This window comes from Micromonospora echinospora (genome assembly GCF_900091495.1).
GTDB lineage: Bacteria > Actinomycetota > Actinomycetes > Mycobacteriales > Micromonosporaceae > Micromonospora > Micromonospora echinospora.
Genome location: NZ_LT607413.1, coordinates 2,222,687 through 2,335,819, shown reverse-complemented (window position 1 = coordinate 2,335,819; position 113,133 = coordinate 2,222,687). Strand labels below are relative to the sequence as shown.

112 protein-coding genes, 3 tRNA genes and 3 pseudogenes (1 of these 118 running past the window's edge) are annotated in these 113,133 nt (G+C 70.4%); 64 read left to right on the top strand and 54 right to left on the bottom strand.

Going from position 1 to position 113,133, the window contains the following annotated elements:
- Window positions 1–605: 605 nt before the first annotated feature.
- From GA0070618_RS10730 to GA0070618_RS10715, 4 genes are all read left to right on the top strand, one after another.
- Window positions 606–1,208: a GTP-binding protein gene (locus GA0070618_RS10730; RefSeq protein ID WP_414467573.1), complete on the top strand. Its 603-nt coding sequence runs from the start codon at window positions 606–608 to the stop codon at window positions 1,206–1,208.
- 231 nt (window positions 1,209–1,439) lie between these two features.
- The gene (locus tag GA0070618_RS10725) at window positions 1,440–2,219 is read left to right on the top strand and encodes a methyltransferase domain-containing protein (protein ID WP_088981506.1); all 780 of its coding nucleotides are present in this window, start codon (window positions 1,440–1,442) and stop codon (window positions 2,217–2,219) included.
- 109 nt (window positions 2,220–2,328) lie between these two features.
- Window positions 2,329–3,165 carry a hypothetical protein gene (locus GA0070618_RS10720; protein WP_088981505.1) on the top strand — a complete coding sequence of 279 codons (837 nt, stop codon included), beginning with the start codon at window positions 2,329–2,331 and terminating at the stop codon, window positions 3,163–3,165.
- A 76-nt stretch (window positions 3,166–3,241) separates the two neighbouring features.
- Entirely contained in the window at window positions 3,242–3,934 is a 693-nt protein-coding gene (locus tag GA0070618_RS10715; protein WP_088981504.1) for an HAD family hydrolase, read from the top strand.
- 308 nt (window positions 3,935–4,242) lie between these two features.
- On the opposite strand, the gene GA0070618_RS10710 is transcribed toward GA0070618_RS10715, so the two are convergent.
- From GA0070618_RS10710 to fxlM, 13 genes and pseudogenes are all read right to left on the bottom strand, one after another.
- Window positions 4,243–4,842: a dihydrofolate reductase family protein gene (locus GA0070618_RS10710; RefSeq protein ID WP_088981503.1), complete on the bottom strand. Its 600-nt coding sequence runs from the start codon at window positions 4,840–4,842 to the stop codon at window positions 4,243–4,245.
- A 430-nt stretch (window positions 4,843–5,272) separates the two neighbouring features.
- Window positions 5,273–6,739, bottom strand: a complete 1,467-nt coding sequence (locus GA0070618_RS10705; protein ID WP_088981502.1) for a tyrosine-type recombinase/integrase — start codon at window positions 6,737–6,739, stop codon at window positions 5,273–5,275.
- Window positions 6,740–6,833: 94 nt separating this feature from the next.
- On the bottom strand, window positions 6,834–7,109 hold the full coding sequence (locus GA0070618_RS10700; protein ID WP_088981501.1) for a MerR family transcriptional regulator: 276 nt from the start codon (window positions 7,107–7,109) through the stop codon (window positions 6,834–6,836).
- A 277-nt stretch (window positions 7,110–7,386) separates the two neighbouring features.
- Window positions 7,387–8,055: a hypothetical protein gene (locus GA0070618_RS33985; protein WP_231931688.1), complete on the bottom strand. Its 669-nt coding sequence runs from the start codon at window positions 8,053–8,055 to the stop codon at window positions 7,387–7,389.
- A gap of 182 nt (window positions 8,056–8,237) precedes the next feature.
- Entirely contained in the window at window positions 8,238–8,789 is a 552-nt protein-coding gene (locus tag GA0070618_RS33980; RefSeq protein ID WP_172900277.1) for a DNA cytosine methyltransferase, read from the bottom strand.
- Window positions 8,786–9,067, bottom strand: a complete 282-nt coding sequence (locus tag GA0070618_RS10690) for a hypothetical protein (protein ID WP_231931687.1) — start codon at window positions 9,065–9,067, stop codon at window positions 8,786–8,788. The genes GA0070618_RS33980 and GA0070618_RS10690 overlap by 4 nt, the downstream gene beginning before the upstream one ends.
- Window positions 9,064–9,999 (bottom strand): TRM11 family SAM-dependent methyltransferase, encoded by a 936-nt coding sequence (locus GA0070618_RS10685; protein WP_088981500.1) that lies wholly within the window; start codon window positions 9,997–9,999, stop codon window positions 9,064–9,066. Before GA0070618_RS10685 ends, GA0070618_RS10690 begins: the two co-directional genes overlap by 4 nt.
- Window positions 9,983–10,846 (bottom strand): hypothetical protein, encoded by an 864-nt coding sequence (locus tag GA0070618_RS10680; RefSeq protein ID WP_094978042.1) that lies wholly within the window; start codon window positions 10,844–10,846, stop codon window positions 9,983–9,985. Before GA0070618_RS10680 ends, GA0070618_RS10685 begins: the two co-directional genes overlap by 17 nt.
- Window positions 10,847–11,072: 226 nt before the next feature.
- On the bottom strand, window positions 11,073–11,480 hold the full coding sequence (locus GA0070618_RS10675; RefSeq protein WP_088980870.1) for a hypothetical protein: 408 nt from the start codon (window positions 11,478–11,480) through the stop codon (window positions 11,073–11,075).
- Window positions 11,477–12,307, bottom strand: coding sequence for an IS5 family transposase (locus GA0070618_RS10670; RefSeq protein WP_088980871.1), 831 nt, complete (start codon window positions 12,305–12,307; stop codon window positions 11,477–11,479). The genes GA0070618_RS10675 and GA0070618_RS10670 overlap by 4 nt, the downstream gene beginning before the upstream one ends.
- A gap of 120 nt (window positions 12,308–12,427) precedes the next feature.
- A pseudogene (locus tag GA0070618_RS35480) lies at window positions 12,428–12,805 on the bottom strand (GFA family protein); the annotation flags it as partial.
- A gap of 126 nt (window positions 12,806–12,931) precedes the next feature.
- Window positions 12,932–13,462, bottom strand: a pseudogene (locus tag GA0070618_RS35475) (AAA family ATPase); the annotation flags it as partial.
- Window positions 13,459–14,706: a methyltransferase, FxLD system gene (fxlM, locus tag GA0070618_RS10655; RefSeq protein ID WP_088981499.1), complete on the bottom strand. Its 1,248-nt coding sequence runs from the start codon at window positions 14,704–14,706 to the stop codon at window positions 13,459–13,461. The pseudogene GA0070618_RS35475 and the gene fxlM, both read right to left, overlap by 4 nt.
- Window positions 14,707–15,435: 729 nt before the next feature.
- Here fxlM and GA0070618_RS10650 point away from each other — a divergent pair.
- From GA0070618_RS10650 to GA0070618_RS10630, 5 genes are all read left to right on the top strand, one after another.
- Complete coding sequence (locus GA0070618_RS10650) at window positions 15,436–16,554, top strand: Gfo/Idh/MocA family protein (protein ID WP_088981498.1); 1,119 nt, start codon at window positions 15,436–15,438, stop codon at window positions 16,552–16,554.
- Window positions 16,551–17,777 carry an NUDIX domain-containing protein gene (locus GA0070618_RS10645; RefSeq protein ID WP_088981497.1) on the top strand — a complete coding sequence of 409 codons (1,227 nt, stop codon included), beginning with the start codon at window positions 16,551–16,553 and terminating at the stop codon, window positions 17,775–17,777. The genes GA0070618_RS10650 and GA0070618_RS10645 overlap by 4 nt, the downstream gene beginning before the upstream one ends.
- Before the next feature lie 33 nt (window positions 17,778–17,810).
- Window positions 17,811–20,273, top strand: a complete 2,463-nt coding sequence (locus tag GA0070618_RS10640; protein ID WP_088981496.1) for a valine--tRNA ligase — start codon at window positions 17,811–17,813, stop codon at window positions 20,271–20,273.
- Window positions 20,274–20,371: 98 nt separating this feature from the next.
- On the top strand, window positions 20,372–21,505 hold the full coding sequence (gene serC / locus GA0070618_RS10635) for a 3-phosphoserine/phosphohydroxythreonine transaminase (protein ID WP_088981495.1): 1,134 nt from the start codon (window positions 20,372–20,374) through the stop codon (window positions 21,503–21,505).
- Window positions 21,502–22,845, top strand: a complete 1,344-nt coding sequence (locus GA0070618_RS10630; RefSeq protein ID WP_088981494.1) for a hypothetical protein — start codon at window positions 21,502–21,504, stop codon at window positions 22,843–22,845. The genes serC and GA0070618_RS10630 overlap by 4 nt, the downstream gene beginning before the upstream one ends.
- On the opposite strand, the gene GA0070618_RS10625 is transcribed toward GA0070618_RS10630, so the two are convergent.
- The 4 genes from GA0070618_RS10625 to GA0070618_RS10610 form a co-directional block, all read right to left on the bottom strand.
- Window positions 22,838–24,142, bottom strand: a complete 1,305-nt coding sequence (locus GA0070618_RS10625; RefSeq protein WP_088981493.1) for an MFS transporter — start codon at window positions 24,140–24,142, stop codon at window positions 22,838–22,840. The genes GA0070618_RS10630 and GA0070618_RS10625 overlap by 8 nt on opposite strands.
- Complete coding sequence (locus GA0070618_RS10620; protein WP_088981492.1) at window positions 24,102–24,314, bottom strand: DUF397 domain-containing protein; 213 nt, start codon at window positions 24,312–24,314, stop codon at window positions 24,102–24,104. Before GA0070618_RS10620 ends, GA0070618_RS10625 begins: the two co-directional genes overlap by 41 nt.
- A complete protein-coding gene (locus tag GA0070618_RS10615) occupies window positions 24,314–25,156 on the bottom strand; it encodes a helix-turn-helix domain-containing protein (RefSeq protein WP_157748931.1) in 843 nt (280 codons plus the stop codon). Before GA0070618_RS10615 ends, GA0070618_RS10620 begins: the two co-directional genes overlap by 1 nt.
- A 249-nt stretch (window positions 25,157–25,405) precedes the next feature.
- Window positions 25,406–25,852, bottom strand: a complete 447-nt coding sequence (locus GA0070618_RS10610; RefSeq protein ID WP_157748930.1) for an HIT family protein — start codon at window positions 25,850–25,852, stop codon at window positions 25,406–25,408.
- Window positions 25,853–26,208: 356 nt separating this feature from the next.
- On the opposite strand from GA0070618_RS10610, the gene GA0070618_RS10605 reads away from it, so the two are divergent.
- Window positions 26,209–27,027, top strand: coding sequence for an NYN domain-containing protein (locus GA0070618_RS10605; RefSeq protein WP_088981489.1), 819 nt, complete (start codon window positions 26,209–26,211; stop codon window positions 27,025–27,027).
- 157 nt (window positions 27,028–27,184) lie between these two features.
- Here the strand turns inward: GA0070618_RS10605 and lexA are convergent, their stop codons facing one another.
- The 5 genes from lexA to GA0070618_RS10580 form a co-directional block, all read right to left on the bottom strand.
- A complete protein-coding gene (gene lexA / locus GA0070618_RS10600; protein WP_414467572.1) occupies window positions 27,185–27,970 on the bottom strand; it encodes a transcriptional repressor LexA in 786 nt (261 codons plus the stop codon).
- A gap of 91 nt (window positions 27,971–28,061) precedes the next feature.
- Window positions 28,062–28,778, bottom strand: coding sequence for a creatininase family protein (locus GA0070618_RS10595; protein WP_088985442.1), 717 nt, complete (start codon window positions 28,776–28,778; stop codon window positions 28,062–28,064).
- A 2-nt stretch (window positions 28,779–28,780) separates the two neighbouring features.
- On the bottom strand, window positions 28,781–30,229 hold the full coding sequence (locus tag GA0070618_RS10590) for a helix-turn-helix domain-containing protein (RefSeq protein ID WP_231931684.1): 1,449 nt from the start codon (window positions 30,227–30,229) through the stop codon (window positions 28,781–28,783).
- A gap of 256 nt (window positions 30,230–30,485) precedes the next feature.
- Window positions 30,486–30,558 (bottom strand) — tRNA-Arg (locus tag GA0070618_RS10585).
- A gap of 35 nt (window positions 30,559–30,593) precedes the next feature.
- Window positions 30,594–30,684, bottom strand: a tRNA-Ser gene (locus GA0070618_RS10580).
- 683 nt (window positions 30,685–31,367) lie between these two features.
- Between GA0070618_RS10580 and GA0070618_RS10575 the strand changes: the two genes are divergently transcribed.
- Window positions 31,368–32,132: a hypothetical protein gene (locus GA0070618_RS10575; RefSeq protein ID WP_197701739.1), complete on the top strand. Its 765-nt coding sequence runs from the start codon at window positions 31,368–31,370 to the stop codon at window positions 32,130–32,132.
- Here the strand turns inward: GA0070618_RS10575 and GA0070618_RS10570 are convergent.
- Window positions 32,093–32,863 (bottom strand): CPBP family intramembrane glutamic endopeptidase, encoded by a 771-nt coding sequence (locus GA0070618_RS10570; protein ID WP_088985441.1) that lies wholly within the window; start codon window positions 32,861–32,863, stop codon window positions 32,093–32,095. The two genes, GA0070618_RS10575 and GA0070618_RS10570, sit on opposite strands and share 40 nt — an antisense overlap.
- A gap of 247 nt (window positions 32,864–33,110) precedes the next feature.
- Between GA0070618_RS10570 and GA0070618_RS10565 the strand changes: the two genes are divergently transcribed.
- On the top strand, window positions 33,111–34,226 hold the full coding sequence (locus GA0070618_RS10565) for a globin domain-containing protein (RefSeq protein WP_088981487.1): 1,116 nt from the start codon (window positions 33,111–33,113) through the stop codon (window positions 34,224–34,226).
- 77 nt (window positions 34,227–34,303) lie between these two features.
- Here the strand turns inward: GA0070618_RS10565 and GA0070618_RS10560 are convergent, their stop codons facing one another.
- Window positions 34,304–35,836, bottom strand: coding sequence for a peptide deformylase (locus tag GA0070618_RS10560; protein ID WP_088985440.1), 1,533 nt, complete (start codon window positions 35,834–35,836; stop codon window positions 34,304–34,306).
- 275 nt (window positions 35,837–36,111) lie between these two features.
- Between GA0070618_RS10560 and GA0070618_RS10555 the strand changes: the two genes are divergently transcribed.
- Window positions 36,112–36,900, top strand: a complete 789-nt coding sequence (locus GA0070618_RS10555) for an IucA/IucC family C-terminal-domain containing protein (RefSeq protein WP_414467571.1) — start codon at window positions 36,112–36,114, stop codon at window positions 36,898–36,900.
- 52 nt (window positions 36,901–36,952) lie between these two features.
- Here the strand turns inward: GA0070618_RS10555 and GA0070618_RS10550 are convergent, their stop codons facing one another.
- A complete protein-coding gene (locus tag GA0070618_RS10550; RefSeq protein WP_414467570.1) occupies window positions 36,953–38,803 on the bottom strand; it encodes a hypothetical protein in 1,851 nt (616 codons plus the stop codon).
- A 214-nt stretch (window positions 38,804–39,017) separates the two neighbouring features.
- Between GA0070618_RS10550 and GA0070618_RS10545 the strand changes: the two genes are divergently transcribed.
- Window positions 39,018–39,731 (top strand): class I SAM-dependent methyltransferase, encoded by a 714-nt coding sequence (locus GA0070618_RS10545; protein ID WP_088981485.1) that lies wholly within the window; start codon window positions 39,018–39,020, stop codon window positions 39,729–39,731.
- Between the two features lie 71 nt (window positions 39,732–39,802).
- On the opposite strand, the gene GA0070618_RS10540 is transcribed toward GA0070618_RS10545, so the two are convergent.
- From GA0070618_RS10540 to GA0070618_RS10525, 4 genes are all read right to left on the bottom strand, one after another.
- A complete protein-coding gene (locus GA0070618_RS10540; RefSeq protein WP_088981484.1) occupies window positions 39,803–40,336 on the bottom strand; it encodes a YbhB/YbcL family Raf kinase inhibitor-like protein in 534 nt (177 codons plus the stop codon).
- Between the two features lie 138 nt (window positions 40,337–40,474).
- Window positions 40,475–42,736, bottom strand: a complete 2,262-nt coding sequence (locus GA0070618_RS10535; RefSeq protein ID WP_088981483.1) for a catalase — start codon at window positions 42,734–42,736, stop codon at window positions 40,475–40,477.
- A gap of 291 nt (window positions 42,737–43,027) precedes the next feature.
- Entirely contained in the window at window positions 43,028–43,333 is a 306-nt protein-coding gene (locus tag GA0070618_RS10530) for a hypothetical protein (protein WP_088981482.1), read from the bottom strand.
- A gap of 215 nt (window positions 43,334–43,548) precedes the next feature.
- A tRNA-Ser gene (locus GA0070618_RS10525) sits at window positions 43,549–43,635 on the bottom strand.
- A gap of 95 nt (window positions 43,636–43,730) precedes the next feature.
- On the opposite strand from GA0070618_RS10525, the gene GA0070618_RS10520 reads away from it, so the two are divergent.
- Window positions 43,731–44,270: an AAA family ATPase gene (locus GA0070618_RS10520; RefSeq protein WP_088981481.1), complete on the top strand. Its 540-nt coding sequence runs from the start codon at window positions 43,731–43,733 to the stop codon at window positions 44,268–44,270.
- 9 nt (window positions 44,271–44,279) lie between these two features.
- Window positions 44,280–45,257 carry an NAD(P)H-quinone oxidoreductase gene (locus GA0070618_RS10515; RefSeq protein ID WP_088981480.1) on the top strand — a complete coding sequence of 326 codons (978 nt, stop codon included), beginning with the start codon at window positions 44,280–44,282 and terminating at the stop codon, window positions 45,255–45,257.
- 99 nt (window positions 45,258–45,356) lie between these two features.
- On the opposite strand, the gene soxR is transcribed toward GA0070618_RS10515, so the two are convergent.
- Window positions 45,357–45,797, bottom strand: coding sequence for a redox-sensitive transcriptional activator SoxR (gene soxR, locus GA0070618_RS10510; protein WP_088981479.1), 441 nt, complete (start codon window positions 45,795–45,797; stop codon window positions 45,357–45,359).
- Between the two features lie 47 nt (window positions 45,798–45,844).
- On the opposite strand from soxR, the gene GA0070618_RS10505 reads away from it, so the two are divergent.
- Both GA0070618_RS10505 and GA0070618_RS10500 read left to right on the top strand, forming a co-directional pair.
- Window positions 45,845–46,552, top strand: a complete 708-nt coding sequence (locus GA0070618_RS10505; protein WP_088981478.1) for a thiamine pyrophosphate-dependent enzyme — start codon at window positions 45,845–45,847, stop codon at window positions 46,550–46,552.
- A 66-nt stretch (window positions 46,553–46,618) separates the two neighbouring features.
- The gene (locus GA0070618_RS10500; protein ID WP_088985438.1) at window positions 46,619–47,497 is read left to right on the top strand and encodes a transketolase family protein; all 879 of its coding nucleotides are present in this window, start codon (window positions 46,619–46,621) and stop codon (window positions 47,495–47,497) included.
- Between the two features lie 28 nt (window positions 47,498–47,525).
- Here GA0070618_RS10500 and GA0070618_RS10495 read toward each other — a convergent pair whose 3' ends face one another.
- From GA0070618_RS10495 to GA0070618_RS10475, 5 genes are all read right to left on the bottom strand, one after another.
- Complete coding sequence (locus GA0070618_RS10495; protein WP_088985437.1) at window positions 47,526–48,221, bottom strand: glycosyltransferase family 2 protein; 696 nt, start codon at window positions 48,219–48,221, stop codon at window positions 47,526–47,528.
- A gap of 123 nt (window positions 48,222–48,344) precedes the next feature.
- Window positions 48,345–49,814 (bottom strand): histidine kinase dimerization/phospho-acceptor domain-containing protein, encoded by a 1,470-nt coding sequence (locus GA0070618_RS10490; protein ID WP_088981477.1) that lies wholly within the window; start codon window positions 49,812–49,814, stop codon window positions 48,345–48,347.
- Window positions 49,807–50,502: a response regulator transcription factor gene (locus tag GA0070618_RS10485; RefSeq protein WP_088981476.1), complete on the bottom strand. Its 696-nt coding sequence runs from the start codon at window positions 50,500–50,502 to the stop codon at window positions 49,807–49,809. Before GA0070618_RS10485 ends, GA0070618_RS10490 begins: the two co-directional genes overlap by 8 nt.
- An 81-nt stretch (window positions 50,503–50,583) precedes the next feature.
- Window positions 50,584–51,138 carry a hypothetical protein gene (locus GA0070618_RS10480; protein WP_331253137.1) on the bottom strand — a complete coding sequence of 185 codons (555 nt, stop codon included), beginning with the start codon at window positions 51,136–51,138 and terminating at the stop codon, window positions 50,584–50,586.
- A gap of 139 nt (window positions 51,139–51,277) precedes the next feature.
- Window positions 51,278–52,450, bottom strand: a complete 1,173-nt coding sequence (locus tag GA0070618_RS10475) for a thiolase family protein (RefSeq protein WP_088981475.1) — start codon at window positions 52,448–52,450, stop codon at window positions 51,278–51,280.
- A 128-nt stretch (window positions 52,451–52,578) separates the two neighbouring features.
- On the opposite strand from GA0070618_RS10475, the gene GA0070618_RS10470 reads away from it, so the two are divergent.
- Window positions 52,579–53,040 (top strand): PH domain-containing protein, encoded by a 462-nt coding sequence (locus GA0070618_RS10470; RefSeq protein WP_088981474.1) that lies wholly within the window; start codon window positions 52,579–52,581, stop codon window positions 53,038–53,040.
- Between the two features lie 53 nt (window positions 53,041–53,093).
- Here GA0070618_RS10470 and GA0070618_RS10465 read toward each other — a convergent pair whose 3' ends face one another.
- Together GA0070618_RS10465 and GA0070618_RS10460 are read right to left on the bottom strand one after the other, a co-directional pair.
- Complete coding sequence (locus tag GA0070618_RS10465; RefSeq protein ID WP_088985436.1) at window positions 53,094–54,005, bottom strand: rhomboid family intramembrane serine protease; 912 nt, start codon at window positions 54,003–54,005, stop codon at window positions 53,094–53,096.
- Between the two features lie 67 nt (window positions 54,006–54,072).
- Entirely contained in the window at window positions 54,073–54,603 is a 531-nt protein-coding gene (locus GA0070618_RS10460) for a peptidylprolyl isomerase (RefSeq protein ID WP_088981473.1), read from the bottom strand.
- A gap of 84 nt (window positions 54,604–54,687) precedes the next feature.
- Here GA0070618_RS10460 and GA0070618_RS10455 point away from each other — a divergent pair, with 84 nt between their 5' ends.
- A complete protein-coding gene (locus tag GA0070618_RS10455) occupies window positions 54,688–55,434 on the top strand; it encodes a hypothetical protein (RefSeq protein WP_088981472.1) in 747 nt (248 codons plus the stop codon).
- A 91-nt stretch (window positions 55,435–55,525) separates the two neighbouring features.
- Here the strand turns inward: GA0070618_RS10455 and corA are convergent, their stop codons facing one another.
- From corA to GA0070618_RS10440, 3 genes are all read right to left on the bottom strand, one after another.
- Window positions 55,526–56,674, bottom strand: coding sequence for a magnesium/cobalt transporter CorA (gene corA / locus GA0070618_RS10450; protein ID WP_143740371.1), 1,149 nt, complete (start codon window positions 56,672–56,674; stop codon window positions 55,526–55,528).
- 366 nt (window positions 56,675–57,040) lie between these two features.
- The gene (locus tag GA0070618_RS10445; protein WP_088981471.1) at window positions 57,041–58,135 is read right to left on the bottom strand and encodes an aminotransferase-like domain-containing protein; all 1,095 of its coding nucleotides are present in this window, start codon (window positions 58,133–58,135) and stop codon (window positions 57,041–57,043) included.
- A 132-nt stretch (window positions 58,136–58,267) separates the two neighbouring features.
- A complete protein-coding gene (locus GA0070618_RS10440; RefSeq protein ID WP_088985434.1) occupies window positions 58,268–58,708 on the bottom strand; it encodes an ester cyclase in 441 nt (146 codons plus the stop codon).
- A gap of 137 nt (window positions 58,709–58,845) precedes the next feature.
- On the opposite strand from GA0070618_RS10440, the gene GA0070618_RS10435 reads away from it, so the two are divergent.
- From GA0070618_RS10435 to GA0070618_RS10415, 5 genes are all read left to right on the top strand, one after another.
- Complete coding sequence (locus GA0070618_RS10435) at window positions 58,846–59,295, top strand: NUDIX hydrolase (RefSeq protein ID WP_088981470.1); 450 nt, start codon at window positions 58,846–58,848, stop codon at window positions 59,293–59,295.
- Window positions 59,292–60,065 carry a helix-turn-helix domain-containing protein gene (locus GA0070618_RS10430; protein WP_088981469.1) on the top strand — a complete coding sequence of 258 codons (774 nt, stop codon included), beginning with the start codon at window positions 59,292–59,294 and terminating at the stop codon, window positions 60,063–60,065. Before GA0070618_RS10435 ends, GA0070618_RS10430 begins: the two co-directional genes overlap by 4 nt.
- A gap of 71 nt (window positions 60,066–60,136) precedes the next feature.
- Window positions 60,137–60,868, top strand: coding sequence for a phosphocholine cytidylyltransferase family protein (locus tag GA0070618_RS10425; protein ID WP_088981468.1), 732 nt, complete (start codon window positions 60,137–60,139; stop codon window positions 60,866–60,868).
- Entirely contained in the window at window positions 60,856–61,923 is a 1,068-nt protein-coding gene (locus tag GA0070618_RS10420; RefSeq protein WP_088981467.1) for an iron-containing alcohol dehydrogenase family protein, read from the top strand. The genes GA0070618_RS10425 and GA0070618_RS10420 overlap by 13 nt, the downstream gene beginning before the upstream one ends.
- Window positions 61,898–62,623, top strand: a complete 726-nt coding sequence (locus tag GA0070618_RS10415) for a CDP-alcohol phosphatidyltransferase family protein (protein WP_088981466.1) — start codon at window positions 61,898–61,900, stop codon at window positions 62,621–62,623. The genes GA0070618_RS10420 and GA0070618_RS10415 overlap by 26 nt, the downstream gene beginning before the upstream one ends.
- Before the next feature lie 70 nt (window positions 62,624–62,693).
- Here the strand turns inward: GA0070618_RS10415 and GA0070618_RS10410 are convergent, their stop codons facing one another.
- On the bottom strand, window positions 62,694–62,885 hold the full coding sequence (locus GA0070618_RS10410) for a hypothetical protein (RefSeq protein ID WP_088985433.1): 192 nt from the start codon (window positions 62,883–62,885) through the stop codon (window positions 62,694–62,696).
- A 134-nt stretch (window positions 62,886–63,019) separates the two neighbouring features.
- On the opposite strand from GA0070618_RS10410, the gene GA0070618_RS35330 reads away from it, so the two are divergent.
- The gene (locus GA0070618_RS35330; protein WP_088981465.1) at window positions 63,020–63,331 is read left to right on the top strand and encodes a hypothetical protein; all 312 of its coding nucleotides are present in this window, start codon (window positions 63,020–63,022) and stop codon (window positions 63,329–63,331) included.
- Here the strand turns inward: GA0070618_RS35330 and GA0070618_RS10400 are convergent.
- Both GA0070618_RS10400 and GA0070618_RS10395 read right to left on the bottom strand, forming a co-directional pair.
- Entirely contained in the window at window positions 63,318–63,494 is a 177-nt protein-coding gene (locus tag GA0070618_RS10400; RefSeq protein WP_088981464.1) for a DUF397 domain-containing protein, read from the bottom strand. The two genes, GA0070618_RS35330 and GA0070618_RS10400, sit on opposite strands and share 14 nt — an antisense overlap.
- Before the next feature lie 16 nt (window positions 63,495–63,510).
- On the bottom strand, window positions 63,511–64,425 hold the full coding sequence (locus tag GA0070618_RS10395; protein ID WP_157748929.1) for a helix-turn-helix domain-containing protein: 915 nt from the start codon (window positions 64,423–64,425) through the stop codon (window positions 63,511–63,513).
- 332 nt (window positions 64,426–64,757) lie between these two features.
- On the opposite strand from GA0070618_RS10395, the gene GA0070618_RS34615 reads away from it, so the two are divergent.
- The 7 genes from GA0070618_RS34615 (at window position 64,758) to GA0070618_RS10365 (ending at window position 72,868) form a co-directional block, all read left to right on the top strand.
- Window positions 64,758–64,919, top strand: coding sequence for a hypothetical protein (locus GA0070618_RS34615; protein ID WP_231931683.1), 162 nt, complete (start codon window positions 64,758–64,760; stop codon window positions 64,917–64,919).
- The gene (locus GA0070618_RS34610) at window positions 64,895–65,218 is read left to right on the top strand and encodes a hypothetical protein (RefSeq protein WP_088981462.1); all 324 of its coding nucleotides are present in this window, start codon (window positions 64,895–64,897) and stop codon (window positions 65,216–65,218) included. The genes GA0070618_RS34615 and GA0070618_RS34610 overlap by 25 nt, the downstream gene beginning before the upstream one ends.
- A gap of 43 nt (window positions 65,219–65,261) precedes the next feature.
- Entirely contained in the window at window positions 65,262–66,779 is a 1,518-nt protein-coding gene (locus tag GA0070618_RS10385) for a type I restriction-modification system subunit M (protein ID WP_088981461.1), read from the top strand.
- Window positions 66,776–67,918: a restriction endonuclease subunit S gene (locus tag GA0070618_RS10380; protein WP_157748928.1), complete on the top strand. Its 1,143-nt coding sequence runs from the start codon at window positions 66,776–66,778 to the stop codon at window positions 67,916–67,918. Before GA0070618_RS10385 ends, GA0070618_RS10380 begins: the two co-directional genes overlap by 4 nt.
- A gap of 42 nt (window positions 67,919–67,960) precedes the next feature.
- The gene (locus GA0070618_RS10375; RefSeq protein ID WP_088981459.1) at window positions 67,961–71,374 is read left to right on the top strand and encodes a DEAD/DEAH box helicase family protein; all 3,414 of its coding nucleotides are present in this window, start codon (window positions 67,961–67,963) and stop codon (window positions 71,372–71,374) included.
- A gap of 250 nt (window positions 71,375–71,624) precedes the next feature.
- Complete coding sequence (locus GA0070618_RS10370; protein ID WP_088981458.1) at window positions 71,625–72,191, top strand: hypothetical protein; 567 nt, start codon at window positions 71,625–71,627, stop codon at window positions 72,189–72,191.
- A gap of 5 nt (window positions 72,192–72,196) precedes the next feature.
- Window positions 72,197–72,868 carry a nucleotidyl transferase AbiEii/AbiGii toxin family protein gene (locus tag GA0070618_RS10365; protein WP_088981457.1) on the top strand — a complete coding sequence of 224 codons (672 nt, stop codon included), beginning with the start codon at window positions 72,197–72,199 and terminating at the stop codon, window positions 72,866–72,868.
- Between the two features lie 181 nt (window positions 72,869–73,049).
- Here GA0070618_RS10365 and GA0070618_RS10360 read toward each other — a convergent pair whose 3' ends face one another.
- Window positions 73,050–74,216: a glycosyltransferase gene (locus GA0070618_RS10360; protein ID WP_088981456.1), complete on the bottom strand. Its 1,167-nt coding sequence runs from the start codon at window positions 74,214–74,216 to the stop codon at window positions 73,050–73,052.
- Window positions 74,217–74,296: 80 nt separating this feature from the next.
- Here GA0070618_RS10360 and GA0070618_RS10355 point away from each other — a divergent pair, with 80 nt between their 5' ends.
- The 4 genes from GA0070618_RS10355 (at window position 74,297) to GA0070618_RS10340 (ending at window position 79,090) form a co-directional block, all read left to right on the top strand.
- Complete coding sequence (locus GA0070618_RS10355; RefSeq protein WP_088981455.1) at window positions 74,297–75,157, top strand: Fpg/Nei family DNA glycosylase; 861 nt, start codon at window positions 74,297–74,299, stop codon at window positions 75,155–75,157.
- Window positions 75,158–75,477: 320 nt separating this feature from the next.
- On the top strand, window positions 75,478–76,989 hold the full coding sequence (locus tag GA0070618_RS10350; RefSeq protein ID WP_231931843.1) for a sugar transferase: 1,512 nt from the start codon (window positions 75,478–75,480) through the stop codon (window positions 76,987–76,989).
- Window positions 76,990–77,045: 56 nt separating this feature from the next.
- On the top strand, window positions 77,046–78,335 hold the full coding sequence (locus GA0070618_RS10345; RefSeq protein WP_088981454.1) for a histidine kinase: 1,290 nt from the start codon (window positions 77,046–77,048) through the stop codon (window positions 78,333–78,335).
- Window positions 78,332–79,090 (top strand): LytR/AlgR family response regulator transcription factor, encoded by a 759-nt coding sequence (locus tag GA0070618_RS10340; protein WP_088981453.1) that lies wholly within the window; start codon window positions 78,332–78,334, stop codon window positions 79,088–79,090. Before GA0070618_RS10345 ends, GA0070618_RS10340 begins: the two co-directional genes overlap by 4 nt.
- Before the next feature lie 34 nt (window positions 79,091–79,124).
- Here GA0070618_RS10340 and GA0070618_RS10335 read toward each other — a convergent pair whose 3' ends face one another.
- Window positions 79,125–79,571: a hypothetical protein gene (locus GA0070618_RS10335; RefSeq protein WP_088981452.1), complete on the bottom strand. Its 447-nt coding sequence runs from the start codon at window positions 79,569–79,571 to the stop codon at window positions 79,125–79,127.
- 284 nt (window positions 79,572–79,855) lie between these two features.
- Here GA0070618_RS10335 and GA0070618_RS10330 point away from each other — a divergent pair, with 284 nt between their 5' ends.
- From GA0070618_RS10330 to GA0070618_RS10320, 3 genes are all read left to right on the top strand, one after another.
- A complete protein-coding gene (locus GA0070618_RS10330) occupies window positions 79,856–81,940 on the top strand; it encodes a carboxypeptidase regulatory-like domain-containing protein (protein WP_088981451.1) in 2,085 nt (694 codons plus the stop codon).
- 125 nt (window positions 81,941–82,065) lie between these two features.
- The gene (locus GA0070618_RS10325; protein ID WP_088985431.1) at window positions 82,066–82,449 is read left to right on the top strand and encodes a hypothetical protein; all 384 of its coding nucleotides are present in this window, start codon (window positions 82,066–82,068) and stop codon (window positions 82,447–82,449) included.
- A 1-nt stretch (window position 82,450) separates the two neighbouring features.
- A complete protein-coding gene (locus GA0070618_RS10320; RefSeq protein ID WP_088981450.1) occupies window positions 82,451–84,091 on the top strand; it encodes a sodium/solute symporter in 1,641 nt (546 codons plus the stop codon).
- Between the two features lie 9 nt (window positions 84,092–84,100).
- Here the strand turns inward: GA0070618_RS10320 and GA0070618_RS10315 are convergent, their stop codons facing one another.
- Together GA0070618_RS10315 and GA0070618_RS10310 are read right to left on the bottom strand one after the other, a co-directional pair.
- Window positions 84,101–84,751 carry a response regulator gene (locus tag GA0070618_RS10315; RefSeq protein ID WP_088981449.1) on the bottom strand — a complete coding sequence of 217 codons (651 nt, stop codon included), beginning with the start codon at window positions 84,749–84,751 and terminating at the stop codon, window positions 84,101–84,103.
- Window positions 84,748–85,899 carry a sensor histidine kinase gene (locus GA0070618_RS10310; protein WP_088981448.1) on the bottom strand — a complete coding sequence of 384 codons (1,152 nt, stop codon included), beginning with the start codon at window positions 85,897–85,899 and terminating at the stop codon, window positions 84,748–84,750. Before GA0070618_RS10310 ends, GA0070618_RS10315 begins: the two co-directional genes overlap by 4 nt.
- Before the next feature lie 86 nt (window positions 85,900–85,985).
- On the opposite strand from GA0070618_RS10310, the gene GA0070618_RS10305 reads away from it, so the two are divergent.
- From GA0070618_RS10305 to GA0070618_RS10295, 3 genes are all read left to right on the top strand, one after another.
- A complete protein-coding gene (locus GA0070618_RS10305; RefSeq protein ID WP_088985430.1) occupies window positions 85,986–87,419 on the top strand; it encodes a serine hydrolase domain-containing protein in 1,434 nt (477 codons plus the stop codon).
- Between the two features lie 117 nt (window positions 87,420–87,536).
- Window positions 87,537–88,301, top strand: a complete 765-nt coding sequence (locus GA0070618_RS10300; protein ID WP_088981447.1) for an ABC transporter ATP-binding protein — start codon at window positions 87,537–87,539, stop codon at window positions 88,299–88,301.
- Window positions 88,286–89,974: an ABC transporter permease gene (locus tag GA0070618_RS10295; RefSeq protein ID WP_088981446.1), complete on the top strand. Its 1,689-nt coding sequence runs from the start codon at window positions 88,286–88,288 to the stop codon at window positions 89,972–89,974. The genes GA0070618_RS10300 and GA0070618_RS10295 overlap by 16 nt, the downstream gene beginning before the upstream one ends.
- A 52-nt stretch (window positions 89,975–90,026) precedes the next feature.
- On the opposite strand, the gene GA0070618_RS10290 is transcribed toward GA0070618_RS10295, so the two are convergent.
- Entirely contained in the window at window positions 90,027–90,281 is a 255-nt protein-coding gene (locus GA0070618_RS10290) for a hypothetical protein (protein ID WP_088985429.1), read from the bottom strand.
- Between the two features lie 104 nt (window positions 90,282–90,385).
- On the opposite strand from GA0070618_RS10290, the gene GA0070618_RS10285 reads away from it, so the two are divergent.
- The 13 genes and pseudogenes from GA0070618_RS10285 to GA0070618_RS10225 all read left to right on the top strand — a co-directional run bounded on the left by GA0070618_RS10285 (window position 90,386) and on the right by GA0070618_RS10225 (window position 102,893).
- A complete protein-coding gene (locus tag GA0070618_RS10285; protein WP_088981445.1) occupies window positions 90,386–90,874 on the top strand; it encodes an SRPBCC family protein in 489 nt (162 codons plus the stop codon).
- 13 nt (window positions 90,875–90,887) lie between these two features.
- Window positions 90,888–91,445, top strand: a pseudogene (locus GA0070618_RS10280) (flavin reductase family protein); the annotation flags it as partial.
- Between the two features lie 235 nt (window positions 91,446–91,680).
- The gene (locus GA0070618_RS10275; RefSeq protein WP_088981444.1) at window positions 91,681–92,046 is read left to right on the top strand and encodes a DUF485 domain-containing protein; all 366 of its coding nucleotides are present in this window, start codon (window positions 91,681–91,683) and stop codon (window positions 92,044–92,046) included.
- The gene (locus tag GA0070618_RS10270; RefSeq protein WP_088981443.1) at window positions 92,024–93,697 is read left to right on the top strand and encodes a solute symporter family protein; all 1,674 of its coding nucleotides are present in this window, start codon (window positions 92,024–92,026) and stop codon (window positions 93,695–93,697) included. The genes GA0070618_RS10275 and GA0070618_RS10270 overlap by 23 nt, the downstream gene beginning before the upstream one ends.
- Window positions 93,698–93,841: 144 nt before the next feature.
- The gene (locus GA0070618_RS10265; protein WP_088981442.1) at window positions 93,842–94,819 is read left to right on the top strand and encodes an NAD-dependent epimerase/dehydratase family protein; all 978 of its coding nucleotides are present in this window, start codon (window positions 93,842–93,844) and stop codon (window positions 94,817–94,819) included.
- A gap of 78 nt (window positions 94,820–94,897) precedes the next feature.
- Window positions 94,898–96,136, top strand: a complete 1,239-nt coding sequence (locus GA0070618_RS10260) for an LCP family protein (protein WP_088981441.1) — start codon at window positions 94,898–94,900, stop codon at window positions 96,134–96,136.
- Window positions 96,137–96,339: 203 nt separating this feature from the next.
- Window positions 96,340–97,554: an LCP family protein gene (locus GA0070618_RS10255; RefSeq protein WP_088981440.1), complete on the top strand. Its 1,215-nt coding sequence runs from the start codon at window positions 96,340–96,342 to the stop codon at window positions 97,552–97,554.
- Between the two features lie 167 nt (window positions 97,555–97,721).
- The gene (locus GA0070618_RS10250; RefSeq protein WP_462358811.1) at window positions 97,722–98,720 is read left to right on the top strand and encodes an LCP family protein; all 999 of its coding nucleotides are present in this window, start codon (window positions 97,722–97,724) and stop codon (window positions 98,718–98,720) included.
- 29 nt (window positions 98,721–98,749) lie between these two features.
- A complete protein-coding gene (locus GA0070618_RS10245; protein WP_088981439.1) occupies window positions 98,750–99,085 on the top strand; it encodes a rhodanese-like domain-containing protein in 336 nt (111 codons plus the stop codon).
- Between the two features lie 10 nt (window positions 99,086–99,095).
- The gene (locus GA0070618_RS10240) at window positions 99,096–99,884 is read left to right on the top strand and encodes a glycerophosphodiester phosphodiesterase (RefSeq protein WP_088981438.1); all 789 of its coding nucleotides are present in this window, start codon (window positions 99,096–99,098) and stop codon (window positions 99,882–99,884) included.
- Between the two features lie 85 nt (window positions 99,885–99,969).
- Window positions 99,970–101,427, top strand: a complete 1,458-nt coding sequence (locus GA0070618_RS10235; RefSeq protein WP_088985426.1) for a sensor histidine kinase — start codon at window positions 99,970–99,972, stop codon at window positions 101,425–101,427.
- 19 nt (window positions 101,428–101,446) lie between these two features.
- Window positions 101,447–101,917 (top strand): ATP-binding protein, encoded by a 471-nt coding sequence (locus tag GA0070618_RS10230; protein ID WP_170107881.1) that lies wholly within the window; start codon window positions 101,447–101,449, stop codon window positions 101,915–101,917.
- Window positions 101,918–102,008: 91 nt separating this feature from the next.
- Window positions 102,009–102,893, top strand: a complete 885-nt coding sequence (locus tag GA0070618_RS10225; protein ID WP_088981436.1) for a DUF5926 family protein — start codon at window positions 102,009–102,011, stop codon at window positions 102,891–102,893.
- A 168-nt stretch (window positions 102,894–103,061) separates the two neighbouring features.
- Here the strand turns inward: GA0070618_RS10225 and GA0070618_RS10220 are convergent, their stop codons facing one another.
- Window positions 103,062–104,273: an arginine deiminase gene (locus GA0070618_RS10220; RefSeq protein WP_088981435.1), complete on the bottom strand. Its 1,212-nt coding sequence runs from the start codon at window positions 104,271–104,273 to the stop codon at window positions 103,062–103,064.
- 163 nt (window positions 104,274–104,436) lie between these two features.
- Here GA0070618_RS10220 and GA0070618_RS10215 point away from each other — a divergent pair, with 163 nt between their 5' ends.
- From GA0070618_RS10215 to pheA, 5 genes are all read left to right on the top strand, one after another.
- Window positions 104,437–105,135 carry a hypothetical protein gene (locus tag GA0070618_RS10215; protein WP_088985425.1) on the top strand — a complete coding sequence of 233 codons (699 nt, stop codon included), beginning with the start codon at window positions 104,437–104,439 and terminating at the stop codon, window positions 105,133–105,135.
- A 209-nt stretch (window positions 105,136–105,344) separates the two neighbouring features.
- The gene (locus GA0070618_RS10210) at window positions 105,345–105,803 is read left to right on the top strand and encodes a hypothetical protein (protein ID WP_088981434.1); all 459 of its coding nucleotides are present in this window, start codon (window positions 105,345–105,347) and stop codon (window positions 105,801–105,803) included.
- Window positions 105,804–105,864: 61 nt separating this feature from the next.
- Window positions 105,865–106,254, top strand: coding sequence for an ACT domain-containing protein (locus tag GA0070618_RS10205; RefSeq protein ID WP_088981433.1), 390 nt, complete (start codon window positions 105,865–105,867; stop codon window positions 106,252–106,254).
- An 81-nt stretch (window positions 106,255–106,335) separates the two neighbouring features.
- A complete protein-coding gene (locus GA0070618_RS10200) occupies window positions 106,336–106,860 on the top strand; it encodes a hypothetical protein (protein ID WP_088981432.1) in 525 nt (174 codons plus the stop codon).
- Between the two features lie 10 nt (window positions 106,861–106,870).
- Complete coding sequence (pheA, locus tag GA0070618_RS10195; RefSeq protein WP_088985424.1) at window positions 106,871–107,827, top strand: prephenate dehydratase; 957 nt, start codon at window positions 106,871–106,873, stop codon at window positions 107,825–107,827.
- A 91-nt stretch (window positions 107,828–107,918) separates the two neighbouring features.
- Here the strand turns inward: pheA and GA0070618_RS10190 are convergent, their stop codons facing one another.
- The 4 genes from GA0070618_RS10190 to GA0070618_RS10180 all read right to left on the bottom strand — a co-directional run bounded on the left by GA0070618_RS10190 (window position 107,919) and on the right by GA0070618_RS10180 (window position 109,677).
- Window positions 107,919–108,638, bottom strand: coding sequence for an AIM24 family protein (locus GA0070618_RS10190; RefSeq protein WP_088981431.1), 720 nt, complete (start codon window positions 108,636–108,638; stop codon window positions 107,919–107,921).
- 94 nt (window positions 108,639–108,732) lie between these two features.
- Window positions 108,733–109,095, bottom strand: coding sequence for a metallopeptidase family protein (locus tag GA0070618_RS10185; RefSeq protein WP_172900275.1), 363 nt, complete (start codon window positions 109,093–109,095; stop codon window positions 108,733–108,735).
- Window positions 109,088–109,228, bottom strand: a complete 141-nt coding sequence (locus GA0070618_RS33410) for a hypothetical protein (protein ID WP_157748927.1) — start codon at window positions 109,226–109,228, stop codon at window positions 109,088–109,090. Before GA0070618_RS33410 ends, GA0070618_RS10185 begins: the two co-directional genes overlap by 8 nt.
- Window positions 109,229–109,245: 17 nt before the next feature.
- Entirely contained in the window at window positions 109,246–109,677 is a 432-nt protein-coding gene (locus tag GA0070618_RS10180; RefSeq protein ID WP_088981430.1) for an OsmC family protein, read from the bottom strand.
- A gap of 280 nt (window positions 109,678–109,957) precedes the next feature.
- On the opposite strand from GA0070618_RS10180, the gene GA0070618_RS10175 reads away from it, so the two are divergent.
- From GA0070618_RS10175 to GA0070618_RS10165, 3 genes are all read left to right on the top strand, one after another.
- Complete coding sequence (locus GA0070618_RS10175) at window positions 109,958–110,764, top strand: hypothetical protein (protein ID WP_088981429.1); 807 nt, start codon at window positions 109,958–109,960, stop codon at window positions 110,762–110,764.
- 230 nt (window positions 110,765–110,994) lie between these two features.
- Window positions 110,995–111,816, top strand: a complete 822-nt coding sequence (locus tag GA0070618_RS10170; RefSeq protein WP_088981428.1) for an HAD family hydrolase — start codon at window positions 110,995–110,997, stop codon at window positions 111,814–111,816.
- Complete coding sequence (locus GA0070618_RS10165) at window positions 111,816–112,655, top strand: HAD family hydrolase (protein WP_088981427.1); 840 nt, start codon at window positions 111,816–111,818, stop codon at window positions 112,653–112,655. The genes GA0070618_RS10170 and GA0070618_RS10165 overlap by 1 nt, the downstream gene beginning before the upstream one ends.
- A 13-nt stretch (window positions 112,656–112,668) precedes the next feature.
- On the opposite strand, the gene GA0070618_RS10160 is transcribed toward GA0070618_RS10165, so the two are convergent.
- Window positions 112,669–113,133 carry the 3' portion of a bacterial proteasome activator family protein gene (locus GA0070618_RS10160; protein WP_088981426.1) on the bottom strand. The gene runs 141 nt beyond the window's last position, so 465 of the gene's 606 nt are visible here — the last part of the coding sequence; its start codon lies off the right edge, out of view — the gene reads right to left on this strand; the stop codon is at window positions 112,669–112,671.

The following is a 113,133-nucleotide window of genomic DNA, read 5'->3' as shown; positions in this document are numbered from 1 at the left end:
GCGCCAGCGAACCCTGTCTGTCCCGGAGACGGTGGTGCGGCACCTCGGCGTTCGGCAGGCGATATCCAACGCGAGACGGGTCGTGTCGAACACCCTCGACACACCTTCTGACGCGGGCAGCACTACGAAGCCATGCGGTCCTCGCTGATCTCACGCCGACTGAGGGCCTCGAGTCTGTCCTCTCCTGTTTCGCCCGCCGATCCCGCAGGTCTTGAGCGCTCTCGGGGCATCCGCTCCATGGCGGGCGAGCCTTGGCCGTCGAAGGTCGGTGTCGATCGGTGTCGAAAGGCTGTGTCGGACGTAGTCGACAGGCACGCTCAGGCGGTTACGTGAACGTCGCGGCACGAGTCTCCGCAACCGGCGGTGATCACGCGTTGCCCGAATTGTGACTGCTCGCGAGCAACCGTCCGGGAGGTATTGATGTTTTTGCAGCCAGGACAGGCCGCTGCCAGCTGCCGACGTGGCAGCCGGATCCGGGCATCCGGTCGGCACGCGGACTTGCCGGTCGTGACTGCGGAGCGTGGTCGGCTCGCCGAGCCGACGAGCGACCAGCACACACCAATATTGATCAACGCCAGCCGTCTCGCGGCGGCAGGAACCCTCCGGTGAGCACACCACCAGCCGCACTGACGGCAGCCCACGTGCTGTCGGGGCAGGGCGGGTTGAAGATCGCGTTGACGGGGCCGTTCGGGGTCGGGAAGACCACTCTGGTGCAGACGGTGTCGGACATCGCCCCGTTGAGTACGGAGGTCGCTGTCAACTCGGACGATGTCTCCCACGCGCCGGGCAAAACCACGACCACGGTGGCGATGGACTTCGGTCGGCTGGAGGTCAACGGCGTCACTCTGTTCGTGTTCGGCACGCCCGGGCAGCGGCGGTTCTGGTTCATGTGGGACGCGATCGTGCGCGGCGCAGTCGGGGCGGTGGTGCTCGTCGACGTTCGCCGTCTGCAGGACTCGTTCGCGCACCTGGACTACGTCGAGCACGTCCGGCTGCCGTTCATCGTCGCGGTCAACACGTTCCCCGGCGCCCGCAGTTTCGCCGCGTCCGACATGCGTGAGGCCTTGGCCCTGTCGGTAGAGGTGCCGATCGTCGAGCTCGACGTGCGGGACCGTGACAGTGTCCGGCGGCTGCTGATCACCCTCGTCCAGCACCTGCTGGCCCGCCGCCCCGGCGGGGTCCGTGCTGACGGGACCGTCTCCGCCTGAGCCACCCGGTCGCGTGTCCGCGCCTGTTGGTCGGCGTCGTGATCGTCATCGCCGTTCACCTTTGGCGGCTGGCAGCCCTGAGGACCCTGGCCCGCCGGGCACATCGCTGGTCAGGGCCGCCCCGGCAGAGGCCCGCACCCACCCTCATCCTCCAAGGACCGCCACGTGAACTTTCGTCACCACGTGCACCCCACGCTTCCTCAGCACGAAGTCCTGCGAAGGAGATGAGCCATGCCGAGCAGTCGTTACCAGTTCCGTCACAGCATTAACCACCTCGGACCGTTGCAGGACGTTCTCGATCCCATCACCACCATCGACCTGGCTCAGGTCGATGTCACCGCCGGGCAACGCGCGATGGACATCGGCGCCGGAGCCGGGTCCGTCGCCTACCGGCTGTGTGACCTCGTCGGGCCGACCGGAGCGGTCACCGCCGTCGACATCGACACCAGCCTGCTGCGCCCCGCCGGCGTACTCGGCGTCCGCCAGGTCGATCTACGAACCCAATCCCTGCCTGCCGATCCCGGCACCATGGACGTGGTCACGGCGCGATGCGTGCTGGAGCACCTGCCGAACCGGCACGCCCTACTCAACGAGATGATCACCGTGCTGCGCCCCGGCGGGCACCTCGTGCTGGGGAGCATCGTCTACGCGCCCGTAGTCGCCCACGCCCCCCACAGCGGCGACAGGGAACTCATCGTCCGCGTCGTGCACGCCATCCTCGACACCCTCGCCAACCACGGCGTCGACCTGCACTGGGGCGACCAAACCGCAGCCGTGCTCCTCGGCAACGGCTTCGAGCACGTGCGCACCCGCTGGGTCGCCGAAACCTGGACCGGTGGTAGCGCCGGCTGCCACCTCTACAGCGACGAAGCCCACCACCTGCACCACAAGCTCCTCCGCGAAGGCCTGTCACACAGCGACCTGGACCGCTTCTTCGACCTCATGGCCGACCCCACGGTGCAGATTCGCGGCTACCAGTTCGTCTCCACGACCGCCCGGAAACCCAGATAAGCGCTCGGTGTGCTCGCCCTGCCGGCCCGGCCACGACATTAACGGGAACACCGCCACACCCCAACACCGACCGCCGAATAGGCCCACGATCCCAGGAGTCCCGCCCGCGATGACCCCGTACCTTCGCCTGGCCGACCGCCACAACCTGCAGACCCCGGTCTACCACTACGTCCATCCCGACAGCGGCCGACGGGTCACCCTGATCTCCGCCATGCCCATTGGCGAAGCCGCCTACTACGCCCGCCTCACCACGATCATCAACGACCGTGAGTCCGAGGGGGCCGTGGTGCACCGCGAGGGACCCGACCATGTGCCCGCCGCCGAGGACAACAGCACCGCCGAGGAACAGAAACTCCTCGCCGATTGGCGACGAGCGCATCGGATGGAAGCGAACCGCGTCGCGCTCGCCGGCCTCGTCGGCCACCACACCGGCCTCGGCCACCACCCCCACTGGCGGTACATCGACGTCAGCACCCTCGACATCATCCGGATTGCCGGCCACCGGAGCATCACCGACAGGATCCGCCCCACCCTCACCTCTCGGGACTGGCCGCTTGACGACCCCCGACCCATCTACGCCTTCCGCCTCCTCATGGCCATCGGCCTGCGACTGGGCGCGATCACCGCCCGCCTCGGCACCCCACCCCGCCACCGCCGGGGTTTCGAGACCGTTGTCGCCAGACGCACCGCCGTCGCGCTGGACGGCGTCGCCGCCACCCATCAGGACATGGTCCTCGTCTGGAACGCCGCCTACACCCCTAGCCTCGACACCGGCCTCCGCAACACCGGATACCAGCGCATCCACACCGACTGGTACACCGCCATCACACTCCCCACCATCTCCCGCGCCTGCCAGGACCTCATCCGCAACCCCGAACCCACCCAGCCATGGGGCAAGCGACACCACGAGCACGAGCCTTCGCGACGCCCCCGCCACCACCCCTGACGGGTGATGCCGCCAACATCACTGTCTGACCAGCCAGCACAGGCTGCCCACCGCCGAACCGTTTCCGGATAGGAACATGCCACCGTTCACCCTCCCCGCTGTCGCGGGGACTTGCGGACAGGACGCTGTCCTCTACGACCTCGACGGCGTGCTGCTCGACAGCAAGAACCTGATGACCGCCGTGATCACCGATGTCACCGCAGCCGTCCTCGGCAGCCCGCCATCTCGCCCAGCAGTCACGTCGGCCCTGACGATGCCACCGCCCCTCGCACTGCACGCCCTCGGCGTGCCCGACCCACAGACGGCCATCGACACGCACTTCGACGCCGCCTACGCTCGTCACGCCCACCGCGCCACGGCCGTCCCCGGCGTAGTCGATGTGCTGCGGCAACTCCACGAGGCAGGCGTCGCCCAAGGCATCGTCACCCTGCAACGCCGACACCGTCTAGACATGCTCGACCTGTCCACGATCCTGCCGCTGATCGACACCCTCGTCTGCCACGACGACGCACCTCCAAAACCCTCACCCGCACCGCTGCGGCAAGCACTGACCCGCCTTGGTGCCACCGCCGTCCGAGCGTGGTTCGTCGGCGACGCGGCCACCGACGTCACCGCCGGCCGAGCAGCCGACATCCGCGTCGCAGGCGCGACCTGGGGCTACCACTCCTCAGCCGCACTCCGTGACGCCGGAGCCACCGTGCTCCTCGACACCCCCGCCCAGATCCGGACACTGACGATCGGACGACAAGAACCCACCACATCGGCATGACCCCGTCGCTGTTGCACTCGGGCCTCGACCCTACGGGTGCTCGCAGACATCCCCGAGACCACCAATCAGGGGCAAAACGCGGATGCCGCTGGTCTTCTTGGCCTCGGCTTCCGGCTCAACCGCGGCGCGGCTGAACGACTCTGCCGGGCAGAGGGCTGTGCCAGAGGTCGCCGGTGGATGGGTACGCAGTCGACGGGTTGCTGAGTTGACGAGTTCGGCGCTGACCCTGCGCATACTGCGGCTTGACGCAACCCGAGTTCGTGATGGGCGACCTCATCCGGCCGAATCAGTCGTCAGCGCTCCGCCTGTCATGCAAGCGCCGCCAGCGAACGGACAGGGCTGTCGTTCACTGCCCGAGGGCGGTAGCGGAGGTGTACGACGCCGTTTCGGAATCGGCGCTCATCGAGGAGCTCGAGGTCTGCGCGCATGCCGGTCGGCAGCCCTGGCTTGCCCCCGCCGACGACAATGGGCAGGACGAACAGCTGGCACTCGTCGACCAGCCCGGCCTTGAACGCCTGCGTCACGAGGTTGGCACCTCCTACGGTGAGATCGCTGCCGGCCGTGACCTTCAGTTCGTGTACTGCGGCGGGGTCGAAACGGCGTTCGAGTCGGGTGTCGGCAGTTGACACCGCGGCGAGGGTCGTGGAGTACACGACTTTGCTCGCCGCCTGCCAGGCGCTCGCGAAGTCGGCCATGAGGTCGGACTGCGCGGCCAGAGCGGCGTCGGTCTCCCAGACGGCCATCGCCTCGTACAGGCGCCGCCCGTAGAGAAACGTGCCCACAGACCGCAGGAGGTCGGTGGTGAACGCGAATACCTCGTCGTCGGTGGGGAACCAGTCGAACGCGCCGCGTTCGTCCTCGATGTAGCCGTCAAGCGACACGTTCGTCACGTAGATGAGCTTGCCCATGCCGTTACCTCTCCAAGGTCGATCGAACTAGATCAAGCATCGGGCCGTCTCACGACTCCCCTGTCCCGGGAGACCAAAACCGACTGCCCTCACCTGTTCTACGAACGACCTGCGGCAGATCCGACACCCGCGCCGCCGCCGCTGAACTCGGCATCGACCCCGACATCGCGCTGCAACTCGCCGCCCTCGCCGGCGACCAGTTAGACGCCGGCCAGAACACGGCAGACGCCGTCCTCCCCCGCGCCGAGCACGGCTTGGTCACCGTCTCGTCCGGCGGCGGCTGCTGCGGGTGACCAGCAGCCACACCACCGACGTCCCCGCCGGCCACACCAGTGCCGGCGGGTGGCGGCGGTGAGCCGCACCTGTCCGCCTGCCGGCCCCTCACCTATCGCCAGGCGCAGACGCCCAGGAGGGTTCCAGGTCTGTGGCGCTACGCCGCCTTCGGGCGGTTCCGGCGGGGGATGATCTTGCTTGTGGCTTCCGCGGTTGTCTTCTTCATGTCCTGCAGCACCGAGGTGTAGACATCGGCGGTCATCTTGTAGGAGGAGTGGCCGAGGGTGTCCTGGATTTCCTTGATGCTGGCCCCGGCTGCGAGCATCAGGGTCGCGGCGACGTGCCGCATGTCGTGGAACCGGATGGGAGGTAGGCCGCTGCGTCCGACGAGCCGGTCGAAGCGGGCGGTGACCATTTCCGGGTGCCAGGGTTGGCCGTCCGCCCGCCGGACGAAGAAGACATCGCTGTCGGTCCAGGCGTCTCCCGCGGAGATCCTCCACGCCGCTCGTCGCATAAGGTACTTGCGCAGGCTTGTGACGGTCTCGTTGCTGAGGTCGACGATCCGGTCTCCGGCCGCTGACTTCACCGGCTTTTCGATGACCTGGTAGCCGACGCTGGTGCGTTGGCTGGTGATGGTGATCGCGGCCGCCTCTAGGTCGACGTCGTAGTCGTGCAGGCCGCACAGCTCGCCCCGTCGGGGGCCCCGGTGGAGGGCCAGATCGAACAGGGCATACAGCTCGGGATCCTCGGTTTCGGCGAAGTCCAGGAACTCTCCGACCTGAGCGGGTGTCCAGACCATGACAGGACTGGGTCGCTGCCGGGTGTGGTGCCACCGGTTGACCGCCGCGTCCGTCCAGAGCCGGGGCCTGGGCGCCTTGCCGGATTTCAGCTCGACCGACTCGGCCGGATTGTGGTCGACCAACCGGTGGTGGTAGAGACGACGGGCGTCGTTGAGGGCCTTGCGCAGGGTCGCGAGGATTCGCTGCTGACTGGCGTCGCCGACCGTGCGGATGCCCTTGACCGCGGCGCGGACCTTCGGCACCGGGCTGGCCTTGGCCGCGAGGATCTCGGCGTTGTGAGCCTCGATCGTGGTGAAGACCGACTCGATGTGCGCGGCGGTGAGTTCCTGCAAGGGCACCTGGCCCAGATGGGGCGTCCAGTACTTGGTGATGTGGTCCTGGTAGCTGCGCCGGGTCGCGGGCGCCAGCTTGGTGCGGTTGGTGATCCATTCGGCGAGGTACTCGCCGAGGGTGAGCCGGCTGCCGGCGGGCACGCCGGAGCGGATGCGGTGTGCGACGTGGTCGCGGTCGGGCAGCGGCTGGCCGGGCTTGCACGCCTGCAGCAGGTCGGCGATATGCCGACGCAGGATCTCGTCGCGGCCGGCGAGGTCGAGCAGCGCGCGGACGTGGTCGCGTTCGGCGGCGGCCTCCTCTCGGGTGTCGAAGCCGCTGCGGCGTAACTGCCGCCGCCCGTCGGTGGCGTCGAGCGGGAGTTCGAGCTGGTAGCGCCATACGCCGTGGTGGGGGTTCCACCCGTTGCCACGGCGTAGCTTGGGGCATTGGTTGCCGAGGCGTTTGCCGTCCTTGCGGCAGCTGCAGCGTTTGGTGATGGATCCGTCTGCCATGACGAGTCTTTCTCCTCGCCGATGCCCGCAGGGGCGAGCATCGGATTGTCGGGTGTCCGTTGGGTGGTGATCACCGCTCGCGTGGGCGACGTGATCAAGTCGCGGACGGCGGGGCCGGGGGTTCGCTGGGGACGCCGAGGGCGGTGAGGATCGCGGCGACGGAGACCCGGTAGCGGGATCCGACGCGCAGCACCGGTACCGGCAGTCGGTCACGGCGTGCCAGGTCGTAGGCGCTGCTGCGGGACATGCCGAAGATTTCGCCGACGGTGGCGATGTCGGTGACCGCACCGAGCGCCCGAATACGCTCGACGGTCCAGACAGGCGAAGACGTCGCTGCGCTTTCTGCGGGAGTGCTGGCCGTGCTGTCCATGACGGGTCGTCCTTCCGGAAACGGAGGAGAGGGCCCGCCACCGTGGTGCTTGGTGGTGGCGGGCCCTCGGAATGGATGGGCTTGCTGATGTGGTGGTCAGGCGGGTGATTCCCACCGGCCTCGCGCGATCCCGGCGGTGCCGTCGCCCGTTGGGGGCGGCTCGGACGTGACCAGCGGGGTTGCGGCGGTCGAGAGGCGACGGTCCGCCGCCCGACCGCCCGCAAGCTGGCCCCGCTCTTCGCGTCCTGGGTGTGGGCGTTCAGTGAGGCGGCATCGGTTATGCGGGCGCCACCCACCGGTGGGGGCACAGCAGCAGCCGCAGCGCGGCGGCTGCCTGTTGCGGGACGACGCCGTTGCCGAGGACCCGCAGGGCGGTGGTCCGCGGCAGCGCGAGCGTCGGGTCGGTCACGTGGCCGCTGTTCAGGCCCATGAGCCATTCCACGAACGGCGGTGCCAGGACTGGCTTGCCGTGCCGCCCGGGTTGGGTCGGCTCAGGCACGGGGCGGCCGAGCAATAGTTCCCAGCGGGCCACGGCGGGGGCGTAGACACCCCACCGGTGGGTGTCGGGCTGGCCGAGGCCGGCGATGGTGGTGCGCAGGTCCGCTCCACCGTCGCCGTGCTGGCCCTGTCCGCGTGCGTCGGATGCGCGCGGGGTGGGCAGGGTCCGGGCCGGTACCCGCACCGCCGCCGACGGCAGAGTCAGGTCCCCGTGGGACCCGCGCTGCCCGGGGCAACCCTTCGTTCCGTCGGTGGCCCGTGGGGTGGGCAGCAGCACCTGCGACAGCGGCGGCCGGAATCCGGCGCCGGCTCGCCGGCCCGGGGTGCCGGTGTCACTGGCTCTCGGAGTCGGCAGCAGTCGACCCCCGTCGGTGAGCGTCCGCCCCGCATGTCCGGTGGGCGTAGTGCGTCCGCCGGTGGTGTTGGCCGAGGATCGGCCGTCGGCCACCTCCGCAGTCGGTCGAAGCTGTGTGGTGACACCGGCCAGGCTGGGCCGGCGGGCTACTCCCGCCGACGGGGGACCTGTTGGAGCCGTACGTCGCCGCCGTGGGGGTGGGCAGCAGGTTGTGGGTCGACCCGGACGGCTCGACGAGGTCGGGCAGCCCGTACTGATGGCCCGGCCCCTTGCCGTCACGGGCGCATGGCGTCGGCAACGTCCTCACTCCCTTCCAGTCGCTCGGCGGGGGTGGCCAGCAGGAACAGCCGGTCCCGTCGGTGAGCGGCGCCGATGTCGGATGCGCGTAGGCAGAGCCAGCTCGTGTCGTACCCGAGCGCGGCCAGGTCGGCGTGGACGACGTCGAATCCCCGTCGCAGGAGCGCGGCGACGTTCTCCACGAACACGAGCGGGGGTCGAAGGTCGCGAACGGCTCTGGCGACGTGTGTCCAGAGGCTGGAGTGCTCGCCGGTGATGCCAGCTCGTTTTCCGGCGTTGCTGATGTCCTGGCACGGGAACCTGGCGGTGAGGATGTCGACCGGTTCGACCTGGGCCCAGTCGACGACGCGGATGTCACCGAGGTTGGGAGTGTCGGGCCAGTGGTGGGAGAAGACGGCGGTGGCGTGCCGGTCGGTCTCGGCGTACCAGACGACCCGGCCGCCGAGCACCAGCTCGACGGCCAGGTCGAGTCCCCCGTAGCCGCTGCAGAGGGATCCGATCCGTAGGCCGGTGGTGTGCGCAACGCTCACGCCACCCCCTTGTGCTCGGCGTCGACTGCGGCCAGCGCTTCGTGCGGGCAGGTCCACGGCCCGCAGCCCGGCGCATCCGCCAGGCGTAGGCGTGGACGCAGGACCACCTCGTCGAGGGGCACCCGCTGCCGGTGCAGGAAGAACTGTCCGCGCAGCGGGTGCCCTTCGGCGTTGGCTCGGGCGGATAAGGGGACCCTGCCCTGCGCGGCGAGCAGGAGGAGCGTGGAGCTCTGCACCCCGGCGCCGAGGGACAGGTAGCGGTGGGTGGGTGCGGTCACGTCACCACCTCGGTGCCCGCCGCCGGCAGCTGGGGCTTGCCGAGGACTAGGACGTCCTCGTGTGCGATGAGGTGCATCGGTACGCCGCTGGCCCTGGCCTTGCGGACCTGTTGGAGTTGGAAGAACGACGGTCGGGCGACGAGCTGCCCGTCGCGGACGGCGGCGAGCAGGGCGACGCACCGCTCGAGCGGTGTGAAGCCGGCGGCGGTGCCGGCCGCGAGGACCGCCGAGGGCAGGTCAACCAGCTTGCCCCGTTTGCGCCAGGGGCGGGCGGTCACGACGACCACTCCGCCGGGGCGCAGCAGGGCATGGCAGCCGCGCAGGATGTCGGTGAAGCCGTCGACCAGCCCGGCCAGGGAGGAGCGGTAGGCGAGGTTGCCCTTGTCCTCGCCGTAGCGGTTGTCGAACTTGGCGACCCCGTCGGCCCCGGGCCGGACAAGGCCGTGCACCGTCGGCCCGTACGGCGGCGAGGTCACCACCAGGGACACCTGCCCCTGCAGGGCCGTCGGCAGAAGGGCGGTGAGGCGGGTGGCGTCCCCGCGGATCACCGACCCACGGCCAGTGGCACCGTGCCGGTGCGCGTGGGCGATGTTGGCATCGGCGATGTCGGACCAGCGGGACTCGTACTCCACGCCGATGGCGTCGCGGCCCGCGTGGATGGCCTCCACGAGGGTGGTGCCGATCCCGCACATCGGGTCGAACACCAGGTCGCCGGGCTGGGTGTAGGAGCGAACCGCGTGGGCGGCGATCGCCGGCAACATCCGGGCCGGATGCTTGACCGACTGGGGCACGTACCGGCCACGGCGCTGGACCGGACCGGTCGACTGAGCGGTCGCCCAGACCGACAGGTCCTGCGGCCAGGCCGCAGTCGTCTCGTTGAAACCCGGCGTTGCGGTGGTGTTGTTGGTCGAGGGTTCAGGCACGCCGGTCACCGCCCTGCCTGCTTGTGAAGACGAGCAGGTCGGCGTGGACCTTGACGTGGAGCACGAACTGCTCGACACCCGTAGTACGGGCCAGGGAGAGCAGTTCCTCGTCGGTGGCGTGGTAGGTGAACCGGTCGCCGTCGCTGTCGGCGGCGACCGCGACGATGTGCTGCAGGTAGCCGAGTCCGCAACCTGCGGCGGCGTCGACCACGGGGGTGAAGTCCTCCGGGGCCGCGACCGCGCCGGCCGGAACCCCGACGACGAGGACCAGGCACCCGCCGGGACGCAGCAGCCGGCCGCAGGCGGCGAGCAGCCACGCCAGGCGGGCACGGTTGGCCGCGTCGCTGCTGGCGTCCAGCGGCCAGGTGGCCACCACGAGGCTGGTCCGCCCCTGCAGGTCGTCACCATCGCCCGGGACACCGGACGGTTCGTCACCCGCCACCCAGTCCGGGTCGGGGTCGGTGAGGTCGTCGCCGAACCACGCCCGCACGTCGTCCGGACCGTCGGAGTCCGGGTCGTCGTCGGGCTCGCCCGGGTGCTGCGGCGTCTGCGGCCCGACGAACAGCGCCGAGGCGCCAGTGAACCAGGCCGGGTGGTGTCGGCGCCCGCCGCGCAGGCAGGCGACGTCCAGGACGTGGGTGTCGGTGAGGTCGACGACCGCCTCGCCGGGCCGGCTGTACGCGGCGACGAGTCGGTACGCCAGCCGGTGGGAGATGGTCGTGCTCTGGTCGTCGCCGCTGCGGGCGGTGCGCCAGACGGTGATCGGTACCGGCGGGTCGCCGGCGACCAGATCCATCGGAGGGATGTTGGGGGTGCCGCCCTGGTGGGCGGGCTGCGGCGTGGAGTGGTCGCTCATGTGGTGTCGGCTCCGCGCCGCGCCGTGATGCGCTGACGTCTACCAATCGGCGTTTGTCAGCCGTGGCGAACACCTGGCGATCTGACAGCGACCTGAACTGGTCTGACAGTCCACGTTTCAGCTGATTTGCTCGATGCCACCTCAACCATGTGGGTGCGCCTCTCGTGCGGTGACAGACGCGGCCCGCACCTGTCGGCACCTCCCTGTCAGAGGCCGGTTCGTTAGGTTAGGTCCGTTTCGGGGTGAGGGTGAACACTCCGGGTTGGTTCTCGGTCAGGACGTGATGCTTGACCATGCGTTTGAGCTTCGCGCGGGCGCTCTCGACGTGTTTCGGGATGGGGTCGACGCCGAGGGCGAGGCAGATGTCCTTGGCCCGCATGCCGGTGGTCGTGGTGTCGAGGACCGTCAGGATCTGCTGGTAGGGGGCGCTGGCTATCGTCGGGTCATCGGCGGTGAACTCGGCGGCGGTGAGGATGCGCAGCGTGGTGCGGGTGACCTTCAGGTCAGCCAGCTCGCCCTCGATGCGGGCGAGGTCGGCGGTGAGGGCGGTGATCTGCTCGCGTAGCCGGTCGGCGGCCTGATCGGCGGTGGCTTCGCGTGCGGTGATCAGGTCGAGGATTACGGCGAGGTTCACCGGTGTCGCCAGGACGGTGTGCTGGTGCCGGTCAGCCGGCGCACGATGGTGACCATCGACGCCCACAACGTTCGTGACACGGCCGATTCCGGGCGGCTCTCGTACTCGCGCACGAGCCGGCGGTGCAGCATCAACGTGCCGTAGGTCTGCTCGACGATCCACCGCTTGCGTACTGGCACGAACCCGGGTCGGGTGTCGGATCGTTTGACGACCTCGACGTCGACCCCGAGGACGGCGCCGTGCAGCGCGAGGTCCTGCTTGAACCCGGCGTCGACCCACGCCCGGGTGACCGTCGGGGCGCGCTCGACGACTGTGTCGAGCAGTCGGATGCCGATGGCGTTGTCGGTGACCGAGGCGGCGGTCACCACGACCGCGATGACCAGACCGAGGGTGTCCACGGCCAGGGCGCGCTTGCGGCCGGACACCTTCTTGCCGGCGTCCTTGCCGGTCGTGGCGGCCGGGACATGGTTCGCCGCCCGGACCGACTGGCTGTCCAACACGACCGCGGTCGGATCCTCGGTCCGGCCGGCCTTCTCCCTGGCCTGGCAGCGCAGCAGATCATGGATCGCCTGGTCGGTGCCGTCGTCCCGCCACAGGGCGAAGTAGTAGTAGGTCGCGGACTTCGGCGGCAGGTCGTGCGGCAGGTACGCCCACTGACAGCCGGTCCGGTTCTGGTAGAGGATCGCGTTCACGATCTCCCGCAGGTCGTAGTCACCCTGATGCCCCGACACCGAGACCCGCTTGGCCTTCCACGCCCGCAGGAACGGCCCGATCAACGCCCACTGCGCGTCGGTGACATCGCTGGGGTACGGCTTCCGATCACCCATGAACGGCCTAACGCCACTACCGCCCGACGGTCACGACCAGGATTCACATTCCCCGACATCGAGAGACCGCTATCCGTGGCGAACCCGCTGAAGGACCCTCAACCGGACGCAAAGCATAGATCAAATCAAAAGCCCTCGAACCGGCCTCTGAGGCAGCCAGGAGACCGCGGCGTCTCGGAAGGACTGGTTGACCGGGACGAGGCGGGGGTCGTCCTGGTCGTCCAGCGCGCTGAGGTTGATGCCGATAAGGGTGTCGCCGTAGTCGAACGCAGCCACCGAGCTGCCACAGACGGCGCAGAACCCTCGCTTGGTCTTGCCTGGGAAGGTGTCGAACCACGTCGGCTCGCCGCCTTCGCCGGTCCAGCTCAGCCCCTCCAGCGGGAAGCTGACCCACGACTGGATCGGCCCGCCGGCCCGCTTCTGGCAGTGGGTGCAGCTGCAGACGTGGGGGTAGTCGGGCTCACCGCTCACGGTGAACCGGACCTTCCCACACAGGCAGCCGCCGGTCCGGACCTCGCTGGCGACGACCGACTCGGGCATCAGCTGAGATCCCTCGGAGACCGCCGCTGCGGCGGCAGACTCGTCGGATTTGCGGGCGCAGTGCCGGCAGCGCCGTGGACAGGGCGTCTGGGGTGCCGCGCTGGTGAGGCCGCTGGTGTGCAGGATCGTGGTGACGGTCTGTTCGAAGGTGCTGGTCTCGGCGATGACAGTTTCACCGGGGACATCGAGCAGGTCGCGGTGGGCGTACCAGGTGCGCATCTCGTCGGCGGTGACGGGAATGGGCTCAGCGCGGCTGAGGTGGCGGCGGACGGTCTCGTCGAAGGACACGTCCAGGTAGAACACGGCGGCCGGTCCGGGATGGTTGTCGATGAGCTGGTGCAGGACGGGGGCGTACCGTTCGGTGTGCAGGATGCCTTCGAGGATGACGTGGTAGCCGAGGTCGAGGGCGGTGCGGGCGGTCGCGGTGATGAACGCCGGAGCGACCGGGTGGATATGTGAGCTGTCGTGTTCGCGCAGCACGATCCGACGCAGGTGGTCCTGTTCCAGGAGTGCGATCCCACGGCCGTAGCGTCGGCGGGCCTCGCGGGCGGCGGTCGTCTTCCCGCTACCGGAGTTCCCGCGAACGATGACGAGGGTCGGCTCGGTAGCGGTCACCGGTGATCTCCGGTGGTCCAGGTGATCGCGGTGGTGGTGTGGTGGCGGGGAACGAGTAGTTGTGGTTGGTCGGTGGGCGGGATGGTGACGCCGGTGGGGTACACCCTGATGTCCGGGCCGGGCTGGTGGCGGTGGTCACGGTCCCAGGCGGTGATGAGGTCGACGACGTGCTGGGTCAGTGGTGCGGCGTGGGGGCCGTAGCCACGGGCGCCGAACTCCCAGGTGGTGTCGTCGAGTTGGCGGATGGTGAGGTAGGCGATGCTGTCGCCGGTGAGGAGCGCGGGGCAGGAAACCCAGTTCTGCGGGTCCATGTCCGCAGTGCGGTCCCGGTCGACGGCGAGGAGTCCGTACGGGTGGGGCTGGCTGGCCAGCCAGAGGTGCAGTGACTCGAACGACGTCGCGGGCGGGACGGTCACCTCGGACCAGGCGTCGACCCCGGGACCGTCCAGCGCGGGGGTCAGGGCGTCGAGGTTGAGAGATCGGGTGTCGGGGTCGTCGATGCGCAGGGTCACATCGTCACCGCGCAGCGCCCGCCGGGTCACGGGGTTGGCGCCAGCGCCTTGCATGGGCACGAAGCCGCAGAGGATCGCGTCGGTAGCGGTGAGGTGGTCGCCGTCACGGGCGAGAGTGAGGCATCGGGTGTTGCCGCGCATCCGAAGCGGTACGACGAGGAAACCATCGGGAGCGAGCTGATCGGTCCAGGCGGGTGGGATGTCGCTGGCCTCGACGGTGACGACGATCGCGTCGTACGGCGCCCCTGCCAACCAGCCGGTCGCCGCGTCGGCCTGCACCACCTGGACGTTCGGGTATCCGGCGATGTCGAGGGCGGTCCGGGCGTTGGCGACGATGTCGGAGTCGATGTCGATGCTGGCCACCGTGCCCTGGGGGCCGACGACCTCGGCGATGAGCGCGGCGTTGTAACCGCCGGAACCGATCTCCAACACCCGCCCACCCGGGTGTAGGCGGGCGGCTTCCAGCATCATGGCCTGCAGCCACGGCGCGGAGATGGAACTGGTCGCGCGTCCGTCCGGGCCACGTTTCGTGATGACTACGTCGTCGGCGTAGGCGGCGTCGACGCTGACCTCGCCGGGGGCGAACAGGTGCCGCGGCACCCGGCGAAACGACGCCTCCACCTCCGGTGAGGTGATCCGGCCGTCAGCGAGCAACTGGTCGGCCAGCCGGGCCCGGGCCTCCTCCGGGCTGCTGTCGACTTGCGGGGTGGTGTCGAGCGCGGAACCAACCATGATCAGACCTCCGTCGGTGCGGGCACGGGGCGACGATATGGGGCGCATACGACAAAACGAGCCCCTCCCGGCGGGCGGATTCCTCTGGTGTTCACCTAAAGGTCCTTGCTGGGCACGGCGGGCTGGACACGTTCAGTCGCACCCGCCTTGGTCACGCCAACCCTGAGCCGACAGCGTGCATGCTCCTCGCACCACAAATCCAGCGCAGTTCCAGGCGAGGAGGACGTGGTACGCCAGCATGGCGCGCGCCCTCGGGTCAGGCGCCCCGTCTGGACCAGCGCCTCGGGGGCGGCACCGGCCGCGCGGAACCCTGCCCATCCACTCGGCGGCGCACCTCGGCGGCCCGTCGACAAACAACGAATCGCCCGGATGCGTCAACGGCGAGGAAGCGGGCCACGGCTGCGTCGAGGGCACGCAGCGACTGGTCGACGGTGCAGTCAACCACCATGGTGGACGGTACTGGCGGCCGCCGATTGCTCGTTGACTCGACCTCGCCGTGGCGGCGTTCGCCAGCACGGCGCATCCCCAACCAGCCACGTCGGTGAATAGCTGAGGAGCCCGACTACACCCAGCAGCGTCGATCGGGCGCATACCACCTACATCCTGCCGCCGTGACCAGTCCACTCACCACACAGCAACTTCCTTGACATCAGAGCGATCTCCATGGAATGTAATTCATGCGTGCATGAATAAGTGATCTTGTTCGATGATGCTGTAGGAGGCAGTTCGATGCCACACCCCCAGGCTGCGACCGCGCCTGACGCTGAAAGGCGAGATCACCAGACCTCCGGGCCCGTGAGGTTCGGTCTAATCGGCTGCGGGCAGTGGGGTGCCAACGTCGCGGCGGCAGTTGAACGAAGTGTCGGAGCCCGGCTGTCGGCTGTGGCGGACGCCAGTCCCGAGGCTGCAACGAGACTTGCCGCCCGTCTGACGTCCGCACCCAAGGTCCTATCCCCAGCGGACCTGCTGGGTAACCGGCAGATCGAGGCGGTGCTGATCGTGACGCACGCCGCAAGTCACTTCGAGCTTGCTATGGCGGCGATCTCCCAGGGCAAGCACGTATTTGTCGAGAAGCCCCTGGCCCTGTCGACCACGGATTCGGTCGCGTTGACCAAGGCCGCAGCGACAGCTGGTCTCACTCTCATGGTGGGCCACACGTTCCTGTACTCCGAGCACGTCATCGACGTTGAGCGTGCTCTTCGGGAGGGGCAGGTCGGCGAGCTGCGTTACGTCAGCCTGCAGCGCCTGGCGTACGGAAGGTTCCGCGACGACGCCAACGTCATCTGGAACCTCGGACCGCATGACGTGTCGATCCTGATTCGCTGGGCTGGACGTCCGCCGGCGGCGGTGCGCTGTGTGGAGTACATGTTCACCCGGCCCACCGTTTCCGACCTGGCTTTCCTCACGCTCGACTTCGGCGACTTCCTTGGCCACGTGCACGTCAGCTGCATCGACCCCGAGAAGGTCAGGCGGGCTACGGTCGCGGGCACATCGGGAGGCATCGTCTACGACGACGTGGACGGAGCTGTCCGGCTGCATGTCAACGGCAGCAAGGTGCTGCCGCGAACGCTCTCGACAGCCGATCGTCGCCCTCCGCTCGACACCGAGCTGAGCCACTTCGCGGACTGCGTCCGCACTGGTGCGCGTCCAAGGACTGACGGCATCCACGGCGCGATCGTGGTGGCTGTGCTGGAAGCCGCCACTGCTTCGGCCGCACTCGGCGGCGACTGGATCGACCTCACGATGACCTTGGGCCAGGTGTCGTCGGCCACCGATCCCGGCCCCCGGCCCGATCGACCCGCCTACGGTCCCTCACTCGTTCCCTCGCAAAGGACGGCCTTAGCGTGACCGACTTGCTGATCTCCGACCGGCTGAACACCCGCCAAATCGACACCGATCTCGTCGAGGTGCTCCGTGAGGCTTTCGGCGGCGTCCCTGCGGTGGTCGGCGCGATGCTGATGGGCTCGCGTTCACGCGGTATCGCCCACGCTAAAAGCAACATCGACGTTCAAATGATCATTGACTGCCTCGACGCCGGCACCGCCGAGGGCATCGCGAAGGTCCGCGACGAACTGGCAGCACAGCTCGGCATTCCGATCAGCGTCAACGTGCACACTCTGGCCGACGCGCAGCCCTTACTGGGGCGATACGAGCTGTTCCAGCACAAAAACCGCGCGGAGCTGTTCATCTACCAGGCGAAGTACACCAGCGTGAACCTGTTCGGGCGGAACATCTTCGCCGAGTTCACCGACCCGCCTCCGTCGCGTACCCGTCGCGAGGCGATCCGGACCGTAGCCTCCTTTTCCTACTTCCTGCGCAAGTTCCTGTTCGACGTCTCTATGGCACCCCACGGCGCGGCCGAGTTCGTGCGGACGCCGCTCATCAGCCTGGAGTACATCGCGGCGTTCTACGGCTACCTCAGCATGGGCTACCGGGACGGCCTGGATCATCTGACCGCGACCGAGCGACTGACCGCTGAGGAGATCGCGTTCCTGGAGGAGTGCGCTACCCGCAAGGCCACTTCGCAGTACGAGGAGGTGGGCGCGGCCTTCGCGTTGCGCGGGGCGACCTTCCTAGACGCCGCCCATGGCCGCATGCTCGACGACTTCCGCCGCCGGGGCGTCAGCGACGTGCGATGGAACGGACAGGACAGCGCGGTCCGCTGGGACATTGAGCTACCGCAGGCAGCAGCAATGAGCATCCTGTGGGCTGGGCACAAGGCACTGCTCGTGCAGCGACACCCCGACGACTACCTCTACCCCGGCCAATGGACGATCCCCGGCGGCTACCTCCAGGCCGGCGAGGATCCTCGCGACGGAGCGACCCGTGAGGTGTGGGAGGAGACCGGCACCTACCTCGCCGTCAGTCGCCTGTTCGACGGCCAGCCCGTCGTGAGTGGCCGACTGGCCGCGTTCTCGTTCGAGATTGAGTTGCCCGACAGCGTCGCACCTCGCCTGACCGAGCACTCGAACTACCGGTTCGTCGATGCGAGCGAGGTGCTGTCGATGGACCTCACCCCCGAGGCCCGCCTGATCTTCGAGCGTCGCCTCAGCCAGACACACCCCCACTGAAACCGGCCAGCGCAAGAGTGAGGATGCCACGACATGGATGCCGCTGAATACGACCATCTCGCCGTCGAGACGACGGTCCGGGCACTCTGGGAGGAGCACGACATCTATCGGTTCGACCGCTCGGCGGTCGGCCCGGTGTTCAGCATCGATACGCCTCCTCCGTACGTGTCGGCGTCCCACCTTCACGTCGGCCATGCCATGAGCTACTCGCAGCCCGACTTCGTGGTCAGGTACCGAAGGATGCAAGGCGACCGTGTCTTCTACCCGATGGGTTTTGACGACAACGGCCTCCCCACCGAGCGCTACGTCGAGAAGACCTACGGGGTCAAAGCCGTCGACATGCCGCGGTCGGAGTTCGTGGCCCTGTGCCTGGCCGAAACCCGCAAGACGGCTGCCCGGTATGAGGACCTGTGGCGCCGGGTGGGTCTGTCGGTCGACTGGAATCTGCTCTACTCGACCATCGACAAGCGGTGCCAGCTCACCGCGCAGACGAGTTTCATCAAGCTCCACGAGGCGGGCCATCTGCGCCGGGTGGAAGATCCGATCATCTGGTGTACCGAGTGCCGGACCGCCCTGGCGCAAGCCGATGTCGAAGACCTCGACCGCAATGGGAAGATGCACGACATCGCTTTCGCGGCGGCGGACAGTCGGGCGCTGGTCATCGCAACGACCCGCCCCGAGCTTCTGCCCGCCTGCGTGGCGCTGTACTTCCATCCGGAGGACGAGCGGTACCGGGACCTGCTCGGCACTCAGGCGACCGTGCCGCTGTTCGGCTATCAGGTCCCGATCAAGGCCGATAAGTCCGTGGATCCCGCCTTCGGCACGGGGCTGATGATGGTCTGTACCTTCGGCGACGGCGAAGACGTCCTGAAGTGGCGACGCGACGGGCTCGACCTGCGGCTCGTCGTCACCCCCGACGGTCGGCTGTCAGATCTCGCCGGGCAGTTCGCGGGTCTGCAACTGACCCAGGCGCGAGCGGCAATCGTGGCCCGGCTCGCAGAGATCGGCGCGTTGAGTAGAAGCCGCCCGCTCAAACAGAACGTCGGGGTGCACGAGCGGTGTCTGACGCCGGTCGAGTACCAGATCCGGGCGCAGTGGTTCATCCGCGTGCGCGAGCACCAGGACACGTTCCTGGCCCGCGCCAAGGAGCTGACCTGGATACCCGCCCACATGCAGCGCCGCCTCGAAGACTGGATCGAGGGCCTGAAGTGGGACTGGAACATCAGCCGCCAGCGGCACTACGGCGTGCCGTTTCCGGTGTGGTTCTGCGACGACTGCGGCCACGCGGTCACCGCCGACCTGAGCGCGCTGCCCGCCGACCCCCTCGCCGATGCACCGCCAGTGGATGCCTGCCCGGCCTGCTCCGGTCGCCTCAGCCCGGATCCCGACGTCATGGACACGTGGATGACCTCCTCCCTGTCGCCACAGATCAACGACGGCTGGGCGGTCAACGGGCTGAACAGCGACCCGCGGCTGGCTCCCATGAGTTTGCGTGTGCAGGCATTCGAGATCATCAGAACCTGGCTGTTCTACACCATCGTGCAGTCGCAGTACCACTTCGACCGGCTGCCCTGGCAGACCGTGATGATCTCCGGCTGGGGGCTGAACGAGCAGGGCAAGAAGATCGCCAAGCGAGACCTCGACCAGTCCACCACGCCGGACGGCTTCAACCGCTACGTCCCCGATCACGTCATCGAGCGGTACGGCGCCGATGCGCTGCGCATCTGGGCCACCAAGGCGCGGATCGGCACCGATCTACGCTACAACGAGAAGGACGTCAAGACCGGCCGCAAGTTCGCCGTGAAGATGTGGAACGTCGCCCGACTGATGACCATGTACGGGTTCGACCCACAAGCCGCGCCAGATCCCGCAGCGCTGTGCACCGACGTGGACCGGTGGATGCTGTCGCACCTGGCGTCCGCCATCGACGAGACCACCGCGGCGATGGACGAGTACGACTTCATGCAGGGATACCAGGCCGCGACACGCTTCTTCTGGTCAGTCTTTTGCGACCGGTACATCGAGATGGTCAAAGAGCGGTTCCTCAACCCCGGCAACCACACCGACGCCGACCGGGCCAGCGCCCGCGCGGCGCTCGGCATCGGCTTCCGCGCCGTCCTCGGCATGTTCGCGCCCTTCGCCCCGTTCATCACGGACTATCTCTACCAGCAGATGTTCCGGCCCCACGAGAACACCATCAGCCTTCACCTCACGTCCTGGCCGGCACCGCAGCCACAGTGGCGGACCGACCGCAAGCTCATCGACACCATGTCCACGATCCTCGACCAAATCCGCGTCCTGCGTAGCGGCCTCAACCTCGGCAGCAACACCCGCATCGCGAAAGTCGTGCTGCAGGGCGTCACCGACGACGGCCACCGAACCGCCCGAGCACTAGCCGAACCGCTTCGCGTGGCTGCCCGCGCCGACGAAGCGGTTTTCGGTGACGCGGACACCGACAGCGGCGTCAACGGCATCAGGGTCGCCATCATCGCCTGATATACCGCCCGGCTGGCCCACTACCTGATTCATGGTGGCCAGCCGGGCACGCCTACCCGAACCCTCGGAGCCGTACACATCAGCTACGGAGGCACGCCATGCCCACACGAGTACGCAGCTTCGCCCCTGGGCCGTCCATCCTCCCCGACGACGTGCTGACCGAGTACCAGGCAAGCGTTGAGCACTACGCCGACACCGGGCTCGGCATCCTCGAACTGGGCCACCGCAGCGGACAGTTCGAGCGGCTCTACAACAACACGGTCGAGCGCCTGCGCGCGCTCATCGGCGTCCCGGTGGGGTACAAACTGCTGCTACTACACGGTGGCGCGCGCTTCCAGTTCACGATGCTGCCCGCCAACCACCTCAGCCCGGACGCCGTCGCGGACTACGTGGTCACGGGACACTTCGGGGCGGCGGCAGCCGCCGAGGCGGCGGTATACGGCTACGTCAACATCGCTGCCTCCACGCACGCAGCCGGCTACCTGCGTCTGCCTTCGCCAGCCGAGGCGTCGTTCACGCCGACCGCCCGGTACGTGCACTACACGTCGAACAACACCGAAATGGGCACGCAGTTCAAGCAACCGCCCGACATCCCGGCGAGCACATGGCTCGCCTGTGACGCGTCCAGCGACCTCCTCACCCGCCCGTTCGACATTGCCCGGCACGGCCTGATCTACGCGACCTCTCACAAGAACCTCGGTACCGCCGGCGTCGCGCTCGTCGTGATCCGAGCCGACCTTCTCGAACCGGTACGGCAGCTCCCGCCCTTCCTCAGCTACCTCACGCACGCGCAGGCGGGGTCGCGATTCAACACCCCGCCGATCAGTGCGATCTTCGTTCTGAACCTCATGGCCGGGTGGACCATCCAGCAGGGCGGAGTCGAGGCGATGGACACCCTCAGCACCACCAAGTCCCAGATGCTCTACCGCACGATCGACGACAGCGACTTCTATACGGGCCTCGCCGACCGTGACAGCCGGTCGAAGGTCAATGTCACGTTCGCGCTGCCGACCGCGGAGTTGGAGGACGAGTTTCAGGCAGACGCCGCGCAGCAGGGACTTGTCGGGCTGTGGGGATACCGCAAGGTCGGACACCTGCGTGCTTCGCTGTTCAACGCGGTCTCCCTGGATGCGGTCGGCCAGCTCGTCGAATTCATGGCGCACTTCGCCCGCGCCAAGCGGCGGCGGCTGCCCCGCCGCGTCCCGGGCGGCGGAGCGCGGGTGCCGCGATGATCGCGTGGGAGGACCGCGAGCCGAGCACGGTCCTGTTGGCGCCGCCGTCACCGCCCGGTGCACCGCACCTCGGCGGCATCTACACATGGGTGCTGCTCGACGCGGCTCGCCGGACTGCCCAGTATTTCGGCGGTGATGCTCACCTGCCGCAGTCGTGGAACATGGCAAGCCGCCGCCTGGAGCCGACGTTCGGACACGATCCGGAGGAGTTCGCCCGCTATTGCGGACTTGCTGTCGACAACGCCGTCGCCACGTTGGAAGGCTTCGGCATCGCGGTGTCGCCCCATGCCGCACTACGGGATGACGATGCGTCCGTGCGAGCACTCGTCCAGGCCGTCATCACCGACCTGGCCAACAGCGACGTCGTCCGCTACCTGGCCGCTGAGGAGAAGTGGTGCCTCAGTTGCCGGATCGCCCTCCCGCCGAGCGCCGATACCGAGCACTGCTTCACCTGTGGTGGCAAGCTGCGTGTGCGAACCACATGGGACTGGTTCTTACCCGTCGACCTTGACGAGGTGTTCCGTCGCGCGGCCACCGTCGAATGGGTGCCCGGCTATGGCATCCGCCGTCTGCGCAGCCTCGCCGACGTCCATCCGTTGATTCGAGTCGGTCACCCTCGGCGGAATCTCGGCGTCCCTTCCCCGCTACATGACGGCGAGATCCTCGATCCGCGGCTGGTTGGTGCTCTCGGGCCAAGCCTGCTGCGCCGCCTCGGCCTTGACGGCCCGATCGTGGCCGCGGCCGGATTCGATATCCAGCGCAAGTGGCTGTTGACGCTCCTGGCCGCCAACCGACCCGGCGCACTGCCCGCCGTGATCGTTCAGCACGGCACGCTGCTGGACACGGCGGGACGCAAGCTCTCGCGCTACACCGGTGCCTCACTCGCCGACGCGCCGGCTGATGTCGAGCCGTGCCTCGTCCGCGCCGCGCTGCTGTCCTCACCGCTCGGCAAGGATCTCCGTGCTACCGCGCTGGCCACCGTGGGTGCCTCACGGCTGCGCGAAAAGGTGTTGAACAGTCTGCGGTACATCGGTCTACAGCAACCCCGCACCGGCGGCATCGACTTGGACGCCGCATGCGACGAGCTGCTCAGCGAGGTCGAGTCGCAGCTGAAGGCGTTCGACGTCCCACGTGCTTACGCGGGCTTCCTGCGCGCGGTCCTCTCCGTATCCAGCACGCTCATCCCGATGATCCGGCGGCAGGGCATGGCCTCCTACGCCGCGACCTGCCGCCGCATCGTCTCGCTGCACGGCATCTTCTATGGCGATGACCCACGGTTGCCTGGAATGTCTGCCGGCCTCAAGCTGCGCGATACGGACGGCGGTAAAGGGCTCAAGTGAGGGCGCCCGACCGCACCCCTTCGTGATCGTTCGCCTGATTCGGCTGCCGTCTACTCGGCCAGGTGAAAAACGCGGCCACGACCAGCACCACCGCAGCGACAACGAAGGTCGCGTCCAGCCCGGCCGACTTCGCCACCGCGCCGCCGACAAGCGCACCGAGTCCCGCCCCGCCCAGGCCCAGAATCCGGAACGCCGCGACCACCCTTCCGATCAAGCCGTCCGGTGACAGCGCCTGCCGAGCTGAGCCGACAGCGACGGACGCCAGACTTGCCGCCGCGCCGTAGACCACGAACAGCGCTGCTATCACCCAGACGTTGCCTGTCAGCATCGCCACCAGCCACACCCCCGCCTGGACAGTCATTGCGGCAGCCTGCACCTTGCGGTACGCCAAACCCGCGATCAGGCGGCGAGCATTGGCCGCAGCGACGATCCCACCCACCGCCATCGCGGCCAGCAGAGCCCCGTAGGCCGCGTTCGGAAGGTGAAGTGTGCGTTGGGCATAGAGCACGAACGTCCCCATGACCATGAAATAGCCGAGGTTGAACACACCCATCGCGACCGCGAGGACGCGAAGGTCCGGTGTTCTGAACAGGTGGCGCATGCCTTCACGAATCGACGCCCACAACGGCTGACGGGCCGGCTGCTCAGACCGCACATCGGGCACCATCCGCACCAGTGCCGCCGAGACCAGGAACGAGACCGCGTCGACGGCGAACGGCAGAGACCGGCCGACTGAGAACGTCAACGAGCCGAGAGGCGGACCCACCAGCGACCGTCCCGTGGTGTCCAGCGCCCAGTACCGGCCGTTGACCTTGCTCAGGTTATCCCCGTCCCTGCCGATGATCATCGGGATCACCGCCTGCGACGCGGCGTCGAAGAAGCACTGGGCGACACCCACCGCGAAGACGACCGTGATCAGCAGCGGAATGCTCGCCCAACCGAGCGCCAGCGCTGCGACCAGCAGCCCGATCAGCACCGCGCGGACGAGGTCGGCAATCACGAGCACTCGACGGCGTGGCCACCTGTCCGCGAGCGCTCCAGCAGGCAGCCCGAGGGCCAGCCATGGCAGATAGAAGGCCGCGCTCACAGCGGAGATCGCAAGCGGATCGGCTGTGAGCGTCGAAGCCAGCAGCGGCGCGGCGGCGATGAACGCTCCGTCGCCTGCGACGGAGACAGCGACCGCAGCCAACAGTGGACGGATCTGACGCCGCCGGTCGGCAGCAGCCGGCCGGTCCGATGGTACTGGCCGGGTGCTTTCAGGCTGCGGGGCGACCGAACTCACCTTTGCCCACGCCATGCAAGAACACCGCCCACTCGTGCCGTGTGAAGACTAGGACGGAGCTGTCGTCAGACAGTTTTGAGTCCCGCACCCCCACCTCCTCCTCGACGAACGCGGCCTCTACGCAGCCCGTGTCGCCGCTCACGCTGCTCTTTCGCCACGTCGCGCCTGCGAACCCCACTGATGACATCAGCTTCCTCCCACTCCGGGAACGATGGCGTCAAGGCGCTCGACCTCAACATCGAGAGCATTGAGGTATTCAACGACATGATTGCCGTGCAGTGCAACGGACTTCAGCCCCGTAAACGCCTTCTCAAACCGGGCGACAGCAGCCTCCTCGCTGAAGTAGCAGTCACCTCCAGGCGACTCGATCCATACAGTGCGAGGGCTGAGGCCGGACCGGAAGTCGAAAATGGTGAACCCCTGAGCTGCTACGACTGGGTGCTGCACGCCGATCGGGACGACACCGAGCTCGATGTTGGGATGGTCCACCAAGCCCGTCAGATGCTGGATCTGACCTCGGGACACCTCGACCGGGAACGCGCGGAACAGCAGAGCTCGAGCGTCCACCACAACCACGAAGCGAGGCGCGTCAGGCCCCTCCAGCATCTGCTGTCGCGCCATGCGCACGTCGGCGATGTAGTCCGGGCTTCCCGCCCCGACCGCGACCGCCATCGCATGGGCGTAGGCTCGGGTCTGCAACAGGCCCGGCACGACGACCGGCTGATATTGCCTGATCTCCCGCGTTGTCGACTCCAGCGCCGCGACTGCCCCCTGTCTCCGTCCCCAGCCGCCGGCAATCGTGATCCAGGACCCCTCGCCGTTCTCCTCCGCAGTCGCCGCCAGCAGCTCAGCACGGATGTCGGGATCGACCCCGTAGAGACCGAGCAACCGGTCTACGTCGCGAACGGTGAATGCCGTCGCCCCGGTTTCGATCCGGGAGACCTTCGACTGCGACCACTCGAGCGAATCTGCGACGCGCTCCCCGGACCATCCCAGGTTCTCGCGTACTCGACGCAGCTCAGCGCCCACTCGGTAGCGTTGAGGCGATCCGCGAGTACCCATACGTCAGCGACTCCATGCGCACGTGCATAAACTCCTCGGACAGTACAGCACCGGTAGCGCCGAGGACCAGCACCGGCACCCCGCCAAGATCGCGCGAGCCCGGGCGAGGTGAGCGTCAACCTTCAGAGCGTGCGCCCCTACTCCCACCAGCGCGTTCATGCTCGTCTGGAAGTCCGGATGGAGCGAACGGGTGTGGTGCTGCGTGCCGACACCTGATCACTTACGGACCCGGGTCGAAGCCCGTCTGACAAGGTGCTGGCCAAGCTTCGCCGTGAGCTGCAAGCGTTCGTTCAGAGGCACCTCGGAGGACTTAGCGCTGTTGAAGTCGTCGCCCACGTACCGCGGAATGATGTGCCAGTGAAGATGGAAGATGTCTTGAGCGGGAGGTCCCAGGTTGAGCCGCACCGTCGTCCCGCTGGCGCCGAACGCAGCCTTCACCGCCTGCGTCGTCACCTGAAGCGCGGCCAGCATGGGGCCCGCCTTCTCGGGCGGCACGTCGGCGATGCCGCCGACGTGACCTGCCGGGACGAGAAGCATGTGACCTCTGTTGTTCGGCCGCTGGTGAAGTGCCGGAAAAACAACGAACTCGTTGTTGACGGCGAGACAGACCCCAGGATCGGTAACGCCAGCCGTCACCGAGCAGAACACGCACGACAGATTCAAGATCGCGATCGCCTCTCGGAACGAAGTTTCGCACTATCCTCCCCGATGGGCGTTGGGTGCCAGGTGAGGGGCGGTGCCCTGGACGGACTCGCGTCCCTGTGTCCGGTTAGCACGGCAGCCGACGATCGAGATTCCGCCGGTGGGAGCGGGTAGACGCGGCGCGCCGCCGCATGGTCGTCTGTACGTTGCCTCCGCCACCGGGGAGTCGACTACGGCACCTGCACCGTGCTACGCAACACCTGACGGAGCGCCACCCGAGGAACTCGCGCCTCACGAGCATGCACCCCGAGGAGGACTGACAGGCCAGTCGCTGGCGGGTAAGTCAACCCCGACGAGATACCAGATCAGAGGACGCGATGGAGACCGCCGCTAAACTCGCTGTATTGATCGACGCGGATAACGCCCAACCGGCGGCCGTCGAGGCGTTGCTGGCCGAGGTCGCCAAGTACGGCACCGCCCATGTCAAGCGCGCCTACGGCGACTGGACCGGGACCAGCCTTCGCGGTTGGAAGGACATGCTGCTCGCCCAGTCGATCCAGCCGATCCAGCAGTTCGCCTACACCACCGGCAAGAACGCCACCGACTCGGCGTTGATCATCGACGCGATGGACCTGCTGTACTCCGGGCGCTTCGATGGTTTCTGCATCGTGTCCAGCGACAGCGACTTCACCCGCCTGGCGTCACGGCTACGCGAGTCCGGACTCACGGTGTACGGCTTCGGCGAACGCAAGACCCCGAAACCTTTCGTCGCCGCCTGTGACAAGTTCGTCTACACCGAGAACCTGAACTACACCGGCAGCCCCGCCCCGGCGGACGTCGCGCCGACGAAAGCCACCCCGACCGCCGCCCAACTCAAGGGCGACACCGCCCTCGTCGTCCTTCTGCGCAACGCGGTCGAGGCCGCCTCCGACGACGACGGCTGGGCGCCCCTGGCCAGCGTCGGCAACATCATCGTCAAACAGCGCCCCGACTTCGACCCTCGAAGCTACGGCTACGGCAAACTCAGCGACCTTGTCACCGCCACCACCTTGTTCGACATTGAGCGCCGCATCCCCGGCGGCGGCAAGCCCGGCGTCATCTACGTCCGCGACAAACGCCGGCCATCAGCAAGCACTCCGAAATCGCGCGTAGCCCCGGCGACCGACAGCGCCTTGCCCTCGACGACCGCCAGCTGAACGCGGAAAACAGTCTTCGAGATCGTGACTGCCGCGGATCGTGGTGCTCGGCCTCGACGACACCATCGTCATGACCAACAGCATCGGCGGCGCGGTAAGCCTCACCCTGTCCGCCGCCTGCTCCCCGACAGGTGGCCACGCCAGACAGTGCGGGGGCTCACCAGCGGTGGAGCGTGCAGACGACTTTGCCGAGGATGATGGCGCGGTCCCCGGCGATGATCGGGTAGTGCGGGTTGTGGGGGACGAGTTCGATCCTGCCGTCTCGGGTCCGGTACCGCTTGACTGTCGCCTCGCCGTCGATCATGGCGGCGACGATGTCGCCGTTGTCGGCGACCGCTTGCTGGCGTACCACGATGACGTCCCGATCGGCGATGCCCGCGCCGATCATCGAGTCGCCCCGGACCCGCAGCGCGAACAGGGCGCCCCGGCCGACCAGGTCCGCGGGCAGCGACAGAACCTCCTCGACGTGTTCCTCGGCGAGGATGGGAGTGCCGGCGGCAATCGAACCCAGCAACGGGACCTGCGCGCAGGCCGCGGTCGCCGGGCTGTCGGTGGCCGATGGGCGGGCGTCGACAGCCCGTGGCCCGCCGGGAGCCCGCCGTATTAGGCCGTGCCGTTGGAGCGTCCGAAGCTGGTGGGCCACCGACGACGGTGACTTGAGGCCGACCGCCGCGCCGATCTCCCGCACCGTCGGGGGATAACCATCCCGCGCGACGCACTCGCGGATCACCGTGAGGATCTGCCGCTGCCGCGGCGTCAGCCAGGGCGGATCGGGTTCGGCGTCGCGGGCGCTCACACTCCGACACCCTACTCCCAGGATTAGATCGTTTGTGCTAATCCGTGGTGTGTCGTTCAGCCCTGTGACCAGGCGAGGCCGCAGGTCCAGCGGGGCCAGCGCGGCCGGCCCGAGCGTGGAATGCGGCATCAGGTTGCCGATGAGCATCTCCGCGCGGTGGCGGCGGAAGACGGCGTCGACGGCTTCGGGCTGGAGGTCGACTTGGGTTACCGAACAGCAGCCACTGCCGGAGCTACGTCTACTGGTGTGGTTCGCCCCGCAGTATGGCCAGAACGTTGGCGAACGCGGCAGTAAGGCTTTCCAGCACGGCTTTCCCTTTGTCGGCGGTGGCGAGGGACGGCTGGCCGATGACCCCGCTGTCGGTGTAGCCGCGCATTCCCAGGACCAGCAGGTCCGGACGTTCCGCAAGGTGGTCGGCGTTCTGATAACCGTCGCGGACGAGTTCGGGACAGAGATGCAGGAGCAGGGAAGTCTCGATCTCCCCAGCGTGCATGTCGTCGTGGCTGCTGCTGACCAGCCCGGCCTGCTGGCGGGCGGCCTCCCAGTCCTGCCGTCGCGGGTACAAGGCCATGCGGCGCTCGCCGACGTTGGCTTCCTGCACGATGTTGGACAGCACGTAGTTCCCGCCATGGCCGTTGACCACGACCAGCCGGTCGACACCTGTCCGGCTCAGCGATTCCCCGACGTCGGCGACGATGCGGGTCAGGGTGGATGAGCGGATACTCACCGAACCTGGCCAGCCGGTGTGTTCCTGCGAGCAACTGATGGTCACAGGAGGAAGGAGCATCAAGTCGTACCTGGCAGCGGCAGCCTTCGCGATAGCGCAAGCAGCGATCGTGTCCGTGAGCAGAGGTAGGTGATCGCCGTGTTGCTCGAAACTGCCCACCGGTAGCACGGCGACGTCCGAGGCGCGGCTGGCCTCGTCAGTGGTCGTCGCGGTGGTGATCAAATCCATGATCACAGTCTGGCCGTCGAAGCGACGAGTGAGAAGGCATTCCTGAACCCGACCACCTCGGCAGATGCCGTCTTCCCCGTGAGCTGGGCATGCAACTGGCCCAGGGTACGCATCGCCCGCGCGGAAGAGGTTGCGGCGGCAAGGGACAACGCTCGGCTTCCCTCGACGCCCGCCTCGGCCAACCGGTCGACGGAGACGTAGGACAAGGCGAGCCAGGCTCGTGCCAGCGTTTCATCCTGTCGGTATTCGACGGGCCAGCCGTCGAGGACCTCTTCAAGGGCACGGGCAGCCGCCTTGGCTTGACCGAGGCGTAGAAGGCAGTAGCCCTCGTGTGCCCGTAGGTAGGCAAGGGTGCAGTGGCGGCCGATGGTGTCCGAGTCGTCGGCACCGACGCTTGCCGCTCGGTCGATCAACTTGTGTGCGATTTTGAGGGCGGTGAGGGAGCGTGGTTGATCGCCGAGGAGGGCGTGTCCCTGTGCCTGACGAATCAGGCACAGGGCGCGGTCGCGGTCGGCGAGTGACACGATGGTCTCGGCCGTCCTGGCGAGTCGCGTGGCGTGAGTGCCGTCGAGTCGGTCGGCGGCTTGCTGCGCCTGGCGCATGAAGACATAGGCGGCCATCCGTCTGTCGCCCGCTCCGCGCGCCAGTTCGAGTGCCTGGTCAAGCCAGTACGCCGCGGCCGCGGCGTCCCCCAGATTGTCGGCGGTCCATGACCCGAACTCCGCCCATCGCGCCTCTACCGCCAGCAGACGCGACTTGAGGTCGTCCATGGCCTCGTGCCGGTAACGGCGGATCACGGCCAGCTCTCGGCAGACAGCGTCGTAGACCTGCCGGGAACCGAAGACATTGTGGGAAGCCGCGAGGAGCCGGAGCATCTCGCTCCAGTGCAAGGCCAACGCGGGATCAACATCCACCGAGACCTGCCCCAGCCCGGGCCAACCCAGGCCAGTTGACCGGTCGGCCGGCCAACCCGTCTCCACCGGACCGCCTGCCGATGTCGACGATCGCACTACCTGTGCAGGTGGAAGCAGCGCCCGACCCGCCACGGTCGGGACACCATCCATGCCTGGCCGCGAATCGCCTTCAACCTCACCCCACCGTGCGCGTTGCCTAGCCTCGAGCTTCTCCTGATCATGCCGCTGCTTGAGACTCCGGTAACCGTCGTACCCGGCGAGCAGTTCCCCACCGGCGTCCAGAAACGTCTCACACCGCTGCCAGAAGATCCGATCAGCAACCTGCTGACCACACTCAACCCCAGCGATGGTGCTCCGAGTGCTGTACACCCGCTCGGCCACATCGGCCTGCGTCAGGCCACGCGACTTGCGCCAACGCGCGAGCTTTGCGCCGAGCGCCCGCTTGACGTCCTGGACCTGCTGCGGATCGATCACGAAAGCCCCGACCTTCACAACCCACGAGGGTTTGATAGCCAAATCGACGCAGAACGAAGCCACCGTAGCTGACCTCAACGCAACCGGGCGAGCACCCATCGCAGCGGAAACAGCCCTCGTCCCTCACTGGGACAACCAGACCTACCTCGTTCGGCGGCACGGAGGAAGTGCTGGGACCGAGCGGGGTGCTACCGGACAGGGCCGGACGTGAGGGATGCTCGTCGCACGAGCACCATCCGAGCACCCAAACGTCCACAGGGGACGAGAAAACGAAGGGGCCTGACCAGCGTTTCCGCAGGTCAGGCCCCTTGTGATCTTGCGCGCCCGAAGGGACTCGAACCCCTAACCTTCTGATCCGTAGTCAGATGCTCTATCCGTTGAGCTACGGGCGCTGGTGCTCGGCCAGTCTACACACCCGGCCTTCGCGCGGAGACTCCGGGATTCGAACCCGGGAGGGGCTTTAAGACCCCAACCGCATTAGCAGTGCGGCGCCATAGACCAGACTAGGCGAAGTCTCCTCGGTGGCCCAGCAGACCACCGCCGCCCGAGAATACAGCCCCGCCCCGGCAGGGAGCAAAGCGACTTCCCCCTCCAGCGGCACCGGTCGACCAACTTCCCTCCCTGAGCAGGAGTTTCCCCCTGCGTGGCACCGCGATCGGGACTAGGCTTCGTCGATATGCAGGAGCAGCCGCCGAGCGATCCGCCTCGCCGCGAGCCGCGCACAGCGGCACGTCGCGGCCGTTCCCCCGAGCCGACCTTCACCCCGCCGGCTGTCCCGGCCGCCCAACCCGACCAGGTCACCGACCAGCCGGACGTCCCGCCCCGCACTCGGCCCCGCCGGAAGACCTCGGCCCCCACGGTGCTCTTCCAGCCGCCCGAGACCAGCGGTCCGACCGAGTCCGAGCAACCGGCGACACCTCCTCGTCGGGCCCCTCGTCAGAAGGTGGTCCGGGCGGGCCGGCGGGCGGGCGCGGTCTCCGAGGACCCGTCCGGCCCGCCGGAGCAGGGCACACCCGCCGGTACGGTCCGGCCGGTGAGCACGTCGGTGCCCCGCCGTCGCCGGAAAGCGGACGCCGATGGTGTCACCACGCCAGGACCGGGGACGCCTGTCTCCCCAACTCAGCCCATGGTTGGTGATTCGGAACACACCCCGCCGCACGATGCCGGAACGGAGCCCACGGACGGCCCGAGCGGCGAGGAGGTGGTCCCGCGTGAGGCCACCCCGAGGAGGAGCACGGCCCGGAAGTCGACCGGGAAGCCGGCCGCCGCGCGGAGGAGCACCGGGAAGGCGGCGGGAGGCCGTACCGTCGACCTCGACCGGCTGTTGGCGCACCCGGCCTTCGCGCCGGAGTTGCTGGCCCTGGCGGCGGTGGAGCGGATCGGGCCACGGGCCGATGCCTGGGCGGCGGCGCTGCGCGAGGCGTACCCGAATGCTGGTTCCGCAGGTCTGGCCCGGCTCGCCACCCGGCGGTTCGTCCGGCTGGCCGGGTGGGGTGGGGCCACCGCCGCGGTAGCCGGTCTCTTCGCTCCCCTGGCCGAGCTGGCGGCGGTGCTCTGGACCCAGTCCGGCCTGGTGCTGCATTTGGCGGCGGCGCACGGGCGGGACCCGGTCGACCCGGAGCGGGCGGTCGAGCTGCTGGTGCTGACCCGGGTGCACCCGGACGTGGACAGCGCCCGGACGGCTCTCGCCGCCGCCCGCGCGGAGACCGGGGAGGGCGAGCCGCCGTGGGATCGGGTGGCCGAGGCGGCCTGGCGGCTGGCCACGCCGCTCGCCGCGCAGGCGGGCGGCTGGTTGGCGCTACGGCTGGCGTCCCGGCTGCTGCCCGGCGCGGCGGCGCTCGCCACGGCGGCCGGGAACTCGGCCGCCGTGGAGCGGTTGGCCGCCCGGACGATCGTCGCCTACCGGCAGCCCGGGTTCCGCTGGCCTCAGAGCCAGTCGAACCATTCCCTGGGCAGCAGGGAGTAGCCGACGAAGGCCACGATGTCGAGCAGCGTGTGGGCGACGACCAGCGGCATCACCCGCCGGGTCCGCAGGTAGAAGAGACTGAAGACCACGCCCATCACCGCGTTCCCGACGAATGCGCCGAAGCCCTGGTAGAGGTGGTAGGAGCCGCGCAGCAGCGCACTGGTGGCGATCACCGCGCCGACCCGCCACTGGAGCTGCCGCAGCCGGGTCATCAGGTAGCCGACCACGATCACCTCCTCCAGCACCGCGTTCTGCACGGCGGCGAGGATCAGCACCGGCACGGTCCACCACAGCTCGGGCAGCGCGGCCGGCACGACCGTGGCGTTGATCCCGAGCTGCGCGGCGACCCAGAACAGCGCCAGGCCGGGCAGGCCGATCAGCGCGGCCAGCCCGGCACCCCGGGCCAGGTCCCGGCCGGGCTGTCGGGCGTCCAGGCCGAGGGTCCGTCCGGCGTCGCCCGGGTCCCGGTTGACCAGGTGTACGGCGAGCAGCACCGGGACCAGCGCGAAGACGATGCCGAGCACCTGGTACGTCAGGTCCAGCCAGGGCCGGGGTGACGCCGAGGTGTTCAGCGCGGCGGTCTGCCGGGACAGCCCGCCCTCGGCGGTCAGCTTGGCGGTGATGGAGACCATGGCGTAGATCGCGGACTGCCCGAGCGACAGTCCGAGCACCAGCAGCGTCTCGGTGCCGAGGAGCCGGTGCGACACCGGTCGGGTGAGCTCAACCGTCACCGCACCACTGTGCCCGATCCCCGCGCCGGCCGGCACCGCCCCCCGACCTGTCGATCAAGGACTTTGGGCACCTCACAAACCGCACGATAGCCGCCAATCAGGCACCACTACTCCTCGTTCGACGGGGGGGGGTGGGACGAAGGCGGCAGACAGCGCGAATCGATCGCACATTCTGTGCGACCACCGTCGACGCTCCGTGGTCATGCTGGGACCTGCCCGATCCACCGTCCTGCCGAGAGGAGCGCCGATGGAGAACTTCGCGCGGCTGTTGAAGGAGAGCTGGGCTCTGGTCGAGGGGGACCGGGAGCGCCTCAGCGACTACTTCTACGCCCGCCTGTTCCTCCTCGACTCCGACCTGCGAAAGCTTTTTCCGGTGCAGATGCGCGGCCAGGGTGACCGCATCCTCGACGCGATCGTCGCCGCCACCCAGGCCGTCGGCGACCCGGAGAGCTTCGACGAGTACCTGCGCGGCCTCGGCCGGGACCACCGGAAGTACCACGTCACCGCCGACAACTACGCCACCATGGGGGTCGCCCTGCTGGACGCGTTGCGCACCGCCGGCGGGGACGGCTGGAACCTGGAGTACGACCAGGCGTGGCGGGACGCGTACGCGGCGATCGCGGAGAAGATGCAGGCCGGCGCGGCGGCCGACGAGAACCCGCCGTTCTGGCACGCCGAGGTGCTGACCCACCGGCGGCACGGCCCGGACACCGCCGTGCTGACCGTCCAGGCCCTGCAACATCCGCTGCCGTACCGGGCGGGTCAGTACGTCAGCATCGAGGCGCCCCGGTACCACCCACGGGTGTGGCGGACGTACTCGGTGGCGAACGCCCCGAACGACGACAACATCCTGGAGTTCCACGTCCGGACGCCGGGCGCGGGTTGGCTCTCCGGCGCCCTGGTCCGCCGGGTCAAGCCGGGTGACCTGCTGCGGATCGCCGCGCCGATGGGCGGGATGACCCTGGACCGCGCCTCGGAACGGGACATCCTCTGCGTGGCCGGAGGGGTGGGGCTGGCCCCGGTCAAGGCGCTGGTCGAGGAGTTGACCACGTACAACCGGACCCGCTGGGTGCACGTCTTCTACGGGGCCCGGCAAGCCGACGACCTGTACGCCCTGGCCGGGTTGCAGGAGCTGGTGGCCGCACACCCGTGGTTGTCCGTGACGCCGGCGTGCAGCGCGGACCCGGACTTCGACGGCGAGCAGGGCGACATCTCCGATGTGGTGACCCGCTACGGCCCGTGGACGGCGCACGACTGCTTCGTCTCCGGGTCGGCCGGGATGGTCCGGGCCACCCTGCGGGCGCTCGCCGCCGACCAGGTGCCGCCGCAGCACATCCGGTACGACACCTTCGGCAACCTCTAGACATTCCTCCCCCCACGCCGGGTCGCGTGCCCCCGCCCCCTGGGGCACGCGACCCGGCACCCGTCCGGCCGCCCAGGTCAGTAACGCCAGGCGTGACTGGTCTCGCGGTACTCCTCGACCGGCACCAGCGGAACGCCCGGTGCCATCCGGTCGACGTAGAGCCGCCCCTCCAGGTGGTCGATCTCGTGCGCGACCAGCCGGGCCACGCCGAACTCGAAGGACGTGATCAGCCGGGTGCCGTCGACACGGGCGTGTTCCACGTCGAGCCGCAGTGACCGGGGGACGAGACCCCGGTGGTCGAAGAAGGAGAGGCAGCCCTCGTACTGCTCGTCGGTGTCCGGGGAGGAGTCGACCACCCGGGGGTTGAGCAGCACGATCGGGTCGGCGCTGCGGTCCGGCGGGCGCACCACGGCGGCGGCGCAGCTGAGCCCGAGTTGGGGGGCGGCCAGTCCGACGCCCCGGCTGAACCGGTGCAGTTCGTCGAGCTCGGCGAGGGCGTCGAGCAGCCGTTCCACCACGTCCCGGGCGACCGGCCCCTCCTCGGGCAGGTCGAACTGCCGGACGGGCTGACGGAGCAGGTCGGCGCCGCGCTGCACGATGCCGGCGGCCCGCATCCGGTCGCTCGGCCGGGGGCGTGCCGGGTCGGCCGGCGTGCCGGTCGGGGTGGGTGTGGCGGGTGGGTTGCGGAACCGCCACTGGAGCCGGTAGCGGGCGTTGAGCGGCGGGTTCTCCGTCGCCCACTCGAAGATCGCCCGGTCGCCCTCGTCGTGGCGCTGCACCGGGGTGCGCAGTGGTCCCTCCTCCGCCGACAACGAGGTCTCCAGTCCCCAGACCTGCGGTTCGAGTGCGGCGGGCAGGTCCAGCCGCACGTCGAGCGCCCGGGTCGGCACCCGGACGGCGCGCTGGAACCAGCGTCCCCACTTCTCCTGTCCGACGCAGTACTCGTACTCGATCGTGGCCCGGTCGCCGGGGTAGAGCGGGAAGCGGCCGTCGGCGTTCTCGAAGAGGAGCCAGAACTCCTTGAACGCGTCCCGGTCGTGCTTGGCCCGCCAGTGCATCGGCTCCCGTTCGCCCCGGTCGTCCCGGTACGCCCGCAGTTGCAACTCGGCGAAGGTCAGGGGGTGGTCCCGGTGGTGCCGGTTGGAGCGGCCGGGGTCGTTTGGGTAGCGGTCGACGGCGACCCGGGCCAGGTAGCGGGTGACCGGGTCGGTGCCGGCGTTGTAGAGGGCCCGCCGGACGGCACAGCGGTAGACGCCGTCGCGGTAGGTGAGACTCGCCAGCTCGTGCTCGACGATCAGCCCCGTGCCGGGTGGCATCCACTGGCTGGGGACGGGCGGGTCGCGGTGCGGCGGGGCGGTCCGGGCGTGCCGCAGGTCGTCGTACTCACGGAAGCGCTGCCAGATTGCGCCGCCGGCCTCCAGGACGGCCTCGGCGCGCCGCGCGAAGTCCTCGGTGGGACGGTGCCGGCGGCTCTCGACGTGGCTGACGTACGACGGGTCGAACCCCATCAGGGTGGCGAGCTGCTTCTTGGACAGCCCTCGCTCGATCCGGTGCCGGCCGAGCTCAGCTGCGAACGAGTCGGCGGCCCGTTCGAGGGGCGAGGTCGTCATCAGCTTCCTCATGGCCGGGAGTATTCAGTTTCACGTTTGGTCGGCGGGATTCCACGGAAGTGGCACGTTGCCGACTCTGACCTTGACAAAGCTCCCCGAACGGTTCTCAGCATGTCCGTTATGACCGCTTGTCGGACACGTTTCCGACTCGCGACCCCGGGTACCAGCGGGGCAGGCCAGCCGGGCACACACCGTTACCGGCCACCTCTCCCCCCGGAGCGCGAGTTAGGTTAGCCTTAGCTCATGCGGCCGGCACCACGAGGGGAGCGCGACACATGACAGCGGTGATCCCACCCCGTCTCGCCACCGCGCCGCTCACTCCGGTCACCACCACGCTGCGGGCCATGTTCGGCACCGACGACCTCCCCGGGCTCACCCCCGGGCTGCTGGTGACCGACGAGTACGGCTGGTCCCCGGCCACCACCCTGGTGGACGGCACCCGCCTCCCCGAACTCCTGGCCGCCGCCGCCCACCGCTGGGGTGGCACACCGCACGCCTGCGCCGCCCTGGCCTGGAAGTCGTACAGCTACTGGGCGGCGCTGCCGGTGGTGCTCGGCTGGGCCTCCGCGCGGCGGGTGCCCCTGCTCGACCCGGCCGACGTGCTGATCCACTTTGAGGACCATCGCCCCCTGGTCACGCTCGGGCTGCGGCAGTCGACGACCGTGGCGGTGCTGCCGAGCGACCCACTGGCCCTGGCGCCCCCACCCGAGGTCCGGGTGGTCGCCGACGACGCCGAACTGCTCGACCTGCTCCGCGCGTCGCTGCTCGACGCCCACCTCCACCCGCTGGTCAGGGCGATCCGGACCGAGGTCCGCATCGGCACCCGTACGCTGCTCGGCTCGGTCGCCTCCGGCATCGCCCACGGGATCCTGCGGGCCGCCGACGCCCTGCCCGGTTCGGCGGTGGAGTCGGTCGACACCCTGCTCGGCACGCTCGGCGTCCGGGACCTGGTCGACCTGGTGCCCGGGCCGTCCGGTCAGCCCACCGTCCAGCGCCGCACCTGCTGTCAGGCGTTCACCCTGCCGAAGCCGAAGTACTGCCAGGGCTGTTGCGTCCGCCCCTGACCCGCGCCCGTCCGATCCCGGCCGGAGACGGCTGAGCCGCCCGGCGGGCCGGTCAGTCCACCAGGGGGCGGACGTCCCAGAGCCACACCCCGCCGATGCGGACCGGCTCGACTCCGGTGAGTTCGGTCATCCCGCGCCGCAGCGCGTCCTCGTGCCGGTGCGGAGCGAGCACCACCGCGCCGGCCCGCCAGTACCGCAGGTCGTCGACGGCCGCCACCCGGTCCTGCGGGGTGATCGGCGGCACCGCGCCGGTGCGCCGGATGGTGACGAAGAAACTGCTGGTCGGGCGGGGCGTGGCCCCGAACAGCGCGATCCGCCCCTCGGGCGCGTCCGGCCGCCGGTCCGGTCCGAGAAAGTAGCCCCGGGCGATCGGCATCTCCAGGCCGGTCACCGCGGACCAGCGCAGCGGGTCGGCGTAGTCGGTGTCGGGCAGCGGCAGGGCGACCAGGCTCCGCCCACCGGCCAGGTACGGCCGCCACGCGCCGGAGAGGACGAACTCGGGCACCGGATCCAGCCGGGTCGTCGGCAGCGGGGTGGGCAGCAACGGCAGCAGCGCCATCGCCAGCACGGTGACCGCACCAAACCGGATCTGCCGGCGGGCCGCCGGATGACGGCGGGCCAGGTCCCCGGCGCGTTCGACGCCGTACGCCAGGAGCAGGCCGACGACCGGGGTCAACGCCAGCGCCCACCGGGTGGGTACCACCGAGTGCAGGATCGGCAGGTTCTCCAGCACCGCCCAGGGCGCGGGAACACCGGTGTCCCGGCCGTTGTAACGGATCTCACGACCAAGGGAGAGCACGGCGAACAGCACCCCGGCGGCGGCGAGGCCGAGCACCTCGGCCCGGTCCCGCAGCCACCAGACCAGAGCGGGCACGAGTACCGCCAACGGCCAGCCGAGGAAGGCGTTCTCCTCGGTCGGGTTCTTGGCCAGCCGTCTGGTGTCGCGCGGATCGCCGGCCAGCGACTCGCCGGGCCAGGCGAAGAAGGAGGCGAGGTCGCTGCGGTAGCCCCGGATCAGCCGGGAGAGGCCCTCGTACGCGCCGGGACCGAAGAACTGGACGTATAGCGGGTACGCCAGCACCACGAGCGCGAGCCCGGCGGCGACACCGAGCCCGGCGAGGAAGGGTCGGCCATACCGCCGCAGGTAGGGCCGGCGGACGGCCAGCACGGCGACCACCACCCCGAGCCCCACCGCGGTCATCAGCAGGATCTCCAGGTTGAGGAACGCCTGCCAGACGATCAGGAGTCCGAGGACCAGGCCGTTGCGGACCGACCGGCCCGGCTCGCGTAGCGCCAGCGTCCGCCAGACGATCAGTGGGACCACGTACTGCGCGACGATGTTCGGGTGGGCGTTGGCGTGGGAGACCATCGCCGGGGAGAAGGCGCAGAACGTCGCCCCCGCCCAGGCTGCGAGTCGGGACCGGGTCAGCACCCGGGAGATGACGAGGTACCAGGCGGTGCCCGTGGCGATCATCGCGCCGGTGAGAAAGAGGAGAAAGGCGGTGCGCGGCCCGAACAACACGGTGACCGGCGTCATTGGCAATGAAACGGATAATACGGACGTGTTTGCCATGAGGTTGACGCCGTCCGGCACATTCATCCGGTCCGAACCGAACGGGTAGGCGAAATCGGTCACCACCCGCGCGCCATGCGCCATCATCCACTCGAACTGGGCCTGGTCGGTGGGATTGACCCGACTCTCGTGGTCGGGATTCATCCAGAATCGGACGGTCACCCAGAGCGCCAGGAGCACGAAGCCCGCCACCGCGACGACGTCCGGCAGCCACCGGCCCGCCAGGCGCACGCCCGCGTCCGGCCCACCCGGATCGTCCCGCCGCGTCGCATTGGAGGACACCGGACGGAGGAGCCACTCCCGACCAGCCTCCGACCCCGGAGTAGTCATGACAATTCAGAGCGTAGTCAGGCCAAGGCGGCAAGGTGTGCGTTTCGGAGTTCCGGCGTAGTATGTGCCGGGTTCGCCCAGTAGAAGATCTCCGCACCCCCGATCGAACCGTATTCCGGTCACCCCCGGTGGCCTGATTTCCCCACCGACGACACAGGTGGTTGACTCTGTCGGGTCCGGGTGCGGGTCGAGTCATATGGTGAGGAATCGACGCATGGCAGAAATCACTGGCGACCAGCGCGTGCAGTCGGAGGTGCTGGAGGGCCTCGCCACCGCCGTCAACCACCGCCGATGGTTCGTCGAGCTCGCCCTCCCATACCTCGGCGACAATCCCATCGAGATCGGCAGTGGGCTCGGGGACTACGCGCTGGAGTGGGCACCGCACCTGCCCCGCTTCACCGCCACCGAGGCGGACCCGGACCGGCTGATCGCGCTGAAGGAACGTCTCGCCGACCACCCGACCATCGAGGTCCGGCAGATGCTGCTCCCGCACGACGAGATCGGCGGCGAGTACAGCGCGGCGGTCTCCTACAACGTCCTCGAACACATCGAGGAGGACGTCGCCGCCCTGCGCAGCATGCGGGACCTGGTCCGGCCGGGCGGTGCGGTGATCATCATCGTGCCGGCGTTCCAGTTCGCCATGAGCCCGGCCGACATCGCCACCGGCCACGTCCGCCGCTACACCAAGCGGACGCTCGGTGCGGCGATGACCTCGGCCGGACTGCGCGTGGAGCGGATCCACTACGCCAACGCGCTCGGTCTGATCGGCTACTTCATGGCCACCAAGGTCTTCCGGCTGATGCCGAAGGAGGGCCCGATGGTCAAGGTATACGACACCACCGTCCTGCCGGTGACCAAGGCCGCCGAGCAGCTCGTCCGGCCGCCGTTCGGCCAGTCGGTGTTCGCCGTCGCCCGCGTCCCCGGCTGACCCGGACGGAACAACCACCACGAAGGGCCGCGCCCGGCGACCGGGAACGCGGCCCTTCCGCTCGTCGGTGGTTACTCCCTGACCTGGTACGTCGGCCGGATCACCGCCCGGGCCAGGGTGTGGAAGGCCAGGTTGAAGCCAACGTACGCGGGCGTCGCCTCCGGCGTGACGTCCAGGTTCTCCACGTCCAGCGCGTGCACGGCGAAGACGTACCGGTGCGGACGGTCCCCGGCCGGCGGAGCGGCTCCGCCGTACCCGTGCTGGCCGTAGTCGTTGCGGACGCTGAACGCCCCGCCGAGGTCGCCCTCGACCGCCCCCCGGGGCAGCTCGGTCACCGAGGCCGGCAGGTTGACCAGCACCCAGTGCCAGAAACCGCTGCCGGTGGGGGCGTCCGGGTCGAAGCAGGTGACCACGAAGCCCTTCGTCCCGGCCGGGAAGTCGGCCCAGGCGAGCTGCGGCGAGACGTTGCCGCCGCCGACGCTGTCGTGCGCGTACGCGGCGTCCATCGGCTCGCCGTTGGGCACGTCGTCACTGGTCAGGGTGAACGACCCCACGGTCGGCAGCAGCTCGTACGGGTCCGGGGCGATCGGTCGTTCCAGGGTCATCGTGATCCCTCTCACTGAAGGTGGTTTCCGCCCATCTTCTTACCCCGTCAAGGTCACCGCCCGAACGGATGGACACGCCCTCTCTACCGTTCGCGGCGACGGACAGCGGACACCCGGGCGACCGCCGGGACGGGCGGCTCAGGCCACCGAGGCGGGGAACCTGTCCCACACCCGGTGTGCGGCCATCAGCCGCTGCACGGCGGCGAAGACCTCGGTGCCGGAGTCGCCGGTGACGACGCCTGGCGTGCCACTCACCCTCGCCTCCCGCAGCACGGCGACCCCGTCGCCCCACGCGCCGATCGCCTTGGCGTGCCGCCAGCACTCCTCGACCAGGAGCAGTACCCGAGGGTCCACGGTCACCGAGTCCGCCGCGCCCGCCTTGGCGTCGCGCGCCGGGATCGCGTCCGGTGCCGGCGTCGGCGCTCCGGCCAACAGGAGGACGTCGAACTCGACCGACCGGCCGGTGGCGAAGGTGCGCTGCACGGGCAGATCACCCACCGTCCCGCCGTGCGGGGCGACGAGCAGCGGCACCATGCCGGCACCGAACACCGCCCGGCGCAGCTGGTCGACGCCGTCGAGGTCGCTGGCGGCGTCGACGACGATCCCTACCGTGCGTCCGTCGGCCGGCCACTCGCCGCCGACCTGGGAGAGCGCCGGACTGGGCGCGACGTCGGCGAGCGGCACGGTCGGCTGTGGCGCGGAAAGGCCCAGACCGGTGGCGACCTCCGCGCAGAGCACCGGGTCGATGTTGGCCAGGCACTGGAGTTGGCGTTCCCGGATCGCCTGGTGGTAGCACTTGCCCAGCTCGAAGGTGTAGGCGCGGATGATGTGCTCCTTCTCCACCGGCGACATGCTCAGCCAGAACAGGCGGGCCTGGCTGAAGTGGTCGTCGAAGGAGACCGGGTTCGCGCGCACCTTGGGTGCCTCCGCCACGGTCACCGGCACGTCGACGAACGCGCCGTCGTCGACGCCGGCCGGGAACGGGTTGCCACCGTCGAGCGAGTTCGGCCGGTACGGCGCCACCCCGGCGTGTACGGCGTGCTGGTGGAAGCCGTCGCGCAGCATGTCGTTGACCGGCGCATGCGGACGGTTGATCGGGATCTGCGCGAAGTTCGGCCCGCCCAGTCGGGTGAGCTGCGTGTCGACGTACGAGAAGAGCCGGCCCTGGAGCAGCGGGTCGTTGGTGACGTCGATCCCCGGCGGCAGGTGCCCGGGGTGGAACGCGACCTGCTCGACCTCGGCGAAGAAGTTCGTCGGCGTCCGGTTGAGGACCAGCCGGCCAACCGGCTGCACCGGGGCCAGCTCCTCCGGCACGATCTTCGTCGGGTCGAGCAGGTCGATGCCGTTGAATGTCTCCTCCGGGGTGTCGGGGAAGACCTGGATACCGAGTTCCCACTCGGGGAACGCGCCGGCCTCGATCGCGTCGTACAGGTCCCGGCGGTGGAAGTCCGGGTCCGTACCGCCGAGCATCTGCGCCTCCTCCCAGGTCAGGGAGTGCACGCCCAGCTTGGGCTTCCAGTGGAACTTGACCAGCACGGTCTCCCCGGCGGCGTTCACCAGCCGGAACGTGTGGACGCCGAAGCCCTCCATCATCCGGTACGAGCGCGGAACCGCCCGGTCGGACATGTTCCACATCGTGTGGTGCTGCGCCTCCGTGTGCAGGGAGACGAAGTCCCAGAAGGTGTCGTGGGCGCTCTGGGCCTGCGGGATCTCCCGGTCCGGGTGCGGCTTCCCGGCGTGGATGATGTCGGGGAACTTGATCGCGTCCTGGATGAAGAAGACCGGGATGTTGTTGGCGACGAGGTCGAACGTGCCCTCGTCGGTGTAGAACTTCGTCGCGAAGCCACGGGTGTCGCGGACCGTGTCCGCCGACCCACGCGAACCGAGGACGGTGGAGAACCGGACGAAGACCGGGGTCTCCTTCCCCTTGGCGAGGAAGCCGGCTTTCGTGACGCCTTCGGCGCTGCCGTACCCGGTGAACACGCCGTGCGCCCCGGCCCCCCGCGCGTGCACGACGCGCTCGGGGATGCGCTCGTGGTCGAAGTGGGTGATCTTCTCGCGCAGGTGATGGTCCTGGAGCAGGACCGGACCGCGCGGCCCGGCCTTCAGCGAGTGGTCGGTGTCGCGTAGCCGCGCCCCCTGGGCGGTGGTGAGGTAGGCACCCTGCTGGCCCTTTGCGCTCGGCGGTACGCCGGTCGCCGCCCCGGTCGGCGTACGGGTGTCCGGCGTCCCCTGCTCCGGCTTCGGCGGCAGCGGGTCGTGTGGCGTCGTCGGTTCCTCGACGGTCGGCGGGGCGCTGCCCGGTGCGCCGGGAACGTCCGGGGTCAGGGCGTCGGCCACCTTTCCGGCGGCGGCCTCGACGACGTGCTTGACGGCCTTGGCGGGCTTGCTGGGATCCATCTGGACGAGTCCCTCCGTGGAGCTGTGCGGTGAGCAGGCCCCTTCGGCCCTACCCCAGCGCAGTCAGACAAAACGGAAAGCCCACCGGGACCATGGTGTCGACCGACCGGAGCCGCACACCTCCTCCGAGCGAGACGAGTTCACGATTCGTGACCCCTGGCCTGGAATTCGCGCCAGGGGGAATTTGCGCTGCGAGGAAGGCGGAGGAAGTGGGATTCGGAGCCCGCGAGGGCATCGCTGCCGTACCGGCTTCATCGACCCGAGGGAGGGCCGGGTGCCGTACCCGGTACGTCAGAGTTCGCTGTACTCCTGTGGCTTACGTATAGTGCCCCAGGTCTCGCCACCGACCAGATGCATGTTCTCGGCCCCCGGACCGGAGTATTCGGTCTCCGACGAAACCGGCATCCGCCCGTCGATCAACGTGACAACGGCTGCGACCAGAGCGGGCAGGCCGACCACCATGTACAGTCCGCCGCACACGAGTCGCGAGGCGAGGGTCCCCTCGCCCCAGCCGCTGAAGGTGATCACCCCAGCGAGGGTCAGCACGCCGATCGCGGTGAATCCCGCATAGAGCACCACCAATACCGCTGTCTGCACTCGCTCGCCCCGGGTTATCGGCCGGGTCCTGTGCCGCCTCATGTCATCGAGGCTAGGTGGACCAACGGTTTGGCGTTTCGAGCTCGTGCCGGGTTCGGCAGATGGCGTCGGAGAACGAGTGCGGGCGCACGACGAAGTGCGACCGGTTCCCGGATCGGAGATGGCCCCTGACCGGTGTGCGCGCTGGGTCAGGGGCGTTTCTGCTGTTCGGGAAGCGGGGGGTGTGGGATTCGAACCCACGAGGACATCGCTGCCCTACCGGTTTTCAAGACCAGCGCCATCGGCCACTAGGCGAACCCCCCAGCGCGTCCCCGAGGGGTACGCGACCCCGTCTAGTCTGCCATGACCGGCCGGCGGCGCGAGTCGGCGTCCCGCCCGAACGTGGGATCATCACGGCATGTGGGACATCCCGTCGGTGGTGCTGGTCACCGGAATCATGGCAGCCGGTAAGTCCACAGTGGCCGAGCTGCTGGCCCGCCGGCTGCCACGTGCGGTGCACCTGCGCGGTGACGTCTTCCGCCGGATGGTGGTCAGTGGACGGGCCGAGATGAGCGCCACACCGTCGGAGGAGGCGTGGCGGCAGCTCCGGCTCCGGTACGACCTCGCCGCGTCGGCCGCCGACACGTACGCCGCCGCCGGCTTCACCGTGGTCTGCCAGGACGTGGTCCTCGGCCCGGAGCTGGCCGCGATGGTCGACCGGATCCGGCACCGGCCGCTGGCGGTCGTGGTGCTCGCGCCCCGTCCGGAGGTGGTGGCCGCCCGCGAGCGGGACCGACCCAAGAAGGGGTACGGCGACTGGCCCGTCGCCGACCTGGACGCCGGATTCCGGGCCGACACGCCCCGGATCGGGCTCTGGCTGGACACCTCCGACCAGACCCCGGAGGAGACGGTGACGGAGATCCTGACCCGGGCGTGGGCCGAGGGGCGGATCGGGTAAGACAGGTTCATGCGTGCGATCACGATCCCGGAGCCCGGTGGACCCGAAGCCCTGCGCTGGAGCGAGGTGCCCGACCCGGAGCCCGGCCCCGGCGAGGTGGTCGTCGCCGTGCGGGCCAGCGCGGTGAACCGGGCCGACCTGCTGCAACGCCAGGGGCACTACCCGCCGCCGCCGGGTGCGTCGGCGTACCCGGGTCTGGAGTGCGCGGGGGTGGTCGCGGCGACCGCTCCGGACGTGACCGGATGGCGGGTCGGCCAGGAGGTCTGCGCGCTGCTGGCCGGCGGCGGGTACGCCGAGCGGGTCGCCGTGCCGGCCGGGCAGTTGCTGCCGGTGCCGGCCGGGGTCGACCCGGTCGACGCCGCCGCGCTGCCCGAGGTGGCCTGTACGGTCTGGTCGAACGTCGTCCAGCTCGCCCGGCTGGCCGCAGGCGAGACACTGCTGGTGCACGGGGGTGGCAGTGGCATCGGCACGTTCGCCATCCAGCTCGGCGCGGCGCTCGGCGCGACCGTGGTGGTGACCGCGCGCGCGGCCAAGCACGAGCGGTTGCGCGAGCTGGGCGCGGCGCACACCGTCGACTACCGGGAGCAGGACTTCGTCGAGGAGGTCCGGCGGGTCACCGACGGTCGGGGCGCGGACGTGATCCTCGACATCATGGGCGCGGCCTACCTGGGCCGGAACGTGGCGGCGCTGACCACCGGAGGCCGGCTCGTGGTGATCGGCATGCAGGGCGGGCGGAAGGCGGAACTCGACCTCGGCATGCTGTTGGCCAAGCGGGCTTCGGTGACGGCGACCGCGCTACGGTCCCGTCCGGTCGCGGAAAAGGCGGCGATCGTCCGGGGCGTGCGGGAGCAGGTCTGGCCGCTGGTGGAGGCGGGCCGGATCCGGCCGGTGGTGGACCGGCGGATGCCGATGTCCGACGCGGCCGGGGCGCACCGGCTGGTGGAGTCCAGCGACCACCTGGGCAAGGTGCTGCTGCTCACCGACTGACCGGTCGACCGGGTGGGGTGAGGTGGTAGCAGGGGTCCCCTGTTACCGCTTTTTGCCGAGGAGGGGTCCCCTGCAGCCACCTCAGCCCCGGCAACCACCTCAGGGGCGCGGCAGGACCAGTCGCGCGCCCGGCCCCTCGCCGGCGAGCTTGTCGGCGGGGTTGTTGAGGGCGCAGCGCTGCAACGACAGGCAGCCGCAGCCGATGCAGCCGGTGAGGTCGTCCCGCAGTTTGCTGATCAGTCTGATCTTGTCGTCGAGGCGGTTGCGCCAGGCGGCGGAGATCCGGGCCCAGTCCTGCGCGCTGGGGGTGCGCCCGTCGGGCAGCGAGTCCAGCGCCTCGCGGATCTCGTCGAGCGAGACGCCGACCTGCTGGGCGATCCGGATGAACGCCACCCGGCGCAGTTCGATCCGCGCGTACCGGCGCTGGTTGCCGCCGGTGCGCTCGGCGTGGATGAGGCCGAGCCGCTCGTAGTAGCGCAGGGCCGAGGGGGCCACGCCGCTGCGGGCGGCGAGCTGACCGATGGTGAGTGACTCCTGCATCACGTAGCCCTTGAGTTGAAGTGAGCTTCAAGTTGCAGGCTAGCGGTATGACCGTCACCATCGCCAGCGCCCCTGTCGTCCCGGCCCCGGTCGCGCCGCTGCTGCGCCGGATCGCGGCGGCCCAGGAGGACGAGTTCAGCTCGAACGTGTACTCCACCATCGACGTCCTCTGGGTGCTCTACGACCGGATCCTACGGATCCACCCGGACCAGCCGGACGACCCGGACCGGGACCGGTTCCTCCTCTCCAAGGGGCACGCCGTCGCCGGCTACTACGCCGTCCTCGCCGCGAAGGGGTTCGTCCCGCCGGACTGGCTGGACGACGTCTACGGTCCGGCGAGCCGCCTCGGCGGCCATCCCGACCGGGTCCTGGTGCCGGGCGTCGAGATCGGGTCCGGGTCACTCGGGCACGGGCTCGGTCTCGGCGTGGGCACCGCGCTCGGGCTGCGGGCCCAGGGGCTGCTCACCCCGAGGGTGTACGTCCTGCTCGGCGACGCCGAACTCGACGAGGGCTCCAACCACGAGGCGATCGCCTACGCGGGCGCGACCGGACTGGCCGGACTGACCGCGATCGTGGTGGACAACCGGTCCGCCACGCACGGCTGGGCCGGCGGGATCGCGGCCCGGTTCACCGTCAACGGCTGGCAGGCGTCCACCGTCGACGGACACGACCACGACGCCCTGTACACCGCCCTGACCGGGCACGACCACAACCGGCCGCACGTCGTCGTCGCGGTCGTCGACGAGAAGGAGTGAGCCGTGACGGCAGTCAGCGAGGCACCCGTGATCCCGGCGGTCGGGGAGTGGGTGGAGGAGATCGTCATGCGGGACCGCTTCGTGGACACCGCGTACGAGTTGCTGGCCGAGGATCCGCGGACCGCCGTGGTGCTCGCCGACATCTCGGCGGACAGCTTCCGTGAGGCGGCCCGGCGGCACCCGGACCGGGTGGTCAACGTCGGCATCCGGGAGCAGTTGATGGTCGGCGTGGCCGGCGGACTGGCCCTGGCCGGGCTCCGCCCGGTGGTGCACACCTATGCCCCGTTCCTCGTCGAGCGGGCGTACGAGCAGATCAAGCTGGACCTCGACCACCAGGACGTGACCGCCGTGCTGGTCAGCGTCGGCGCCTCCTACGACCGGCCGGAGGCCGGTCGGACCCACCTATCCCCGGCGGACGTGGCGCTGATCGACACGCTGCACGGCTGGACGGTGCACGTGCCGGGGCACCCCGACGAGGTCCCGCCGCTGCTACGTACGGCGGTGGCCGGCGACGACGCGGTTTACCTGCGGTTGTCGACGATGGCGAACCGCCGGCCGTACGGCGGCGACGGCTCGCTGCGGGTGCTCCGGGACGCGGGGCCGGGCGCGCCACTGGTGGTGGCGGTGGGCCCGCTGCTGGACGAGACCCTGGCGGCGGTGGCCGGGCTGGATGTGACGGTGGCGTACACCCACCGGCCGCGCCCCTTCGACACCGTCGGGCTGCGGGCGCTCGCCGCTACCGAGGTGATCCTGGTGGAGCCCTACCTGGCCGGCACGTCGAGCCGGGTGGTGGGCGAGGCGCTCATGGACCGACCGCACCGACTGCTGGCGCTCGGGGTCGGCCGGCGTGATCTGCGCCGTTACGGCACGGCGACCGACCACAGTCGCTGGCACGGACTGGACGCGGCCGGGCTACGCCGTTCGATCGACGCGTTCCTGGGCTGAGACCGCTCGCCGACGGTGTCGGAGGTGGTCAGGGCCGGGGTTGGCGGCGGGCCCGCTCCCGGCCCAGGATCCAGATCGCCTCGACGCCGTCCTTCCAGGTGATCTTCTTGCCCTCCTCGCGCCCCCGGGCTCGGTAGCTGATCGGCACCTCGTACGGGCGGATCCGGCGACGCAGCAGCTTGCCGGTCACCTCCGCCTCCATGCCGAAACCCCGGGACCGTACGTCGAGCGAGCGGTACAGCTCGATGGGCATGAGCTTGAAGCAGGTCTCCAGGTCACCGATGTACGAGTTGAAGAGCACGTTCGCGGCCGTGGTGACGCCCTTGTTGCCCATCACGTACCAGAAGCTGTAGGCGCTGTGGCTGCCGAAGGTGCGATTGCCGTAGACCACCTGGGCGCGGCCGTCGAGCACCGGGGCGAGCAGCTTCGGGATGTCCTGCGGGTCGTATTCCAGGTCCGCGTCGAGGATGACCATGTAGTCGCCCTCGGCGTGGGCCACGGCCGTCCGGATGGCCGCGCCTTTGCCCGCGTTACGGGGATGGGTGATCACCCGCAGCCGGGCGTCGTCGACCCGGCTGAGGACCTCGGCCGTCCCGTCGCGGCTGCCGTCGTCGACCACGAGCAGTTCGATGTCGCACGGGTATTCGACCGCCAGCGCCTGCTTGAGGGCGTCCGCGATGCGTTCCTCCTCGTTGAAGACCGGCATGAGAATCGACAGCTTCACGGGCTTCTCCACGGGGGCGACTGTACGTCGGTGACAGCGTAGCGTGTCGACCCCGCGTGGAAGCACCGGGCGAGATGTCACCGACCTGGCACTTCCCGCCGGCGCTGACCGGCGGAAACGAGGTCAGGGCGCGGTCCGGGACCGGTCCGGACCCGCAGGCAGCAGGACGGTGAACACCGCGCCGCCCTCCGGGGCGTGCCCGGCCGTGATGGTGCCGCCGAGCCGCCGGACCAGTCCGGCGGCCAGCGCCAGTCCCAGTCCGCTGCCGACCTTCCGGATCCCCCGGTACCGCCGGTGCAGGGCGCCCCGCTCGAACACCACCGCCAGGTCGTCGTCGGTGAATCCGGGTCCGCCGTCGCGGACCTCGACCATGCCGCCCGCCACCGGGTCCACTCCGGCCGGCCGGGCCGCGAGCACCACCGGCCTTCCCGGGGGTACGACCCGCAGCGCGTTCTCCAGCAACCCGTCGACCACCTGCCGGATCCGCCCCGGGTCGGTGTGCACCGGCACCGGCTGGTCAGGCAGCTCGACCCGGAACGCCAACCCGACCGCCGCGCACCGGGTCGACCAGGTGCCCGCCGCCGCGCCGACGAACTGGACGAGGTCCACCGGCACCGGGTCGAGCGGAAAGTCGGCCGCCTCCAGGCGGGCCAGCGCGAGCAGGTCGCTGACCAGGCGGTCCAGGTGTTCCGCCTCGGCCAGCATGGTCCGTCCGGTCTGCGCCGCCTCGTCGGGGCCGAGCACGCCGTCGGCGAGCGCCTCGGCGTAACCCCGGACGGCGGTCAACGGGGTACGCAACTCGTGCGAGACGGAGAGCAGGAACTCCCGTTGCCGTCCCTCGCTGGTGGCGAGCGCCTCGGCCAGCCCGTTGAGCGCGTACGCCAGTTCGGCGACCTCGTCGGGTGGTTCGACCGGCACCCGCACGGCACGGTCCCCGGCGCTGAGCCGGGCGGCGGCGACGGCCGCCTGCCGGATCGGTCGGGCCAGGCGGCGGGCGAGCAGCCAGCCGGCGACGACCCCGGCGGCCAGCCCGGCGAACAGTGGCATCCAGACGCTCGCGAGCACCTGCCGCCAGAGCCCGGTGACCCGGGACCGGGCGAGCACCACCCCGTCGCCGTCGCCGAGCGCGCGCCCCTCGACCAGGGAAGGGCGACCGTCGACCAGCCGCCGCACGGAGACGTCCTGCCCGGCGGCGACCCGCTCGACCACCTGCGGCGGCAGGCCGGCCCGGTCGACCCGCCCGTCCCGGAGCACGTACGTCTCGACGCCCTGGTTCTCCAGCAGGCGCAGCAGCCGCTCGTCGGTCGGTTGGCCCCGGGCCAGCCGGAACCGCAGCACCTCGGCGGTCATCCGCGCCTGCGCGGCCAGCGTGTCCTGCGCCTGCCGCTGCACGCCGCGCACCGCCAGGGGCACCGCCACCAACGCGGTGACCAGCACCGAGACCAGGGACACCGCGCAGGTCACCAGCACCGCCCGGGCGGTCAGGGTGCGGCCGGGCCGGGACCGGTGGGGTCGGGCCGCCCGGGTGCCCACCGTCGGCAGCGCCCCGGTCGGCTGGTGGACCTCGGGCGGGCCGACGGAGCGGTCAGCCATCGGCGGCGTACCCCACGCCCCGGTGGGTACGGATCACGCTGACGTCGCCGATCTTGGCTCGGACCTGCGCCACGTGCACGTCGACCGTCCGGGTGCCGGCATGCGCCGCGTAACCCCAGACCCCGGCGAGCAGCTCCTCCCGGGTGAAGACCCGACCGGGACGGGCCATCAAATGGGCGAGCAGGTCGAACTCGGTCGAGGTGAGCTGGACCGGCGTCCCCGAGACGGTGACCGTGCGCCGGGACGGGTCGAGGGTCACCGGGCCGACCTGCCGGGGCCGGTTCGCCCCCTCCGGAACCCCGGCCGCGCGGCGCAGCACCGCCCGGACCCGGGCGACCAGCTCACGTGGGCTGAACGGCTTGGTCACGTAGTCGTCGGCGCCCAGTTCCAGGCCGAGGATCCGGTCCACCTCGTCGTCCCGGGCGGTGAGGAAGATGACCGGGGTCCAGTCCCCGGCCTCGCGCAGCCGACGGCAGACCTCGGTCCCGGGCAGGCCGGGCAGGGCGATGTCCAGCACGCAGACGACCGGCCGGAGCCGGCGGGCGGCGGTCAGCCCGGCCGGACCGTCCCGCTCGACGTGGACGCCGAAACCGTCCCGCGCCAGGTAGAGCCGGACCAGGTCGGCGATGGCCGGTTCGTCCTCGACCACGAGGACCAGTCCACGGTGGTTCGCTGCGTCGACGCTCACCGGATCATGATTCCTGACCGTCCGGCCCGGATCACGGCCAGTTGTGTTCGGATTGGGTAAGGACCCTCGGCCGGCGGTACGTCAGCCCCGTCCGGTGGGACGCCGGCCGGCGGCGGGTCCACCCGATGTGCTTCTGCCGCCGCCGGGCCGACGGCCGGCGACGGGCGCTTCCGCGACGGGCGCTCCTGCGGGGGTGACCGCCCGGGGCAGCCGTAGCCGGGACCGGAAGGCGTGGTCGAGCAGGGTGTCGATCTGCCACACCTGCTTCGGGTGTTCCGTCCGGATCAGGAACCGCTCCCGCACTCCGTCGATCGCGGTGGCGGCCAGCTCCACCTGCTGGAGCCGGGGATCCGGATTCCAGGTGACGTTGCTCAGGTGCCGCAGTTCGGTGTTGAGGTGCAGGTGGAGCCGGTGCAGCAGCGGGCTCTGCCGGGTGACCACCAGTCGCTGGTAGGTCATCAGGAGCAGGTACTCGCCGGGCACCAGACGGTCCGGGCGGATGCAGCGGGTGACCAGGATCGTCGCGTCGTCCGCCCGGACGCAGCGCCGGAAGACGGGCATGTGGCGGCTGACCGTCTGCACGGCGAGCCCGGTCTCGGCGGCGGCGGGCAGGAACGTTCGGTCGAAGACCTCCATGCCGTGACCAACGACCCAGCGGCGGTTCCGGAAATTCCACGGCGCCGGGCACCACACCGGCTGTCCGACACCGGCGGCAGGGCCGCCCGCGCCGCCGACAGGAGGCGGAGGCGGACGACCCGGACCGCCGCTGATCCACCTACAGCAGCTCGACGATGGTGGCGTTGGCCATGCCGCCGCCCTCGCACATGGTCTGCAGGCCGTAGCGGATGCCGTTGTCCCGCATGTGCTGGAGCATCGTGGTCATGATGCGGGCACCGGACGCGCCGAGCGGGTGACCGAGGGCGATCGCCCCACCACGCGGGTTCAGCCGCTCGGGGTCGGCCTCGGTCTCCGCGAGCCAGGCCAGGGGCACCGGGGCGAAAGCCTCGTTCACCTCGTACACCCCGATCTCCTCGATGCCCAGCCCTGCGCGGCGCAGCGCCTTCGCGGTGGCCGGGATGGGGGCGGTGAGCATGGTGACCGGGTCGTCGGCGGCGACGACGGCGGTGTGTACGCGGGCCAGCGGGCGCAGGCCGTGCCGACTGGCCCACTCGGAGGTGGTGACGGCGAGCGCCGCCGCGCCGTCGGAGATCTGCGAGGCGGACCCGGCGGTGACCACGCCGTCGGCGCGGAACGGGGTCTTCAGCTCGCCGAGCTTCTCCAGCGAGGTGTCCCGGCGGATGCCCTCGTCGGCGGTGAACTTGCCCCCGTCGGCCAACGCCACCTCGGCCAGTTCCGCGTCGAAGGCTCCCGCGTCCTGGGCGGCGGCGGCCTTCTCATGGCTGGCCAGAGCGAACTCGTCGAGCTGAGTGCGGGAGAACCGCCAGCGATCGGCGATCAGCTCCGCGCCGACACCCTGGTTGAACGGGAGCGGCTCGTCGTCGGCGAAGCCCTCGACGCCGCGGTAACGGTCACGGATCTGGTCGCTGAAGGGCATGCCGTCGGCCACGCTGGACCCCATCGGCACCCGGGTCATCGACTCGACTCCCCCGGCGACGACCAGGTCGGCCTGACCGGAGAGGACGGTGGCGGCGGCGAAGTGCAGCGCCTGCTGGCTCGACCCGCACTGCCGGTCGAGGGTGGTTCCGGGGACCGACTCGGGCCAGCCGGCGGCGAGGACGGCGTTGCGGGCGACGTTCCAGGACTGCTCGCCGACCTGGGACACGCAGCCCCAGATCACGTCGTCGACGTCGGTCGGGGCGATGCCCGTCCGCTCGGCGAGGGCACGGAGCACGTGGGCCGAGAGGTCCACCGGGTGGACGCCGGCCAGGCTGCCCTTGCGCCGCCCGACGGGGGTGCGTACCGCGCCGACGATAACCGCGTCACTCATATCTACTCCCCGGTAACTTTAGACTCCTCGATCCTACGTCGCGGGACGACCCGCCGTCCGCCCCGGGTGACCGGTCGGGCCGGGCCGGCGGCGTCGCGGCGTCCACCCCGCTCGGGCATGCTGGACGGATGCACCCAGGGTCGTTGCGCCGACAGTGGCGCGTACCGGTGAAGCTACCGCTGGTCAAGCTGGCCGGGGCCGGGACGCTGGCGGCGCTCGGGGGGCTCTTCGCCGAGGGCGACCCGGTGCGGGTGGTCCTCGCCGGGCTGGGCGCGGCCGGGCTGGCCGTCTGGGCCGCGCGTGACCTGCTGGCCCCGGTACGGCTCGCGGTGGATCCCTCCGGGGTGACCGTGGTCACCGGCTTCGCCGGCCGGCGGACGCTCGGCTGGTCGTCGATCGAGTCCGTCGCGGTGGACGACCGTCCCCGTTTCGGCCTGCGCAACCAGTTCCTCGAAATCGACACCGGCGAGTCGCTCCACCTGCTCAGCCGGCACGACCTCGACGCCGACCCCGCCGAGGTCGCCGCGCTCGTGGCCCCGTACCTGGACGCCCACCGCTCCGGCCCCGCCGCGCCGGACGGTCGGCCCTGACCCACGCCCGCGCGGGAGGGCGATCGTGCGGGTCGACCGGCCGACCGTGCGGGTCAGCCGAGCAGGGCGGCGGTGCGGAGGAGGACCAGGCCGAGCAGGGCCACCACGATGACCGCGCCACCGGCGACCTGGAAGGCCGACCGGCGCATCCGGGGGGCATAGGCCAGGACCAGCGCCATCAGCGCCCCGACGACCAGGCCGCCGAGGTGGCCGGCGATGGAGATGCCCGGCACGGCGAAGGTGAAGACCAGGTTGATCACCAGGATGGGCACCACCGCCGAGGTGTCCCGCCCGAGCCGACGCATGATCACGAAGAGCGCGGCGAAGAGACCGAAGATGGCGGTGGAGGCACCGGCCGTGGCGGCGTTGGGTGCGCTGAAGAGGTACGCCGCGACGTTGCCACCCAACCCGGCGATCAGGTAGAGCGCCAGGAAGCGCAGCGGCCCGAGGACCCCCTCCAGGGACCGCCCGAGCACCCACAGTGCCCACATGTTGAGCAGCAGGTGCACCACGCCGTAGTGCAGGAACATCGCGGTGAGCAGGCGGTACCACTCGCCCTCGGCGACGCCGTGGATGGCGCCGTCGGAGAAGAGCGCCCGGCCGAGCACCGCACCCCACTCGGTCAGCGGGGTGCTGCCGCCCATCAGCCCGCCGAACCCGGAGCCACCGGCCGCCGAGTCGCCCCCACGGTCGGAGGCGATGGAGAGCAGCATCATGAGCAGGTTCAGCGCGATCAGGGCCTTGGTCACGTAGCCCTGGCGACCGACGGCACCGCCACCGAAGGCGGTGCGCGCCGGTCGCACCGAACGTCGACCCTCGCTCACGCACTCCGGGCACTGGTGTCCCACGGAGGCGTCCCGCATGCACTCCGGGCAGATCGGACGGTCACAGCGGGTGCACCGGATGTACGTCTCCCGACCGGGGTGCCGGTAGCAGACGGGCGTGGTCGGCGGTGACTCGCTCACGGTCTCGCCCTCCCGTCCGCGCACCTGCGGCGCTCAGTCATGCGAGCAAAGGTACCTCGTACGGGGGTCAGGCCTGGGCACGCTCGATCTCGACCCGCTCGATCACCACGTCGGAGAGCGGACGGTCGCTCGGGCCGGTCGCGGTGTTGGCGATCGAGTCGACCACCTTCACCGACTCCTCGTCCGCCACCTGCCCGAAGATGGTGTGCCGGTTGTTCAGGTGCGGCGTCGGCGACACGGTGATGAAGAACTGCGACCCGTTGGTGCCCGGTCCGGCGTTCGCCATGGCCAGCAGGTACGGACGGTCGAAGCGCAGGTCCGGGTGGAACTCGTCGCCGAACTTGTAGCCCGGCCCGCCGCGCCCGGTGCCGGTCGGGTCGCCCATCTGGACCATGAAGCCGCCGATCACACGGTGCGAGATGGTGCCGTCGTAGTACGGCCCGCTGCCCGGCTGGCCGGTGCGCGGGTCGGTGTACTCCCGGGTGCCCTCGGCCAGCTCCACGAAGTTGCGGACGGTCTTCGGGGCGTGGTTGGAGAAGAGCTCCAACCGGATCGGGCCATGGTTGGTGTGCAAGGTGGCGTAGAGAGCCTCGGCCACGGGTACTCCTCACTTGTCGGTCAGTTCCATGCGGATCCTCCCATGTGCCCGATCTGGCAGTGCGGAGGCATCCGAAGGTGGAGGATGACGAAGGAACAACTCCCAGGAGGTGGGACCGTGTTTGGAATCGGGCGGCGTAAGTCCCAGGCGCAGCTGGCCAAGGCCGAGCTCAACCAGGGCGTTGGTCACCTGATGCAGGCAGCCACGTACGCGTCTCGGGGCGTCGGCCACACTGTCGGCCCCCGCGTGCAGGCGGCCCGGGGGGCGGTGGCACCGACCGCGGTGCGGGTCCGTGACTCGGCCGCCCGCGGTTGGGGCTCGACGGTCGCCACCCTCGCCCCGCTGGCCGTGGCCGCCCGAGGTGGTGCGGCACAGGCCGGCACGATGGCCCGGAAGGCGAAGCCGAAGAACATGCGAATGGTCAAGCAGAAGAAGAAGGCCCGGCGGCGTAGCGGCATGATGACCGGCCTGCTCGCGGCTGGGGCGGTGGCCGGGGTCGCCGGCGCGATGGCGATGCGTCGTCGTCGGGACCAGCAGGAGTGGGCCGAGTACGACCCGAACCGCACCCTGGAGCCGATGCGCGACGAGGTGGAGACCATCGAGGTGCGCACCCCGGCGGCCGACCGACCGGCCACGACTGCTGCCGGGCCGACCGGTGCCGGCAATTCGGCGGTGGCCGGTGCGGGCAAGGCCGCCACCACGAAGTCGGTCGCCCCGAACGACAAGGTGCCGTCGGTGGCCGAGGGCGCCCGGGACGTCTCGGGTCGTCCGGCCGACGACGTCAGCCGGGCGATGGGGGGCACCGCCAGCCCCAGCGGCGGTCGTCACTGACGCCGCACGGGCGGCGTCCGCACACGGTCACCGGGAGAGCGCCGGCGAGGCGGGGGTACGTCCCCCGCACGCCGGCGCTCCCGCAATCCGGTCAGAGCCAGCCGTTGCGGCGGAACCAGCGGTAGAGGGCCATAGAGATGCCCAGCATCAGGGCCAGGACGACCGGATAGCCGTACGTCATCTTCAGCTCGGGCATGTTCTCGAAGTTCATGCCGTAGATGCCGGCGATGGCGGTCCACACGGCGGCGATCGCGGCCCAGGCCGCGATCTTGCGCATGTCGTTGTTCTGGTCGACGGTGACCTGGGCCAGGCGCGCCTGGAGGATCGAGTTCAGCAGGTCGTCGTAGGAGTTGACCTGCTCGACGGTGCGGCTGAGGTGGTCCTGCACGTCCCGGAAGTAGCGCCGGATCTCCTTCGGCACCTCCCGGTTGACCTGGGCGGTGAGCGTCATCATCGGGCGTTGCAGCGGCACCACGGCGCGCTTGAACTCGACCAGCTCCCGCTTCATCTGGTAGATCCGCTGGATCCGGCCGTGGCTCTGCCGGTCGAAGACCTCCGCCTCCAGCACGTCCAGGTCGTCCTCGATCTGGTCGGCGACCTCCAGGTAGACGTCCACCACCCGGTCGGTGACCGCGTACGCCACCGCCCACGGGCCGTGCAGCAGCAGGTCGCGGGTGCTCTCCAGGTCGGCCCGGACGGGCGCGAGCCGGCAGGCGTCCCCGTGCCGGACGCTGATCAGGAAGTCGGGGCCGATGAAGAGCATCACCTGGCCGGTCTCGACCACCTCGGAGGTCTCGGTCAGCTCGGTGTGCTCGCAGTACCGGGCGGTGCGCAGCACCAGGAAGCTGACGTCCCCGAACTGCTCCAGCTTGGGCCGCTGCTGGGCCTTGACCGCGTCCTCGACGGCGAGTTCGTGCAGCCCGTACGTGGCCGCGATGCCGGTCATCTCCCGCAGGCCCGGCTCGTGCAGTCCCAGCCAGACGAAGGCGTGCGGCTGTCGGCGGGCCGCCGCGAGCGCGTCGGCGTAGTTCCAGGTGCCCGGCTGTCGGACCCCCTCCACGTAGAGGGCACAGTCGACCACGGCGCTGCGGTCCGGGCCGACCTCGCGGGTCGGGCGGGGGCTTTCCTCGGTGTTCAGGATGCGGCTCATCGCCCGGACCGGGGCGGTCCAGGCCCGGGGGCGGAGGACCCGACCGGCGCCGAGCGGTGTGTTCCGGGTTCGATCGGTCCGGTCCGACATGACGGCGCCCCCTCCCACCCACGGCTGCTGCGGCTTGAGGGTACGCCGCCGGCCGGTGCGAGGCCGGTGCGCGCACGGTCGGGGGGTGGCACCCGCCGGGTACGGGGGCGGCGTCGGGCGGGCCGGCCGCGTCGAAGGGGGTGAGGTGCGACACGGCCCACCCGACGCCATTGGGGGCGGGGGATGATGCTCACGACGCCCGTCACGTCGGTTCTGCGGACGTCCGCACCGGGGTCCACCAGGGCCGTTCGACGTGAAAGGCGCTCGCAGCATTGTGAGCTGCAGGCCGGCCCGAGGGGAGTCCCGAGCCGGCCCGAATCAGCTATTGTCAGATATTTGACAGAAGGCTGGTGAAGAAGAAAAACCTCATCCTCGAACGGCGGCCATGGCCTCCGCCAACCGGCGGACGCCCTCGTCAATCCGATCCGCGGTGACCGCCGAGAAGGCCAGCCGGAGCGCGTGCCGGCCACCACCGAGGACGAAGTCGCTCCCCTTCACCACCGCCACGCCACGCTCCGCCGCCGCCGGGGCGAGCCGGTCCACCTCGACGTCCTCCGGCAGTTCGACCCAGAGGAAGTAGCCCCCGTCCGGCTCGACGAAGCGCGCCTCCGGGATGTGCCGGCGCAACGACTCGGCGAGCACCCGCGCCCGCTCACCGAGCGCGGTGCTGACCGTCCGGATCGAGCGCTCGATGTCACCGGAGACGCAGAACTGGTGCACGATCGCCTCGGAGACCATGCCCGGCGAGATGTAGAGGTTGGTGGCCTTCTTCGCGATGTCGGCGATCAGGTCGGCCGGGCCCACCAGGTAGCCGACGCGCACCCCGGGGCAGACCGTCTTGGTGAAGCTGGAGGCGTGCACCACCACACCCCGGGTGTCCAGCGAGAGCATCGACGGCAGCGGCTCACCCCGGAACCGGATGTCCGCGTACGGGTCGTCCTCGAAGATCGTGAAACCGTACTCGACGGCCAGGTCGAGCAGCTCGCGACGCTTCTCCAGGGAGAGCGTGACACCGGCCGGGTTCTGGTAGTTCGGGATGACGTGGGCCAGCCGGGGACGCACCCCGGACTCCAGCAGCTTGCGCAGCTCGGCGGTGTCCAGGCCGTCCGGCTGGATGGTCACCCCGTGCAGCTCGCTGCCCTGACGCTGGAGGTTCAACAGCGTCCGGTCGTACGTCGGACGCTCCACCACCACCGCGTCACCGGGACGGACCAGGTGGTCGAAGAGGAACGCGTCGGCCTGGAGCGAACCGTTGGTGACCAGGACCTGGTCCGCCGACACCCCGTGCTTCTCGGCGATCCACTTCCGCAGGGGCGGGTAACCGACGGAGGTGCCGTACGCCGTCACTCCGGCGGGGTCGACGTCGAAGGCGCGGACGGCGGCGGCCTTGAGCCCCTCGACATCGACGATGTCCAGCGAGGGAGCGCCACGGGCGAAGGAGATCAGCTGCTCGGCGGTCATGGCTACTGAGCGTACGGGCGGCCGGCGGCCGATCGCGGACGGCACGACGATGTCCGCATCCTGAGCCACCGGGACGGGTGATCCGGGGGTGGCACGGGTGCCGGTGGCGACCTGGTCGCGGATCCGACCAGCTCAGGCGGCGAGCGGGGCGTCGACGGCCGGCTCGGGCCGCCAGCCCAGGTCGGTCAGGAGAAGTCCCTGGTCGAAGTAGGAACGCCAGGAGGCGATCAGACCGTGCCGGGCGCGGACCACGTCGACCACGTCCCAGCTCACCGCACGGCCGGTCGGGGCGACCGACCCGAGCGCGGTGTGCAACGCGCCGGTGTGGGTGCCGGTCATCCGCTGCTCGACCACCACCCCGCCGGCCGTCTCGACCAGCCCGGTCAGCTCGGTGCGCAGGTCCGGAAAGGCCCCCGACCAGGCCCGCAGCACCGCGGGCAGCTCGATCGGACGCACCGCCAACCCGGGCATCGAGTAGAAGGCGTCGTCCGCGTACAGCTCCGGCAGCCGGGCGAGGTCCCGCTGCCGGAGCATCGCGTACTGCGACTCGACGAGTTCCCTGGCGCTACGCATCGCGACCTCCCGGCGGCGCGGTACCGGCTTCCGCATCCACCAGCTATCACTACCCCTCGATCCCCGCTCCACACACCCGACTCCCCTCGCGTCGTCCGGGCGTCGCCGGAACGCTGATCCCTCGCTAGGGTCAAGGCGTGTCCACCGAGCCTCTACGCTGCGCAGGCGCACTGATCGTCGATGACCAGGGCCGTCTGTTCATCCAGCGCCGGTCCCCGGAACGACGGCTTTTCCCGAACACCTGGGACATCGCGGGTGGCCATCTGGAGCCGGGCGAGGAGGTCGAGGACGCGCTGCGCCGCGAGGTGTTCGAGGAGACCGGCTGGACCGTCTCGCACGTGCTCGGTCTCGTCGGCGAGTACCGCTACACCGGCGACGACGGCATCGAGCGGGTGGAGACCGACTTCCTGGTCCGGGTGGACGGCGACCTGGACCGTCCCCGCCTGGAGCCGGGCAAGCACACCGAGTTCCGGTGGATCACCGAGCAGGAGGTGGCGGTGCTGGACGAGCACCGCGACGTCAACGACGGGCTGATCCGGCGGATCGCGGAAAACGGCTTCGCCGCCCTCCGCTCGATCGGGCTGTGAGCGACGGGGTAGAGCTCCCGCCGCACCGGTTCGCGGGGCTGGTCGCCCCGGCGATGGACCGGGTCTTCGTCGCCGGTGTGCTCGCCGGCCGCGACGGCGGCGGCGCCGAGCTCAGTCAGCGGTACGGCGGGATGGCGGCCACCGGCTTCCTGGTGGAGTTCCGCACCAGGCTCGCCGCGCCCGGCGGCACCGTCACGGCGGCCGGCTTCACCGCGGTGACCCGGTACCGGGACCCGGCCTCCTGTCAGCGGGCGCTGGACAAGCACGTGGCGCACGGCATGATCCACCGGCGGCCCGACGGCGCCTTCTCGGCCACCGAACGGGGTGCCGCCTTCCTCGCCGAGATCTACCAGGTGCACGGCGAGGTCACCGAGGAGTTGTGGGCCGGGCACGACGACCGGGTGCTCCGGCTGGTGGAGACGCTCGGCCGGCTGCTGGCGTACACGCTGGTCACGGTCGAGGAGGACGACGACACCGCGCCGAGCGAGGCGTTCGGGGCGATGGCACCGCCGTACGAGCCGGACGGCACCCCGCCGGGCGTGCTGCTGCTCAACCGGCTGGGCACGCTGCGGTACCACCGCTCCGACGCGCACGCCGCCGCGTGGACCGCCGCCGGGCACACCGCCGCGAGCGTGAGCGACCTGCCGGACGGACCGGAGCGGCTGGCCATCGAGCAGGAGACCGACCGCCGCGCGGCCGGGCCGTACGCCGTGCTGGCTCCCGACGAGCGGCTGGCCATGCTCGCCGACCTGGCAGCGCTCCCCGGCTGACCGCCCCCCGCAGCAGACCCGACTATCCTCCAGCGGGGGAACGCCACGTCGTACGAGGGAGGATGTCGCCGATGATCGGGATGGTGCTCGCGGCCGGAGCGGGGCGCCGGCTGCGCCCGTACACCGACACCCTGCCGAAGGCGCTGGTGCCGGTGGACGGGGAGACGACCATCCTCGACATCGCGCTGCGCAACCTCGCCGAGGTGGGGCTGACCGAGGTCGTGATCGTGGTCGGCTACGCCGCCGACGCGGTGGTCGACCGGAAGGCCGCCCTGGAGGAGCGCTACGGCGTCACCATCACCCTCGTGCACAACGACAAGGCCGAGGAGTGGAACAACGCGTACTCGCTCTGGCTGGCCCGGGAGCACTTCGCCCGGGGCGTCCTGCTGGTCAACGGGGACACCGTGCACCCGGTGAGCGTGGAGCGGACCCTGCTCGCCGAACGCGGTCCGGGCATCCTGCTCGCCGTCGACACGGTCAAGAAGCTCGCCGACGAGGAGATGAAGGCCACTTTCGACGCCGCCGGCCAGCTCACCCGGATCACCAAGCTGATGGACCCGGCCGAGGCGTACGGCGAGTACATCGGCGCGACGCTGATCGAGCCGCACGTGGCCGGCGCGCTCGCCGACGCCCTGGAGGCGACCTGGCGGCGCGACCCGAACCTGTACTACGAGGACGGCTACCAGGAGTTCGCCGACCGTGGCGGCGAGGTCCGGGCCGCGTCGATCGGCGACGTCGCCTGGGTGGAGGTCGACAACCACGACGACCTGGCCCGGGCGCGGGAGATCGCGTGCCACTACTAGCCCGTACGGTCAACACGCCGCTGGTGATCGAGGTCCGACGCGGCGCGGTGGCCGACCTGGGCCCGCTCCTGGCCGACCGGCGGATCTCCGCCGGGGGTGACGTGGCGGTGGTGGTCGGCCCCGGGCAGGGCGAGAAGATCGCCAACCTGTGCCAACCCAACCTGGGCTCCGCCGACGTGTTCATGGTCACCGGCGGCACCATCGACGCGGCGAACGAGCTGGGCGACCGGCTCCGCTCCGGCCACTACGACGCGGTGGTCGGCATCGGCGGCGGCAAGACCATCGACACCGCCAAGTACGCCGCCACCCGGTACGGCATGCCGATGGTGACCGTGGCGACCAGTCTCGCCAACGACGGCATCGCCTCGCCGACCGCCTCCCTGGACCACGAGGGCGGCAAGGGCTCGTACGGGGTGCACATGCCGATCGCGGTCATCGTCGACCTGGACTTCGTGGAGAACGGGCCGGACCGGCAGACCCAGGCCGGCATCGGGGACGCGGTGAGCAACATCAGCGCCTGCGCCGACTGGGAGCTGGCCCACCGGGTACGCGACGAGCCGATCGACGGGCTGGCGGTGACCCTGGCCCGGACCGGGGCCGAGGCGCTGATCAACCACCCGGGGACGATCACCGACGACGGCTTCCTCACCACCCTCGCCGAGGCGCTGATCCTGGGCGGCATCGCCAGCTCGGTGGCCGGGTCCACCCGTCCGGCCAGCGGTGGCGACCACGAGATCTCGCACGCCATCGACCGGCTCTACCCGGGCACCGCCGCACACGGCGAGCAGGTCGGGCTCGGTGCCCTGTTCTGCACCTTCCTGCGCGACGAACCGGAGCGCTTCGCCCAGCTCGCGCACTGCCTGCACCGGCACGGCCTGGCCACCGACCCGGCCGGGCTGGGGCTGACCGACGAGCAGTTCGTCGAGGCCGTGCAGTACGCCCCCCGCACCCGGCCGGACCGGTACACCATCCTCGAACACCTGACGATGTCGCCTACCGAGACGCGGAGGCGGCTGGCAGACTACGCCGGTGCACTCCGCGACCACCTTGACTGAATCGTCCCGTCCCACCGTCGCCGACTTCCACCGGGTCAACCGGGGCGGCGGACTGTTCAGCGAGTCGATCAGCCAGTGGCTGGGGGCGGCGTTCGCGCTGGTCGCCCAGCGGCTCGGGCTGAAGCCCACCGCGCTGACCATCATGAACCTGGTGCTCGGGCTGGCCGCCTCGGTGACCGTGGTGGCGCTCGCCGACCGGGTCGCCGCCGGGGACGTACCGGCCTGGGCCGTCGGGCTGGTCGCGCTGGTCGGCTGGCAGGTGGCGTACGCCCTGGACTGTGCCGACGGTCAGCTCGCCCGGGTGACCGGGCAGGGCAGCGCGGCCGGCGCGCGGGTGGACGTGCTCTGCGACGTGGCCGCCCAGATCGCCCTGGTCACCGCCCTGGGGACGGTGGCGGTGGCGCAGCGCCCCGACACGCCGGTCTGGCTGGTGGCCGCCTTCGCCGGCACCTGGATGGTCAACCTGGTCACCTCGGTGATGCAGGCGGGGCCGAACGCCGCCAGCATGGTCACCTCGACCAGCCTTCCGGTACGCCTCGCCAAGCTGGTCCGCGACTACGGCGCAGTGATCTTCGTGGCCGGTCTGGTGCTGACGTTCGTACCGGCGCTGACGTTCTGGGTGGTGGTCGCCTTCACCATCGTCAACGGCGGCTTCCTGCTCGCCAGCATCGCCTTCTCGGCCCGCGCCTCGCTGCGCTGAGACTGGGGTGGGGAGGCGCGCGACCTGATCCACCCCGACGCCCGTTCAGACGAGACGTCGCCGAGGTGAATCACCAGCGCTCCTCGGCCCGCCCTGCGGCGAGCGTGGCGGCCACGTCCTCATTCTGGTCGCCGAGCTTCGGCGGAAGCGGAACGGGACCGCCGTTGGTCGGGGCGACGGCCCGCCCCGCAGCCACCAGCCTGTCCAGCCCCAATACCTGGCTCGTGTTCTGATCCAGCTCCCGGACACCGATGCGTTCCACAGGCAGAGTGTGGCCCATGAGCACCCCCTCGGCCTCTTCGGTCAGGCCGGGGGGGGGGTAACTCCGCAAGATCGTTGACGGCTCTGCTCGGTGACGTACGGTTCTCGTGCCCGTCATGAACAACATGCGCCCGCATGCTGAACAAACCCTGCCTTGCAGATCGAAAGCATGAGGGCGGGCAAGAGCACCCTGGTCCGCGTCGCACCGTCGGGACGGACGATTTCCGCAGGCTACGCCGGCTTGCCGGCCGCCTTGGCGACGACTTCATCGCCGGTGTCGTCCTCTACACCGGAACCTCGACGCTGCCGTTCGGCGGCCGGCTCCACGCCATGCCAGTCAGTGCCCTGTGGCAGATCACCCTGAGCAGGTGGTTCGAGAGTCTGTCCGACACCCGGGTCAAACCAGCCGGACTACGGAAGCTCTGCCCGTACGTCAGACGCTCTTGAGGGAGTCGATGAACCTACGCCAGTCCTGAGGGCCGAAGGCCAGCACGGGGCCGCTCCTGTCCTTGCTGTCTCGGACGGCGACCGCACCGGGGATGTTGTCCGCGACCTCGACGCACTGGCCGTTGCTCTGGCTCTTGCTGCTCTTGCGCCACTTCGGCTCCACGGCTCCCCTCCTCTTCCTACGTCAGGCTCCTGGCCACCTCGGCGATCAGTTGACGGGACTTGGTCGAGCTGAGGGCCGAGCTGTGCAGGTGTGTGTAAGCCAGGGTAACCCTGCGCATGTCCTCCTCCCGCTCCAGATACACGTCTCCAGCAAAGCTCTCGACATAGGCGACCGGGGTGTGTACGTCCTCCGGAAACTCCAGGATGGCAACCGAGCCGAGCATCCCCGGGTGAGCTCCCTCACTGTAGGGAAGAACCTGGATGTCGATGTTGTCGCGCTCGCTCATCTCCACCAGGTGGAGTAACTGCTCCCTGAGCACTTCGCGCCCGCCGACCTCACGGTGAAGTGCGCTTTCGTCAATGATCGTCCAGAAGTTGAGTAGCGGCTTCTCGGTGAGGCACACCTGCCGCGCCATCCGCACCTGGAGGCGCTTCTCCCGCTCGGCTGCTGCCTCGGTCATCCGCTGCTGATCGAAGATCGCACGGGCGTACCGCTCGGTCTGGAGCAGTCCCGGCACGGCGGCCAGCTCGAAGTTCCGTACAGCCGTCGCGGCGGACTCCAGTCCGATGTACACACTGTACGGGTTTGGGAGCTGACCGAACTTCGCCCACCAACCACGCTCCTTGCCTTGGCGCTGGAGATCGAGGGCGGTCTGCCGCACCCGCTCGTCGCTTACGCCGTAACGGGTGAGCATCACGATCACGTCGGCCCGGCTGACGCCTACGTCGCCAGACTCGATCTTGTAAACCTTGGATTCCGAACAGCCCAGCTCGGCCGCGACCTCCTTGTGTGAGACACCGACCGCCTCGCGGAGCCTATGTAGCTCCCGGCCGAGCTGCCACCGCGCGATCGTCGGGCCGCTTGCCCTCGCCACGTCAACCTCCAAGGTCGTGAACACCGTCAGTGTTCTCCTCTCCACCTCGCGGATCAAGACACGCAGGGCGAGTTGGTGCCGTCCATGGAAATCTTCCATGGAACTCTAGATTTGTCAGATGAACTCCGTCACTCTAGGCGTGTAAGTTGCTACGTTCCGGGAGGCCCTGTGGCACGACACGCGAAAAGCCCGACGCACGACGGTCTGCTGCGGAAGTTCTGGCCGTTCAGACGCCGCCGTACGGCACCGCTCGACCGCCTTGGTCCAGCGACGATCTACCCGGAGCGCAGAGGTGCGTACCACTTGGCGGTCGGGGTCGCCCAAGTGACCTACCTGCCCGAACGGCCCCTGCTGACCCTTGCCGGGGAGTACCGGGCGGGGTTGTGGTCATGACGGCGAGACGAACGCCGCAGACGGTCCAGACCGCCTGGTACGTGCTCGAATACCACCGGCATCACCGCTGCCCGTACTGCACGGACAGCGGCTGGTGCCAGGACGTCCAGATCGCCCGCACACGGATCACCGCGTGGTACCGGTACCGCCAGCGGTAGTCCACCTCACGGCCGGCGACCTGCTCCACCTCACCAGCGCCGCCAGCGTCCAGTTCGTCAAGCCGATCATGTTCCGCCTCATCCGCGTCCTCGACCGCCCGACGTTCGACGGATGGCTGTGGCTCGACGGGTACCAGTTGAACAAGAAGGGCGACGCGACCACCCGACGAGAACTTTTCGTCCAGCAAGCCGGCCTGCGGAAGCTCCCCACTCCCGCCCCTACTCCTCGGCGGGGTGGTCGTCAGGCCGACTCGCGCCCTCCGGGACAGCCTCCGCTGGTTCGCCGGGACAGGGACTAGCCTGTGGAGCCAAGCCTGACGCGACGCCATGGGGACGAGGCACGTGATAACCGGTGAACTGAAAAGCAAGATCGACCGCGTCTGGGACGCCTTCTGGTCCGGCGGCATCTCGAACCCGCTGGAGGTGATAGAGCAGATCACCTACCTGCTCTTCATTAAGAGGCTGGACGAGATCGAGACGCGGGAGAAGAGGAAGGCTGAACGCTTCCCGAACGCACAGGTCACCCTGAGGTTCGACCCGGACCAGGAAGAACTCCGCTGGTCCAACTTCAAGGACCGTGACCCGGAGACGATGTACAAGATCGTCGCCCACAAGGTATTTCCGTACCTCCAGCAGCTCGGTAGCGACGGGTCGACCTACTCGCAGCACATGCGGGACGCCCGGTTCACCATCCCCAACCCGGCGCTGCTCGCCCGCGTGGTCGACATGCTCGACCAGATCCCGATGGAGGCCCGGGACACCAAGGGTGACCTCTACGAGTACATGCTTAGCAAGATCGCCACGGCTGGGCATAACGGACAGTTCCGCACGTCACGGCACATCATCCAGCTGATGGTCGAGATGACGGCCCCGACGCCGACCGACGAGATCTGCGACCCGGCCTGCGGCACCGCCGGCTTCCTGGTCGAGGCCAGCGAGTACGTCCGGCGCGTCCATCCGAACGCCCTACTCGACGCGGCGCAGCGGACGCACTTCCACGAGAGCATGTTCCACGGCTTCGACTTCGACGGCACGATGCTGCGGATCGGCAGCATGAACATGCTGCTGCACGGCGTGGAAAGCCCAGACATCCGCTACCGCGACTCGCTCGCCGAGAACGTCAGCAACGAGTCCGAGAATTACTCGCTGATCCTGGCCAACCCCCCGTTCGCAGGTAGCCTCGACTACGAGAGCACGTCCAAGGACCTCCAGCGGATCGTCAAGACCAAGAAGACGGAGCTGCTTTTCCTCGCCCTTTTCCTCCGGCTCCTCAAGCCCGGCGGCCGGGCAGCCGTGATCGTGCCCGAGGGCGTTCTATTCGGAGGCACCGGCGCGCACAAGGAGCTGCGCCGAATGCTGATCGAAGACCAGAAGCTCGACGGGGTGGTGAAGCTGCCGAGCGGCACGTTCAAGCCCTACTCGGGCGTCTCCACGGCGATCCTGCTCTTCACCAAGACCAACAGCGGTGGGACCGACAACGTCTGGTTCTACGAGGTGACCGCCGACGGCTGGAGCTTGGATGACAAGCGAAACCCGTTGCTGGGTGCCGAGAAGCTCGGACCGGTGCCGGACGTGGCGTTGACCGAGGACGAACACGCGAAGAACAACCTCCCGGACGCGCTGGCGCGATGGCTCCGCCGGGACGGCGACGAGTTGCAGCGGTCTCGGACCGAGCAGAGCTTCTGCGTACCGAAGGCAGACATCGTCGAGCAGGGTTACGATCTCAGTCTCAGTCGTTACAAGGAGATTCTCCACAAGGAAGTCGAGCATCGTCCGCCGCTGGAGATTATCGCAGAGCTAGAATGCCTCGAATCCGAGATTCAGCAGGGCATGTCGAATCTGAAGGCGATGCTCGGATGACGCAGGCGGCGAGCGGATGGCGGCACGTTACTGTCGGAGAAATCTGCGAGTTCAAGTACGGTAAGAGCCTACCCGCCAACGCACGAAATCCTGGCGACTATCCTGTCTACGGCTCAAATGGTGTTGTCGGATCCCATGATTCCTATCTCACGTCAGGTCCGACCATCGTCATTGGCCGGAAGGGGTCCCTTGGCGAAGTCGCCTTCTCACCTGGGCCGTGCTGGCCGATCGACACAACCTACTTCGTTGACTCAAGTGCCACTAGCGAAGACCTCCGTTGGCTCTCTCTGAGGCTGGCTGCGCTCGGCCTGACGGAACTTAATCGAGCCGCAGCGGTGCCCGGTCTGAATCGTGAGGACGCATACCGCAAGACACTCCTGCTGCCACCGCTTGAGGAGCAACGGAGGCTTGCTGAGGTGCTGGATCGGGCTGATGAGCTGCGCGCCAAGCGCCGCGAAGCCCTGGCCCGCCTCGATGACCTCACCCAGTCCATTTTTCTCGACATGTTCGGCGACCCAGTTCGGAACGATCGCGGCTGGTCCAGAACTTTAATGAGTTCATTGCTAGAGCGCATCCACAGCGGCCATAGCCCTCAGTGTCTGAGCCGTGCAGCAGAAGGAGGCGAATGGGGCGTCCTTAAGCTGGGGGCGGTAACTTCTTGCGAGTTTAAGCCAGACGAGAACAAGGCACTTCCCCCAGAGGTTGAGCCTCGCAAGGAGCATGCAGTTCAGTCAGGCGACCTTCTCTTCTCGAGGAAGAACACAAGGGAATTGGTGGGGGCATGCGCTCTTGTCAGAGATACGCCCACCAACCTCCTTCTTCCGGATCTAATTTTCAGGCTTGAGCTGAACCCTGACGCCGTAATCAACAAGGTCTTCCTCCAGCAGTTGCTTGTTTATCCGTCTAAACGGCGTCAGATTCAATCGTTGGCAGGCGGCTCCGCAGGTTCCATGCCCAACATCTCTAAGGCTAGACTAATGGCGGCGGAAGTCGAAGTACCTCCTCTTCCATTGCAACGGGACTTCGCTCGTCGGATCGATGCTATCGAGGACCTAAAGACAGTCCACCGGGCGAGCCTGGGGGAGCTGGACGCGTTGTTCGCGTCGTTGCAGGATCGGGCTTTCCGGGGGTTGCTCTGATGTGAGATGCTCAGCGGCTGTCCACTGTGGGGGTAGACGTCGATGAGCAACTTCGCGTTCCTGCGGGCCGAGTGGCCCGACCTGCTTGACGAGGCCCTGCGGGCCGAGCGACTGGCCGTCGCCGACCCGCGGGGCTCGTGTTTCTATGCCCGGCGCACGCTCGAACTGGCGCTGGGCTGGCTCTTCGACGCCGACGGGACACTCAGGCGGCCGTACCGGAACGACCTGTCGGCGAAGATTCACGAGCCGACGCTGCGCAACCTGGTGGGCAACACCATCCAGGCCAAGATGAACATCATCCGCAAGCAGGGCAACAGGGCCGTGCACGAGCGGACCCCGGTGACCGACAAGGACTCGTTGCCGGTCCTACGCGAGTTGTTCCACGTCACGTACTGGATCGCCCGGCACTACACCCGCGACCGGGCGCAGGTCCCACCGAACGCACTCGCCTTCGACCCGGGTCTGATCCCCCAGCAGGACTCCTCCCAGGTGCGGCAGCGGAGCCAGGCCGAGCTGAAGGCCCTCGCCGACAAGCTCGCCGCCCAGGACGCGGCGCTGACCGCCGAACGGGAACGGTCCGCCACCCTCGACGCCGAGCTGACTAAGCTGCGTGCCGAGGTTGCCGCCGCGAAGGCCGCCAACGAGGCCCGCCCCGACGACCACGACTACGACGAGGCGCAGACCCGCAACCTCTTCATCGATGTGATGCTGGCCGAGGCCGGCTGGCGGCTCGACGGCCCGGACAACCGCGAGTTCCCGGTGACCGGCATGCCCAACGGCTCGGGCACCGGCTTTGTCGACTACGTGCTGTGGGGCGACGACGGCAAGCCGCTTGCGGTGGTCGAGGCCAAGCGCGCCCGGCGGGACGCCACCGCCGGCAAGCAGCAGGCGAAGCTCTACGCCGACTGCCTGGAGCAGCGGTACGGCCAGCGCCCGGTCATCTTCTACACCAATGGCTACGACACCTGGCTCTGGGACGACACGACCTACCCGCCCCGATCGGTGCAGGGCTTCTACACCAAGGACGAGCTGGCGCTCCTGATCCAGCGCCGGACCACTCGCGAGTCCCTCGCGGGCACGGAGATCAAGCAGGAGATCGTCGGGCGGCACTACCAGCTGCGGGCGATCCGGAAGATCAGCGAGGCGTTCGAGCGGGACCGGCAGCGGCAGGCGCTCGTGGTGATGGCCACCGGTGCCGGCAAGACCCGGACCGTGATCGCCCTGGTCGACCTGTTGATGCGGGCCAACTGGGTCAAGCGGGTGCTCTTCCTCGCCGACCGCAACGCACTGGTCAACCAGGCGGTCAACGCGTTCAAGGCACACCTGCCCAGCGCGGCCACGGTCAACCTGGTCACCGAGAAGGACGCCGAGGGCCGGGTGTACGTCTCGACGTACCCGACCATGATGGGCCTGATCAACCAGACCGTGAGCGGCGGACGGCGCTTCGGCCCCGGCTACTTCGACCTGGTCATCATTGACGAGGCACACCGGTCGGTGTACCAGAAGTACCGAGCGATCTTCTCCTGGTTCGACAGCCTGCTGGTCGGGCTCACCGCGACCCCGCGCAACGAGATCGACCGCAACACCTACAGCCTGTTCCACCTTGAGGACGGCGTGCCCACCGACCACTACGACCTCGACCAGGCGGTCAAGGAGGGCTACCTCGTGCCGCCGCGCGCGTTCTCCGTGGAGACCGACTTCCAGTGGCGCGGCGTCCGCTACGACGACCTCAGCGAGGAGGAGAAGGACGAGTGGGACTCGCTCGACTGGGGTGACGACGGGCCGCCGGAGAGCGTCGACGCGGACGCGGTCAACAAGTGGATGTTCAACAAGGAGACCGTGGACAACGTCCTGAAGACGCTGATGACCCACGGTCATCGGGTGGCCGGTGGCGACCGGATCGGCAAGACGATCATCTTCGCCCGCAACCAGTTGCACGCCGACTTCATCCAGGAGCGGTTCGACCACGCGTACCCGAACCACGCCGGCCACCGCGCCCGGGTCATCACCTACAAGACCGAGTACGCGCAGAGCCTCATCGACGACTTCTCCCAGTCGGAGAAGGACCCGCACATCGCGATCTCGGTGGACATGCTCGACACCGGCATCGACGTGCCCGAGGTCGTCAACCTGGTCTTCTGCAAGCCCGTACGGTCGAAGGCGAAGTTCCTCCAGATGATCGGCCGGGGCACCCGGCTCTGCCCGGACCTCTACGGCCCCGGCCAGCACAAAAAGGACTTCCTCGTCTTCGATTTCTGCCGGAACTTCGAGTTCTTCAACCAGAACCCGGAGCAGGCGGAGCGGAAGATGAGCAAGTCGCTGACCGAGCGGCTGTTCAAGGCCCAGCTCGACCTCATCTGCCGTCTCGACCAGCGGCTCCCCGGTGACGCCGGCCCGGACACGGCCGACGACGGCACGGAGAGCGAGGCGGGCCTGCGCTGGGACCTGGCCCGCGACCTGCACGGGCGGGTAGAAACCATCCACCTCGACAACTTCGCCGTACGCCCCAAGCGAAAGCTGGTGGAGTACTACCTCGACTTCGCGCGCTGGCACCGGCTCACCCCGGAAGCGGTGGAGGAGATCGGCGGCAACCTCGCTAACCTGCCCACCGCCAAGCTGGACGAGGACGAGGCGGCCAAGCGGTTCGACCTGCTGGTGCTACGCCTTCAGCTCGGCCAGTTCGAGGCCATACCCGACTACGACAAGCTGCGCCAGCAGGTGCAGCTGATCGCCTCGACGCTGCTGGAGCAGACCAGCATCCCGGCCGTCCGCGAGCAGCAGGAACTCCTCCACGAGGTGGCCGGGGACGAGTGGTGGCAGGACGTGACCCTGCCGATGCTGGAGCTGATGCGCCGCCGCATGCGCGGGCTGGTGCGGCTGATCGAGCGGGCCAAGCGGGCCATCGTCTACACCGACTTCAGCGACGAGCTGGGGGAGATCTCGGTCGTGTCGCTGGACGACATCCGGGTCGGCACGAACTTCGAGCGGTTCGAGGCCAAGGCCCGGACGTACCTCCGCGAACACGAGGACCGCCTCGCGTTGCAGAAGCTGCGCCGCAACAAGCAGCTCTCCCCCACCGACCTGGAGGAGCTGGAACGCATGCTGGTGGCCAGCGGTGGCGGCCCCGAGGAGATCGAGCAGGCCCGCCGCTCGGCCAACGGGCTCGGACTCTTCATCCGCTCGCTGGTCGGGCTCGATCGGGAGGCGGCCAACGAGGCGTTCAGCGAGTTCCTGACCGGCCGCACCCTCACCGCGAACCAGATCAGCTTCATCGGCCTGATCATCGCCGATCTGACCCAGAACGGCGTCATGGCGCCCGAGCGACTCTGGGGATCCCCGTTCAGCGACATCGCGCCCGACCCGGAGTCGATCTTCCCGTCCGCCGACGTGGATCGCCTGGTCGCGATCATCGACTCCGTCCGGAACACCGCCGCCCCCACTCGGGAGGTGGCGTAGCACGGTCCAGGAATCTTCACCGGGTCGGCCGCTGAAGCAAGGCGACGCAATTACGGCACCTTGGCGTATCCGAGCAGGAGAATCACCCAAGATGCCGTAGGGTGCTGTCATACGACGCCGGAAAATACGGCAGGAACGGCCCCTGCGGGGGCCGTTTTTCCTACCTGGGTAGCTGCTGGCGCCCAACACAACAAGGCTCCGAGAACTGCAACTGCCTAGCATGCTTGGCCTAACCGGCTAGGCTAGGTCCATGGGTCAGTTCTCGGAGGATGATGTACGCGCTGCCGTCAGCAGGTACGAGGCAACCAAGGCCGCGGCGTTGACCGAGCGGGACGAACAACTACGGGCATTCCACGCTGCCGGCTGGCGACCGGTGGACCTGCAACGGGTCACCGGGTACAGCCGGGAAACGATCCGCCAGGCGCTACGGCCAGAGGTCCGTCGGGCGACCAACGTCAGCCGGCGTAAGGCACCACCCCAGCCGCCGGCCGACTACCGTCCCTACGGTGACCGGAAGCCCTACCTGGTGGCCGAGACTCTTGCCGCGCTGACCGGCCCAACCGAAGGCCTGGTCGCGCTTCCGCATCATCTCGACTGGTCCGGTCACCCCGAGTACGACCTCAGCCGACCCGCACGCCTTGCCACCATGTACAAGGTGGTGCTCACCGAAGCCAGCACCGTCGAGGACCTGAACATCTGGCTCAACGCCGATCTCCTCCGGCGGCTCTGGCCGACCCTCTGGCTGCCACCCCAGCTACGACGAAGCTGGGAGAGTGCCTTCCCCGAACTCGCCGCGACCCGCACCAGAGCCGTGTAGCAGCAGTGGATCCTTTTCACGAACGACTCGCCCGCACCGGACTCGGAGCCGCCCACCGGTACGGCTTCGCCCTCGCCGGCGGTTACGCGGTTCAAGCCGCCGGCCTGCTGGAACGGCCTAGCGAGGATGTCGACCTGTTCACGGCCTGGGACCGCCGCGAGGAGTTCCCCGACGCGGTCACCGCCGTGGTGCACGCCTACCGCGACGACGGCCTGAGAGTCGACATCGAGCGGCAGTACGACACGTTCGCCCGGCTGGCGGTCACCGATGGCCTGCGCGTCTCCAAGGTTGAACTCGGCGTGGACTGGCGGGCCAAAGAACCCATCCTCATGGCCATCGGACCGGTTCTCCATCCCGACGACGCTGTTGCGAACAAGATGAGCGCACTCTACGGGCGGGCGTTCGCCCGGAACTTCGTCGACATCGACGCCACACTCCGATCCGGCCGGTACACCCGTGAAGTGCTTCTCAGCCTCGTACAGCGCGCCGACCGCAGGTTCGATCGGCGCGTCTTCGCCGATGCTCTAGGGCAGGCCGACGTGCTCGATCCTGACGACTTCGCCCAGTACGGCGTCACCGATCAGGCGCTGGACGATCTCCACAGAAGGTTCGCGGCGTGGCGCCGTGAACTGCTCGACGAGGAAAGCCCTGCCCGACCTGGCAACTCCGTCGGCTGACCGGGTGGCAGCTCAGATACACGACACGCCGAGCCGTTCACACCTCAGGCAGCCACGAACCGAGCCACCCATACTCACGGCGCACTGAACGGCCCGACCATGGGCACCCGACGCCACGCCGAGTGGTAGCAGGGGACCCCTGCTACTCAAAAAGGGGTAACAAGGGTCCCCTGCTACCACCTCAGCGGAGCGAGGCGTACACGTCGATCAGGCGCTTGGTGACCACGTCGGGGTGGAAGGTGCGCTCGTAGCGCAGCCGGGCCGGGGCCGACAGCGCGGCGGCACCGGCTGCCGCCTGCGGCAGCGCGGCGGCCATGGCGGCCGGGTCGGCGGGCACCACCCAGCCGACCGCGCCGGCCGGATCGTCCGCGCCGACCAGGTAGGGGATGCCGCCCAGGTCGGTGCCGAGCACCGGACGGCCACTCGCCATCGCCTCGATCACCACGGTCGGCAGCACGTCGTGCCACATCGAGGCGGCGATGACCACCGCGCTCTGCGCCATCACCGCCCGGACGCCGTCCCGGTCCAGGGAGCCGAGGTACGTCACGTCGGACCGTTCGGCGGCGGCCTGCTCGGCCAGGTGGCGCAGTTCGCCGTCCCCGGCGATACGCAGCGGGCCGAGCGCGCCGTCCGGGTGTCGCCGCCAGGCGTCGAGCAGCAGGCCGAGGCCCTTCTCCGGGGAGAGTCGACCGAGGTAGAAGAAGCCCTCGCCGAGCGGCGCGGGCCGGCCGGGGTCGGGGATGCCGTTCGGCTTGACCACGATCCGGTCGGCGGGGATGCCGTACTCGCGCAGGTGGGTGGCGATCTGCGAGGTGAGCGCCACGAACCGGTCCACCGAGCGCCAGGTGGGGCGGTGCACGGCCAGGGTGGTCGCCATCAGGGCGCTCTGCACCGTCGAGCCCCGGTAGCAGCGGTTCGTGATCGCCGGCACGCCGAGCGCCTTGCCCTTGCAGTCCTGGCAGATCGCCCCGTCCCGGAAGTAGACGCCGGAGGAGCAGACCTGCCGGTAGTTGTGCACCGTCTGCACCACCGGCACGCCGTGCTTGTGCGCGGTCCGCACCACCCAGGGCGAGAGCAGCGGGTACGGGTTGTGCAGGTGCAGCGCGTCCGGTTTGTGCTCGGTGAGCAGCCGGCTCAGCTCCTGCTGGGCGCGGGGGGCGTAGATCGGCGAGATCGGCAGCAGCGCCTTGGCCGTCTTCGGCATGGTGGGGATCTCGTCGGAGCTGCGGATGAACGGCAGCACCTCCACCCCTGCCGCAGTGAGCTGGGCGATCTCCGCGTCGACGATGGTGTTCTCACCGGAGGGCTGGGCCTGGCGGTACCGGTTGTGCGCCACCACGATTTTCACTGGGCCGGCCCTCTGTTCGCGACTGCGGGACTCGCGAGCTCATTCCTCACGCTCACGGGTATGAAGGCTACCTTTGGAGAGTGCCGGAGCTACCCGAGGTGGAAGCGCTCGCCGATCACCTGCGCAGACGTGCCGTCGGGCACCGCGTCGAGCGGCTGGAGATCGCCGCGATCAGTGCCCTGAAGACGTACGACCCGCCGTCGAGCGCGGCGGTCGGGCGTACGGTGACCGACGCCCGCCGGCACGGCAAGTTCCTCGACGTGGTCTTCGACGACGACCTGCACCTGGTGGTGCACCTGGCCCGCGCCGGCTGGCTGCACCACCGGGAGTCGTTCCCCTCCGCCACGCCGCTGCGTCCCGGCAAGGGGCCGATCGCCGTGCGGGTACGCCTCGACGACGGCTCCGGCTTCGACCTGACCGAGGCGGGCACCCAGAAGAGCCTGGCCGCCTACCTGGTGACCGATCCGGCGCAGGTGCCCGGGGTGGCCCGGCTCGGCCCGGACGCCCTCGACGCCGACCTGGCGACCTTCACCGAACGGCTACGCAGCCGCCGGGGCCAGGTGAAGGGGGTGCTGACCGACCAGCAGGTCCTGGCCGGGGTGGGCAATGCGTACTCCGACGAGATCCTGCACGCGGCGAAGCTGTCGCCGTTCGCGCTGACCGACCGGCTGGCCGACGCGCAGCTCGCTACCCTGCACGAGGCGACCCGGCGGGTGCTCGGGGAGGCGGTGACCCGGTCGGTGGGTCAGCGGGCGGCGGAACTGAAGGCGGAGAAGCGCTCCGGGTTGGCGGTGCACGCCCGGACCGGGTTGCCCTGTCCGGTCTGCGGGGACACCGTGCGGGAGGTCTCGTTCGCCGATTCGAGCCTCCAGTACTGCCCCGGATGCCAGACCGGCGGCAAGCCGCTCGCTGACCGACGGTTGTCCCGGATCGTACGCTGAGTGACGGCGAAACGGACAGGCATATCAAGATCACCCACCCGGTTCCCCACCGTCGGCTGCGTGGCTCTACCCCTGCCCCGATCCATCGGTATAGTGGCTCGGTCCCCGGCTCCCGCTGATCGGAGCCGGCCGGATCCCGGTCCCAACACCGTCGTCATCTCCACAGGGTCGACGGCGGTGCGGGGACTCGCGTGGGAGACTGGTAACGGTGGGCGACCGGGCCCCTCACTGTGTGGGCGGCGCGTGTCATGCGGGAGGACACAGTTGAGGTGACGACAAGCCTCCAGCGCCCGGTGACCAACGAAGGCCGGAGCAGAATCGTGCGGCACGTCGACAGCTTCGAGATCCAGCCGCCGACACCGCCGTCGCACAACGGCGTGCCCCGGTCGGCGTGGGCGCGGTCCAGCCGCCGGGTCTCTCGGTGGCACCGTCCCTACATCTTTCTCCTGCTGCTGCTGGACTTCGGCGCGGCGGCCCTGGCCAGTTGGACCGCCATCCAGCTCTTCGACCAGGCGGCCTCCGGTTTCACCGAGGCCGAGCACGACCCGACCTGGTTCTACACCGTCTCGTACGTGCTGCTCCCGCTCGGCTGGGTGGTCACCCTGTGGAGCAACCGCGCCTACGACCGCCGCTACCTGGGTCTGGGCCCCGAGGAGTTCAAGCGGGTGATGCGGGCCGCCGTCACGGTGGCGGCCAGCGTGTCGTTCCTGGCCTTCGCCACCGTGACCCAGCTCTCCCGGTACACGGTGGGCACCGCGCTGCTCGGCGCGGCCATCCTGATCCTCCTCGGCCGGATGATGGGCCGGTTCACCCTGCACCTGGTGCGGCGGCGCAACGGGCACGCGGCGCACCGGATGGTGCTGGTGGGCACGCTCCCGGAGTGCCTGGAGGTGTACGCGGCGGTCACCCGTAACCCGGCCGCCGGGCTGGTGCCGGTCGCCATCCACATCACCGACGGCTACGCCGCGGCGCGGGGCATCGAGACTCCGGTGCCGGTCTACGCCGGCCAGGACGTGCTCGCCCTGGTCCGCGAGGTCGGCGGCGACACCATCGCGGTCTGCGGCTCGGCCAGTTCCGAGCCGGGCGAGCTGCGCCGGCTGGCCTGGCAACTGGAGGGCTCCGGGGTCGACCTGGTGGTCGCGCCGCAGCTCACGGACATCGCCGGGCCCCGGGTGCACATCCGCCCGATCGAGGGCCTGCCGCTCCTGCACGTCGAGGAGCCGACCCTCTCCGGTCCGGCGCTGCTGATGAAGAACCTGATGGACCGGGTGGCGGCCGGGCTGGGACTGCTGGTCCTCGCTCCGGTCTTCCTGGCCATCGCGGTCGCCATCCGCATCTCCGACCCGGGCCCGGTCTTCTTCCGGCAGCCCCGGGTGGGACACGAGGGGCGTACGTTCCGGGTCTGGAAGTTCCGCACCATGTATGTCGACGCCGAGGACCGGCTCGCCAGTCTGGTGGACCAGAACGAGACCGACGGCATGCTCTTCAAGATGAAGGAGGACCCGCGGGTCTTCCCGGTCGGCCGGTTCCTCCGCGCCTCCTCGATGGACGAGCTGCCCCAGCTAATCAACGTGCTCTGGGGCGAGATGTCCCTGGTCGGGCCACGCCCGCTTCCCGCCGACGACGGTGACTTCCTGGGCGACGTGCGGCGTCGGCTGCTGGTCCGGCCCGGGATGACCGGTCTGTGGCAGGTCTCCGGCCGCTCCGACCTCTCCTGGGACGAGGCCGTCCGGCTCGACCTGTACTACGTCGACAACTGGTCGCTCGCGTACGACCTGAGCATCCTCTGGCGGACCGTCGGGGTCGTGCTCGCCCGCAAGGGCGCGTACTGACCGCTGTCGGCCGTAGGGGCTTGGCGACTGGTGGCCCGACCGGACAGGATCGTCGGGTGAGCGGCAACGTTCCCGAGGTACTCGCGGTCGTCGCGCTGGTGACCGCGCTGGTGGCCGCCCTGCTCGGGGTGGGCCGGCTGCGCGCCCGCCGGGGCATCGCCACCGCCAGCCAGCGGGCCACGTACGAGGTGCTGCACACCGCCGGGCTGGCCGCCGCCCCGCTGCGTACCGGACTGGACGAGGCCGGCGCGGCCAAGGCCGTCCGGCACCTGCGGGCCCTGGTGGGCGCGGTCGGGTTGGCGCTGGCCGACCGGGACGACCTGCTCGCCCTCGACGGGCGCGGCGCGCACCACGCGGCCCAGCTCCGCGCGGCGGCCCGGAAGGCGGTGGCCGCCGGCCGCTCGACCGTGCTCGGCGAGGTGGAACTGCACTGCGACCGGGTCGACTGCCCGGTACGCGGTGCGGTGGTCGCCCCGCTCAGCGGCCCGGACGGGCGGGTGGTCGGGGCGCTGGTGGCGGTCGCCGACGAGGCTCCGGCCCCGGGGCTGGTGCAGGCCACCCTGGAGACCGCCGACTGGGCCGGCGACCAGCTCGCCCTGGCCGAGCTGGACTCCTCTCGGGAGCGGCTGGCCCGGGCCGAGGTCCGGGCGCTGCGGGCGCAGATCAGCCCGCACTTCATCTACAACGCGCTGACCGCCATCGCCTCGTTCGTCCGCACCGACCCGGAGCGGGCCCGGGAGCTGATCCTGGAGTTCGCCGAGTTCACCCGGTACTCCTTCCGGGCCCACGGCGAGTTCACCACGCTGGCCGAGGAGCTGCGCTCGATCGACCGCTACCTGACCATCGAGCGGGCCCGGTTCGGCGACCGGCTCCAGGTGCGGCTCCAGATCGCCCCGGAGGTGCTGCCGGTGACGCTGCCCTTCCTCTGTCTGCAACCGCTGGTGGAGAACGCCGTCCGGCACGGGTTGTCCCGCAAGCCCGGCACGGGCATGGTGAGCATCGAGGCCCGGGACGCGGGCGCCGAGTGCCACATCACCGTGGAGGACGACGGCGTGGGAATGGACCCGGCGACCCTGACCGCCGGCATCGCCGAGCTGGCCGGACCGGCCGGCGAGCCGGACGGCGCGGGGCGCGCCGGCGGGACCGGACATTCGGGCGGTTCGGGCCATTCGGGCGGCCCGGGGGACGACTCGGGACAGCACGTCGGGCTCTCCAACGTCGACGAGCGGCTCCGGTCGGCCTTCGGCGACCGGTTCGGCCTGGTCGTGGAGACCGGCCTCGGATCGGGTACGAAGGTGAGCATGCGGATTCCGAAGTTCCACCCCGGCGTCCGGGCCGGCTCGTGACCGGCGGGTTCCTGCGGGTGCTGGCGGTCGACGACGAGCCCCCGGCGCTGGACGAGTTGGCGTACCACCTGCGCGCCGACCCCCGGGTGGCCCGGCTGCACACCGCCTCCGACGCCACCGAGGCGCTCCGGGTGCTCCGCGACGACGACGTGGACGTGGTGTTCCTGGACATCCGGATGCCCGGTCTGGACGGCATGGAGCTGGCCCGGGTGCTGCGCCGCTTCGCCCGTCCCCCGTCGATCGTCTTCGTCACCGCGTACGACGACGGCGCGGCGGACGCCTTCGACCTGGGCGCGACCGACTACGTCCGCAAGCCGGTGCGCGCGGAACGGCTGGCCGAGGCCCTGCGCCGGGTGATCGGGGCGCGGGTGGTGCCGAGCCATCCGGCCGCGCTGGCCCGGGCCGAGGACGACCCGACCATCCCGGTGGAGCTGGCCGGGACGACCCGGATGTTGCCCCGCTCGGCGGTGCGCTGGGTGGAGGCGCAGGGCGACTACGCCCGACTGCACACCGCCGACGGGTCGCACCTGGTCCGGGTGTCGCTGTCGACCCTCGCCGACCGCTGGGCGGATGCCGGTTTCGTCCGGATCCACCGGTCGTACCTGGTGCAGTTGCGGCTCATCGCCGAGCTACGGCTGGTCAACTCGGGCTACGTGGTGGTGGTCGACTCCACCGAGCTGCCGGTGAGCCGCCGGCACACCCGGGAGCTGAAGGACCGGCTGGTCCGCGCCGCCAAGCAGGACTGGAACCGCTGACCCGGATCGCCCGCCGCCGGGGCGGTCCTGCGGGTCAACAGCCCTGTCGTCCGCTGCTGATCTGGTACCGGTAGCCCTGCCAGTCGATGTAGCCGATCGCGGCGACGCAGTAGTTCGCGGTGCCGGTGACCCCGCGCGGTCCCGCGTAGTAGGCGTAGTTGCCGGAGTCGGCACTGGAGCTGACCGCGATCGTGCACGGCTGCCCCTCGCCGGACCGCTCGGTGCACCGGTAGGCGCGTACGTAGGTCGGCGCGGCAACGCCGTACGCAGCACCCTTGTGGTAGAAGCACGCGCTGTTGGTGCCTCCGTTGGAGGTGTTGTAGAAGATCGTCAACTCGCCCGGGCCGTAGGTCCTGCTGTAGGTGACGGTCCCGGAGCACGAGACGGCGGCCTGCGCGGGTGACCCGGCGGTGACGACCAACCCACCACTGACGACCACCAGAGTCAGGACAAGTGCGAGAACGCTGCGACCGTGACGCATGATCTGCTCCCTTCGGTGCGTTCGACAGGCGGAAGTGCCTACAAGGGCGAACTCTGCCAAGAATGAGCGGGTAGGTCGATGCCGGACATCTGTCGAACAACCGACAGAACCTCACGCTTCACCACAGGTCGGGGCGCTGTCCACGCCATCCATCCGGCCGAAAAGTGGAGGCCCAGGAAATAGCCGTTCACCTATGCTGCCGGGTGCCGATCCGGTACGGGGCACGGGGTCGGTGCGGCGTCGTGCTGCTCGCCACGCCCCACCACCCTCGCGCTAGGAGACACATGCGACTGTCCCTCCTGCGACGCACCGGCCTGGTCGGTGCCGTCGTGGCGTCCCTCATCGCGCCCGGGGCGATCCCCGCGCAGGCGGCGGGAACCGGCACGGTCAGCGGACGGCTGACCACCAGCACCGGAGCCGGTGCCGCCGACGTCTCGGTGTACGTCTACGAGCCGAGGAACTTCTTCGCCATCGGCTGGACCCACACCGACGCAGACGGCAACTGGTCCGTCCCCGACCTGGCCGCCGGCAGCTACGCGGTGGGCTTCAAGCTGACCGACGGCCCGGAGCAGTTCTACCGGCAGCAGACGACGCCGTGGGACGCCGACCGGATCACCGTCACCGCGGACGGGGCCACCACGGTCGACGAGCAGCTCCTCCCCACCGGCACCATCAGCGGCCAGATCCGGGACACCGCCGGCAACCCGGTGGTGGACCTTCTGCTGGAGGCGCGCAGGGTCGACACCGACGAGGTGGTGTACACCCGCACCGGACCCGACGGGCGCTACCGGATGTCGGCGTGGGTCGGCACCCACCGGATCTCCTTCGAGCCGATCGAGGGGCTGTGGCAGCGCCAGTACGTCCCCGGCGAGATCGACGAGGAGGAGGCCGGTCGGTACACCGTCACCGCCGGTTCGGAGACCGTCGTCGACGACACCGTGCTCCCCACCGGCAGCCTCTCCGGGACGCTGACCAGCGCCACGGGCACGCCGATCGGGGACGCCTACGTCGGGGTGAACACGGTGAACATGCGCGGCGGGGCGGACACCCGCACCGCCGCCGACGGCACCTTCGCCGTCCCGACGCTGCTCGCCGGTTCTTACAAGATCATGTTCGACACGGGTGACCGGCAGCAGTACTACGACGGCAAGCTCACCCACGAGGCGGCCGACGTGGTCACCGTGCAGGGCGGCCAGAACACCACCGTCACCGAGAGCATGCTCGGTACCGGATCGGTGCAGGTCGCCGCTGTCGACTCGGTCACCGGAGCCCCGATCGCCGACTTCTGCGTCTCCCCCGGGGGGTGCAGCAACGGCACCGGGAAGGTCACCGTCACCGAGCTGCCCGAGGGCCGGCACGACCTCTACCTCTACACCAACTCCCGTCGGTACTTCGCGCGGGACCTGCTCGGCGTCCGGGTGCGGGCCGGGCAGACCACGCAGGTCTCCCCGAAGATGCGTCCGGGTGCGGTGATCACCACGACGGTCGTCGACGCGCAGACCGGCGCGGCGCTGCCGGACGTCTGCCTCGCCGCCTTCCTGCCCAAGCGGGCGGCCCTGCTCGACGGGTACGGCAACTGCTCCGACCGGCTCGGCCGGATCAGCGTCGGTCCGCTCGCCACCGGCACGTACAAGCTCTTCGCCACGCCGAGCAGGGACACGTACGGGCGGCAGTGGGTCGGCCCGGCCGGCGGCACCGGGGACGAGCGGCAGGCGACGCCGGTCGAGGCAACCGCCGGCACGGTGGTGACCGGTCCGCAGGTCCGGATCGACCGGGCGGGCACGGTCAGCGGCGTGGTGACCGACGCGACGACCGGCGCTCCCCTGCGCGACGTCTTCGTCTCGGTGCTCACCGGCCACCCGGGCGTCGGGGCGGAGGACGCGACCACCGACGAGGACGGCCGCTACACCCTGACGAAGCTCGGCCCGTACGCCTGGCCGGTGGTCTTCGCCTCCCGCCCGTACGGTTACCAGTGGTCGGGGAACGCGGTCAGCCGGTTCACCGCCACCCCGGTACCGGTCACCGCCGGCGGCACCACCACCCACGACATGGCGATGCGGGCCGCCGGCAGCCGGGCCACCGGCGCGGTCACCACCCCGGACGGCACGCCGTTCACCGGAGGTTACGTGGTCGCCCGCAGCGCCGACACCGGTGACGTCGCGGCGACCGACTGGGTCGAGAACGGTCGGTACGACATGCCGGTCCTCGGTCAGCAGCGGGTTTACTTCACCTACGACCTGACGCTCGGGGAGGAGTTCGTCTCCGGGACGTACAAGCTGCCGGACGCCGACGGCGTCCTCCGGATCGCGCGGTTCACCGTGCCGGCCACCGGGACGCTCACCGCCGACCTGGTGGTGTCCACAGGCTGACCGGGTTTTCCACAGGCTCCGGGCCGGTTGTCCACAGGTTGTGCACAGCCGGCCCGGATGCCGTCCGGTCTTGACATCCGGGCGGGGACGGTGAGACTGCGTCAGTGGCCGCCCCCACCAACCCCGTGCCCGCACCCCGACGACCGGAGCCTGCTCGAACGCGGATCGTGCTCGCCGAGGTGTCCCGCCGGGGCACCGACCGGACCCGCAGCGAGCTGACCGAGCAGACCCGGGTCGGCGAGGCGCTGGTCCGGGGCCTGGTCCGGGCCCAGCTCGCGCTGGCGCTGCGGCTGGCCGTGGTGGTGCTGGTCGGGCTCGGCGGGCTGCCCTGGCTCTTCGCCATCGCGCCGGCGGTCGGCCGGGTCACCGTCGCGGGCGTCAACCTGCCCTGGCTGCTGCTCGGGGTGGCCGCCTTCCCGTTCCTGGTCGCGGTCGGCTGGGTGTACGTGCGGCTGGCCGAACGGAACGAGCAGGACTTCTGCGACCTCGTCCAGCGACCGGAGCGCTGAGGTGGACAACGGTTACGTGGTGCCGGCGATCGTGGCGGTCACCCTGGCCACGTTCGCCATCGGCTTCTACGGGCTGCGGGTGGCCCGGACCACCTCCGACTTCCTGGTCGCCTCGCGCGCGGTCAGCCCGACCTGGAACGCCGCCGCGATCGGCGGGGAGTACCTCTCCGCGGCCTCCTTCCTCGGCATCGCCGGGCTGATCCTCAAGTACGGCGTCGACGTGCTCTGGTACCCGGTCGGCTTCGCCGCCGGCTACCTGGCGCTGCTGCTGTTCGTGGCCGCCCCGCTGCGCCGTTCCGGGGCGTTCACCCTGCCGGACTTCTGCGAGCTGCGGCTGCACTCGCGCCGGCTGCGGGCGCTCGCCACGGTCTTCGTGATCTTCATCGGCTGGCTCTACCTGGTGCCGCAGCTCCAGGGGGCGGGACTGACCCTGACCACGCTGACCGGCTCGCCGTACCCGGTCGGAGCGCTGGTCGTCGCGGTGGTGGTCATCGCCAACGTGGCGCTCGGCGGAATGCGGGCGATCACCTTCGTGCAGGCGTTCCAGTACTGGCTGAAACTGACCGCGCTCGCCGTACCGGTGATCTTCCTGGTGTTGCAGTGGCAGGCCGACGGGCGCCCCGAGGTGACCCCGCCCGACGGACCGGCGTTCCGGACCGCGACCACCGTCGTGGTCGACCACCCGGCCACCCTCACGCTCGCCGACGGCACCACCCGCGAGGTACGCCCCGGCGACGAGTTGGCCTTCGCTGCCGGCGACCCGGTGCCGGCGGTCTCCGGCGTGGTCACCGACGCGGCCGACTGGCTGCTGCCGAGCGCCGCCGGGGACGACGACCAGGGCCTCTTCGCCACCTACTCGCTGATCCTGGCCACCTTCCTCGGCACCATGGGACTGCCACACGTGCTGGTGCGCTTCTACACCAACCCGGACGGCGCGGCGGCCCGGCGGACGACCCTGGTGGTGCTGGCCATGGTCGGCGCCTTCTACCTGCTGCCCACCCTGTACGGCGTGCTCGGCCGGGTCTACACCCCGCAGCTGCTGGTGACCGGGCAGACCGACGCGGTGGTGGTGCTCCTGCCCGGCGCCGCGCTCGGCGACGGGGTGACCGGCCGGCTACTCGCCGCGCTGGTCGCCGCCGGGGCGTTCGCGGCGTTCCTCTCCACCTCGTCCGGGCTGCTCACCAGCGTCGCCGGGGTGATCTCCACCGACGTCCTCGGACGCGGGTCGGTCCGTGGCTTCCGGCTGGCCACCGTGATCGCCGGGGCGGCACCGGCGCTGCTGGCCCTCAACGTCTCGGGGATGGACGTCTCCCAGGTGGTGGGGCTCGCCTTCGCGGTGGCCGCGTCCAGCTTCTGCCCGCTGCTGGTGCTCGGCATCTGGTGGCGGGGGCTGACCGACGTGGGGGCCGCCGCCGGCATCCTCACCGGTGGCGGGGCGGCGGTCGCCGCCGTGCTGCTGACCGTGGTCGGTCCACCCCTGACCGGGTGGCCCGCGACGCTCATCGCCCAACCGGCCGCCTGGACGGTGCCGCTCGCGTTCACGGTCATGGTGGCGGTCTCGGTGGCCTCCCGCCGCCGCCTGCCCGCCGACGTCGCCACCACCATGCTCCGCCTGCACACTCCCGAGTCCCTGCGGTTGTAGGGGAACCGGTCAGGGGTCGGCCAGGCCGGCCTCGTAGCCGGCGATGACCAGTTGCGCCCGGTCCCGGGCCGCCAGCTTGGCGAGCAGGCTACCGATGTGGGTCTTGAGGGTGCCCCGGCTGATGTGCAGGGTCGCCTCGATCTCGTCGTTGGACAGGCCCCGCGTGACCAGCGCGAGCACCTCGTGCTCGCGCGGGGTCACCCCGTCGAGCCGACGCCGGGGCACACGGCGGGGAACGTGGCCGGCGATGAGCCGCCGGGTCACGCTCGGCGCGAGCAGCGACTCGCCGGCCGCCACCGTCCGGATCGCGTTGACCAGCCGGGACGGGGTGATGTCCTTGAAGACGAAGCCGCTCGCCCCGGCTTGCAACGCCCGGTAGACGTGGTCGTCCAGGTCGAACGCGGTGAGCACCAGGACCCGTGGAGGGTCCGCCACGGCGGTGATCCGGGCGGTGGCGGCAATGCCGTCGAGATCGGGCATCCGTACGTCCATGACGACGACGTCGGGCCGGCGGGCGGCGGCGAGCGCGACCGCCGCCCGGCCGGTGCCGGCCTCGCCGGCCACCGCCATCCCCGGGGTCGCGTCGACCAGCCGGCTCACCGTGCCCCGGAACAGCGGTTCGTCGTCCGCCAGCAGGACCCGGACCACTGCGGTGGTCATGTCCGGAAGGGCAGGGTCGCGCGGACGGCGAACCCACCGTCCGGCTCGGGTCCGACGGTCAGAGTGCCGCCGTGCAGGGTGGCCCGTTCCCGCATGCCCAGCAACCCGTGACCGGGTCGGTCGCTCCGCCGGGGCGTGCCGTCGTCCACCACGGCCAGGCTGAGCCCGTCGTCGGTCGCCGCGACGGTGACCCGGCACCGGGTGGCACGGGCGTGGCGGCGTACGTTCGTCAACGCCTCCTGCACGATCCGGTACGCCGAGGTCCGTACCCCGGCCGGTACGCGTGACAGGTCCGCCCGGTCGACGGTGACCGCCACGCCGGCCGCCCGGGTCTCCTCGACGAGCCGGTCCAGGTCGACCGGGCCCGGTGAGCCAGCGGTGTCCCCGGGAGCGTCCTGCTCACGCAGCCCGCCGAGGACCGTCCGGACGTCGTCCAGCGCGCTCCGGCTCGCCTGTTCGATGGTGCGCAACGCGGCCTCCCGTCCGCTGCCCAGGTGGTTCGCGACCGCTGCCTGCATGGTGATCAGGCTCAGGCTGTGGCCCACCACGTCGTGCACGTCCCGCGCGATGCGCAGCCGTTCCTCGGCGATCGCCCGCGCGACCCGCAGATCGGTGAGTTGGCTGGCGTGCCGCTGCCGGGTACGGACCGCCCAGGCCAGGGCCCACGAGGCGGCGACGACCGCCGTGCCGTAGCCGGTCACCGTCACCGGCGTGGTGGAGAAGGACTCCACGTTCTCCCGGGCCGGGACGAGGGGCAGCCCGGTGGTGAACGCGTCGACCAGGCCCGGCACCAGCACACCACCGAGGGCGGCGGCGAGGCCCCAGGCGGCGGCCCGGGCCGACGACAGCGCCACGGGGTAGAGCGCCACCGCCACCACGTACACGACGATCTCGACGCCGATCCCCACGACCAACGCGGTGGCCGTGGTCACCAGCACCACGACGAGGACCGGCACCGGCCACCACCGGCGGACCGCCAGCGGCAGCCCGAGCAGCCCGGCCAGGCACCACACCCACCAGCCCGAGGCGGGTCTCATCAGCACCACCGCCGCCACCACGGCCGCCGCGGCCAGCGCGTCCAGCGCGATCCAGGCCCACCGCCACAGCCGGGGCGGAACGGGCGCGAGGGTCCTCGCCGGTGGTGCCACGGGACCAACCGTAACGACGTCGGTGCGGCGTCGCTTCGGACCACGGTCCGATGTGCGACGCCCCGGTCACGCCCCAGGCTCGGACGGTGCTGATCCGCGCCCTCGCCGCCCTCGTCCTCGCCGTTCCGGCCGCCCCCGTCCACGCACCCGCTCCCCCGGTCGACGCCGCCTCGATCGATTCCGTCGTCGAGGCGTACCGCGAAGCGACCGGCATCCCCGGGATGGCTGTCGCCGTGACCCGGGGCCGCGAGGTGGTACGCGCCGCCGGGTACGGGCGCACCGCGACCGGAACTCCCGTCACTGACCGCACGCTCATGGCCGTCGCCTCGCTCAGCAAGTCCGTCACCGCGCTCGCCGTGATGCAACTGGTGGACGCCGGGCGGGTCCGGTTGGACGCGCCGGTCCGGGAGTACCTGCCGGAGTTCGCCATGGCCGACGACCGCGCCGCCGCGATCACCGTGCGCCACCTGCTCGACCAGACCTCCGGCATGTCCGACACGACGTACCGGCCGTTCAGCGGGCCCACCCGGCGGACTCTCCGGGAGGTGGTCGCGTCGTTGCGGACCGCCCGGCTGGCGGCGGCCCCCGGTGCCCGGTTCGAGTACCACAACCCGAACTACCAGGTCGCCGCCCGGCTCGTCGAGATGGTCGCCGGCCAGCCGTTCGACGACTATCTGCGCCGACACGTGTTCCGGCCGCTCGGGATGACCGACAGCCGCACCGGCGCCACCGCCGACGACCTGCCGCCCGACGCCCGGGGACACCGGATGGTCGCCGGGACGGCCGTCGCCCTGCCGGAACCGCCGGCCTTCGGCGCCGGCTCGGGCGGGGTGCTCAGCACCGCGCACGACATGGCCGCCTGGCTGGTCGCCCAGAACGACCGGGGACGCGGCCCGGACGGTACGCCGGTGGTCTCCGCCGCCGCGCTGGCCGAGACACACCGCCGGCCCGCGACCGGCTCGTACGGTCTGGGCTGGACCATCGGCGAGACGCCGTCCGGCGCGCCGCTGGTCGACCACACGGGTGGTCTGATCACCGTCACCGCGTACCAGGCCCTGCTCCCGGCCAGCGGGTACGGCGTCGTGGTCCTCGCGAACGCCGGGAGCCAGTACGGGGACGCCCCCGATCTCGGCGCGCGTCTCGTCGACCTGATCGAGGGGCGTCTGGTGTCCCCGGCTCCCTCGGCCGCCCCGCTGGCCCTGATCGACGTCGGGTTGCTCCTGCTCACGATCGGTGCCGGGTTCCTGGCCGTCCGGGGCGTCCGGCGGTCCCGGCGCTGGGCGGAGCGGCGTCGCCCCGGCCCGGCCGCCCTCGTCCGGTTGCTGCCGTACCTGCTTCCCCTGCCGCTCCTGGTCTGGCCGCACCGGGTGGTGAGCTACCTCTACCGGGGCATGGACATCTCCCGGCTCCAGGCCGCCTACCTGTATCCGACGGTCACGCTGCTGCTGGCGGTCGGGGCGCTGGGCTGCGTCGCGGTGCTCGTCGCACGGGTGGGACGCATGCTCCGCGCCCGCGCTTAGGTGACCGCCGTCGACCGCCCGGGTCAGCCGCCCGGATGAGAGCGGTCCCCTGAGGTGGAGGTCGAGATCGTCCCTGAGCAGGAGAGTCCGGTGGAGTCCGGCGGATAGTTTCGGGTCATGACTTCTGCGCACCCGGCCCTTCAGCTGCGCGGGCTGGCCAAACGGTTCGACACCAAGGTCGCGGTGGCGGGCGTCGACCTCGACGTCCCGGCCGGGTCGTTCTACGGGCTGCTCGGCCCGAACGGCGCCGGCAAGACCACCACCCTGTCGATGGCCGTCGGCCTGCTGCGGCCGGACGCCGGTGGCGCCTGGGTGCTCGGGCAGGACGTCTGGGGTGACCCGGTCCGGGCGAAGCAGCTGCTCGGGGTGATGCCGGACGGCGTACGCCTCTTCGACCGGCTCAGCGGCGCGGAACTGCTGGCGTACCACGGCCTGCTGCGCGGCATGGACCCGACGGTGGTCGACCAGCGCGCGGCGGAGCTGCTCGACGTGCTCGCCCTGGGCGACGCCGGCCGGACCCTGGTGGTCGACTACTCGGCCGGGATGAAGAAGAAGATCGGGCTGGCCTGCGCGCTGCTGCACGGTCCCCGGCTGCTGGTGCTGGACGAGCCGTTCGAGGCGGTCGACCCGGTCTCGGCGGCGTTGATCCGCGACATCCTGCACCGGTACGTCGTCGGCGGCGGGACGGTGGTCTTCTCCAGCCACGTCATGGAGGTCGTGGAGCGCCTCTGCTCGCACGTGGCCATCCTCGCCGACGGGACGATCAAGCGGGTCGGCACCCTCGACGAGGTACGCGGGGAGCGCTCGCTGGAGCAGGTCTTCGTGGAGGTGGTCGGCGGACGCACCGCGACCGGCGAGGAGCTGTCGTGGCTGTCGCGGTGACGGAGCCCGTCGAGCGGGTCCGTCCCGTGTCGGCCCGTCACTTCGTCCGGCTCAAGCTGCGGGTGATGGGCAACAACTTCCGGGGTCAGGGCTGGCGGATCGCTCTCTTCGTCGGCGGCGTGATCGCCGGGCTCTGGTTCGCCGGCACCGGGTTCTTCCTGCTGGCCGCCCCGGGGCTGGCCGACGAGTCCCGGTACGCGCTGATGGCCGCCGCGTTCGGCGGGGGGCTGGTGGTGCTCGGCTGGCTGCTGCTGCCGCTGGTCTTCTTCGGCGTGGACGAGACGCTCGACCCGGCCCGGTTCGCGCTGCTGCCGATCTCCCGGCGCACCCTGGTCACCGGGCTGTTCGCCGCCGCACTGGTCAGTGTGCCGGCGGTGGCGACCCTGCTCGCCATGACCGGACTGGTGCTCACCTCGGGCCTGCTCGGTGGCACGGCGGCGGCCGTGGCCGCCGTGGTCGGGGTGGTCGCCGGGCTGCTGCTCTGCGTGGCGGCCAGCCGGGCGATCACCAGCGCCTTCGCCACCATGCTGCGGTCCCGGCGGGTCCGCGACCTGGCGGCCGTGCTGCTCGCCGTGCTCGCCGCGCTGCTCGGTCCGTTGCAGCTGGTGGTACTCGCCGCCGTGCAGGACGCCGACTGGGACCGGCTGGCCGGGGTGGCCCGGGTGGTCGGTTGGACCCCGTTCGGCGCTCCCTGGACGGTCGGCATCGACGTGGCCGAGGGGCGGGCGTGGGCGGTCCCGGTGAAACTGCTGATCACCGTAGCGGCCATCGGCGCGCTGCTGGTGTGGTGGTCCCGGTCGCTGGAGTCGGCGATGGTCGGGGCGGCCAGTTCCGGTCCGGCCAAGACCCGCAGCGGCCCGGTCGGCGGGGCGGTCGCGCAGCTTTTCCCGCGTGTGGTGGGCTGGGCCCGGCGGGACCGGTTCGGCGCGCTGGTGGCACGGGAGTGCCGCTACTGGTGGCGGGACGCCCGACGGCGGGCCAACCTGATCACGATCGCGGTGGTCGGGCTCTTCGTGCCGGTGATGGTCAACTTCGGCGGGGCCAGCTTCACGGCCGGGGACGGCGTGGAACTGGCCACCCCCGACTCCTCCCCGGTGACGGTCAGCATCTCGATGGTCTTCGTCGGTCTGCTCGCCGCGGTGACGTTGGCCAACCAGTTCGGTTTCGACGGCAGCGCGTACGCGGCCAACGTGGTCGCCGGGGTGCCCGGTCGGCTGGAGCTGCAAGCCCGGATGGCCGCGTTCTCGGTGTACGTGCTGCCGATGCTCGCCGTCGTCGCCGTCGTCCTGGCGGTGCTGCTCGGTCGGCCGGCGTGGCTGGGCGTGATGGCGGGCAGCCTGCTTGCCACGTACGGGGCGGGGCTGGCGATCAACTCGATCGTCTCGGTGCTGGGGGCGTACTCGCTGCCGGAGACGAGCAACCCCTTCGCGCTGAACAGTGGTGCCGGGATCGCCAAGGGCCTGCTGACCCTGGTCTCGATGCTCGGCTCGGCGGCCGCGGCGGTGCCGATGGTGGTCGCGGCGGCGCTGCTCGGCGACGCCTGGCTCTGGCTGGCCGCACCGCTGGGTCTCGGGTACGGGTTGGGCGCGGCGCTGCTCGGCGCGTACCTCGCCGGTGACGTGCTCGACAACCGGGCCCCGGAGCTGCTGACGGCGGTGACTCCCCGCCGCTGACCGGGCTCGTCTCCCGTTGACCGGGCTCGCCTCCCGCTGACCGTCGCTCCGCTCAGCGCAGGCGCAGGAAGGCGTAGAGCATGCGACTGTCGTTGGCGCTGGTGACGCTGACCAGTTCCCACCCGAAGTGGGAGAGGTACTCGACGGCCTCCAGGAGTTGGGTGATAGAGCTGCTCGCCATTCGCGGCCGGGTGACGACCGCGAGGTGCCGGTGCGGGTAGCCGCGGAAGTCCACCTCGTTCCGGAGCACGGATTCCGCGATGACGAGTCGACTGCTGGCGAGCTGCTGCGGTGTCACGGGGGCCATGCCCGGCACGATAGAGGCCGTCCGCATCCACCGCTGGTCAGCCGCCATCCGGCCGGCAGTCCGCGACCCGTTCCCGGCTTGGCGGACGGCGGCACAATGGGTCAGTGCCCGTCGTCGAATCGGTCGTCACCGTCCCCGTGCCCCCGGAACTGGCGTTCGCCGTGTCGCAGACCGTCGGGTCGGTGCGCTACCGGTGGGACCCGTTCGTCCGGGAGCAGCACTTCGCCGACGGGGCGACCCGGCCCGGCAAGGGGGTGCGCACGGTCACCCGCTCCCGACACGGGCTGGTCATGGTCAGCGAGTACGTCTCGTACGTCCCGCCGAGCCACGTGGGGATGAAGATGGTCCGGGGCCCGTGGTTCTTCGAGGTGTTCGCTGGCGGCTGGCGGTTCGCCCCCGGTCCCGATCCGGACACCACGGTCGCCACCTGGCGGTACAGCTTCCGCTGCCGCCCGGCGTTCCTGCGGCCGGTGGCGGAGCGGATCGGGACGTGGCTGCTCGGCCGGGACATCCGCCGCCGGATCGCCGGCTTCGCGGCCGGCTGCGCCGACCCGGTGGTGGTGGCCGCCGCCCGGTCGGATGGCGAGCGGTGAGGCCCACGGAGCCGCCGGCCGGGTCACAATGTTTCACGTGAATCATCAAGCGGGCGCGGAGATCCACCATGTCGACCCGTTCGCCACGCCGGCCGGGCAGCGGTCACCGGCGCGGCGGCTACGGGGGCGACTGGCGTCCCCGGTGACGCTCTGGACGGCACCCGGACCGGCCGGGCTGACCGTCTCGTCGACCCTGGTCGCCGAGGGGGAGCCGGACCGGCTGCTCGGGCTGGTGGATCCGGAGGCCGACCTGTGGGCGGCGGCCGAGGAGGCGGGCCGGTTCGCGGTCGCGGTCCTCGGCCCGGCGCACCGACAGCTCGCGGACCGGTTCGCGGGCCTCTTCCCGTCTCCGGGCGGCCTCTTCGCTCTCGACGAGTGGGTCGACACACCGTACGGCCCGGTGCCGGCCGACGCCGGCGGCTGGGTGGGTTGCCGACTCGACAACAGCCGCGAGTGCGGCTGGGCGCTGCTGGTCGAGGCGACCGTCGAGGTGGTCGAACTGCCCGGGGTGGCCGAACGGGCCGAGCCGCTGCTGCACCACCGGGGCCGGTACCGCACGCTGGCCGGATGACCACCACCTCCCGGCGACGGACACGGCCCCACCTCCCACCCCAGGTCGGGAAGCCGGGGTGGGTAGCCGGCGATCAACGACGACCGTTCGACTACGTGACCTAGGTCACTCGGCGCAGCCAATCGCCCGTTCGGCGCAGCGAGCGACCGGCACCGATCTTTGCCTTTTCCGGCGGGAAGCACCGTCCCTACGGTGCGCGCAACACCCCACGCCTGCGAAAGGTGGTGATCTACAGATGTCGACGGACACACCCACTCCCGCCACGACGAACCGCGAGCGGTACCTCGCCGTACAACGGTCGGACGAGTTCGCCGGTCTGCGCCGCGCGCTGCGCGGCTTCGTCTTCCCGATGACCGTGGCCTTCTTCCTGTGGTACGCGCTCTACGTGATCCTCTCCGCGTACGCGCGGGGTTTCATGGGCACGAAGCTCTTCGGCACCAACATCAACGTGGCGCTCGTGTTCGGGCTGCTCCAGTTCGTCTCGACGTTCCTGATCGCCTGGCTCTACGCCCGGTACGCCGACCGGAAGATCGATCCGGTCGCCGACCGGATCCGTGCCGAGATCGGGGAGGTGACCCGTGACGACGATGCTCGCGGCTGAGGCGGCCGACACCACCGCCCGCAACCTGACCATCGCCCTCTTCCTGGTCTTCGTGGCGGCCACCCTCGCCATCACCATCTGGGCCAGCCGACAGACCAAGACGGCCACCGACTTCTACGCCGGCGGCCGGTCCTTCTCCGGTTTCCAGAACGGCATGGCGATCGGCGGCGACTACATGTCGGCGGCGTCGTTCCTGGGCATCGCCGGGATCATCGCCCTGTACGGCTACGACGGCTTCCTCTACTCGATCGGCTTCCTGGTCGCCTGGCTGGTGGCCCTGCTGCTCGTCGCCGAACTGCTGCGCAACTCCGGCCGGTACACGATGGCCGACGTACTGGCCTTCCGGATGCGTCAGCGGCCGGTCCGGACCGCCGCCGCGGCCTCCACCATCACCGTGTCGATCTTCTATCTGCTGGCCCAGATGGTCGGCGCGGGCGCCCTGGTGGCGCTCCTGCTCGGCATCAAGCCGGGCACCACCTTCCTCGGCATGGACGCGGACACCGCCAAGGTCGCCACCATCATCATGGTCGGCGCACTGATGATCATCTACGTCACGGTCGGCGGGATGAAGGGCACCACCTACGTCCAGATCGTCAAGGCGTTCCTGCTGATGGGCGGCGCGCTGGTGATGACGCTGCTGGTGCTGGCGAAGTACCAGTTCAACCTGTCCGCGCTGCTCGGTGACGCCGCCGCCTCCTCCGGCAAGGGCAACGCCTTCCTCGAACCGGGACTCCGGTACGGCGTCGAGGTGGCCGGAAACGCCACCCAGACGTTCTACAACAAGATGGACCTGCTCTCGCTCGGCATCGCCCTGGTGCTCGGCACAGCGGGCCTGCCGCACATCCTGATCCGCTTCTACACGGTGCCCACCGCCAAGGCCGCCCGTAAGAGCGTGCTCTGGGCGATCGGCATCATCGGCACCTTCTACCTGCTCACCCTGGCCCTCGGCTTCGGGGCGGCGGCGCTGGTCGGCGGTGAGGCGATCACCGCGCAGGACAAGGCGGGCAACACCGCCGCACCACAGCTCGCCGAGGTGCTCGGCGTGGACTTCCTCGGCGGCGATCTGGGCGGTGCGGCCCTGCTGGCGATCATCGCGGCGGTGGCCTTCGCCACCATCCTGGCGGTGGTGGCCGGGCTGACCCTGGCGTCGTCGTCGAGCCTCGCGCACGACTTCTACGCCAACGTGCTCCGCAACGGGCAGACCTCCGAGCGGCAGGAGGTCCGGGTCGCGCGTCTCTCCGCACTGGTCATCGGCGCGGTGTCCATCCTGCTGTCGATCTACGCGCAGAACCTGAACGTGGCGTTCCTGGTGGCGCTCGCCTTCGCGGTCGCCGCCTCGGGCAACCTGCCGGCGATCCTCTACAGCCTGTTCTGGAAGCGGTTCAACACCTCCGGAGCGGTCTGGGCCATCTACGGCGGCCTGCTCTCGGCCGTCCTGCTGGTCTTCTTCTCGCCGGTGGTGTCGGGGCAGCCGACGTCCATGTTCCCCGAGCACGACTGGCAGTGGTTCCCCCTGTCCAACCCGGGGCTCCTCTCCATCCCGTTCGGTTTCCTCTGCGGCTGGTTCGGCACCGTCATCTCGAAGGAGAGCGACGAGGAGAAGTACGCCGAACTGGAGGTCCGTGCCGTGACGGGGGCCGGAGCCCACTAGACAGGGCCGGCTCGTCCACCGACCGCTCCGGCGGTTGCCGGGGTCCCCTCCTACCTCATATCGAGGAGGAGGAGGACCCCGGCAACCAACCGACCCCGGCGTGCGGCACGGCGCGGGACGGCAGCGCTGAGTAGGCTGGCCGGCATGAAGGTAGCTCCCCGTTTCGGTGCCGGTCACCGCATTCTCGTCACCGGCGGCGCCGGTTTCGTCCCGTCGCATCTGGTCGACGTGCTGCTCGATCGCGGCTGCACGGTGGTCGCGGTGGACAACTTCATCACCGGCTCCAAGGAGAACGTCGCCCACCTCGCCGAGCGCCCCACCTTCACGCTGGTCGAGGCGGACATCTCGGACGGCCTGCCGACCCACCACCCGGCGCTGGCGGAACGCTTCGACGCGATCCTGCACATGGCGTCCCCGGCCAGCCCGACCGACTTCGCCACCATCCCGATCGAGATCCTCCGGGTCGGCTCGGTCGCCACGCTGCACCTGCTCGACCGGGCGGTCGCCGACGGGGCCCGGTTCCTGCTGGCCTCCACCTCGGAGGCGTACGGCGACCCGAAGGAGCACCCGCAGCGGGAGACGTACTGGGGCAACGTCAACCCGATCGGCGTCCGCAGCGTCTACGACGAGGCCAAGCGGTTCGCGGAGGCGGCCACGATGGCCTACCACCGGCGCCACGGACTGGACGTCGCCATCGTGCGGATCTTCAACACGTACGGCCCCCGAATGCGGCCGGACGACGGTCGGGCCATTCCCACCTTCGTCGCCCAGGCACTGCGGGGCGAACCGATCACCGTCCACGGCACCGGGGCGCAAACCCGCTCCATCTGCTACGTCGACGACCTGGTGCGTGGCATCCTGCTGCTGCTCGACTCGACCGAGACCGGGCCGATCAACTGCGGCACCGAGCACGAGATGTCGATGCGGCAGCTGGCCGAACTGATCGTGTCGCTCTCGGACAGCACGTCCGAGGTGACCTATGTCACCCGCGCCGCCGACGACCCGGAGATGCGGCGGCCGGACCTGACCCTGGCCCGGGACCTGCTCGGGTACGAGCCCCGGGTCGCGCCCGAGGACGGCCTCCGACGCACGATCGACCACTTCCGGAAGCGGTTGGGCTGATTTTCTCCACCGGTGTTCCGCGGTTGGCTGAGCTTCTCCTGAAGGCGTGACTGGCTCCGGGTCCGTACCCTGAGTTACATGTCAGCGACCTCGTCAGCCGGTCTCCCGCTCCCGTACCTGCACCGGGACTCCGCCGGGCGTGCCTCGGTCCCGGGCTCCAGCCCGGGCCGACGGTTCCGCCCGGCCCGGCCGGTCGGCGAGCGGCACCCGGCCGGTGCCGCCGTCCCGGACGACGACGGACCACTCGGTCCGGGTGGCCCGGGTGGCCCGACCGGTCCGGGTGGACGTGGGGGGCGCTCCGGTCGGCCGGGTCCCGGTCCCCGTTGGGGCCGGATCGCGCTGGTCGCCGGGGCCGCCGTGCTGGTGCTGGCGCTCCTCGGTGGCCTGGGTGCCTGGGTCTACGCGCGCGGGCTGAACGACGACCTGGCCCGCACCGACCCGTTCACGGAGATCACCGAGGGACGACCGCCCAAGGCGGTCGACGGCGCGCTCAACATCCTGCTGGTCGGCAGCGACTCGCGGGACCCGGACGCCCCGATCGACCAGTCCAGCAAGTGGCGGGCGGACACCATCATCGTGATGCACATCCCGTCGAGCCACGCCGAGGCCTACCTGGTCTCCATCCCCCGCGACCTGTACGTGCCGATTCCCGAGAGCGCGAACGCGGAGTGCGGGTCCGGCCAGCGCGGAAAGATCAACGCGGCGTTCGCCTTCGGTGGCCTGCCGTTGGCCGTGCGCACCGTGGAGTGCTTCACCGACGTGCACCTCGACCACGTGATGGCGGTCGACTTCGCCGGGTTCAAGCAGGTCACCGACGCGCTCGGCGGGGTGGACCTGCCGGTGGAGCAGACCGTCACCTCGATCCACAAGCCGTACCGGACCTTCACCAAGGGCGTCAACCACATGAACGGGGCCGAGGCGCTGGACTGGATCCGCCAGCGCAAGCAGTTCCCGGACGGCGACTTCGCCCGGATGCGGCACCAGCAGGAGTTCCTCCGAGCCCTGATGGACAAGGCGGCCAGCAGCGACACGCTGACCAGCCCGGGCAAGCTGAACGCCTTCCTCAAGTCGGTGACCGACGCGGTGACCGTGGACGAGGGGTTCTCCCTGGCCGACATGGCGGTGCAGTTCCGGAAGCTGCGCGGCGAGAACCTCACCTTCGTGACCAGCCCGCACCTGGGCAGCGAGACCATCGACGGCGAGTCGGTGGTGGTCTCCGACCGGGAGAAGGCGCTGGCAATGTACCGGGCCATGGCCGGGGACCGGATGACCGAATGGGTCAAGGCGAACCAGCCCGCCAAATCCAACGGCGGCTGAGGCTTCGACAGACGTCAGCACCCCTCGGCGGCGGGTCGCCCTCTACCGGCGCACCAGCCGACGATCGGTTTTGGCGGATCAGCCGTTCGGCCAGCAATCAGCGGTGACGGCGGGTGGACCGGAAAATAACGGCCGGATGAACTCGCCAGATCGGGGGCGGATCCGTAAAGTGATCCCGCCCCCGATATCGAACTGGAGCAGGCATGCCGGTTCAGACCCGCCGTCGCCCTCCGTCGCGGGAATCCGCCCCCGCAGGACGCGCTTCGGCCTCCGTCGTTCCGCCGCCCCGCCGGGGTGGCGGTCGCGGTAAGGACACCACCCCGAAGCGGAAGCGGCGCAAGGATCCGCTCTGGGCCCGGATCACCGTGATCGTCGGCGCGATGCTGATGATGACCAGCGGTGCCGCGATCGTGGGCAGCAAGGCGCTCATCGGTCAGGCCACCGGGAACATCTCCCAGCAGAACCTGCTCGGTGACGCCGGCAAGAGCGACGCCGAGGGTGGTGACACCCTCGAAGGCCCGATCGACATGCTGCTGCTCGGCGTGGACGCCCGGGCGACTTGGGCGGCCGACGACGTGCGGGCGGACAGCATCATCGTCCTGCACATTCCGGCGACCCACGACCAGGCGTACCTGATCTCGATTCCCCGGGACACCGAGGCGCAGATTCCGGCCTTCAAGAAGACGGGCTTCACCGGCGCCACCGACAAGATCAATGCCGCGTTCCAGTACGGGGCGCGCAACGGCGGCGGTTGGGCCGGGGGCGCCCAGCTGATGGCGCAGACCATCAAGAAGATGACCGGGGTGAGCTTCGACGGCGCGGCGATCATCAACTTCGGCGGGTTCAAGAAGGTGATCGACGCCCTGGGCAGCGTACGCATCTGCGTCAGCCAGGAGGTCGAGTCGATCCACATGTCGTACGTCGACGGCGAGCCGATGTGGAACGCGGACGCCAAGAAGAGCGGCAAGAAGAGGACCCCGGTGGTGCACAAGAAGGGCTGCCGGGAGATGGAGGGCTGGGAGGCCCTGGACTACTCCCGCCAGAGGTACGGCCTGAAGAACAGCGACTACGACCGCCAGCAGAACCAGCAGCAACTGATCAAGGCGATGGCGAAGAAGGCGATCAGCGACGGGGCGATGACCAACCCGATGAAGCTGAAGGCACTGCTGGACGCCGCCGGAGACACGCTGATCCTGGACACCGGCCGGGCGAACATTGCGGACCTGGTCTTCACCATGCGCGGGGTCACCGACAACGAGCTGACCATGTTGCGGACGAACAACGGCACCTACCACGGCAACGAGCACGGCCGTGAGGCACTCAGCCCGTTGACCATGGACATGTTCAAGGCGGTCAAGGAGGACCGGCTCGCCGAGTTCGTCTTCGCGAACCCGGGCGTCCTCTCCACCCGGAAGTGACCGAGCCCGGACCCACGTGATCCGTCCCGGACGGCCAGGGCAGACCACCGGATCGGGCGAATGCCGCCCGTAACGCAAAACGGACTCGTAGCCTGAGATGAGCAAAGCTCGTCTCGGGCTACGGGGGAGGCGTCACGTCCAGGTCAGCGCGGACCGGTTCGGGGCCGGTGGGCACCGCCGCGCCGCGCTGGGCCCGGGCCATGGTCGGCGTCGGTATCGCCCTGGCCCTGCTCTCGGTGGCCGCAGTGGTCGGGGTACGGGCACTCACCGAGCGGTACGACCGCTCGGTGGCCCGGGGGCACCTGCTGGACGACGACGCACGCCGGAACCGGACCGACCCGGACGGGCCGCTGAACTACCTGCTCATCGGCTCCGACCAGTTCCGGGGCGCCGACGACACCGACCAGCGCTCGGACACCATCCTGATCGTGCACCTGCCCGCCGGGCTGCGCCAGGCCTACCTGATCTCCGTTCCGCGCGACCTGCTGGTCACCATTCCGCCGGCAGCCAACGGGTACGGCGGCGGACAGGACAAGATCAACGCCGCGTACGACCTCGGGGGTGGGGGCGACAGCGGCGCCCGGCTGCTCTCGGCCACCCTGCACCGGCTCACCGGCCTGGAGTTCGACGGTGCCGCCGTGGTCGACTTCACCGGGCTCCGCCAGGTGGTCGACCTGCTCGGCGGTGTCCGGATGTGTGTCGACACCGAGGTCCGGTCGGTGCACACCGGCACCATCTTCGCCCCCGGCTGCCGGCAGATGGACGGGGCAGCCGCGCTGGACTACGTCCGGCAGCGGTACGACCTGCCCGGGGGCGACTACGACCGGCAGCGACACCAGCAGCAACTGCTCCGGGCGATGCTCGACCAGGCCGGCCAGACCGACCTGCTCGGCGACCCGCTGAAGCTGGACTCGCTGATCCGGGCGGTGGGGGACTCGTTGACCGTGGACACCAACGGCGTACCGCTGGAGGACCTGGTCCTGGCGCTGCGCGCGCTTCCCGCCGACGGGTTGGTCGGCGTCCGGGTGCCCTCGTCGCCGCAGCTCATCGGCCAGGTGTCGTACGTCGTCCTGGACGGCGGCGGCACCGAACTCTTCGGGGCCGTCCGGGGCGAGCGGATGACGCGCTGGGCCGCCGCGAATCCGCAGTGGGTGAACTCACTCTGAGAGGGCACGAGGGTCTAACCTTGGTACCCGTGTTCGGACCCGAGATTCCCACCGTGACCGTGAACGAGATCACCGACGCCACCTACCTGCTGGATGTGCGGGAGGACGGCGAGTGGGCGGCGGGGCACGCCCCCGGCGCGCACCACGTGCCCATGACGGAACTGCCCGCCCGGCTCGCCGAGGTGCCCAACGACGTCGACGTCGCGGTGATCTGCCGCTCCGGCGGCCGCTCGGCGCACGTCGTCGCGCACCTGGTGCAGAACGGGTGGGACCGGGTCCGCAACGTCGAGGGCGGGATGCAGCAGTGGGCCGCCGCCGGACGGCCGGTGACCACCGACAGTGGAGCCCCTGGTCAGGTCGCCTAGGCCGACGGCGATGAGCGGGCCACTGGTCTTCGCCCACCGCGGTTCCTCCGCCGCGCTGCCCGAGCACACCCTCGCGGCGTACCTGCGGGCACTCGAAGAGGGCGCCGACGGACTGGAGTGCGACGTCCGACTGACCCGGGACGGACACCTGGTCTGCGTGCACGACCGGCGATTGGACCGGACGAGCAACGGGCGGGGCCGGGTCAGCACGCGTACCCTCGCCGAGTTGGACGCGCTGGACTTCGGCTCGTGGCACCCGGGCTGCGGGCCGCTCGACGCCGACGAACCGGTCGACCCCGCGCGGACCCGGCTGCTCACCCTGGAGCGGCTGCTCGACGCGGTACGCGAAGCCGGTCGACCCGTCCGGTTGCTGGTCGAGACCAAGCACCCCACCCGGTACGGCGGGAACGTCGAACGGCGGCTGGTCGAGATGCTGCGCCGGTACGGCCTCACCGAGCCCGGACCGGACGACCCGGTACGGGTCACCGTGATGTCGTTCTCGCCGCTGGCGGTGCGGCGTACCCGGGAACTCGCCCCGGCGCTGCCGACCGTGCTGCTGCTGGACACGTTGCCGGGCTGGCTGCGACCGGGCAGGCTGCCCTTCGGCACCCGGATCGCCGGGCCGGGCATCGCCCTGGTCCGGGCCCGGCCACGGCTCGTCCCGGCGCTGCGGTCCGCCGGCCACCAGGTGTACGTCTGGACGGTCAACGAGCCGGACGACCTCGACCTGGTCCTCTCGGCCGGGGTGGACGGCATCATCACCGACCGACCGGCCCTGGCCCTGGCCCGACGTGGCTGAACCGCGCCCCGTGACCGACCGGGACGGCGTGGGCGAACCGGGCCTGGGGTGTCGGGAACCCGATCGGGAAGGCACACTCTGGGGCATGCCGGAGCGACCCGACTACGCCGCTCTCGTCGCCGGCCACACCGTCGTCGTCGAGAGGATCAACTCGGGCGATTCCGGGCTGCCCGTGCTCACCCAACTGCTCCGGGTGGCCCAACCCGCCCTGGGCGCGGCGGGAATGGCGTTCGTGGAGTTCACCCCGAACGGTGGGCGGGTGATCGCCGCGACCGGCGCGGCAGAGTGGGCGATCGGTCGTCCGCTGCCCCTCTCCGACCCGGCCACCGCCTTCCTCATGCAGGGACCCCGGGTGCAGCGGGTCCGGGCCGACCGGTTCACCGGCAACCTCGCCGAGGAACTGGCCCGCCGGGGACTCTGCTGGTTGGTCGCGGCGCGTGCCGAGATCGGCGGCCGGGCGGTCGGCAGCCTGCACGCCCTGCATCCGACGTCGGACGGGGAGGCCACCGGCGAGAGCGCGGTGATCGGCTACCTCGCCACCTGCATCGCGCACATGTACGGCGACCAGACCGGGCTGCCGGTGCACGGCGACGGGCCGGTGGTGGCCGCGCTCGCCGACGGGCTGGCCGTGGTCGACGGCGACGGCTACGTGCGGCTGTGGAATCCGGCCGCCGCACAGGTGACCGGCCGCAGCACCGGGCAGGCCCTCGGCCAGCCGTTGCCGTTCCCGCTGCCACCGCCCGGGCAGGTGCTCGACCACCGGCTGCCGGACGGGCGCTGGCTCCGGATCACCTCCGGTGAGCTGCCCGGGCCGGGGGCCCTGCGGGTGGCGACCTTCCGCGACGTCACCGACCAGCAACACCGCGACCAGGAACGGGATCTCTTCGTCGCGGTGACCAGCCACGAGCTGCGCACCCCGGTCACCGTCATCAAGGGGTACGCGAACACCCTCACCGACCACTGGGACTCCCTCACCGACGCGGACCGCCGGAAGGCGGCCCGGGTGATCGGTCAACGGGCCAACGAGCTGGCCCGCCTGGTCGACCGGCTGCTCTCCTCCGCCACCGACTTCGGGCCGGGCGCGGAGACCCCGCCGGCCGCGCTCGACCTCGTCGAGGCGCTCCGGTCGGCGGTCGCCGGTCTCCCCACCGAGCTACGACAGCGGATCGTCCTCGACCTTCCCGCCGGCCTGCCTCCGGCGCTCGGCGACCGGGCCGACCTGGCGACCGTCCTGACCGAGCTGACCACGAACGCCGACAAGTACTCCCCGCCCGGCTCCCCGATCGGGATCAGCGCCGACGCCGACGAGCACACCGTCGCGTTCCGGGTCGTCGACCAGGGCATCGGCATCCGGCCGGAGCACGTGGAACGCGCCTTCGAGCGGTTCTGGCAGGGTGAGTCGGGGGACCGGCGACGCTATCCCGGCGCGGGGCTCGGTCTCTACCTCGTCCGCCGGATCGTGGAGCGGCGGAACGGGTGGGTATCGCTCCGACCAGGGGCGGGTGGGGGTACCGTCGCAGAGGTGCGGCTGCCGCGCGGGTGACATCCCACCGGCACGAGGTATGCGGCAAGGAGGCACGGGCGTGTCGGCGAGGTCGGCGGAGCGGTCCTGGTGCGTGGTGGTGCCCCACCACGCGAGTGGAGCGCGCCTGGCCCGGCACCGGCTGGCCGCCGTGCTCGCCGACGAGGTGCCGCCGGCCCTGCTGGCCGACCTGGTGGCGGTCCTCGCCGAGCTGGTCGGCAACGCGGTCCGGCACGCCGACCCCCTACCCGGCGGGGTGGTCCGGGTGGCCTGGCGGTTACGCCCCGAGGGCGACGGGCAGCACGTCCGGGTCCGGGTCACCGACGGCGGGGCGGCTTCGGCGCCCCGGATGCGGGCGGCCGGTCTGGACGCGGCCGACGGTCGTGGGCTGCACATCGTCGCCGGCCTGGCGAGCCGGTGGGGCGTCGACCGCGACGGTCTCGGGCAGAGCGTCTGGGCCGACTTCGACCCGGCCGAGGTGGGCCGGGCCGACCTGGTGGCCGCCGGCTGACGGTTCGCAGACGGGCGGTCGGGGCGCGCCGACCGGCGTCGGACGCACCGCACCCCACATCCGTCCCGCCCGGCCCTTAGGCTGTCTCGCCGTGAGCAAGCGTCGAAAGAACCAGCGGGCCGCCGAAGACACCCCGAAGCGGGAGAAGGTGCGGGACATCTTCGTCCCCCGCCCCTTCGAGGGACTGAGCGACGAGCCGGAGTGGATCGCCCTGCGCGAGTTGGTGCCGGCCGCGTCCGCGCCGCTGCGCCTGGCGCCCGCCCTGGTCGAGGAGTACGGCGACCGCCCGGTGACCCTGGCGACGGTGCTGCCGATGGCCACCCCGGCCATGACCAAGCCCGACGGGCGGATCTTCATCGGGCTCCAGCGGCACCTCCAGTCCGGCGACGTCTCCCGTGACCTGGCGGAGGCGCTGCTCTGCGCGCTGCGTACCGAGCCGGGCCGGTCGGTGCCGGTGCCCCCGCTGCCCGGCCCGGGTCCCCGTCTCCAGGACGTCCTGGTCGACGGGCCGCTCGACGTCACCATGCACGACGGGTTCGAGTTCTGGCTGGACCCCGGGGCGGGCGACGACCCGAACGTGCAGGCGTCGTTGGAGCGTGCCAACGCGGCGGTCTATCCGACCGTCAAGCTCACCGCCGCCCGCGCCGCCTACTGGTGCCAGGTGCCGGAAAAGGCGCACGTGCGGTGGGTCCTCCCGAACGACGAGGACGCTGCCCTGGACACGTTGGCGCGGCTCGGGTCCGCCGGCACGCTGACGCTGGGCGAGCAGACCCGCTTCGCCGGGATGTTCCGGGCGCACGGCCGGCTGGTGCCGGTCTGGGACCTGCCCGACGAGCCGCCCGCCGCCGAGTGGGAGGAGCCGCTCGCGCAGTTCGCCAAGCGGTACGCCGAGGCGCTCGCGGACCCGACCCCGCTCGACGCGGCCGGCCGCCGCGCCCGTCAGGGCCTTCTCGGCCGTCAGCTGACGCTCCGCTGAGGCGGGCCGACGCTTCTCCCAGGTGTTTGCAGGGGGCCCTTCCTCACGTTTTTTGGTGAGCAAGGGTCCCCTGCAGTCACCTCAGCCGGGCACCTCAGCCCGGCAGCTCAGCCGGGCACCTCAGCAGGGCAGCTCAGTCGGGGCAGCCGAGCAGGTCGGGTGGGCACCTCAGTCGGGCCGGAGGGGGTCGCGGACCAGGGGGCAGGACATGCAGCGCGGGCCGCCCCGGCCCGAACCCAGCTCGGATCCGGCGATCGGGATGACCTCGATGCCGGCCCGCTCCAGCTGGGCGTTGGTCTCGACGTTGCGCTCGTAGCCGACGCAGAGCCGGGGGGCCAGGGCGAGCGTGTTGTTGCCGTCGTCCCACTGCTCGCGCTCGGCGGTCACCGGGTCCAGCCCGGTGTCGATCACCCGGAGCGCGTCGAGGTCCATCGCGTCGGCCGCGGCGCGCAGGAACGGGGCGGGCCCGTCCACCTGCGGCTCGCCGTCCGGGCCCGCCACCACGGTGTACGCCGACAGCGTGTGGGCGACGTTCGGGTACATCAGCACGGCGTCGACGTCGACCATGGTGCAGACGGTGTCCAGGTGCATGGTGGCCCGTTCCTGCGCGATCGGCACCACGAGGATGGTGTGGGCCAGTCCGGCGGCGAAGACCCGCCGGGCCAGCCGCTCCGCGCCGGCGGGCGTGGTCCGCTCGCCCACCCCCACCGCCAGCACTCCGGGAGCGAGCAGGAGGACGTCGCCGCCCTCCAGGTGCTCCAGCCCCGGTTCGTAGACCGACCGGGAGTCGGCGAAGCGGGGATGGTGCCGGTAGATCGCGTCGGTGAGCGAGGTCTCCCGCCGCCGGGCCGGCATGGCGAGACTGGTCACCCCGACCCGGTCCCGGATCCACAGTGACGAGTCGCGGGTGAAGAGCAGGTTCGGGAGCGGGTCGATGACGAACTCGTGCCGGTCCATGAGCGTGTAGACCAGCCCTCCGGGGCGGTCCCAACTGGTCCGCAGTTCCTCGTGGGCCAGGCCGGCGACGAACACGTCGGCGAGGGCGGCCGGGTCGAGGTACGTGAGGTGGTCGGCGACCCGACGGCGCAGCGTGTCACCGAGGCGACGGTCCCGCAACACCTGGTCGGTCAGCTCCGCGCGGGCTTCCGCGACGGCCAGTGTCTCGGCCAGTAGGGTGGCGAGGTACAGCACCTCCACCCCGCGCTCGCGCAGGGCGGCGGCGAAGGCGTCATGCTCCTCCTGTGCCCTACCCACCCATGGGATAGCGTCGAACAGAAGTGAGTCGTTGTTGCGGGGGGTGAGTCGCGCGAGTTCGGGGCCGGGCCGGTGCAGGAGCACGGTGCGGAGCCGGCCGACCTCACTGTCCACGTAGTGGGTCACCCACGCAGCCTAGGCCAGTGGTTGACGGCATCCGGGAAAAGAGATGGGCATGAATGTGGCATTCATCCGCACTCACTCCGGTGCTTCGACTTGCCGACACACCGGACTAGCCACGTAGGGTAGTGAGGACATAACTTCGAGGGACCTTTTGCCGGAGGTCGCGATGTCTGTCTTTCCCGCACGTCGAGCCGTATCCACCAGCCGGGCACTGCCGCCCAGGGGGGGTCCACAGTCCCACGTCGAGGCTTCCGGCCTCCCCGCCCCGGTCCGGCCCTCGCCGTTCGGGTGGGCGCGCCGTCGCCGCGCCGAGAAGGGCGCCCGCCGCCTGGAGGCCGCGGGAGCGCGTGCCCTCGGCCAGCTCGACACCCTCGGGCCGGCCTGGCACGTGATCGAGTGGCCGCGGGCGGATCTGGCCGACACGGTGCTCGACCCGGTCCAGGACGACCGCGCCGGGTTCCTCGCCATCGGTCCCAGCGGGCTCTTCGCGATCAGCATCGTCGACCACGGCCGCACCCGGGTGCTCGTCGCCGGGGACGTCGTCCAGATCAACGGCAAGCGCCCGCCGTACGTGGCGGACGCCCGTCGGGACGCCAAGCGGGCCAGCAAGGCGCTCACCAAGGCCGTCGGCAAGACCATCCCGGTAACGCCGGTGCTGGCCTTCGTCGGCTCCGGCGACATCAGCGTCTACGGCCTGCCGAAGGACATCCTCATGGCCACCCACCGCGAACTCGACCGGTTGCTCATCGCCGGTGGCGCGCGGATCAGCCCGGCCACGGCGGAGAAACTCGCGCAGGTCGCCCAGTACCCCGGCACCTGGAGTAACGGCACGTACCGTCCAACGGCCGACTACCGGTGGTACTAGGAAAGCCGAATGGCCGCTGACAAGCGGGCCAACCACCGGTAACGTCACCGGCGACGCTACGCGGCCGGAGGTTCACCACAGGTCCGCGCCGTCGCCGGTCATCCGCTGACGGGCACCCGCCCCACCTGCGGTCCGGTGGCTTCCGCGGGTCGCCGGTGGGCGGGCGGCCGACCAACATGGACAGCCCGGCGGTGCACAGAGGAGGCTCGGTGGCCCACGTCGAACTCTCGCTTTCGGACGTGTTCGTGCCGGCGGCACGGACCCCGACAGAGCCCGGGTTCGGCAACTTCGAACAATGGTCCGCCACCGTCTCCCGGGCACTGGAGCCCTGCCTGCTCATCGACCTGGACACCAAGGTCGCCGCCGTGTCGGCGTCCGGCTGTGAACTGCTCTGCCTGGGCGCCCCGGACGAACTGATCGGGCTGCCGCTGCTCGACGGCGGGCTGCGCCTGCTCGACTTCACCGCCAACCGGGGCGAACTGACCGAGCAGGAGGCCGACAAGATTCCTCCGCTACTGGCTCTCTCCTCCGGGCGACTCGCCCGCGGCCTGCTCCGGGTGCAGGGTTCCGTCGCGGACGCGCCGGACGCCACGGTCGACGCCATCTCCACGCCGGTGCTCGCCGACGGCGTGGTGGCGGGCTCTCTCACCTTCTTCTCCGAGGTCTGACCTCCGGCAACGCGGCAGAACGGCGTAGGCCGGGACCTCCCCGACGCCGTAAGGTGCCCTCATGCTGGATGTCGCTCTGCTGCCGGGCGAGTACGCTGTGTGCCGGCTGGCCGCCGGTGCCGCCCTCCCACCCGCGCTCTGGAGCGAGCTCGGCAGCGGGCAGGTCGTCTCGGTGAGCTGGGCCGCCGACGGGGTCTCCCTGATCTGCCCGATGGGCCGGGTGCCCGGCGGCCTGGCGGTGGAGACGGCCTGGCGGTGCCTCCGCGTCGTCGGCCCGCTGGACCTGGCGGTGACCGGGACGCTCGCCGCCCTGGTTGGCCCGCTCGCCGAGGCGCGGGTCAACGCGGTGGCATTCTCCACCTACGACACCGACCACCTGCTGGTGCCGGCGGTACGCCTGACCGAGGCGACAGCCGCCCTGCGTGGAGCCGGACACCGGATCGCCGACTGACTTCACCGGCGGGCCTGTCGCGTCCTACCATGGGCAAGGCCTCCCGTCGGAACGACGTCCACCTATGCCAAGGACCGGTTCGTGCCCACCACGCTCTCCCGGCTGCTGGCGCTCAGCCTGCTGACCGTCGTACTCGGCGGGTGCGCGGCTCCCCCGGAGCTGGAGCAGCGCTCGGCCCGGCCGACGCCCACCGCCACCGCCGCGCCGTCCGCCACCGCCGCGCCCGGCCCGCCCACCGGTCTTCCGCTCCCGCCACCGACGGCGTTCCCGACCACCCCGGGCTCCTCCGGCGCGATCGCCGTCGCCTGCACCAGCGGTCCGTCCCGGGAACAGGTCCTCCGGGTGGTACGCGGCTCGTCCGGGGCGCTGCCCGGCGGCAGCGGGGTCAGCGTGCGCAGCGGCCCGCTCTGTGCGGACGACTGGCAGCACACCGTGCTGGCGGTCTCCGGGTACGAGGACCTGACCGTGGTCACCCGGGGGCGTCCGGGGTCGCTGCGACTGGTGACCGCCGGCACGGACGTCTGCACGATCGAGGTGCGCACCGCCGCACCGACCGGGATCCGGACCCTCGCCTGTGACGGTACGGGCGGCCTGCCGGGTGCGTAGGCTGATCGGCATGCCGGGAACACCGCCGACGCGTTTCGTCTACCTCGGCCCCGAGGGCACCTTCGCCGAGCAGGCGCTGCGCACCGTCCCCGCCGCCGAGCGCGGCACCCGTACGCCCGCGCGCAGTGTCGGGGAGGCGCTCGACAGCGTGCGGGTGGGAGAGGCCGACGCCGCCCTGGTGCCGCTGGAGAACTCGATCGGCGGCGCGGTCGGCGTGACCCTCGACGAGATGGCCGAGGGTGAGCCCCTGGTGATCACCCGGGAGGTGGTCCTGCCGGTGGAGTTCGTCCTCGGCGCCCGCCCCGGCACCACCCTCGATGACATCCGGAGCGTGGCGGCCCACCCGCAGGCCTCCACCCAGTGCCGGAACTGGCTGCGGGGCCACCTGCCGGACGCGGTGGTGGTGGACGTCCTCTCCAACGGGGCCGCCGCCGGTGGGGTTGCCTCCGGTGAGTACGACGCGGCGGTCTGCGCCCCGATCGGCGCCGCCCGGCACCGGCTGGCGGTACTCGCTGACAAGATCGCCGACCACCCGGACGCGGTGACCCGGTTCGCGCTGGTCTCCCGGCCGGGTCCGCCGCCCCCGCCGACCGGCGACGACCTCACCTCGCTGGCCGTCTACATCGCCCACGACCGGGTCGGGGCCCTGCTGTCGGTGCTCATGGAGCTGGCCGTGCGTGGGGTGAACCTGACCCGGATCGAGTCCCGCCCGACTGGCGAGGCGCTCGGCCGGTACGTCTTCTTCCTGGACTGCACCGGTCATGTCGCCGACGTCCGGCTCGGGGAGGCGTTGCAGGGACTCCGTCGGGTCTGCGCGGACGTGCGCTTCCTGGGGTCGTACCCCCGGCACCGGTTCAGCGGCGCGGCGGGTGACCGGCCGGTCCCCGCCCCCGCCGGTCTCTCCGACGCCGACTACGCCGACGCGGCGGCGTGGCTGGCCCGCCTCCGCGCCGGCGCCCAGCCCTGATCCGTGCCCCGCTGCCCGGACGAGGCACCGGAAAGGGCACCCTCCCCGGCAGAAAGCGGGAGGAGGGTGCCCCGGCGAACCGGTCGGCAGGTCAGCTGAGCAGGTTGCCGAGCAGGCCACCCTGCTGCTGCTGGGTGCCGCTGCCCTGGATGGGGGGCTCCTCGGAGGGCTGGACCACCACGAAGCCCTGACCGGCGAAGCTCATCGTGAACGCCTCACCGGTGGTCCGGCCGAGCAGGGTGCCCAGGCCGAGCTGCTCCGCCCGGTGGTAGCCGGTCTGGAGGCTCGCCGACCAGCAGACGGCGGCCTGCGGGTCGACGTAGGTCGGGGCGTCGACGTTGAGCACCACCGGGGTGCCCTTGGTGGTGATGGCGATCCGACCGTGGCCGCTGAAGACGCAGTTGAACAGGCCGGACGCCGCCATCCCGGTGCCGCCGACCATCTTGATGTCGTACTGGAGGCTCGAGTCGAAAGCCAGCACGCTCGAACCGTTGATGGACAGGGCGTCGCCGGGTTCGAGGTCGATGATGTGCACGTCCTTGGCGAAGTCGGCGAGGAAGACGTCGCCCCGGCCGGTGAGCTTCATCAGCGGGACGCCCTCACCGGTGAGCTTCTGCTTGAGGAACTTGCCGAGACCACCGGAGCCGAGAGCCTGGAACTGCACCTGCCCCTGGTACGCGACCATCGAGCCGACGCGGGCCATCGCCTCGCCGTTCAGCTCGATCTTGAGCATCTTGGCGTTCTGCAGCCGCATGCCGGGCTGGGCGGACTCCTTCTCGAGGTTCTCCGCAGAGAACAGCGCGCTGCGCATGGGTCTTCCTCCTGATTCGCCGGTGTCCTGCTGGAGGGTAGGGGAGCACCGCAACCGGCCCGCCGGCCGATGACGAGGGCCGACCGGCCCCCGGTCAGCCCCAGCCCAGCTCGTGCAGCCGGTCGTCGTCGATGCCGAAGTGGTGGGCGATCTCGTGCACCACGGTCACCGCGACCTCGTCGACGACGTCCTCGTCGCTGTCGCAGATGCGCAGGATCGGCCGGCGGTAGATGAGGATGCGGTCCGGCAGGACACCGGAGTAGTCCCAGCCGCGCTCGGTCAGCGCGTGCCCCTCGTAGAGGCCGAGCAGCTCGGGGTCGCCCGGGGGCGGATCGTCCTCGACCAGGATCACCACGTTGCTCATCAGGGCGAGCAGTTCCTCGGGCACCTCGTCGAGGGCGTCGCCAACCAGCTCCTCGAAGCGCTCGCGACTCATCTCGACCGGCACGTCACCCATTCTGCCGCAGTTCGGTGGGGTCGGCGACGCCCACGCCCTGGGCACCGGCGGCCGGCCCGCCGCCGGTGCCCGGGGACACACCCACGCCCGGTGCCGGGGACACGCCCGCCGCCGGTGCCGGGGGCACGCTCATGCCCGGCGGTGGTTGGCTCAGGACGCCAGGCGGGCGGTCAGGCTGATCTCAGCGCCCGGGGAGAGCAGCCGGGAGATCGGGCAGTTGCGCTTGGCGGCCTCGGCCAGCTCGACGAACTTCGCCTCGTCGATGCCGGGGACCTGCCCGGTGGTGTCCAGTTCGATCCGGGTCACCGTCATGCCGGCGTCGGTCTTGTCCAGGTGCACCTTGGCGGTGGTCTCCACGGAGGTGCCCGGCGTGCCCGCGTCGGCGAGCGCCTTCGAGAGGGCCATCGAGAAGCAGGCGGCGTGCGCCGCGCCGACCAGTTCCTCCGGGTTGGTCCCCTCGCCCTCCTCGAAGCGCGACTTGAACGAGTAGTTCCCCTCGTACCCTCCCTGGCCGGTGCGGAGCGTGCCGGAACCCTCGGTCAGATTGCCCTGCCAGCGGGCGGATGCGTTACGGATAGGCATGGCACGACGCTATCCGACCGGCCGTCACCCGGCGACCGGTTGCGCCGGCCACGACCCGATCGCGACGCCCGGGGTTCCCGGGGCGGGCCCGGAGTGGTTGCAGGGGTCCCCTCCTACCGCATTTTGACGAGGAGGGGGCCCCTGCAACCAACCAACCCCACCCGGAGCGGTACGGCCGTCCGGGCCGCACGCTCCCGGCCGTTCCCAGTCGGCTGTGTCATGATTCGGCACAGACCCGCGAACGTTGCAGCTCGGACCCGCGACCGCGGAAGGGTGGCCGATGTCCCAGGATCTCCCCATTCCCCGCCAGGGCAACCGGTCCGACGAAGCGGCCGTCCTGGAGTGGGGCCCGTCCGCTCCCGCGCCGGAACGCCTCACCCGTACGGTGGCCGGGCTCGGCCGTGACCCCCGGTTCCCGGTCGTCCTGGTCGGGCTGGGTGGTGCCGCCGCGCTCGCCTCGCTGATGGGCGAGTGGTTGGTGATGACGGTGCCGGAGAACGGGCCGCAGGGCAGCGGCAGCCTCCGCGTCCCCGGCGGGGTCTCCGAGGTGGGCGGCTTCGGGATCGGCTACCTCGTCGGACTGCTCGGCCTGACCGGCGCGGCGGCACTCGCACTCGGCGGCACGCGGGACGCCCGGCGCAACGCCCGGGTGCTCGGCTCAGGTCTCGCGGTGGCGCTGCTCGCGCTCCTGGCCGCGGCGGCCGTCTCGCTCGACGACTCCACCCGGAGGTCCCTCTTCTACAGTGCCGACAGCGGCTTCCAGGTCGAGTACGGGCGGGGGCTGGTGATGGCCTTCGTGGGCGTGGCCCTGCTCGGGGCGGCGCTGCGGCTGAGCGGGTCGGCCGACCGCCGGTCGGATCCGGGGGACGGGTCCCCCGGGCCCGGGACGGCGGCACCGCAGGAAGGGGACTCCCCGTACCCCCCGGCGTCCGAGTCGGGCGACTCGACGGTGGCGGAGCCCGCCGAACGGTCGTGGTGGCCGAGGCGGCGGAGTCGGGCGGTGGAGGACGAGCCGCCCGCGCCGGAGGGGCTGACGGTGGAGCCCTCCGCCCCGTTCGCCCATCCCGAGCCACCCGCCGACCGCTGACCACGGGCACCGGGTCGTCGGCTGTTCGCTTCCGGCTCCGCAGCGTCGACCGCCGGCCCCCGACCAGGTCCGGCGGGTAGCCGGACCGACACCGGGGGTTGGCGTTCGATTAGCCGTGAAGCCATGGTTACGAACGGTCGGGCGAGGTACGGTTGCTGCCCGCCGTCACGCACGGCGAGGCTCCGACGACCAGTTCGGCTGGCGCGGCGGCGGCGGGCGAAGGAGGAGCGATGACCCGCCCGGGACTACCGAAGATGATCGCCACCGACCTCGACGGAACGCTCGTCCGCAGCGACGAGACGGTCTCCGCGTTCACCCACGGGGTGCTCGACCGGATCCGGGCCGCCGGCATCCCGGTCGTCGGCGCGACCGGTCGGGGGCCACGACTGACGGAACTGACCCGCAACGACATCCGGGCCGCCGACTACCTGGTGATGGCCGGCGGCGGCCGGGTGGTGGACCAGAGCGACCCGGCCGGACCGGTGGTGCTCCGCGACGAGCGGCTTCCCGCGGCGGTGCTGGCCGACATCGTCGCCGGCCTGGAGGCGGCGGTCGGCCCGCTGACCGTGATGGTCGAGGCCCTGGACGACCCGGGCGCCCCACTCTGGGGCGACTACCACCCGAGCTGGCCCTACCAGGACCTGTTCGAGGCGCGTACCCGCTCGGAGTGCCTCACCCACGACGTGATCAAGGCGTTCGCGCGTACCCAGGACCACCACGTGGACGAGTTGCTGGAGGCGGCACGGGCCATCGTGCCGGCCGACGTGGCCACGCTCACCCAGGCCGGGCTCGGCTTCGTCGAGATCTGCCCGGCCGGGGTGGACAAGTCGACCGGTCTCACCGTGGTCGCCGAGGCGCTCGGCGTGGACCCGGCGGACGTGCTGGTCTTCGGTGACATGCCCAACGACCTGCCGATGTTCGAGTGGGCCGGCTGGGCGCGGGTGGCGGTCGCCAACGCCCACCCGACGGTGCGGGCCGCCGCCGACGAGGTGACCCTGCGCAACGACGACGACGGGGTGGCGGTGTACCTGGACCGGCTACTCTCCGGTTGATGGACCCGACCCCTCCACCCACCCCCGTCCGTCCCGTCCCCCGGCTCGTCGCCACCGACATCGACGGCACCCTGCTCGGCCCGGACCGGACGCTGAGTCCGTACACCGCGCGGGTGCTGGAGCGGATCAGCACGCAGGGCACGCCGGTCGTGCTGGTCACCGGCCGTCCGATCCGCTGGTTGCAGCTGGTGTACGACCAGCTCCACGCGCCGCTGCCGGCGATCTGCGCGAACGGGGCGGTGGTCTACGACCCGGCCACCGACGAGGTGCTGCGCGCCGATCCGCTCGCCCCGGAACTGCTGGCCGAGGTGGCCCGGCGGCTGCGGGCGGCGGTGCCGGGGGTGAGCCTCGCGGTGGAGGTCGTGGACAGCCGCCAGATGCGGCACGAGGCGCACTTCCCGCTGACCTGGGACGCCGACCCGACGGTGATCCGGGCGATCGAGACACCGGAGGAACTGCTCGCCGCCCCGGCGGTCAAACTGCTGGTCCGGGCCGGGGTCCAGGACCCGGACCGGTTCACGTCGGTGGTGGCCGAGGCACTCGCCGGGCTGGCCGAGGCCACCCACTCGTCGCGGTCCGGGCTGGTGGAGATCTCCGCCTCGGGGGTGACCAAGGCCGCCGGGCTGGCCTGGTACTGCGCCCGGCAGGGGCTGTCCGCCCGGGACGTACTGGCCTTCGGCGACATGCCGAACGACGTACCGATGCTGACCTGGGCCGGACGGGCGGTGGCGGTGGGCAACGCGCACCACGCCGTCCTGGCGATCGCCGACGAGGTGACCGCGGCGAACAGCGAGGACGGCGTGGCGGCGTACCTGGACCGGGTCTTCGGTCCGAGCTGAGCCCCCGGACCGGTCAGAGGTACTGGCCGGTGCTGTGCCCCTCACCGGACGGCGGCTGGGGCATCCCCGGCATGCCGGGGATGACGGCGCCCGGACCGCTGGGCAGCGCCTGCCGGCCGCCGGACCGCATCTGCTCCAACTGCACCCGGGCGGCCATCTGCTGGGCGACCAGCGCCGCCTGGATGCCGTGGAAGAGGCCTTCCAGCCAGCCGACCAGCTGGGCGTGGGCGATCCGCAGCTCGCCCTCGCTCGGGGCCTTCTCCTCGGTGAAGGGCAGCGAGATCCGCTCCAGCTCGTCCCGGAGTTCCGGGGCGAGGCCCTCCTTCAGCTCGACGATCGACCGCTCGTGGATCTCCCGCATCCGGTGCCGACTGGCGTCGTCGAGCGGGGCGGCCTTGACCTCCTCCAGGAGCTGCTTGATCATGCTCCCGATCCGCATCACCTTGGCCGGCTGCTCGACCAGGCGGGCCGGGTCCTC

Coding starts and splice junctions, on each gene's coding strand:
- GA0070618_RS10725 (WP_088981506.1), top strand. CDS start 1,440: ATGCCGAGCAGTCGTTACCAGTTCCGTCACAGCATTAACCACCTCGGA.
- GA0070618_RS10720 (WP_088981505.1), top strand. CDS start 2,329: ATGACCCCGTACCTTCGCCTGGCCGACCGCCACAACCTGCAGACCCCG.
- GA0070618_RS10715 (WP_088981504.1), top strand. CDS start 3,242: ATGCCACCGTTCACCCTCCCCGCTGTCGCGGGGACTTGCGGACAGGAC.
- GA0070618_RS10710 (WP_088981503.1), bottom strand. CDS start 4,842: ATGGGCAAGCTCATCTACGTGACGAACGTGTCGCTTGACGGCTACATC.
- GA0070618_RS10705 (WP_088981502.1), bottom strand. CDS start 6,739: ATGGCAGACGGATCCATCACCAAACGCTGCAGCTGCCGCAAGGACGGC.
- GA0070618_RS10700 (WP_088981501.1), bottom strand. CDS start 7,109: ATGGACAGCACGGCCAGCACTCCCGCAGAAAGCGCAGCGACGTCTTCG.
- GA0070618_RS10680 (WP_094978042.1), bottom strand. CDS start 10,846: ATGAGCGACCACTCCACGCCGCAGCCCGCCCACCAGGGCGGCACCCCC.
- GA0070618_RS10670 (WP_088980871.1), bottom strand. CDS start 12,307: ATGGGTGATCGGAAGCCGTACCCCAGCGATGTCACCGACGCGCAGTGG.
- fxlM (WP_088981499.1), bottom strand. CDS start 14,706: ATGGTTGGTTCCGCGCTCGACACCACCCCGCAAGTCGACAGCAGCCCG.
- GA0070618_RS10650 (WP_088981498.1), top strand. CDS start 15,436: ATGCCACACCCCCAGGCTGCGACCGCGCCTGACGCTGAAAGGCGAGAT.
- GA0070618_RS10640 (WP_088981496.1), top strand. CDS start 17,811: ATGGATGCCGCTGAATACGACCATCTCGCCGTCGAGACGACGGTCCGG.
- serC (WP_088981495.1), top strand. CDS start 20,372: ATGCCCACACGAGTACGCAGCTTCGCCCCTGGGCCGTCCATCCTCCCC.
- GA0070618_RS10630 (WP_088981494.1), top strand. CDS start 21,502: ATGATCGCGTGGGAGGACCGCGAGCCGAGCACGGTCCTGTTGGCGCCG.
- GA0070618_RS10625 (WP_088981493.1), bottom strand. CDS start 24,142: ATGGCGTGGGCAAAGGTGAGTTCGGTCGCCCCGCAGCCTGAAAGCACC.
- GA0070618_RS10620 (WP_088981492.1), bottom strand. CDS start 24,314: ATGTCATCAGTGGGGTTCGCAGGCGCGACGTGGCGAAAGAGCAGCGTG.
- GA0070618_RS10605 (WP_088981489.1), top strand. CDS start 26,209: ATGGAGACCGCCGCTAAACTCGCTGTATTGATCGACGCGGATAACGCC.
- lexA (WP_414467572.1), bottom strand. CDS start 27,970: ATGCTCATCGGCAACCTGATGCCGCATTCCACGCTCGGGCCGGCCGCG.
- GA0070618_RS10595 (WP_088985442.1), bottom strand. CDS start 28,778: ATGGATTTGATCACCACCGCGACGACCACTGACGAGGCCAGCCGCGCC.
- GA0070618_RS10565 (WP_088981487.1), top strand. CDS start 33,111: ATGGAGAACTTCGCGCGGCTGTTGAAGGAGAGCTGGGCTCTGGTCGAG.
- GA0070618_RS10560 (WP_088985440.1), bottom strand. CDS start 35,836: ATGACGACCTCGCCCCTCGAACGGGCCGCCGACTCGTTCGCAGCTGAG.
- GA0070618_RS10555 (WP_414467571.1), top strand. CDS start 36,112: ATGACAGCGGTGATCCCACCCCGTCTCGCCACCGCGCCGCTCACTCCG.
- GA0070618_RS10550 (WP_414467570.1), bottom strand. CDS start 38,803: ATGACTACTCCGGGGTCGGAGGCTGGTCGGGAGTGGCTCCTCCGTCCG.
- GA0070618_RS10545 (WP_088981485.1), top strand. CDS start 39,018: ATGGCAGAAATCACTGGCGACCAGCGCGTGCAGTCGGAGGTGCTGGAG.
- GA0070618_RS10540 (WP_088981484.1), bottom strand. CDS start 40,336: ATGACCCTGGAACGACCGATCGCCCCGGACCCGTACGAGCTGCTGCCG.
- GA0070618_RS10535 (WP_088981483.1), bottom strand. CDS start 42,736: ATGGATCCCAGCAAGCCCGCCAAGGCCGTCAAGCACGTCGTCGAGGCC.
- GA0070618_RS10520 (WP_088981481.1), top strand. CDS start 43,731: ATGTGGGACATCCCGTCGGTGGTGCTGGTCACCGGAATCATGGCAGCC.
- GA0070618_RS10515 (WP_088981480.1), top strand. CDS start 44,280: ATGCGTGCGATCACGATCCCGGAGCCCGGTGGACCCGAAGCCCTGCGC.
- soxR (WP_088981479.1), bottom strand. CDS start 45,797: ATGCAGGAGTCACTCACCATCGGTCAGCTCGCCGCCCGCAGCGGCGTG.
- GA0070618_RS10505 (WP_088981478.1), top strand. CDS start 45,845: ATGACCGTCACCATCGCCAGCGCCCCTGTCGTCCCGGCCCCGGTCGCG.
- GA0070618_RS10500 (WP_088985438.1), top strand. CDS start 46,619: ATGCGGGACCGCTTCGTGGACACCGCGTACGAGTTGCTGGCCGAGGAT.
- GA0070618_RS10490 (WP_088981477.1), bottom strand. CDS start 49,814: ATGGCTGACCGCTCCGTCGGCCCGCCCGAGGTCCACCAGCCGACCGGG.
- GA0070618_RS10480 (WP_331253137.1), bottom strand. CDS start 51,138: ATGGAGGTCTTCGACCGAACGTTCCTGCCCGCCGCCGCCGAGACCGGG.
- GA0070618_RS10475 (WP_088981475.1), bottom strand. CDS start 52,450: ATGAGTGACGCGGTTATCGTCGGCGCGGTACGCACCCCCGTCGGGCGG.
- GA0070618_RS10470 (WP_088981474.1), top strand. CDS start 52,579: ATGCACCCAGGGTCGTTGCGCCGACAGTGGCGCGTACCGGTGAAGCTA.
- GA0070618_RS10455 (WP_088981472.1), top strand. CDS start 54,688: ATGACGAAGGAACAACTCCCAGGAGGTGGGACCGTGTTTGGAATCGGG.
- corA (WP_143740371.1), bottom strand. CDS start 56,674: ATGTCGGACCGGACCGATCGAACCCGGAACACACCGCTCGGCGCCGGT.
- GA0070618_RS10445 (WP_088981471.1), bottom strand. CDS start 58,135: ATGACCGCCGAGCAGCTGATCTCCTTCGCCCGTGGCGCTCCCTCGCTG.
- GA0070618_RS10440 (WP_088985434.1), bottom strand. CDS start 58,708: ATGCGTAGCGCCAGGGAACTCGTCGAGTCGCAGTACGCGATGCTCCGG.
- GA0070618_RS10425 (WP_088981468.1), top strand. CDS start 60,137: ATGATCGGGATGGTGCTCGCGGCCGGAGCGGGGCGCCGGCTGCGCCCG.
- GA0070618_RS35330 (WP_088981465.1), top strand. CDS start 63,020: ATGCTGAACAAACCCTGCCTTGCAGATCGAAAGCATGAGGGCGGGCAA.
- GA0070618_RS34615 (WP_231931683.1), top strand. CDS start 64,758: ATGACGGCGAGACGAACGCCGCAGACGGTCCAGACCGCCTGGTACGTG.
- GA0070618_RS10380 (WP_157748928.1), top strand. CDS start 66,776: ATGACGCAGGCGGCGAGCGGATGGCGGCACGTTACTGTCGGAGAAATC.
- GA0070618_RS10375 (WP_088981459.1), top strand. CDS start 67,961: ATGAGCAACTTCGCGTTCCTGCGGGCCGAGTGGCCCGACCTGCTTGAC.
- GA0070618_RS10370 (WP_088981458.1), top strand. CDS start 71,625: ATGGGTCAGTTCTCGGAGGATGATGTACGCGCTGCCGTCAGCAGGTAC.
- GA0070618_RS10335 (WP_088981452.1), bottom strand. CDS start 79,571: ATGCGTCACGGTCGCAGCGTTCTCGCACTTGTCCTGACTCTGGTGGTC.
- GA0070618_RS10330 (WP_088981451.1), top strand. CDS start 79,856: ATGCGACTGTCCCTCCTGCGACGCACCGGCCTGGTCGGTGCCGTCGTG.
- GA0070618_RS10315 (WP_088981449.1), bottom strand. CDS start 84,751: ATGACCACCGCAGTGGTCCGGGTCCTGCTGGCGGACGACGAACCGCTG.
- GA0070618_RS10300 (WP_088981447.1), top strand. CDS start 87,537: ATGACTTCTGCGCACCCGGCCCTTCAGCTGCGCGGGCTGGCCAAACGG.
- GA0070618_RS10290 (WP_088985429.1), bottom strand. CDS start 90,281: ATGGCCCCCGTGACACCGCAGCAGCTCGCCAGCAGTCGACTCGTCATC.
- GA0070618_RS10275 (WP_088981444.1), top strand. CDS start 91,681: ATGTCGACGGACACACCCACTCCCGCCACGACGAACCGCGAGCGGTAC.
- GA0070618_RS10265 (WP_088981442.1), top strand. CDS start 93,842: ATGAAGGTAGCTCCCCGTTTCGGTGCCGGTCACCGCATTCTCGTCACC.
- GA0070618_RS10260 (WP_088981441.1), top strand. CDS start 94,898: ATGTCAGCGACCTCGTCAGCCGGTCTCCCGCTCCCGTACCTGCACCGG.
- GA0070618_RS10255 (WP_088981440.1), top strand. CDS start 96,340: ATGCCGGTTCAGACCCGCCGTCGCCCTCCGTCGCGGGAATCCGCCCCC.
- GA0070618_RS10240 (WP_088981438.1), top strand. CDS start 99,096: ATGAGCGGGCCACTGGTCTTCGCCCACCGCGGTTCCTCCGCCGCGCTG.
- GA0070618_RS10235 (WP_088985426.1), top strand. CDS start 99,970: ATGCCGGAGCGACCCGACTACGCCGCTCTCGTCGCCGGCCACACCGTC.
- GA0070618_RS10230 (WP_170107881.1), top strand. CDS start 101,447: ATGCGGCAAGGAGGCACGGGCGTGTCGGCGAGGTCGGCGGAGCGGTCC.
- GA0070618_RS10215 (WP_088985425.1), top strand. CDS start 104,437: ATGTCTGTCTTTCCCGCACGTCGAGCCGTATCCACCAGCCGGGCACTG.
- GA0070618_RS10205 (WP_088981433.1), top strand. CDS start 105,865: ATGCTGGATGTCGCTCTGCTGCCGGGCGAGTACGCTGTGTGCCGGCTG.
- pheA (WP_088985424.1), top strand. CDS start 106,871: ATGCCGGGAACACCGCCGACGCGTTTCGTCTACCTCGGCCCCGAGGGC.
- GA0070618_RS10190 (WP_088981431.1), bottom strand. CDS start 108,638: ATGCGCAGCGCGCTGTTCTCTGCGGAGAACCTCGAGAAGGAGTCCGCC.
- GA0070618_RS10185 (WP_172900275.1), bottom strand. CDS start 109,095: ATGGGTGACGTGCCGGTCGAGATGAGTCGCGAGCGCTTCGAGGAGCTG.
- GA0070618_RS33410 (WP_157748927.1), bottom strand. CDS start 109,228: ATGAGCGTGCCCCCGGCACCGGCGGCGGGCGTGTCCCCGGCACCGGGC.
- GA0070618_RS10180 (WP_088981430.1), bottom strand. CDS start 109,677: ATGCCTATCCGTAACGCATCCGCCCGCTGGCAGGGCAATCTGACCGAG.
- GA0070618_RS10175 (WP_088981429.1), top strand. CDS start 109,958: ATGTCCCAGGATCTCCCCATTCCCCGCCAGGGCAACCGGTCCGACGAA.
- GA0070618_RS10170 (WP_088981428.1), top strand. CDS start 110,995: ATGACCCGCCCGGGACTACCGAAGATGATCGCCACCGACCTCGACGGA.
- GA0070618_RS10165 (WP_088981427.1), top strand. CDS start 111,816: ATGGACCCGACCCCTCCACCCACCCCCGTCCGTCCCGTCCCCCGGCTC.